89 protein-coding genes, 1 rRNA gene, 1 pseudogene and 1 riboswitch are annotated in these 102,777 nt (G+C 71.7%); of the genes and pseudogenes, 31 read left to right on the top strand and 60 right to left on the bottom strand.

The genetic code is table 11. The features are described 5' to 3' along the window. Positions 1–205, bottom strand: a pseudogene (locus KUA19_RS36875) (permease); the annotation flags it as partial. A gap of 125 nt (positions 206–330) precedes the next feature. Continuing rightward, positions 331–435: riboswitch (TPP riboswitch) on the top strand. 103 nt (positions 436–538) lie between these two features. Here KUA19_RS36875 and KUA19_RS36870 point away from each other — a divergent pair. The 4 genes from KUA19_RS36870 to KUA19_RS36855 all read left to right on the top strand — a co-directional run bounded on the left by KUA19_RS36870 (position 539) and on the right by KUA19_RS36855 (position 4,646). Continuing rightward, entirely contained in the window at positions 539–1,156 is a 618-nt protein-coding gene (locus KUA19_RS36870) for an ECF transporter S component (protein ID WP_217403701.1), read from the top strand. A 4-nt stretch (positions 1,157–1,160) separates the two neighbouring features. Next, positions 1,161–2,534: an ABC transporter ATP-binding protein gene (locus KUA19_RS36865; RefSeq protein ID WP_217403699.1), complete on the top strand. Its 1,374-nt coding sequence runs from the start codon at positions 1,161–1,163 to the stop codon at positions 2,532–2,534. Further along, entirely contained in the window at positions 2,531–3,310 is a 780-nt protein-coding gene (locus KUA19_RS36860; RefSeq protein WP_308167859.1) for an energy-coupling factor transporter transmembrane component T family protein, read from the top strand. The genes KUA19_RS36865 and KUA19_RS36860 overlap by 4 nt, the downstream gene beginning before the upstream one ends. 310 nt (positions 3,311–3,620) lie before the next feature. Then, positions 3,621–4,646, top strand: coding sequence for a magnesium transporter CorA family protein (locus KUA19_RS36855; protein ID WP_254550693.1), 1,026 nt, complete (start codon positions 3,621–3,623; stop codon positions 4,644–4,646). A gap of 23 nt (positions 4,647–4,669) precedes the next feature. On the opposite strand, the gene KUA19_RS36850 is transcribed toward KUA19_RS36855, so the two are convergent. The 4 genes from KUA19_RS36850 to KUA19_RS36835 all read right to left on the bottom strand — a co-directional run bounded on the left by KUA19_RS36850 (position 4,670) and on the right by KUA19_RS36835 (position 8,845). Further along, positions 4,670–5,479 (bottom strand): isoprenyl transferase, encoded by an 810-nt coding sequence (locus tag KUA19_RS36850; protein ID WP_217403695.1) that lies wholly within the window; start codon positions 5,477–5,479, stop codon positions 4,670–4,672. Positions 5,480–5,504: 25 nt separating this feature from the next. Next, positions 5,505–6,260 (bottom strand): DNA repair protein RecO, encoded by a 756-nt coding sequence (recO, locus tag KUA19_RS36845; RefSeq protein WP_217403693.1) that lies wholly within the window; start codon positions 6,258–6,260, stop codon positions 5,505–5,507. Between the two features lie 43 nt (positions 6,261–6,303). Then, positions 6,304–7,194 (bottom strand): GTPase Era, encoded by an 891-nt coding sequence (era, locus tag KUA19_RS36840; protein WP_217403691.1) that lies wholly within the window; start codon positions 7,192–7,194, stop codon positions 6,304–6,306. A gap of 481 nt (positions 7,195–7,675) precedes the next feature. Further along, positions 7,676–8,845 (bottom strand): helix-turn-helix domain-containing protein, encoded by a 1,170-nt coding sequence (locus KUA19_RS36835; protein WP_217403689.1) that lies wholly within the window; start codon positions 8,843–8,845, stop codon positions 7,676–7,678. A gap of 90 nt (positions 8,846–8,935) precedes the next feature. On the opposite strand from KUA19_RS36835, the gene KUA19_RS36830 reads away from it, so the two are divergent. The 5 genes from KUA19_RS36830 to KUA19_RS36810 all read left to right on the top strand — a co-directional run bounded on the left by KUA19_RS36830 (position 8,936) and on the right by KUA19_RS36810 (position 12,857). After that, a complete protein-coding gene (locus KUA19_RS36830) occupies positions 8,936–9,769 on the top strand; it encodes a phosphoribosylaminoimidazolesuccinocarboxamide synthase (RefSeq protein ID WP_217403687.1) in 834 nt (277 codons plus the stop codon). 23 nt (positions 9,770–9,792) lie between these two features. Further along, positions 9,793–9,981: a hypothetical protein gene (locus tag KUA19_RS36825; RefSeq protein WP_217403686.1), complete on the top strand. Its 189-nt coding sequence runs from the start codon at positions 9,793–9,795 to the stop codon at positions 9,979–9,981. Then, positions 9,978–10,364, top strand: a complete 387-nt coding sequence (locus KUA19_RS36820) for a hypothetical protein (RefSeq protein WP_217403684.1) — start codon at positions 9,978–9,980, stop codon at positions 10,362–10,364. The genes KUA19_RS36825 and KUA19_RS36820 overlap by 4 nt, the downstream gene beginning before the upstream one ends. Positions 10,365–10,531: 167 nt before the next feature. After that, positions 10,532–11,827 carry a delta-60 repeat domain-containing protein gene (locus KUA19_RS36815; protein ID WP_217403682.1) on the top strand — a complete coding sequence of 432 codons (1,296 nt, stop codon included), beginning with the start codon at positions 10,532–10,534 and terminating at the stop codon, positions 11,825–11,827. Between the two features lie 85 nt (positions 11,828–11,912). Next, positions 11,913–12,857, top strand: a complete 945-nt coding sequence (locus tag KUA19_RS36810; protein ID WP_217403680.1) for a threonine/serine dehydratase — start codon at positions 11,913–11,915, stop codon at positions 12,855–12,857. A 572-nt stretch (positions 12,858–13,429) separates the two neighbouring features. On the opposite strand, the gene KUA19_RS36805 is transcribed toward KUA19_RS36810, so the two are convergent. Continuing rightward, positions 13,430–14,146: a hypothetical protein gene (locus KUA19_RS36805; protein ID WP_217403677.1), complete on the bottom strand. Its 717-nt coding sequence runs from the start codon at positions 14,144–14,146 to the stop codon at positions 13,430–13,432. 95 nt (positions 14,147–14,241) lie between these two features. Continuing rightward, positions 14,242–15,261: a LacI family DNA-binding transcriptional regulator gene (locus KUA19_RS36800; protein ID WP_217403675.1), complete on the bottom strand. Its 1,020-nt coding sequence runs from the start codon at positions 15,259–15,261 to the stop codon at positions 14,242–14,244. 76 nt (positions 15,262–15,337) lie between these two features. Here KUA19_RS36800 and KUA19_RS36795 point away from each other — a divergent pair, with 76 nt between their 5' ends. From KUA19_RS36795 to KUA19_RS36775, 5 genes are all read left to right on the top strand, one after another. Then, entirely contained in the window at positions 15,338–16,483 is a 1,146-nt protein-coding gene (locus tag KUA19_RS36795) for a Gfo/Idh/MocA family protein (RefSeq protein WP_217403673.1), read from the top strand. Further along, positions 16,480–17,613: a dihydrodipicolinate synthase family protein gene (locus tag KUA19_RS36790; RefSeq protein WP_372451987.1), complete on the top strand. Its 1,134-nt coding sequence runs from the start codon at positions 16,480–16,482 to the stop codon at positions 17,611–17,613. The genes KUA19_RS36795 and KUA19_RS36790 overlap by 4 nt, the downstream gene beginning before the upstream one ends. Then, positions 17,610–18,416 carry a sugar phosphate isomerase/epimerase family protein gene (locus KUA19_RS36785; RefSeq protein ID WP_217403671.1) on the top strand — a complete coding sequence of 269 codons (807 nt, stop codon included), beginning with the start codon at positions 17,610–17,612 and terminating at the stop codon, positions 18,414–18,416. The genes KUA19_RS36790 and KUA19_RS36785 overlap by 4 nt, the downstream gene beginning before the upstream one ends. 74 nt (positions 18,417–18,490) lie before the next feature. Continuing rightward, positions 18,491–20,092: a glycosyltransferase family protein gene (locus KUA19_RS36780; RefSeq protein ID WP_217403669.1), complete on the top strand. Its 1,602-nt coding sequence runs from the start codon at positions 18,491–18,493 to the stop codon at positions 20,090–20,092. A 235-nt stretch (positions 20,093–20,327) separates the two neighbouring features. After that, positions 20,328–23,186, top strand: a complete 2,859-nt coding sequence (locus KUA19_RS36775) for an AfsR/SARP family transcriptional regulator (protein ID WP_217403667.1) — start codon at positions 20,328–20,330, stop codon at positions 23,184–23,186. A 26-nt stretch (positions 23,187–23,212) separates the two neighbouring features. On the opposite strand, the gene KUA19_RS36770 is transcribed toward KUA19_RS36775, so the two are convergent. The 8 genes from KUA19_RS36770 to KUA19_RS36735 all read right to left on the bottom strand — a co-directional run bounded on the left by KUA19_RS36770 (position 23,213) and on the right by KUA19_RS36735 (position 30,722). Beyond that, positions 23,213–24,877, bottom strand: coding sequence for a M48 family metalloprotease (locus KUA19_RS36770; protein WP_217403665.1), 1,665 nt, complete (start codon positions 24,875–24,877; stop codon positions 23,213–23,215). Beyond that, positions 24,874–25,455: a hypothetical protein gene (locus KUA19_RS36765; protein WP_217403663.1), complete on the bottom strand. Its 582-nt coding sequence runs from the start codon at positions 25,453–25,455 to the stop codon at positions 24,874–24,876. Before KUA19_RS36765 ends, KUA19_RS36770 begins: the two co-directional genes overlap by 4 nt. Before the next feature lie 96 nt (positions 25,456–25,551). After that, positions 25,552–25,908: a cytidine deaminase-like protein gene (locus tag KUA19_RS36760; protein WP_217403661.1), complete on the bottom strand. Its 357-nt coding sequence runs from the start codon at positions 25,906–25,908 to the stop codon at positions 25,552–25,554. Continuing rightward, the gene (locus KUA19_RS36755) at positions 25,901–27,220 is read right to left on the bottom strand and encodes a hemolysin family protein (RefSeq protein WP_217403659.1); all 1,320 of its coding nucleotides are present in this window, start codon (positions 27,218–27,220) and stop codon (positions 25,901–25,903) included. The genes KUA19_RS36760 and KUA19_RS36755 overlap by 8 nt, the downstream gene beginning before the upstream one ends. Then, positions 27,217–27,780, bottom strand: a complete 564-nt coding sequence (ybeY, locus tag KUA19_RS36750) for an rRNA maturation RNase YbeY (RefSeq protein ID WP_217403657.1) — start codon at positions 27,778–27,780, stop codon at positions 27,217–27,219. The genes KUA19_RS36755 and ybeY overlap by 4 nt, the downstream gene beginning before the upstream one ends. A gap of 15 nt (positions 27,781–27,795) precedes the next feature. Continuing rightward, positions 27,796–28,851 carry a PhoH family protein gene (locus tag KUA19_RS36745; protein WP_217403655.1) on the bottom strand — a complete coding sequence of 352 codons (1,056 nt, stop codon included), beginning with the start codon at positions 28,849–28,851 and terminating at the stop codon, positions 27,796–27,798. 131 nt (positions 28,852–28,982) lie between these two features. Then, entirely contained in the window at positions 28,983–30,359 is a 1,377-nt protein-coding gene (locus tag KUA19_RS36740; protein WP_217403653.1) for a serine hydrolase domain-containing protein, read from the bottom strand. A 9-nt stretch (positions 30,360–30,368) separates the two neighbouring features. Then, a complete protein-coding gene (locus KUA19_RS36735) occupies positions 30,369–30,722 on the bottom strand; it encodes a histidine triad nucleotide-binding protein (protein WP_217403651.1) in 354 nt (117 codons plus the stop codon). Positions 30,723–30,746: 24 nt separating this feature from the next. On the opposite strand from KUA19_RS36735, the gene KUA19_RS36730 reads away from it, so the two are divergent. Next, the gene (locus KUA19_RS36730; protein ID WP_217403649.1) at positions 30,747–31,508 is read left to right on the top strand and encodes an SDR family NAD(P)-dependent oxidoreductase; all 762 of its coding nucleotides are present in this window, start codon (positions 30,747–30,749) and stop codon (positions 31,506–31,508) included. 179 nt (positions 31,509–31,687) lie between these two features. Here KUA19_RS36730 and KUA19_RS36725 read toward each other — a convergent pair whose 3' ends face one another. The 3 genes from KUA19_RS36725 to hrcA all read right to left on the bottom strand — a co-directional run bounded on the left by KUA19_RS36725 (position 31,688) and on the right by hrcA (position 34,728). Further along, on the bottom strand, positions 31,688–32,422 hold the full coding sequence (locus KUA19_RS36725; RefSeq protein ID WP_217403647.1) for a 16S rRNA (uracil(1498)-N(3))-methyltransferase: 735 nt from the start codon (positions 32,420–32,422) through the stop codon (positions 31,688–31,690). Positions 32,423–32,512: 90 nt separating this feature from the next. After that, entirely contained in the window at positions 32,513–33,643 is a 1,131-nt protein-coding gene (gene dnaJ / locus KUA19_RS36720; protein WP_217403645.1) for a molecular chaperone DnaJ, read from the bottom strand. 59 nt (positions 33,644–33,702) lie between these two features. After that, positions 33,703–34,728 carry a heat-inducible transcriptional repressor HrcA gene (gene hrcA, locus KUA19_RS36715; protein WP_217403643.1) on the bottom strand — a complete coding sequence of 342 codons (1,026 nt, stop codon included), beginning with the start codon at positions 34,726–34,728 and terminating at the stop codon, positions 33,703–33,705. Positions 34,729–34,968: 240 nt separating this feature from the next. On the opposite strand from hrcA, the gene KUA19_RS36710 reads away from it, so the two are divergent. Further along, complete coding sequence (locus KUA19_RS36710) at positions 34,969–35,463, top strand: DUF4870 domain-containing protein (protein WP_217403641.1); 495 nt, start codon at positions 34,969–34,971, stop codon at positions 35,461–35,463. A 7-nt stretch (positions 35,464–35,470) separates the two neighbouring features. On the opposite strand, the gene hemW is transcribed toward KUA19_RS36710, so the two are convergent. Continuing rightward, a complete protein-coding gene (gene hemW / locus KUA19_RS36705) occupies positions 35,471–36,685 on the bottom strand; it encodes a radical SAM family heme chaperone HemW (RefSeq protein ID WP_217403639.1) in 1,215 nt (404 codons plus the stop codon). A gap of 17 nt (positions 36,686–36,702) precedes the next feature. Between hemW and KUA19_RS36700 the strand changes: the two genes are divergently transcribed. The 4 genes from KUA19_RS36700 (at position 36,703) to KUA19_RS36685 (ending at position 41,257) form a co-directional block, all read left to right on the top strand. Beyond that, on the top strand, positions 36,703–37,488 hold the full coding sequence (locus KUA19_RS36700; protein WP_217403637.1) for an enoyl-CoA hydratase-related protein: 786 nt from the start codon (positions 36,703–36,705) through the stop codon (positions 37,486–37,488). 159 nt (positions 37,489–37,647) lie between these two features. Next, positions 37,648–38,904 (top strand): RCC1 domain-containing protein, encoded by a 1,257-nt coding sequence (locus tag KUA19_RS36695; RefSeq protein WP_217403635.1) that lies wholly within the window; start codon positions 37,648–37,650, stop codon positions 38,902–38,904. A gap of 134 nt (positions 38,905–39,038) precedes the next feature. After that, positions 39,039–39,896 (top strand): hypothetical protein, encoded by an 858-nt coding sequence (locus tag KUA19_RS36690; protein ID WP_217403633.1) that lies wholly within the window; start codon positions 39,039–39,041, stop codon positions 39,894–39,896. A 164-nt stretch (positions 39,897–40,060) separates the two neighbouring features. Then, positions 40,061–41,257, top strand: a complete 1,197-nt coding sequence (locus KUA19_RS36685; RefSeq protein ID WP_217403631.1) for a phytanoyl-CoA dioxygenase family protein — start codon at positions 40,061–40,063, stop codon at positions 41,255–41,257. A gap of 820 nt (positions 41,258–42,077) precedes the next feature. On the opposite strand, the gene KUA19_RS36680 is transcribed toward KUA19_RS36685, so the two are convergent. From KUA19_RS36680 to KUA19_RS36665, 4 genes are all read right to left on the bottom strand, one after another. Continuing rightward, positions 42,078–43,253 carry a hypothetical protein gene (locus tag KUA19_RS36680; RefSeq protein WP_217403629.1) on the bottom strand — a complete coding sequence of 392 codons (1,176 nt, stop codon included), beginning with the start codon at positions 43,251–43,253 and terminating at the stop codon, positions 42,078–42,080. Between the two features lie 201 nt (positions 43,254–43,454). Further along, complete coding sequence (locus tag KUA19_RS36675) at positions 43,455–43,952, bottom strand: NUDIX domain-containing protein (RefSeq protein WP_217403627.1); 498 nt, start codon at positions 43,950–43,952, stop codon at positions 43,455–43,457. Then, the gene (gene lepA / locus KUA19_RS36670; RefSeq protein WP_217403711.1) at positions 43,949–45,820 is read right to left on the bottom strand and encodes a translation elongation factor 4; all 1,872 of its coding nucleotides are present in this window, start codon (positions 45,818–45,820) and stop codon (positions 43,949–43,951) included. The genes KUA19_RS36675 and lepA overlap by 4 nt, the downstream gene beginning before the upstream one ends. Before the next feature lie 225 nt (positions 45,821–46,045). Next, entirely contained in the window at positions 46,046–46,606 is a 561-nt protein-coding gene (locus KUA19_RS36665) for a DUF4240 domain-containing protein (protein WP_217403625.1), read from the bottom strand. 97 nt (positions 46,607–46,703) lie between these two features. Here KUA19_RS36665 and KUA19_RS36660 point away from each other — a divergent pair, with 97 nt between their 5' ends. Together KUA19_RS36660 and rpsT are read left to right on the top strand one after the other, a co-directional pair. Then, positions 46,704–47,681 carry a phosphotransferase family protein gene (locus KUA19_RS36660; protein ID WP_217403623.1) on the top strand — a complete coding sequence of 326 codons (978 nt, stop codon included), beginning with the start codon at positions 46,704–46,706 and terminating at the stop codon, positions 47,679–47,681. 151 nt (positions 47,682–47,832) lie between these two features. Further along, positions 47,833–48,099 carry a 30S ribosomal protein S20 gene (gene rpsT / locus KUA19_RS36655; RefSeq protein WP_217403621.1) on the top strand — a complete coding sequence of 89 codons (267 nt, stop codon included), beginning with the start codon at positions 47,833–47,835 and terminating at the stop codon, positions 48,097–48,099. Between the two features lie 299 nt (positions 48,100–48,398). Here the strand turns inward: rpsT and KUA19_RS43450 are convergent, their stop codons facing one another. The 5 genes from KUA19_RS43450 to KUA19_RS36630 form a co-directional block, all read right to left on the bottom strand. After that, positions 48,399–48,917, bottom strand: coding sequence for a hypothetical protein (locus KUA19_RS43450; RefSeq protein ID WP_254550690.1), 519 nt, complete (start codon positions 48,915–48,917; stop codon positions 48,399–48,401). Next, positions 48,914–49,894 carry a DNA polymerase III subunit delta gene (holA, locus tag KUA19_RS36645; protein WP_217403709.1) on the bottom strand — a complete coding sequence of 327 codons (981 nt, stop codon included), beginning with the start codon at positions 49,892–49,894 and terminating at the stop codon, positions 48,914–48,916. The genes KUA19_RS43450 and holA overlap by 4 nt, the downstream gene beginning before the upstream one ends. A 98-nt stretch (positions 49,895–49,992) precedes the next feature. Continuing rightward, complete coding sequence (locus tag KUA19_RS36640) at positions 49,993–52,524, bottom strand: ComEC/Rec2 family competence protein (RefSeq protein ID WP_217403619.1); 2,532 nt, start codon at positions 52,522–52,524, stop codon at positions 49,993–49,995. Beyond that, the gene (locus KUA19_RS36635) at positions 52,524–53,216 is read right to left on the bottom strand and encodes a helix-hairpin-helix domain-containing protein (protein WP_372451990.1); all 693 of its coding nucleotides are present in this window, start codon (positions 53,214–53,216) and stop codon (positions 52,524–52,526) included. The genes KUA19_RS36640 and KUA19_RS36635 overlap by 1 nt, the downstream gene beginning before the upstream one ends. 591 nt (positions 53,217–53,807) lie before the next feature. Next, positions 53,808–55,784 (bottom strand): putative bifunctional diguanylate cyclase/phosphodiesterase, encoded by a 1,977-nt coding sequence (locus tag KUA19_RS36630; RefSeq protein ID WP_217403615.1) that lies wholly within the window; start codon positions 55,782–55,784, stop codon positions 53,808–53,810. A 219-nt stretch (positions 55,785–56,003) separates the two neighbouring features. Here KUA19_RS36630 and KUA19_RS36625 point away from each other — a divergent pair, with 219 nt between their 5' ends. Then, on the top strand, positions 56,004–57,191 hold the full coding sequence (locus KUA19_RS36625; protein WP_308167857.1) for a branched-chain amino acid ABC transporter substrate-binding protein: 1,188 nt from the start codon (positions 56,004–56,006) through the stop codon (positions 57,189–57,191). A gap of 18 nt (positions 57,192–57,209) precedes the next feature. On the opposite strand, the gene KUA19_RS36620 is transcribed toward KUA19_RS36625, so the two are convergent. Together KUA19_RS36620 and KUA19_RS36615 are read right to left on the bottom strand one after the other, a co-directional pair. Beyond that, positions 57,210–57,434 carry a hypothetical protein gene (locus tag KUA19_RS36620; protein WP_217403611.1) on the bottom strand — a complete coding sequence of 75 codons (225 nt, stop codon included), beginning with the start codon at positions 57,432–57,434 and terminating at the stop codon, positions 57,210–57,212. After that, the gene (locus KUA19_RS36615; protein WP_217403609.1) at positions 57,434–57,751 is read right to left on the bottom strand and encodes an ArsR/SmtB family transcription factor; all 318 of its coding nucleotides are present in this window, start codon (positions 57,749–57,751) and stop codon (positions 57,434–57,436) included. The genes KUA19_RS36620 and KUA19_RS36615 overlap by 1 nt, the downstream gene beginning before the upstream one ends. Positions 57,752–58,015: 264 nt before the next feature. Between KUA19_RS36615 and KUA19_RS36610 the strand changes: the two genes are divergently transcribed. Continuing rightward, positions 58,016–59,971: a S8 family peptidase gene (locus tag KUA19_RS36610; RefSeq protein ID WP_217403607.1), complete on the top strand. Its 1,956-nt coding sequence runs from the start codon at positions 58,016–58,018 to the stop codon at positions 59,969–59,971. Positions 59,972–60,070: 99 nt separating this feature from the next. Continuing rightward, a protein-coding gene (locus tag KUA19_RS36605) for an IS5 family transposase (RefSeq protein ID WP_372451988.1) occupies positions 60,071–60,915 on the top strand; the annotation gives its coding sequence in 2 pieces (ribosomal slippage) (positions 60,071–60,410 and positions 60,410–60,915; 846 coding nt in all). An 18-nt stretch (positions 60,916–60,933) separates the two neighbouring features. On the opposite strand, the gene KUA19_RS36600 is transcribed toward KUA19_RS36605, so the two are convergent. From KUA19_RS36600 to pepN, 7 genes are all read right to left on the bottom strand, one after another. Continuing rightward, positions 60,934–61,872 (bottom strand): hypothetical protein, encoded by a 939-nt coding sequence (locus KUA19_RS36600; RefSeq protein WP_217403606.1) that lies wholly within the window; start codon positions 61,870–61,872, stop codon positions 60,934–60,936. A gap of 148 nt (positions 61,873–62,020) precedes the next feature. Next, positions 62,021–62,893, bottom strand: coding sequence for a DegV family protein (locus KUA19_RS36595; RefSeq protein WP_217403604.1), 873 nt, complete (start codon positions 62,891–62,893; stop codon positions 62,021–62,023). Positions 62,894–62,910: 17 nt separating this feature from the next. Beyond that, a complete protein-coding gene (locus KUA19_RS36590) occupies positions 62,911–63,330 on the bottom strand; it encodes a hypothetical protein (RefSeq protein WP_217403602.1) in 420 nt (139 codons plus the stop codon). Positions 63,331–63,376: 46 nt separating this feature from the next. After that, positions 63,377–64,006, bottom strand: coding sequence for a histidine phosphatase family protein (locus KUA19_RS36585; RefSeq protein WP_217403600.1), 630 nt, complete (start codon positions 64,004–64,006; stop codon positions 63,377–63,379). After that, positions 64,003–64,392, bottom strand: a complete 390-nt coding sequence (rsfS, locus tag KUA19_RS36580) for a ribosome silencing factor (protein ID WP_217403598.1) — start codon at positions 64,390–64,392, stop codon at positions 64,003–64,005. Before rsfS ends, KUA19_RS36585 begins: the two co-directional genes overlap by 4 nt. A gap of 120 nt (positions 64,393–64,512) precedes the next feature. Next, on the bottom strand, positions 64,513–65,097 hold the full coding sequence (nadD, locus tag KUA19_RS36575; protein ID WP_308167856.1) for a nicotinate-nucleotide adenylyltransferase: 585 nt from the start codon (positions 65,095–65,097) through the stop codon (positions 64,513–64,515). A gap of 15 nt (positions 65,098–65,112) precedes the next feature. After that, on the bottom strand, positions 65,113–67,596 hold the full coding sequence (gene pepN / locus KUA19_RS36570) for an aminopeptidase N (RefSeq protein WP_217403596.1): 2,484 nt from the start codon (positions 67,594–67,596) through the stop codon (positions 65,113–65,115). A 227-nt stretch (positions 67,597–67,823) separates the two neighbouring features. On the opposite strand from pepN, the gene trpS reads away from it, so the two are divergent. Continuing rightward, positions 67,824–68,837 (top strand): tryptophan--tRNA ligase, encoded by a 1,014-nt coding sequence (gene trpS / locus KUA19_RS36565; protein WP_217403594.1) that lies wholly within the window; start codon positions 67,824–67,826, stop codon positions 68,835–68,837. Here trpS and KUA19_RS36560 read toward each other — a convergent pair. The 15 genes from KUA19_RS36560 to KUA19_RS36490 all read right to left on the bottom strand — a co-directional run bounded on the left by KUA19_RS36560 (position 68,834) and on the right by KUA19_RS36490 (position 84,802). Further along, positions 68,834–69,274 carry a GNAT family N-acetyltransferase gene (locus KUA19_RS36560; protein ID WP_217403592.1) on the bottom strand — a complete coding sequence of 147 codons (441 nt, stop codon included), beginning with the start codon at positions 69,272–69,274 and terminating at the stop codon, positions 68,834–68,836. The two genes, trpS and KUA19_RS36560, sit on opposite strands and share 4 nt — an antisense overlap. Positions 69,275–69,420: 146 nt before the next feature. Continuing rightward, positions 69,421–70,995, bottom strand: a complete 1,575-nt coding sequence (gene obgE, locus KUA19_RS36555) for a GTPase ObgE (protein WP_217403590.1) — start codon at positions 70,993–70,995, stop codon at positions 69,421–69,423. Between the two features lie 341 nt (positions 70,996–71,336). Then, positions 71,337–71,594: a 50S ribosomal protein L27 gene (gene rpmA / locus KUA19_RS36550; RefSeq protein ID WP_217403588.1), complete on the bottom strand. Its 258-nt coding sequence runs from the start codon at positions 71,592–71,594 to the stop codon at positions 71,337–71,339. A gap of 8 nt (positions 71,595–71,602) precedes the next feature. Then, a complete protein-coding gene (gene rplU / locus KUA19_RS36545) occupies positions 71,603–71,917 on the bottom strand; it encodes a 50S ribosomal protein L21 (RefSeq protein WP_155374923.1) in 315 nt (104 codons plus the stop codon). Between the two features lie 203 nt (positions 71,918–72,120). Next, complete coding sequence (locus KUA19_RS36540; protein WP_217403586.1) at positions 72,121–72,591, bottom strand: hypothetical protein; 471 nt, start codon at positions 72,589–72,591, stop codon at positions 72,121–72,123. 146 nt (positions 72,592–72,737) lie between these two features. After that, complete coding sequence (locus KUA19_RS36535) at positions 72,738–73,280, bottom strand: hypothetical protein (protein ID WP_217403584.1); 543 nt, start codon at positions 73,278–73,280, stop codon at positions 72,738–72,740. Positions 73,281–73,402: 122 nt separating this feature from the next. Continuing rightward, positions 73,403–76,039, bottom strand: coding sequence for an Rne/Rng family ribonuclease (locus tag KUA19_RS36530; RefSeq protein ID WP_217403582.1), 2,637 nt, complete (start codon positions 76,037–76,039; stop codon positions 73,403–73,405). Between the two features lie 156 nt (positions 76,040–76,195). Further along, positions 76,196–76,951, bottom strand: a complete 756-nt coding sequence (locus KUA19_RS36525) for a TIGR03936 family radical SAM-associated protein (protein WP_217403705.1) — start codon at positions 76,949–76,951, stop codon at positions 76,196–76,198. A 46-nt stretch (positions 76,952–76,997) separates the two neighbouring features. Next, positions 76,998–78,950 carry a TIGR03960 family B12-binding radical SAM protein gene (locus KUA19_RS36520; protein ID WP_217403580.1) on the bottom strand — a complete coding sequence of 651 codons (1,953 nt, stop codon included), beginning with the start codon at positions 78,948–78,950 and terminating at the stop codon, positions 76,998–77,000. A 67-nt stretch (positions 78,951–79,017) separates the two neighbouring features. After that, positions 79,018–79,704, bottom strand: a complete 687-nt coding sequence (locus KUA19_RS36515; RefSeq protein ID WP_217403579.1) for a lysophospholipid acyltransferase family protein — start codon at positions 79,702–79,704, stop codon at positions 79,018–79,020. Positions 79,705–79,881: 177 nt separating this feature from the next. Continuing rightward, on the bottom strand, positions 79,882–80,592 hold the full coding sequence (locus KUA19_RS36510; RefSeq protein WP_217403577.1) for a hypothetical protein: 711 nt from the start codon (positions 80,590–80,592) through the stop codon (positions 79,882–79,884). Between the two features lie 131 nt (positions 80,593–80,723). Continuing rightward, on the bottom strand, positions 80,724–82,070 hold the full coding sequence (locus KUA19_RS36505; RefSeq protein WP_217403575.1) for an MFS transporter: 1,347 nt from the start codon (positions 82,068–82,070) through the stop codon (positions 80,724–80,726). Beyond that, complete coding sequence (locus tag KUA19_RS36500) at positions 82,067–83,206, bottom strand: hypothetical protein (RefSeq protein ID WP_217403573.1); 1,140 nt, start codon at positions 83,204–83,206, stop codon at positions 82,067–82,069. Before KUA19_RS36500 ends, KUA19_RS36505 begins: the two co-directional genes overlap by 4 nt. 71 nt (positions 83,207–83,277) lie before the next feature. Further along, positions 83,278–83,556: a hypothetical protein gene (locus KUA19_RS36495; protein ID WP_217403571.1), complete on the bottom strand. Its 279-nt coding sequence runs from the start codon at positions 83,554–83,556 to the stop codon at positions 83,278–83,280. Next, entirely contained in the window at positions 83,537–84,802 is a 1,266-nt protein-coding gene (locus KUA19_RS36490; RefSeq protein WP_217403569.1) for a hypothetical protein, read from the bottom strand. Before KUA19_RS36490 ends, KUA19_RS36495 begins: the two co-directional genes overlap by 20 nt. A gap of 494 nt (positions 84,803–85,296) precedes the next feature. On the opposite strand from KUA19_RS36490, the gene KUA19_RS36485 reads away from it, so the two are divergent. Next, positions 85,297–86,349, top strand: coding sequence for a helix-turn-helix domain-containing protein (locus tag KUA19_RS36485; protein ID WP_217403567.1), 1,053 nt, complete (start codon positions 85,297–85,299; stop codon positions 86,347–86,349). A gap of 97 nt (positions 86,350–86,446) precedes the next feature. On the opposite strand, the gene ileS is transcribed toward KUA19_RS36485, so the two are convergent. Next, positions 86,447–89,590, bottom strand: coding sequence for an isoleucine--tRNA ligase (gene ileS / locus KUA19_RS36480; protein WP_217403565.1), 3,144 nt, complete (start codon positions 89,588–89,590; stop codon positions 86,447–86,449). 674 nt (positions 89,591–90,264) lie between these two features. Between ileS and KUA19_RS44785 the strand changes: the two genes are divergently transcribed. Next, positions 90,265–90,888: a PASTA domain-containing protein gene (locus tag KUA19_RS44785; RefSeq protein WP_217403563.1), complete on the top strand. Its 624-nt coding sequence runs from the start codon at positions 90,265–90,267 to the stop codon at positions 90,886–90,888. A gap of 68 nt (positions 90,889–90,956) precedes the next feature. On the opposite strand, the gene KUA19_RS36470 is transcribed toward KUA19_RS44785, so the two are convergent. Genes KUA19_RS36470 through ndk form a run of 3 tightly spaced genes read right to left on the bottom strand, consistent with a single transcriptional unit; the run spans position 90,957 to position 95,170 of the window. Further along, positions 90,957–93,416 (bottom strand): DUF7824 domain-containing protein, encoded by a 2,460-nt coding sequence (locus KUA19_RS36470; RefSeq protein ID WP_217403561.1) that lies wholly within the window; start codon positions 93,414–93,416, stop codon positions 90,957–90,959. Continuing rightward, the gene (locus KUA19_RS36465; protein WP_217403559.1) at positions 93,413–94,738 is read right to left on the bottom strand and encodes an SWIM zinc finger family protein; all 1,326 of its coding nucleotides are present in this window, start codon (positions 94,736–94,738) and stop codon (positions 93,413–93,415) included. The genes KUA19_RS36470 and KUA19_RS36465 overlap by 4 nt, the downstream gene beginning before the upstream one ends. Positions 94,739–94,759: 21 nt before the next feature. Next, on the bottom strand, positions 94,760–95,170 hold the full coding sequence (gene ndk, locus KUA19_RS36460) for a nucleoside-diphosphate kinase (protein ID WP_217403557.1): 411 nt from the start codon (positions 95,168–95,170) through the stop codon (positions 94,760–94,762). A gap of 194 nt (positions 95,171–95,364) precedes the next feature. Here ndk and KUA19_RS36455 point away from each other — a divergent pair, with 194 nt between their 5' ends. Next, positions 95,365–96,834 carry a VOC family protein gene (locus tag KUA19_RS36455; protein WP_217403555.1) on the top strand — a complete coding sequence of 490 codons (1,470 nt, stop codon included), beginning with the start codon at positions 95,365–95,367 and terminating at the stop codon, positions 96,832–96,834. Positions 96,835–96,857: 23 nt separating this feature from the next. Here the strand turns inward: KUA19_RS36455 and KUA19_RS36450 are convergent, their stop codons facing one another. The 3 genes from KUA19_RS36450 to KUA19_RS36440 all read right to left on the bottom strand — a co-directional run bounded on the left by KUA19_RS36450 (position 96,858) and on the right by KUA19_RS36440 (position 101,318). After that, complete coding sequence (locus tag KUA19_RS36450) at positions 96,858–97,304, bottom strand: DUF4233 domain-containing protein (RefSeq protein WP_217403553.1); 447 nt, start codon at positions 97,302–97,304, stop codon at positions 96,858–96,860. Between the two features lie 22 nt (positions 97,305–97,326). Beyond that, complete coding sequence (locus KUA19_RS36445; RefSeq protein WP_217403703.1) at positions 97,327–98,598, bottom strand: bifunctional folylpolyglutamate synthase/dihydrofolate synthase; 1,272 nt, start codon at positions 98,596–98,598, stop codon at positions 97,327–97,329. An 89-nt stretch (positions 98,599–98,687) separates the two neighbouring features. Next, on the bottom strand, positions 98,688–101,318 hold the full coding sequence (locus KUA19_RS36440) for a valine--tRNA ligase (RefSeq protein WP_217403551.1): 2,631 nt from the start codon (positions 101,316–101,318) through the stop codon (positions 98,688–98,690). 86 nt (positions 101,319–101,404) lie between these two features. Between KUA19_RS36440 and KUA19_RS36435 the strand changes: the two genes are divergently transcribed. Next, positions 101,405–102,127, top strand: a complete 723-nt coding sequence (locus KUA19_RS36435) for a hypothetical protein (protein ID WP_217403549.1) — start codon at positions 101,405–101,407, stop codon at positions 102,125–102,127. A gap of 104 nt (positions 102,128–102,231) precedes the next feature. After that, positions 102,232–102,561: a hypothetical protein gene (locus tag KUA19_RS36430; protein WP_217403547.1), complete on the top strand. Its 330-nt coding sequence runs from the start codon at positions 102,232–102,234 to the stop codon at positions 102,559–102,561. Positions 102,562–102,654: 93 nt separating this feature from the next. Here the strand turns inward: KUA19_RS36430 and rrf are convergent. Next, positions 102,655–102,771 (bottom strand): 5S ribosomal RNA (gene rrf, locus KUA19_RS36425). Positions 102,772–102,777 lie beyond the last annotated feature (6 nt).

Genomic DNA, 102,777 nt, shown 5'->3' with positions numbered 1-102,777 from the left:
CGAACACCAGGAACGGCGTGGCCTGCACCATCACCGATACGAAGACGGTGGTCCAGGTCTGCAGCCGCGGCGTCGACAGCGCCGACGCCAGCGGCGCCCGGAAGACGAGCAGTGCCACGAGCACCGCGGCCAGCACTTCGACCGAACCGACCCGGCGCCGTTTGGGCGGGGCTGCTTCGGGGGTATGACTGTCAGTGCCGCGCACCTGATCGACAGCGGTCACGGGGTCCTCACCTCGACGGGGATGTGCCGACCGGCACAGGTTACCCGCAGCGTGTTCGGTGCTAGCCTGTCCGACACAAGCACCGCATGTACTGCGGGTACACAGTTTGCAAACGACAGGGGAGCGCACAGCGCTGAGAGTGCGGCACAGGCCGCAGACCCTCGAACCTGATCTGGGTAATGCCAGCGCAGGGAGTTCGGTCAACACCTCACCGCCACGCCGGTCCGCCCGCCATACTCATTAATTGGGGCATAGCGGACGTACGGCGTGCGCCTTCTCCTCGTTCGTCCCCTCACGAACCAGGAGCCGAATCCGATGTTCAACCTCCGTGAGCGACTTCGTCGCTTGATCCCCAACTCGCGCTGGCGGACCGTCGACATCGTCGTCGCGTCCGTGCTCGCCGCCGCCTTCGGCGTCATCTTCTGGGCCTGGGGCCTGCTCTGGAACGGCCCCGCCGCGGCCGTCTTCAGCGGCTTCTTCCCGCCCGCCTCGGCCGCCATCTACGGCGTATGGCTGATGCCCGCCGTGCTCGCCCCGCTGATCATCCGCAAGGCGGGCGCGGGCCTCTACGCCGAACTCGTCGCCGCGATCATCTCGGCGCTGCTCGGCACCACCTGGGGCATCAGCGTTCTGTGGTACGGCCTGGCCGAGGGCCTGGCGGGCGAGCTCGGTTTCACCGCGTTCGGCTACCGCCGCTGGGGTATGCCGCAGGCGCTGCTCGCCTCGGTGCTGTCCGGCCTCACCGCCGCCGGGCTCGACCTGTACTACTACTACGCCGACTGGAGCACCGACTGGAAGGTCAGCTACGTCGCGATCGTCGTGGCCAGCACGATGGTCATCGCCGGGCTCGGCAGCGTGCTGCTGACCAAGGCGCTGGCCGGCACCGGCGTGCTCGACCGGTTCCCGTCGGGCCGCGTCCGCGACCTGGTCTGACGTAGTGATCCGGCTCAGCGGGTACGGCTGGCGCCACGCCGGACGCCGCGCCTGGGCGGTGCGCGGGCTCGACCTGCGCATCGCCCCCGGCGAGCGGGTGCTGCTGCTCGGCCCGTCCGGGGCGGGCAAGTCCACGCTGCTGCACGCGCTGGCCGGGCTGCTGCCCGCCGACTCCGGCGACGCCGAGGGTGAACTGCGCGTCGACGTCGACCACGTCGGCATCGTGTTCCAGGATCCGCAGTCGCAACTGGTCATGTCCCGCGCCGGGGACGAGGTCGCGTTCGGGCTGGAGAACCTCGGCTGGCCCGCCGACCGCATCTGGCCCCGCGTCGACGAGGTGCTGGCCCAGGTCGGGTTCGCACCGGACCGGTCCCGGCCCACCGGCGCCCTGTCCGGCGGCGAGCAGCAGCGACTCGTGCTCGCCGGCGCCCTCGCGCCCCGGCCCGGCCTGCTGCTGCTCGACGAACCGACGGCCAACCTCGATCCGGCCGGCGCCGAGCGGGTGCGGCAGGCCCTGCGCGAGGCCGTACCCGCCGACACCGCCGTGGTGCTGGTCGAGCACCGCATCGCCGAGGTGCTGGACCTGGTCACCCGGGTGGTGGTGCTGGAACCGGGCGGGGGCGTGCGCGACGACGTACCCCCGGCGCTGCTGCGCGGGCCGCTCGGCGACGAGCTCGCCGCGGCCGGGGTGTGGGTGCCCGGCCATCCCCCGCCCCGCCTGCCCGCCGCCGCGCCGCCCGGTGACGTGCTGGTGTCCAGCCACGACCTGCGCGTACGCCACCTGGCCCTGCCCGATGTGGCCGCCCGCGTCGGTGAGGTGCTGGCGGTCACCGGCCCCAACGGCAGCGGCAAGTCCACCCTGGCCCTGGCCCTCGGCGGCCTGCTCCAACCCGCCGCAGGCTCGGTCCGCACTCGGTACGGCGCACCGCACCGCTGGCGGGCGCCCGCGCTCGCGGCCCGGATCGGCTCGGTGTTCCAGAATCCCGAGCACCAGTTCGTGACCGCGACCGTCCGCGACGAGCTGGCCCTGGGCGGCACTCCCCCGGCCCGCCGCGACGAGCTGCTGGAACGGCTCCGGCTGACCCATCTCGCCGGAGCGAACCCGTTCACGCTCTCCGGCGGCGAGGCCCGGCGGCTGTCGGTGGCCACCGCGCTCGCGGCCCGGCCCGAGCTGCTGATCCTGGACGAGCCGACCTTCGGCCAGGACCGTCGTACCTGGCTGGAGCTGGTCGACATGCTCGCCGGGCTGCGCGACGGCGGCCACGGCGTCATCACCGTCACCCACGACCCGGACGTGGTCACCACCCTGGCCGACCGGGTCGTGACCCTGCCCGACTCCGCCACGTCCGATGCGGCGGCGGCCGGGGGTGCTTCGTGATCGTTTCATCGGCTGTCGACGTGACCGGGCGCTGGGCGCCGCTGGCTCGGCGTACCCCGGTCGCGAAGATCCTCGCGTTGGCGCTGTTCACCACCGCGGCGCTGTTCACCCGCGACCTCGTGGCCCTGGTGTTCGCGCTGGCGGTGACGCTGCTGGCGGCGCCACTGTTCGGGATCACGCCCTGGGGGCTGCTGCGGCGCGGCTGGCCCGCGCTGTTCGCGGCCGCGACCGTGGTGCTGTCGCTGACCCTGTTCGCCGCCGACCGGTCCGGGACGGTGCTGCTGCACTTCGGACCGTTCCTGGTCACCACGACCGTGCTGCAGAACGCGACGACGCTGGCGCTGCGACTGCTGGCCATCGCGCTGCCCAGCATCCTGGTGTTCAGCACCACCGACCCGACCGACCTGGCCGACTCGCTGACCCAGCACGCGCGGGTGCCCGCCCGGTTCGCCATCGGGGCGCTGGCGGCGTTCCGGCTGGTGGGGCTGCTGGGCGAGGAGTGGCGGACCATCGCGATGGCGCGGCGGGCGCGCGGACTGGACGCGGGCGGCAATCCGGTGCGCTGGGTGAGGGTGTTCGCGGGCACCGGATTCGGGCTGCTGGTGGCGGCGATCCGGCGCGGGACGCGACTGGCGGTGGCGATGGACGCGCGGGGGTTCGACTCCGGCATGCCCCGCGGGCTGGCTCGTCCCATGCCGTGGCGGCCGGGCGACTGGCTGCTGGTGCTGGCGGGGGCGGTACTGGCAGTGATGATCCAGTACCTGGCCCACCGCTGACAGCCCGCTCCCACCCCCGACAGCCCCATTCACTCCGACGGGCCCATTCACTCCGACGGGCCCATTCACTCCGACGGCCCATCGCGAGACGCCGAAGCGCGTGGCTGCAGTTTCGGGGAAACTGCCGGTAAGCGGGCCAAGATTCCCGCACTTTCCCCGAAACTGCAGCCAGACCGGAACGCGAACGGGGCCCGATGTGCACGTCGGGTGCGCGATCGTCGGTCGAGGGGCCGCGAGATCGACGTTCGCGGACGTCGGGTGATCCGACGGTATGTCGCGATATCGTGGCGCTACGGGCGACTTGCCCGATTTGGCGGCATATCCGGGAGGAACGGCCATCGACGTCCGGCTGATCACCGAAGACGGAGTCGAGCAGCACTCGGTCGCGGACCTGCCCGCGCTGCTGCGGCGACCGGACGGGATCGTCTGGGTCGACGTGCCGGTCGGCGACACCGCCGCCGCGACCGTGCTCGCCGACGTGTTCGGCTTCCACCCCATGGCGGTCCGCGACTGCCTCGAACGCAACCGGGTCCCGAAGGTGCACGTCTACCCCGATCACGTATTCGTCGTCCTACACGCCCCGGAGCAGGGCCGGGCCGGGCATGTCCACTTCATCGAACTGGACCAGTTCGTCGGGCCGCGGTACGTGGTGACGGTGCACGGACCGGTCAACCCGGCGGTCGACCCACAGGTGTGCGGCCACGAGACCAGGCAGGTGCTGCGGCGGCTGGAGTCGGGGCGGCTGCGGCCCCGGTCACCGTTCGAGCTGTCGTACGCCATCGTCTCGGCGCTCGCCCGCCGCCAGGAGGCCTTCGTGGAGCTGTGCACGGGCGAGGTGTGGCGACTGGAGCAGCAGGTCACCAGCGGCGAGCTCGGCGATACCGAACAGTTTCTGGAGGAGCTGTTCCGCACCCGGCACGGCCTGGCCGCGGTGCGCGCCATGGCCATGCTGAGCAGGGAGATCTACGGCAGGCTGGCGTCGCTGGGGCGGATGGGCACCGGCTGGGTCGCCACCGACGACGACCGGCGGCTGCTGGACGACCTCATCGACCAGTTCGACCGGGTACGCGGACTCGCCCAGGGCCAGGCCGACTACCTGCAGGGTGTGATCGAGTTCTACCGGACCCGTACCGACACCAAGATGACGATCGCGGCCGAGCGGCTGGCCGTCATCGCGGTGATAACCCTCCCGATCACGGCCCTGTCCTCGATCTACGGCATGAACCTGATCGTCAACCGCCGGACCGACATCCCTCAGCTGGCCCTGGTCCTGGCCGTGATGATCGCCATGTCGGTCACCCTCCTCCGCTGGGCCAAACGCCAGGGCTGGTGGTGACCCCCACCCGCCACACCGGGGCGTCAAGCGGTGGGGGCGGGTGGGGCTACCGGGTTGGGGAGGGCGCCGCCGAAGCGGCGGTCGCGCTGGGCGTAGAGCTCGCAGGCGTACCAGAGGTGGCGGCGGTCGAAATCGGGCCACAGGGTGTCGAGGTAGACGTGCTCGGCGTACGCGGACTGCCAGATGAGGTAGTTGCTGGTGCGCTGCTCGCCGGACGGGCGCAGGAACAGGTCCACGTCGGGGACCTCGGGGTGGTAGAGGTACCGCGCGAACGTCTTCTCGTTGATCTTGTCGGGCTTGAGGCGGCCGGCGGCGACATCGCGGGCGATGGCCGCGGCCGCGTCGGCGATCTCGGCCTGGCCGCCGTAGTTGACACAGAACTGCAGCGTCAGCTTGGTGTTGTTCCGGCTGAGCTGCTCGGCGGTCTCCAGCTCGTCGATGACGCTCTTCCACAGGCGTCCCCGGCGGCCGGACCACACGATCCGTACGCCGAGCTCGTTGAGCTGGTCGCGGCGGCGGCGGATGACGTCGCGGTTGAAGCCCATCAGGAAGCGCACCTCCTCGGGCGAGCGCTTCCAGTTCTCGGTGGAGAACGCGTACGCCGACAGGTACGGCACCCCGATCTCCAGCGCGCCCTCGATGGTGTCGAACAGCGAGAACTCGCCGCGCTCGTGCCCCGCGGTGCGCGCCAGCCCCCGCTCCTTGGCCCAGCGCCCATTGCCGTCCATCACGATCGCGATGTGCTTGGGCAGCGCTCCGGCGGGCAGCCGGGGCGGGGTCGCACCGCTCGGGTGCGGCGTGGGCAGCTTGGGTTCGCGTCGCGTGCGCAGCAAGGTGCACTTCCCCCAGGTGCTAGAGCTAGGCCGGTTCCCGGCGATCAACCAACGGCAGAGAGCGTAGCTGCCGTTCCAGGTGCCACTGCAAGTGCGCCGCCACGAAACCCGCACATTCGCGCTGCACCGACGGCTCGGTGCCCTCGGCCGCGGTCCAGTCGCCGAGCAGCAGCGCGGACATCAGGTCGAGGGTGGCCGGGTCCGGATGGGCGGCGCCGGGTGGGCGGCAGTTCAGGCAGGTGACCCCACCGGAGGGTACGGAGAAGGCCCGGTGCGGCCCCGGCTCCCCGCACACCGCGCAGTCACGCAGCGCCGGGGCCCAGCCCGCCTGGGACATGGCCCGCAGCAGGTACGCGTCGAGCACCAGCGTGCCGGGCCGCTCCGCGTCGGCCAGGGCCCGCAGCGCGCCGAGGGTGAGCTGGTAGAGCCGCAGCGCCGGCTCGCGCTCGACCGGGGTGAGCCGCTCGGCCAGCTCCACGATCGCGTTGGCCGCCGTGTATCGCGGGTAGTCGGACAGGAAGCGGCGCCCGAGCAGGTCGCGCGCCTCGACCTGGGTGACGCTGTCCAGCGAGGCGCCCTCACTGCACTGCACGTCGATGTGGCTGAACGGCTCCAGCCGCGCGCCGAAGCGCGAGGTGGTGCGGCGTACGCCCTTGGCCACCGCGCGGACCCGGCCGTGCTGGCGGGTGAGCAGGGTGACGATGCGGTCGGCCTCGCCCAGCTTCTGCGCGCGCAACACGAGGGCGTCGTCGCGGTAGAGGGGTCGGCGCATGCCCGGCATGCCCGCCAATCTACGCGTCGGGACCGACGCCCCCGCGCTGCGCTCAGAAGCCGAGGCGGCGCAGCTGGCGCGGGTCGCGCTGCCAGTCCTTGGCCACACGTACGTGCAGGTCAAGGTAGACCCGGGTGCCGAGCAGCTCCTCGATGTCGGCGCGGGCCTTCATGCCGACCTCCTTGAGCCGGGAGCCCTTGGCGCCGATCATGATGGCCTTCTGGCTCTGCCGCTCGACGTAGACGTGGGCGTACACCTTGGTCAGGTTGTTCTCGCCCGGGATGATCTCCTCGACCAGGACGGCGATGGAGTGCGGCAGCTCGTCGCGTACGCCCTCCAGCGCCGCTTCGCGGATCATCTCGGCGATGAGCACGTGCTCGGGCTCGTCGGTGAGCATGCTGTCCGGGTACAGCTGCGGCGACTGGGGCAGGTACCCGATCATGACGTCGACCAGGCGGTCGAGGTTGTCGCCGTCGACGGCGCTGACCGGGACCACGGCGGCGAACGCGCCGAGCGCGTCGACCGCGAGCAGCTGCTCGGCCAGCGCGTCCTTGGTGACCAGGTCGGTCTTGGTGACCACCGCGACGACGGTGGCCTTGAGCCCGGCGATCTCGCTGGCGATGAAGGTGTCGCCCTTGCCGACCGGCTCGTTGGCCGGGATGCACAGGCCGATCACGTCGACCTCGCTCCAGGTCGCGCGGACCAGGTCGTTGAGGCGCTCGCCGAGCAGGGTGCGCGGGCGGTGCAGCCCGGGGGTGTCCACCAGGACCAGCTGCGCCTCCGGACGGTGCAGCACCGCGCGGATGACGTGCCGGGTGGTCTGGGGCTTGTTCGAGGTGATCGCGATCTTCTGGCCCACGATCGCATTGGTGAGTGTCGACTTGCCGGCGTTCGGTCGTCCGACGAAGCAGGCAAAACCGGCACGGTATGAATTTTCCGCCACGCACGTACGCTACCGTGCCCAGCGCACGCGGTAGCGGCCGCTCGGTGTCATCCGCAGCGCAGCGGAGGATGCCACCGATTAAGGCCGCGTGAGCGTGCGCGCATGTCACAGCGCACGCGGTAGCGGCCGCTCGGTGTCATCCGCAGCGCAGCGGAGGATGCCACCGATTAAGGCCGCGTGAGCGTGCGCGCATGTCACAGCGCACGCGGTAGCGGCCGCTCGGTGTCATCCGCAGCGCAGCGGAGGATGCCACCGATTAAGGCCGCGTGAGCGTGCGCGCATGTCACAGCGCACGCGGTAGCGGCCGCTCGGTGTCATCCGCAGCGCAGCGGAGGATGCCACCGATTAAGGCCGCGTGAGCGTGCGCGCATGTCACAGCGCACGCGGTAGCGGCCGCTCGGTGTCATCCGCAGCGCAGCGGAGGATGACACCGATTAAGGCCGCGTGAGCGTGCGCGCGTGTCACAGCACCCTCGTGCCCCCTACGGGAGGAAGACGGGCTCCTCGCCGCAGGCGTGGCGACCGGGCGGCGGGCCGCCGTCGGGCTCGGCGACCAGTGCCGCGAACAGTTCGTCGACCTCGATGCCGAGCAGGCCCGCCAGCGGCACCAGGGTGGCGGCGCCATCGGCGTACGCGGCGAACAGGTCGGCGACCAGGCGGGCGGGCAGGCGCCCGGTGCGGGCGGCGGCCAGGCGCGACACCAGCGCGGCCCGGCCGGCGGGGGTGGCGTGGCAGCGGACGGCGGTCCAGCGGCCGAAGTCGTCGGCGGCCGCCGCGTCGAGCAGTCCCAGCGCGCGCAGCCGCGCGGCCATCGCCCCGGGCGAGACGCGCAGACCCGAGACCAGGGCGGCGAACGACTCGTCGGTCACCAGGCCGCCGTCGAGGTGGGCCTGGATCTCGTCGTACGGCATCAGAAAGGCCGAGGCGAACGCGTCTGCCCGCGCCTCCACCGCCGCGTGCTGTCGCCCCGGCGCGACCCGGTGGTCGACCAGCGGCTCGTCGGCGTCCCCGGCGAGCAGGTGGCCGAGGGCATGCGCGAGGGCGAACCGCTGCCGCGACCACTGGCTGGTGCTGCCGCACAGCAGCAGCCGCCCCGGCCCGGCGTGCCAGGCCACCGCGTCGGCCCCACCGGGCAGCGGCCCGAAGGCCACGTCCACGGCGTACGCCCGCTCGACGGCGTCGGCGAGTTCGCCGGTGTCCAGACCTCCTATCCGGCTCGCGCCGGTGGCGCGGAGTGCGGCGACCGCGGGCGCGGCCAGCTCACGGCCCTGCAGGCCGGGCGGCAGCGGCGGGTGTGCGGTGAGCGCCGGGGGCGGGGCGAGCAGGGGCGGGCGCTCGCGGCGGCCGAGGCGGCGCAGCGTCTCGTAGGCGAAGGCGTAGCGGTCGAGCAGGGCACGCACCGCGTCGCCGGGCGGCGGCTCGGCCGAGGCGGCGGCCACGGGTTCGCGGGAACGTCCGGTGAGCAGCCAGTCCACGCTCACGTCCCCCGCGTCGGCGATGAGCGCCAGCTCCAGCGAGGTGAAGCGGCGCACCGCGGTCAGCGACTTGGACAGCTTGTCCGGGCTGATGCCGACCAGTTCGCTGAAAGCGGCCTGGCTGGGCGACACCCGGGTGATCACCGTACGGACCCGGTCGATCACGCCTTCATCCATGGACATGAAACTAGCGACGCCTCGCGATAATCGCAACGGGCCCCGGCTCCGCCGCCTGGCCGAAAAATCCGGTCCGGTACGGTGACCACCGTGGAGCTGCTGCACTCGGGCAAGGTCCGAGACGTGTACGCCGACGGAGACGACATCATCCTCGTCGCCTCGGACCGGATGTCGATCTTCGACGTGGTCCTGCCGACTCCGATCCCGGACAAGGGCGCGATCCTCACCCAGCTCTCGCTGTGGTGGTTCGAGCAGCTCGCCGACCTCGTCCCGCACCACGTGATCTCGGCGACCGACGTGCCCGCCGAGTTCGCCGGGCGCGCGATCCGCTGCAAGAGGCTGCGCATGGTGCCGGTGGAGTGCATCGCCCGCGGCTACCTGACCGGCTCGGGCCTCAAGAGCTACCAGGTCACCGGCGAGGTCTCCGGCGTGGCCCTGCCGCCGGGGCTGACCGAGGCGTCCCGGATCGACCCGGCCATCTTCACGCCGACGACCAAGGCCACGCCCGGCGAGCACGACGAGCACATGACGTACGCCGAGGTCGAGGCCAAGATCGGGGCCGAGGACGCGGCCCGGATCCGCGACATCACCCTGGCCGTATACCAGCGCGGCCGCGACCTCGCCGCCGAGCGCGGCATCATCCTCGCCGACACCAAGATCGAGCTGGGCTGGGACGCCGACGGCGTGCTGACCCTGGGCGACGAGGTGCTGACGCCGGACTCGGCGCGGTTCTGGCCCGCCGACGGCTACACCCCGGGCCGGGTGCAGCCGAGCTTCGACAAGCAGTACCTGCGCGACTGGGCGATCGACCTGGGCTGGGACAAGAAGGAGCCCGGTCCGGAGCTGCCCGAGGACGTCGTGGCCGCCACCCGCGCCCGCTACGTCGAGGCGTACGAGCGGATCACCGGCCTCGTCTGGAGCTGACACGCCGCGCTAGCCTCGGACACATGGGCGAGCAGAGCTATGTGGAGGTTCGGCGGCGGCTCGGGCTGCCCGAGATCCCGGCCGGTGTGCTGGCTGAGGTGCGGGCGGAGTTCGAGGAGGAGCGGGCGCTGCACGCCGACCCGGCCTGGGTCGCCGAACAGCGGGCGCACTACACGCCGCTGCTGGCCGCGTACGGCGCGGTCGCCGAGTGAGACCGGTCGCGCGCATCGTCGACGCCAGCGCGATCCGGCGCTACCTGGCCGGTGACGACGTCGCGTTCGCCGCGCAGCTCGTCGCGCTCGACGACGCGGGCTACCAGGTGCTGGTCCCCGCGCTGTGCCTGAGCGAGGCGTACTGGGCCGTCGACGCCGCCGACGAGCCGCTGCTGGACGTGTTCCGCACCCTGCGCCAGGTGACCGTGGCACCACTGCCCGCCGGGGACGCCCAGGCGGTGGGCGGGTTGGCCCGGTTCCTGGGCACGCTGGGCATGGCACACGCGTGCCTGCTGGCGGCGGTCACCCACACCCCGCTCCTGACCGCCGAACCCGCCCTCGCGGGCAAACTCCTGCGCCCCGACCTGATCCGCCAGGTCTGACGGGTCGCTGATCATCAACGTTGCCGGGCAATCGGGCGGATGACCGCCCAAGATACGCACGACTGCCGGGCAACTGGGTGGTCTTGGGGACGGTGAGCCGCGAAAGCCGTTCGCGGTTATTCGCCGGTTTTCATGCGGGAAGTTCATGTTCTGGGCAACATGAGCTCATGCGCACTTTTCTCACCTTTTCTACCGTGCTGTCCCTGCTGCTGCCCGCGGGAGCAGCGCAGGCCGTACCGGCAGCAGCAGAAGCACCGACCGCACCCCGGGCCCGCCTGGCCCCCGCGATGCCCGACACAGTCACCGACGACCCGGTCAACTGGACCCCGCACATCACCGACGGCACGGTGTGGGCCATGGCGGTCGTCGGCGACACCGTCTACGTCGGCGGCGACTTCGGCGGCACCACCCAGGCGCACAGCCGGGCCATGCTGCCGCGCCGCAACCTGATGGCGTTCCGGCTGTCCGACGGCGAGGTCACCGATCTGCGGGTGGAGCTGGACGGCCCGGTGTTCGCCCTGGCTGAGGGCCCCGACGGCAGTCTGCTCGTGGGCGGCAACTTCACCGAGGTCAACGGGCAGCGGCGCCGCTCGCTGGCCCGCCTCGACCCGGCCACCGGCGAGGTCTCCTCCCGCCTGCGCTCCGGCGTCGACGGGGACGTGCGAACCCTCGCGGTGTCCGGATCGGACCTCTACGTCGGTGGCTGGTACGACTGGATCGGCGGCGCGCACCGCGCCGGACTGGCCCGCCTCGACCTGGACACCGACACCGTCGACCCCGGCTTCGACGCCGAACTTGCCGACCCGGTCCGCACCGCACCCCGGACCGAGGCGATGGCCCTGTCCCCTGACGGCACCCGGCTGGTCGCCATCGGCAACTTCAACTCCGCCCGCGGCCTGCCCCGGTCACAGGTGGTCATGCTCGACGTGACCGGCCCCGAGGCGGTGGTGACCGACTGGACCGCCCCGTTCTACGGCATCCGCTGCGACTCCCGGTTCGACAGCTACGTCCGGGGCGTCGACTACTCCCCCGACGGCAGCTGGTTCGTGGTGGTGACCACCGGCCACGACTCCGGACCCGACCTGCCGTGCACCGCCGCGGCCCGGTTCGAGGCGACCGGCTCCGGTGAGCACGCCCCGACCTGGGTCAACCACACCGGCGGCCACTCGCTGTACGCGGTCGCCGTCACCGGCCCGGCCGTCTACGTCGGCGGCCACCAGCTCTGGCAGGACAACACGTACGGGCAGAAGACCAGGGGGCCCGGCGCGGTGGACCGGCCCGGGATCGCCGCGCTCGACCCGGTCACCGGGCTGGCGCTGCCGTGGAACCCGACCCGAAGCCGGGGCGCGGGCGTGCGCGCGTTCGCGGTGTCGGCGCGCGGGCTACTGGTCGGCTCGGACACCGACGAGCTCGGCGGCGAGTACCACGCCCGGATCGGACTCTTCCCGTACGCGGCGGGCTGAGGTTGCCGTACGCGGCGGGCTGAGGTCACGGCAGTAGGCTGGTCAACCTGTCTCGAACCGGATCGAGTGGCCAGGACGGTGCAGCATGCTCAACCTCGACGACGTGGTCACCGCCGCCAGACGCATCGCGCCGTACGTACGCACCACACCGGTGCTGGCGGTACCCGACGGCCGGTGGGGCGCCGACACGGTGTTCAAACTGGAGTTCACCCAGCACACCGGCTCGTTCAAGGCCCGTGGGGCGTTCAACCGGATCCTGCGGGCGGTCGAGCTGGGCACCATCGGGCCGGGTGCCGGGGTGATCGCCGCGTCCGGCGGCAACGCGGGCATCGCGGTCGCCTACGCCGCGCGGCGACTCGGCTTCACCGCCGAGATCTTCGTGCCGCGGACCGCGCCGGCCGCCAAGGTCGCGAAGCTGCACCAGCTCGGGGCCAAGGTCGCCCCGGTGGGCCAGGAGTACGCCGAGGCCTACGCCCAGGCCGTGGTCCGCGCCGAGCAGACCGGCGCGCTGTTCTGCCACGCGTACGACCAGGAGGATGTCGTCGCTGGTCAGGGCACGCTCGCGCTGGAGCTGCTCGACCAGCTCGACGGTTTCGACACGGTCGTCGTGTCGGTCGGCGGAGGCGGCCTGGCCGCCGGGATCACGGCCGGTCTCGACGGCCGGGCCGGCGTGGTCGCGGTCGAGCCGGAGACGATTCCGACGCTGCACGACGCCCTGGCCGCGGGCGGGCCGGTCGACGTCGCGGTCTCCGGGGTCGCCGCCGACTCGCTGGGCGCCCGCCGCATCGGCTCGATCGCATACGAGATCGCGGTCGCGCACCGGGTGCGCAGCGTGCTGGTCACCGACGAGTCGATCGTCGCCACCCGGGCCCGGCTCTGGCAGGACTGCCGACTGGCGGTCGAGCACGGCGCCGCGGCCGCACCGGCGGCGCTGGAGTCGGGCGGCTACGTCCCCGAGCCGGGCGAACGCGTCGTGGTGGTGTTGTGCGGCGCCAACACCGACCCCGCCACGATCACGGCGGGAGGATGATCTGAAATTGTGGACGCTGGGTGCTGCCCTGGCAGCACCCAGCGTCCACAATCCGCGATCATCCTCAGAACAGGACGCGGTGCACCCAGAGCCAGAACGCGGAGGCGTGCTCCGGCAGCACCCGCGCCGCGGCCGGTACCCGCCGCCGTACGCCGACGCCGAGACCGAGGGCGAGACCGAGGGCGAAGGCTCGCCGCCGATCGGCGAAGCCGAGGGTGAGGCGGCGATCGCGGCGCAGGCCACGACCAGCTGGAACGGCAGGCCGTCACCGGCGACGTCGGCGCTGCCTTCGGTGAGCTTTCACCCGGCGGACGTCCACGCCCATGCCGTGCCCGGGTCGATCCCGCCGCTCGACCCGGGCAGCTGCACGTGCTGGTTGCCGCCGCCAACCACCCACAGTGCTATCACCAGCTCCGCGCCACCACCACCCCGCCCCGCCACACCGCGCCAAAGCGCCCAAGCGAAGGAATGGCCCCTTCTTATCGCTTTCCGATATAGAAGGGGCCCTTCTTAACTGCCCGGCCGATGCTTCGGGGCGAAGGGCTGGGGCAGGGGCAGGGGCTGGGGCAGGGTCAGAACAGCACCCGGTACATCCACAGCCAGAACGCCGACGGGCGCACCGATTCGGCCAGCGGACGCGGCTTGTACTTTCCTCCGTACGGTGACGGCGAGGCTGACGCTGAAGCCGACGGCGTGGACGAAGGGCCACCGAAGGGCGACGCCGACACCGAGGGCCGCACCGACGGCGAGGCCGATGGCGAGGGTGTGGTCCCGGCCGCCGGACAGGTGTGGGTGAGGACGAAGAAGTCCGCGTCACCGGTGATGTCGGCCGACGCCGCGGTCAACGTCCACCCGGCCGGGATGGCGATCCACGCCTTGCTGGTGCCGCTCAGCACGATGGCGCCGCCGTCGTCGGGGATGGTGACCACGGCGGTGCCGTCGTTCGGGACGCTGTAGGTCAGCGTGAGCTTGGTGAAGTCGCCCGAGGTGGCATGGTTGCCGGGCAGGTTGAAGACCCAGATGTCCATCCCGGGCAGGGGGCCGCCCCCGAAGTTCGGGTCGCAGTCGTGACCTTCGGGTTTGAAGGCGATGGCCGTGGTCGGCACGTTGCCCGAGTTGATCTGAACCGTCTCGGCCGCCCGCAGGGCTGGGTTGGCCCAGCTCCCGGTGGGCCGCTCGCCGAGACCGACGGTGGCCAGGACCGACAGGACCAGGGTCAGCGTCGCCGCCCCTGCGGCGGCGACGAGCCGAGGCGTCGGCCTGGCGAGCGAGCTGTGGAGACGTCGCATGCAGTACCTCCGATGACGTCAGCGCATTCGACTGACTACCCAGAGTCACTATTCGCGCACGTCAGAACGGGTCCAAGGCGACGCGCCGCCGCGGGTCAGGACCGCACGGGACCTGTACTCGCCCGGATGACCAGCTCAGCCGGGGCGGGACAGGTCCGGCCGCCGGGCTCGTCGTCGAGCATCAACCGCATCGCCTGCGCGCCGATCCCGGCCAGGTCGAGCCGTACCGTGGTCAGGCCCGGGGTCAGGTCGGTCGCGACCGGCAGGTCGTCGAAGCCGACCACCGACACCTCGCCGGGCACCGACCGGCCGGCCTCGCGCAGCGCGGCCAGCACTCCGGCGGCCATCAGGTCGTTGAGGGCGAAGAGCGCGGTGATCCGGGGGTACGCCCGCAGCAGCTCGTGCGCGGCCGCCCGCCCACCCTCGCGGGTGAAGTCGGCCCCCACCACGTGCGGGCTCGCCACGACCTCGGTGAACCCGGACAGCCGCTGGGCCACCGTGGCCAGCCCCGCCGGACCGGTGACCACACCGATCTCGCGGTGACCGAGCGCGGTCAGGTGCTCGGCCACCAGGCGGCCGCCCCCGGCGTGGTCGGGCTCGACGGTGTCGATGCCCTCGCCCCGGGCGCCGATCGCGGCCACCCGGCCACCCGCGGCGGCGAATCCGGCCAGCTCCTCGGCGAACGGCTCGCCCGCGAACGCCGAACCGGCCAGCAGCACCGCCCGTGCCCGCTGCGCGCGCAGCCGGGCCAGGTAGTCGCGCTCCAGCGCGGGATCGCGGAACGTGTTGGCGACCAGCACCATCAGGTCGTGCTCGCGGGCGACCTGCATCGCCCCGGCCGCGATGGCGGCGAAGTACGGGTCGGCGATGTCGTGCACCAGCACGCCGACGACCGTGCTGCGCGAGCGCGCCAGCGACTGCGCGGGGGCGTGGGCGACGTAGCGCAGCTCGGCGGCGGCGGCGGTGACCCGCTCGGCCAGCTCCTCGGCGACCCGGCGACCGCCGCTGCCGTGCAGGACCCGGGAGGCGGTGGCCAGCGACACGCCCGCGGCGGTCGCGACCTGCTGCAGCGTGGCGGCGCTGCCGGGCGGTCTGGTTGACGAGGTTCTGGGCATGCGCGTAGGGTACCGCCTCGCGGGCGGAAAGCGCTTTCCACCCTCCTCCCCCGATCTCTCCGCCGAGGAGCGCAGCATGGACCGCAGATCAGTCGGCATCGTCATGAACGGTGTCACCGGACGGATGGGTTACCGCCAGCACCTGGTGCGGTCCATCCTGGCCATCCGCGAGCAGGGCGGCCTGACCCTGCCCGACGGCACCGTGGTGTGGCCCGAGCCGGTGCTCGTCGGCCGCAACGCCGCCAAGCTGGAGCAGCTGGCCGCCACGCACGGACTCACCCGCTACACCACCGACCTGGCCGAGGCGCTGGCCGACGACACCAACGAGATCTACTTCGACGCGCAGGTGACCACCGCCCGGGTCACCGCGCTGCGCCAGGCGATCGCCGCCGGTAAGCACATCTACACCGAGAAGCCGACGGCCGAGTCGCTGGCCGAGGCCGTCGCGCTGGCCGACGAGGCCAGGGCCGCCGGGATCAAGCACGGCGTGGTCGCCGACAAGCTGTACCTGCCGGGCCTGCTCAAACTGCGCCGCCTGGTCGAGTCCGGCTTCTTCGGCCGCATCCTGTCGGTGCGCGTCGAGTTCGGCTACTGGGTGTTCGAGGGCGACTGGCAGGCCGCGCAGCGCCCCAGCTGGAACTACCGGGCGCAGGACGGCGGCGGCATCATCCTGGACATGTTCCCGCACTGGCGCTACGTGCTCGACCACGTGATCGCCCCGGTGCGCTCGGTCTACGCCCAGGCCGCCACGCACATCCCGACCCGCTGGGACGAGCAGGGCAACGCCTACCCGGCCACGGCCGACGACGCCGCGTACGCCGTGCTGGAGCTGGAGGGCGGGATCGTCGCCTCGGTCAACAGCTCGTGGACCACCCGGGTGGACCGCACCGAGCTGGTCACCTTCCACGTCGACGGCACCGAGGGCAGCGCCGTGGCGGGGCTGCGCGACTGCCGCGTGCAGCACCGGGCCACCACCCCCAAGCCGGTGTGGAACCCCGACCTGCCGGTCAGCCACGACTTCCGGGACCAGTGGAGCACGCTGCCCGAGAACGACGTGTACGACAACGGCTTCAAGCGCCAGTGGGAGGAGTTCCTCGCCCACGTGGTCGCCGACGCGCCGTACCACCACGACCTGTACGCGGGCGCCCGCGGCGTGCAGCTGGCCGAACTGGGCCTGCAGTCTGCCCGCGAGGGTCGCAAGGTAATGGTCGGTGACCTGTGAGCGCAGCGAGTGGTGAGCACGGCGAGGCCCGCGACGGCGAACCCGGCGGCGCCGTGCGTTCGCGGATCTTCTACGCGGCCGCGCACGTGGTGGCCGACCCTGACGCCGACAACGGGCCGGGTCGACCCGCCGTGGTGGACTGGGACGCGACCATGGCGTTCCGGCACCACCTGTGGTCGCTGGGCCTGGGCATCGCCGACGCGATGGACACCGCCCAGCGCGGCATGGGCCTGGACTGGGCGGCGACGCGGGAGCTGATCCGGCGCAGCGGCGCGCAGGCGCGCGCGGTCGGCGGGCTGCTGGCCTGCGGCGCGGGCACCGACCAGCTCACGCCGGGCACGCACAGCCTGGCTGAGATCGAGGCGGCCTACGCCGAGCAGCTGGAGGTCGTGCAGGAAGCCGGCGCGAGGGTCATCCTGATGGCGTCGCGGGCCCTGGCCGCGGCCGCCCAGGGTCCGGCCGACTACCACGCCGTCTACGGCAAGCTGCTGGCCCAGGCCGACCGACCGGTGATCCTGCACTGGCTGGGCGACATGTTCGACCCGGCGCTGGCGGGCTACTGGGGCTCGCCCGACCTGGACGCCGCCACGGTGAGCGTGCTGGAGCTGATCCACGCCAACGCCTCGAAGATCGACGGCATCAAGGTGTCGCTGCTGGACGCCGACCGTGAGATCGCCATCCGCCGCGCGCTGCCCGCCGGGGTGCGCCTCTACACCGGCGACGACTTCAACTACCCGCAGCTCATCGCGGGCGACGAGCAGGGCCACTCCGACGCGCTGCTGGGCATCTTCGACGCGCTCGCGGTGCCCGCGGCCAAGGCGCTGGCAAGGTTGGACGCCGGGGACACTGTCGGGTTCCGGGCGATCCTGGACCCGACCGTGCCGCTGGCCCGGCACATCTTCGGCACGCCGACCTACCACTACAAGACCGGCATCGTCTTCCTGGCCTGGCTCAACGGGCACCAGGAGCGGTTCCGGATGGTCGGCGGGCAGGAGACGGCGCGCTCCCGCGAGCACCTGACCGAGCTGTACGCGCTGGCCGGGCAGGCGGGCGTGCTGGCCGACCCGGACCTGGCCGCGGCCCGGTTCGCCGCCTACCTCGACGGTTCGGCCCTGGACGGTCCGGCGTGAAGCTGTCGCTGAACACCGCCACGATCAAGCGGGCCACCCTGGCCGAGGCGGCGCGGCTGTGCGCCGACAACGGCATCGACGGCATCGGCCCGTGGCGGGACGTGGTCGAGGCGGCGGGCGGTGCGGTCGCCGCCCGCAAACTGCTCGACGGGTACGGCCTGACGGTGACCAGCCTGTGCCGGGGCGGCTTCGTCACCTCCGGCTCGCCGGAGTCGCTCGAGGACAACCGGCGCGCCATCGAGGAGGCTGCCGAGCTGGGCACCGGCGAGCTGGTGCTGGTCGTCGGGGGGCTGGCCGAGGGGTCCAAGGACCTGCCCGGGGCGCGGGCGAACGTGGCCCGCGCGTTGGCGCTGCTGGTGCCGTACGCCCGAGAGCGCGGGGTGCGGCTGGCGATCGAGCCACTGCACCCGATGTTCTGCGCCGACCGAGCCGTGGTCTCCACCCTCGGGCAGGCGCTCGACCTGGCCGAACCGTTCGCGCCCGACGAGGTCGGCGTGGTGGTGGACACCTACCACGTCTGGTGGGACCCGCAGCTGTTCGCGCAGATCGCACGGGCGGCGGGACGGATCTCGGCGTACCAGGTCTGCGACTGGGTGGTGCCGCTGCCCGCCGACATGCTGCTGGGCCGGGGGCACGTGGGCGACGGGCACATCGAGTTCGCGCCGATCACCGCCGCGGTGCTGGCGGCCGGGTACACCGGCCACGTCGAGGTCGAGATCTTCAACCAGTCCGTCTGGGACACCGACCCGGCCCAGACCGTACGCACCATGGTCGAACGCCACCACGAGCACATCGCGGTATGACGGTCCACAGGGCGCCCCCTCCGGGGGCGCCCTGTGCCGTACCCTCGGAGGCCCCCACCCTCGGAGTGATTCCGTTGCGCACGACACACCTCGCGGAGCCCACGGCACCTGTCGCCGGGCCGGTCAGCCGGGTCGGCCGGCGTTCGCTGCTTCCTGACGCGCTGGCCCTGGCCGGGCTCGTCGCGTTGTTCGTCGCCGTGCATGACGTCACCAACTACCTCACCTCGCCGTACTGGCTCGATGAGTCCTGGGTGGCGTTGTCCCGGCGGTTTCCGGTGGGGGATGTCCTCGTGACGACCTCGTCCAGCCCGCTGGGCTGGACACTGCTGCTGCGGCTGATCCCGGACGACGACCACCTGCGCCTGTTGCCGATGGCGTTCCAGCTGTGTTCGCCGCTGGTCGCGTACCTGCTGGCCCGGTCGATGCGGTGGCCGACGCGCGGGTTCGGCGTCCTCGCCGGGCTGACCGCCGGCGCGGCGGTGCTCCTGCTACCCGCGCAGCAGATCCGTCACGATCTGAAGCAGTACACGGCGGACGCGCTGGTCGCCCTGCTCGTCCTCGCCGGGGCGGCGTGGCTGGAGCGTGGCTGGAGCCGACGCCGGCTCGGCCTCCTGACAGGTGCGGTCCCGATCGCGATGCTGCTCAGCCACGTCACGGCGATGGTCGTGCCGTGCCTGTTCGCGGGCCTGGCGGCGGTGGCAGTCCACCGTCGGCAATGGCGCCGCCTCGCCGAGATCGTGGTGGCCGGGAGCCTCGCCGCCGCGGTGATCGGGGCGATCTACTTCGGCGTGGCCCGGCGAGCCGACAGCGACGTGATGCAGCGGTACTGGGCCGACAACATGCCCAGCCTGTCGGAGCTGCCGCGTTATCTGGTCCGGCAGTTGGGGGCCTTGCAGCCCGCGCTGGGCGCCCCGGTCTGGCTGCTGTTCGCGCTGGCCGCGACGGGTGTCGCCACCCTGTTCTGGCGCGGGCGGCCCGCGACCGCCGTGGCGGTGCTGCTCATGCCGGTGGTCGAGGTGGTGCTCGGGGTCGCCAAGGTCTATCCGCTGATGGAGTTGCGCACCTCCCACTTCCTCTACGTGGTGCTGCTCGCGATGGCCGGGATCGGCGCCGCGGGCCTGGGCGCGGCGACGGTCGCCGCCGCCCGCCCCGGCAACCGGTCCGCCCTCGTCGTCGCGGCCGCCCTTCCCGTCCTGCTGGTCGGTGCCTACACCGTGCACATCGCGCCCTGGCTGCGGTTCGACGGCGATGCTCCGGGCATCTCCCTCAAGACCGGGATGGCACGGGAGGACGTGCGGTCCGCGGTGCGGTATGTGCGGGCCAACCACGACCAACGCGACGTCATCGTGGTGAACCAGGTCGCGCGCTACGGGTTGGCCTTCTACTGGCAGGACCTGCCGGTCGTGCTCACCCCGCGACCCAACACCGTGGGCTGGAGCGTGGAGTTCCCCGACGCGCCGAACCTCCTGCTCGCCCCCACCGGGGCGAACGGCATCCGGGACACGCTCGCGGAGGCGGTGCGGCGCGCGGAGGCGACCGGTGGCCGGGTGCTGCTGATCCGGTCGCACCTCAACGCGGCGGACGTCGCCGCCTGGTCCGAGGCGCTCGCGGGCTACGAGGTGACCGCGCTCACCGGCGACGTCGAGCCGGTGCTGCGGGTGTCGCCGCGGCCCTGACCTGATCGCCGAGGGGCGCCCGCACCCGCGGACGCCCCATCACCGTCGCGATGGCCGCCGCACCCGCCGATGGCCCCCGACTATGTCTCTCTCCGTCGGCTGCGCAGTGTGCCGTGATCGCTGTGGAGAGTCTGTAGGCAGCTTCTTATTCGATCACTTGCCGTCGGCTTGCCGAAGATCACGACCGCTCCTAGCATGATCGATTGAATCCGGTCGGGCTGCCCAGGGAGGCTGCGTGCGATACCGAGTGCTCGGTCCGGTGGAGCTGTCCGCCGACGGCGTCGCCGTGCCGCTGCCCCAGCCCAGGCACCGCGCGATCCTGGGCTTCCTGGTGCTGCACGCCGAGCACGTGGTCACCCGCGACCAGCTGATCGAGGCGTTGTGGGGCGGGGCGGAGCCGCCGACGGCCGCCTCGCAGATCCACGTCGCGGTGTCGCACCTGCGCGGTGCGCTGCGCCGACACGGCCTGTCCGAGGTGATCGCCACCCGCCCCGGCGGCTACACGCTGGTCGCGCCCCCACACGAGACCGACGCCGGGATGTTCGGCGCCGAGCTGTCGGCCGCTCGCCAGGCACAGCGACGCGGCGACCTGCCCGAGACGGTACGGCGGGCCGACCGCGCGCTGGCGCTGTGGCGCGGCGAGGCGCTGGCCGGGGTCACCGCCGCGTACGCCACGGGCGCCCGCCAGCACCTGCACGAGCAGCAGCTCGCCGCGCAGGAGCTACGGGCCGACGCCGAACTCGCCCTCGGCCGCCACGACATGCTCATCCCCGTGCTCACCCGGCTGGTCGAGGCCCACCCGCTGCGCGAGCACCTGGTCTGCCAGCTGATGCTCGCCCTGTACCGGGCCGGGCGCCGAGCCGACGCGACCCAGGTGGCGCGGCGGATGCGGGCTCTGCTCGCCGAGGAGCAGGGACTCGACCCCGGGGCGCGCTTCCTGGAACTGGAGCGCTCCATCCTCACCGGTGACCCCGGACTGGACTCGCCGGCCCCGGCCGCGCCGCAGGTCCGACAGGCACCGGCGGGTCTGGTGGCCCCGGCGCAGCTGCCCTTCGACGTGCCCAGTTTCACCGGCCGGGAGCGGGAGTTGGCCGCGCTGGGCCGGACTGGCACCCCCGGGGTCACCGTGATCACCGGCCCGGCGGGGGCGGGCAAGACCGCGCTGGCCGCGCACTGGGCGCACCGGGTCCGCGACAGCTTCCCCGACGGTCAGCTCTACATCGACCTGCGCGGCTTCGACCCGTCGGCGGAGCCGCTGACGCCGCTGGAGGTGCTGGCCCGGTTCCTGCGCGGGCTCGGGGTCGGCGCCCAGCGGGTGCCCGACGGGGCCGACGAGGCGTCGGCGCTGCTGCGTTCGCTGCTGGCGGGACGCCGGGTGCTGCTGGTGCTGGACAACGCGCGCGACGCCGCCCAGGTCCGCCCGCTGCTGCCGGGCAGCGGCGACTGCGCCGTGATCGTGACCAGCCGCCGCCCGCTGGTGACTCTGGACGCCCGGCGGATCGAGATCGGCGGCATGCCGCCCGAGGAGGCCACCCGCCTGCTCGGCCAGTACGCCGAGGACCGGGTCGCGGTCGACGCCGCCGCCGCGCGCGAGGTGCTGCGCTACTGCGACCACCTGCCGCTGGCGATCCGGGTCACCGGCGCCCGGCTGCTGGCCGACCCGGATCTCAGCCTGGCCGCGCTCGCGGCGCGGTTGGCCGACGAGCGGTCCCGGCTCGACCTGCTGGAGGTCGACGACCTCGCGGTGCGGACCAGCTTCGGCGCGGGCTACCAGGCGCTGGACCCCGCCGCCGCGGCCGCGTTCGGGCTGCTGGGCCTGCTGCGGGTGTACAGCTTCGACGCCGCCACGGCGGCCGCGCTGTGGGACGTGCCGATACGGGCCGCCGAACAGACCCTGGACCGGCTGGTCTCGGCGCGGCTGATCGAGCGGGGCGGGGACCGCTACCGTCTGCACGACCTGATGCGCCTGTTCGCGATGGAGCACGCCGCCACGCACAGCGGCGCCGAAGGCGAGACCGCGCTGGTCCGCACCGCCACCTGCTACCTCGGCACGGTCCGCCGCGGCACCCAACTGCTGCGCCCCGGCCAGATCCTGGTCGGGGCCGAGGAACTGGCAGATCCGCGCTACGCCGGGCTGGTGCCGCTGCCCGACGTGGCCGCCGCCCGGACCTGGTTCGAGACGGAGCGGCCCAACCTGGTCGCTTTCGCCGAGCAGGTGGCGGACGGGCCTGACCCGCTGTGCCGGTTCGCCCTGCGGCTGCAGGCCGCGATGACCATGTTCCTGGCCGGCGCGGGGCACCTCGCCGACTGGAACCACCTGTGCGAGCTGTCCGCCCGGGTCGCCCAACGGTTGGGCGACCCGACCGCCGAGGCGATCGCGATGATGAACCTGGGCGCCATCGCGCAGCGCCAGGGCCGGTTGGCCGAGGCGGTCACCATCCTCGACCGGGCGCTGGAGCTGAGCCGCGCCGCCGACCGTCCCAGCACCCAGGCGGCAGTGCTGTCCTACCTGGCTTCGACGTATACGGAGCTGGGCGAGCCGGACCGGTCGGCCACCTGCCACCGGCAGGCGATCGCGCTGCGCCGCAGCGTCGGCGACCGCAAGAGCACCGCGCACACGCTGGCCAACGCGGCCTACCACTTCATGACCCAGCGCGAGTACGCCGAGGCCCAGGGCTATCTCACCGAAGCCCTGGAGATCAAGTACGCCGAGCAGGACCTGCTCAGCGCCGGGGTGACCGAGGTGCAGCTGTCGGGGGTGCTGCTGGCGCAGGGGCGCTACCTCGACGTGGTGCGTGCCGCCGACACCGGCCTGGACCTGTGCCGCCAGTACGGCGACCGCTACAACGAATGGATCGCGCTGCTGTTCCGCTCCGTGGCGTACCGCCGGTTGGGCGACTCCCGGCGCAGTCGCGACGACGCCGCCGCCTGCCTGGCGGTGTGCGAGGCACTGCGGCAGATCCCGGCCCGCAACCTGGCCGCCGGACTGCTCGGGCGCCCGCCGATCACCGACGACGACTCCGGCGACCCGGTCCCGGTCTGGCTGACGATCGTCCTGGACCAGGCCGGTCTGCCGATCACGCCGACGGAGTGAACGGTCTTCGCGACACCCGTCGCGGTTCAGTCCACGAGCCGCCTCCTGGCCGCGCGCACCAGGCCGAGCAGGACGAACGCGGCAAGGCAGCCGGCCGCCAGCCACCACACCCGCCTGAGTACCGGATCGAGGCCCAGCCCGTACGCCATCCCGGCGACCACCGACACCGCTCCGTACCCGGCGAACGCCCAGGCCGGCACCGCCGAGTCCGACCCGTTGAGCGCTGACCGCCAGGACAGCGCCGCCACGGCCAGCGCGACGACGATCCCGGCGCCCACGAGCGGAAGCTCGATCGTGTTCCCGGGCAGGCCCAGGCTCGCGGCCAGGTCGCGCGGCGCCAGCAGGGACGGCCGCGGCGCGAGCTGATCCCCGACCAGCAGCCCGGCGCCGAAGCTGACGGCGAGCCAGCCGAGCCCCCGCAGGGCGGGGCCCAGCGGGCCGTGCGCGACGGCGCGCCACGCCGCGACGGCCAGCCCGGCGCCGATCGGCGCCAGCACGAGCAAGGCGAGGGGGGCGTACGCCGGACGGAGCGTCAGCTCCCCCCAGGTGACCACGTGCTGCTGGAACCCCCAGTACTGCAGGATCCAGCTGCCCCGGTCGACCAGCATGGGGACGGCCAGGGCCGCGAGCAGGCCGAAGGCCGCGGCACCGGCCCGACCGAACTCGGGCGGCCCCAGCCGTCCGGCCACGACGGCGGCCCGGTCCCGGCCGGACGGGTGCACGGCGGCGAGCCAGGTCGGCCACTGCCGCGCGGTGCCGCCGCCGAGCAGCCGGACGATGGCCGCCGCACCCTCGGGGGTGCGGGCGGCGTAGTCGTCGGCGTGGTACTCGCGGGTGCGCAGCACTCCGTTGCGGGCCAGGTACGCCGCCAGCAGCATGAGGATCAGGTAGCGGACGGTCGGCGGAAGCGGCTCGTCGGCGTCGCCGAGGTTCTCCCGGTACCAGACCGCCGCGATCGCCAGCATCGCCCCGGCGGCGCGCCACAGCCCGACCGCCAGATAGGAGACATCCAGGTCGCGGTGGCGCACGTGCCCGAGCTCATGCTCCACGACCGCGACGAACGCGGGCCGATCCCGCCGGTGGAGCAGCAGCAGGCCGCTCTTCAGCTCGATGTAGCGCCGACCCGCATGACCGAAGGCGACCCCGCCGACCCGCTCGTCGAGCGGGTTGACCAGATACCGCACCGCGACACCGGCCGCCTCGGCGAGCTGCTCGACGGTCTGGACCAGCTCGGCAGGCTGTCCGGCCCGGTCCAGGCGGACCAGCCCACGGCGGCGGATCCGCCACGTCGGCAGCAGCCAGTAGACGACGGACGCGCCGCCGAACAGGACCGCCAACGCGATGGCGCTCTGCGCGCCGGGCGGCCACGCCTGCGACGCGGGGCACTGCGTCCGGACCCTGTGGTCATACTCGGCCCAGTCCGCGGCGGTGAACCGGTCGGTGCCGTGGAAGCTCATCGGGGCGGTGGGATACAGCTCGGGCAGCGGGTTGTATCTCTCGTCGAAGATGGCGGCCGCTATCGACTGGGGGCAGGTGGATTGCGTGAGCGCCTCGAGTCCCTGCTCGGGCGTCTGCCAGACGTCGCCCGCGGCCATGGCCGCCGTGGACAGCGCGGCCATGAGGACCAGGAACCACAGCGTGGTGCTGGACAGCCCGACCCGCGTCCCGCGCCCGCCGCCGGACCGCTTCACCGAGGCGTGCTCTGCTCGCCCACCTGGGCGGCGTCGACCTCGGCCGCCGGGGCGTCGGCGCCTTGGTCCGGGCGGGCCGGACCGGGGTCGGCCGCGCCGGTGGTCTGCAGCGCCAGCCGGCCGACGAGCGCGTCCGCGATCAGTTCCCGATCCGGCGAGGACGCCAGCGCGGCGAGCACCGCGCCGCGTACGTCACGGAGGTCCTCCGGCCGCCAGCGCGCGACGGCGACCGGCGACGGGGTCCGTGGCCGCCGCCGCAGACGGTCGACGAGCCGCTCGATCACGGTCTCGGTCTTGCGCTCGGCCGCGTCGGCGACGCGCGACAGCAGCAGCTCCACCGCGGTCTTCGCCGCCACCAGCGCCACCGAGGTCACCAGGACCAGCACCTCGGCGCCGCCGAACGCGAGCGGATCCCGCCCGGCGGCCGTCCTGCCGCGGAAGAACGCCCTGCTGCGCTGTTCGAACAGGGCCACCTCATCGGGTGCCACGTCCGCGACCACGCCGCGGGCAAGGTCGGCGATGAGCTGCCGGTCGGCTGCGGTGAGCCCGCCTCCGTCGTGTGCTGCGGTCTGGGTCACGCCTCGAGTATGAATCCGGCTGACAAACGCCCAGCTATCGGAAAGATGACAACAAGAACGACAGTCGGTGCGGCCCGGGGCGCCGGACTCTCGCGATCAGGCCGTGCCCACCGCGGCGACGGTGCCGTCGGGGGTGGCCAGGTAGACGGGGATGCCGGCGGTCACGTCGCGGACGGCGGCCAGGTCACCCGGGTCCACCTTGGACGCCTCGGTGACCACCAGGGCCGCTTCCAGCGCGGTCGCGCCCGCGGCCACGGCGGAAGCGACAGCCAGGTGCAGGGCCGAGATCGACAGCGACGGCAGCCGCACGCTCACGCCGGTGTAGGTGCGCCCGTCGCCGTCGCGTACGGCCGCGCCCTCGATCGCGTTGATGCGGGCCCGTGCCGAGCGCGCCATGGTCAGCAGCTTGCGGTCCTCGGCCGACAACTCGGCGGTGGCGGACTGCTCAGACATCGGCCAGGTGCCTTTCGTGGGGTACGGCTTCGTCCGCGGTTTCCTCCCGCGTCACCAGTACGGTATCGATGTGGTTGCGCCGCCCCGTGGTGCCCTCGGCCACGAGCGTCAACCCGCCCACCGAGGCGCGGGCACCCGGGATCGGCACCCGGCCCAGGGCCTGGGCCAGCAGCCCGGCCACGGTCTCCACCTCGTCGGCGGGCAGCTCCACGTCGAACAGCTCGCCCAGGTCCTCGATCGGCAGGCGGCCGGTGACCCGGACCGCGCCGTCGGGCAGGCGCTCCACCGGCGGGCGCTCCACGTCGTACTCGTCGGTGATCTCGCCGACGATCTCCTCGAGGATGTCCTCGATCGTGATCAGTCCGGCGGTGCCGCCGTACTCGTCGATGACGATGGCGAGGTGGGTGCGCGCGGCCTGCATCTCCGACAGCAGGTCGTCGACCGGCTTGAACTCGGGCACGAACGAGGCGACCCGCATCAGCTGCTCGACCGGCTCCTCGGCCTTGCCCTCCTGGGCATGCCGGGCCAGGTCCTTGAGGTACACCACACCGAGCACGTCGTCGACCGACTCGCCGATCACCGGCACCCGGGAGAAGCCCGAGCGCAGCGCCAGCGCCAGCGACTGCTCCACCGACTTGGTCGACTCGACCCACACCATCTCGGTGCGGGGCACCATCACCTCGCGGGTGATGGTGTCGCCGAGCGCGAACACCGAGTGGATCATCTCGCGCTCGCCGTGCTCCACCACACCCCGCTGCTCGGCCAGGTCGACCAGCTCACGCAGCTCGACCTGGGTGGTGGCGAACGGGCCCTCGCGGAAGCCCTTGCCCGGGGTGACCGCGTTGCCGATCACGATCAGCAGGCTGGCCAGCGGGCCGAGCACCCTGGTCAGCCAGCGCAGCACGGGCGCGGCGAACCGGCCCACCTCGTATGGGTGCTGCCGCCCGATGGTGCGCGGGGTGACCCCGACGACGACGAAGCTGATCAGCGTCATCGCCCCGGCGGTCACCAGCGCGGCGGTCCAGCCGGGCCCGAACGTGTCGACGGCGACCAGGGCCACCAGCGTGGTGGCGGTCAGCTCCGACAGCAGGCGCAGCAGCAGGAGCAGGTTGATGTGGCGTACCGCGTCGGCCGCCACCGCCTGCAGCGCGGCCGCGCCACGCATGCCCTCCCGGGCCAGTTCGGCGGCGCGGGCCGGGGACACCACGGCCAGCGCCGATTCCGTCATCGCGAACAGTCCGGCCAGCACGACCAAGCCCGCCGCCGACCACAGCAGGGGCACGTCGGGCAGGCCGCCCAACTGGCTGGTCACTTGCTGCTCGCCCCGCTACGGGCCCGCCAGCTGTCCAGCAGCTTGCCCTGAAGTGCGAACATCTCGCGCTCCTCCTCCGGCTCGGCGTGGTCGTAGCCGAGCAGGTGCAGCACGCCGTGGATGGTGAGCATGCTCAGCTCGTCGGCGGTGCTGTAGTCGCCGTGCAGCCCCGCCGGGCCTCCGGCCGGGGCGGCCTCGGCGGCTGCGGCGTCCTCGCCCAGGCGCATCCGCGGGTCGGCGCTGCCGTAGCGCGCGGCCTGCGCCGCGGCGACCTCGGGGCAGAGCACGAGGTCGCCGAGCAGCGCGGGCTGCCCGCCGGAGGCCTCCGACGGGCCGTGGTCGATCGTGTCCTCGTCCATCGGGAACGCGAGCACGTCGGTCGGGCCTTCCTTGCCCATCCAGCGGTGGTTCAGCTCGGCCATGTAGTCCGAGTCGACCAGCAGCACCGACAGCTCCGCCAGCGGGTTCACACCCATCTGGGCCAACGCGTGCCGGGCCACGGCAACGATGTTGTCGGCGTCGACGTCATACCCGGACTCGTTGGCGATCTCGATAGACACGTTCCATCCCTCGGTTCAGCGGCGGCGCCCCGCACCGCGGCGCGGCACGGGATGCACGTTCGCAGGCAGCGTCTCACGCTGCTGGCTCTCGTCCCACTTGGCGTAGGCGTCAACGATCTCGCCGACCAGGCGGTGGCGCACCACGTCCGAGCTCGACAGCCGGGAGAAGTGCACGTCCTCGAGGCCGTCGAGGATCTCCTGCACCACCCGCAGGCCGCTGCGCTGGTCACCCGGCAGGTCGACCTGGGTCACGTCGCCGGTGACCACCACCTTGGAGTTGAAGCCGAGGCGGGTGAGGAACATCTTCATCTGCTCGGGCGTGGTGTTCTGGGCCTCGTCCAGGATGATGAAGGCGTCGTTGAGGGTCCGACCGCGCATGTACGCCAGCGGAGCCACCTCGATCGTGCCCTGCGTCATCAGCCGCGGGATCGCCTCGGGGTCCATCATGTCGTGCAGCGCGTCGTAGAGCGGACGCAGGTACGGGTCGATCTTCTCGTTGAGCGTGCCGGGCAGGAAGCCCAGCCGCTCGCCCGCCTCGACCGCCGGCCGGGTCAGGATGATCCGGGTGACCTGCTTGGCCTGCAGGGCCTGCACGGCCTTGGCCATGGCCAGGTAGGTCTTACCGGTGCCGGCGGGCCCGATGCCGAAGACGATCGTGTGCGCGTCGATGGCGTCCACGTACTTCTTCTGGCCCAGGGTCTTGGGGCGGATGGTGCGCCCGCGCCGGGAGAGGATGTTGAGAGTAAGGACCTCAGCGGGCCGTTCGGTGTTGCCCTCATCGGTCAGCATGCCGACGGTGCGTCGGACGGCGTCCTCGGTCAGCGTCTCGCCCTTCTCGATAAGTTCCAGCAGCTCACCGAAGACGCGCTCGGCGAGCGCGTTCTCGGCGGCGGGGCCGGTGATGGTGATTTCGTTGCCCCGCACGTGGATGTCGCTGGCAAGGGCCTTCTCGATGAGCCGGAGCACGCGGTCGCCGGTGCCCAGCAACTGGACCATGTCACTCGGGTCAGGCACGGTGATCTTGGTTTGCACCGCGTGCGGAACCGCGTTGGGAGTGGAAGCGATGCTCATAAGACGGCCGAAAGGCCTCCAGCCACCCGCTCTCTGCGCTCATCAGCGGCTCTTTCCGCCGCCGCTGCTCCCATCGTAGTCGCCACTCCACAGCCCGCCAGTGCTTAAAGCCCCGGGCTCGTCCACGCCGGTCAGGGGTGGCTGGCCCAGACCCCGTCGAAGGACTCCTGGCGGCGGGTGAAGCGGTAGGTCGCCCAGTGCAGCCGGACCACCTCGCCGCGCTCGTCCCGGGTCAGCCGCAGCAGCTCGCCGACCTCCCGGCCCGACACCGTACGCAGCACGTCCGGCTGCCCCGGCACCTGCGCGAACACGCTCGGCGGCAGGTCGGCCGGGTCGTCGGCGCCCGAGGCGGTCAGCGCCCCGTTCCGCCAGCGGAACACCTGCTCGTAACCCTCGCCCCACCAGCGGCCCAGCACCGAGCGCAGCTGCTCGGGGGCGGGCTCACCCGGCGACCACGGCGCGATGTCGGCCGGGTCCTGCGCCAGCGACTCGGCCATCAGCTCGTGCGGCAGGTTCAGGATCTCCGACGCGGTGCCCGAGGAGGCCAGCACGGCGCAGGACATGCCGCCCGGGTTGCCCGCGCCGCCGTGGCGGCCGCAGGTCGCGGCCAGGAAGCCGGGCATGGCGCCGTTGTGGCCCACGTGCATCGCGCGGCCGGACTGCGGCCACAGCATCAGGCCCAGGCCGATGCCCGACCCCCACACGGTCTCGTGCCGCGGGGTCAGCGGCCAGCGGGCCTCCTCCAGCGTCGCGGCGGCCAGCACCCGACCCTGCGGATCCACCGACTTCGGGTCGGCCAGGAACGCCGACCAGGCGGCCATGTCGGCGGCGGTGCTCCACAGCTGCGCCGCGGGCGCCGCCGCCCGGACGTCGACGTTCGGCTCCGGGCGGGCGTGGTCGGAGTACTCGTCGACCAGGTAGCCCACGGCCGCGTGCGCGGGCGCGTCGTACGTGGTCGCCGCCAGCCCCAGCGGGCGGCAGATCCGGTCCGACACCAGCTCCCACCAGCTCCCGCCGAGCCGCTGCTCGGCCACGTGGCCGAGCAGCGCGAAGCCGAGGTTGGAGTAGTGGAACCGACGCGAGGGCGGGTGCACCGCCTCGGCCCCGGCCAGGTCGTCGAGCAGGCCCGGCAGGTCCGGCGGGGCCAGGGTGTCCCAGATGTCGCCGAACGGCTCGCGCTGCAGGCCACCGGTGTGCGACAGCAGCCGCCGGATCGTCATCGCCCCGTGCGCGGGCACCTTGACGTGAGTGCTGATCGGATCGTCAAGGTCGAGCAGGCCCGCGTCGCGGCACTGGAGCACCAGCACCGCGGTGAACGTCTTCGTGATCGACCCGATCCGGAAGGATGTCGCCTCGTCCAGCGGCGCGTCCGGCCTACCGGACGCGCCCACCTGGAACGTCCACACCGGACGGTCCGCGCGCCGCAGCGCCACACTCAGCGCGGGCACCCTGGCCTGCGTCTGCACCTGTCGGACCAGCCGCTCCAGAGCAGCACTCGCGTTCGCCATGCGGCGAGACTACCCGGTGAGGTCCCCGTCCATCTCCACACCGCCGAGCACGTGCGCGTGCGCGTGGAAGACCGTCTGCCCCACCGACGCGCCCGTGTTGAAGATGACCCGGAAGCCGGTGCCGTCCAGGCCCTCGGCCGCGGCCACGTCGGCGACCGTGTTCAGCACCTGCCCGGCCAGCGCCGGATCGGCCGCGCCGAGCGCCACCACGTCGGCGTAGTGCTCCTTGGGGATGACCAGCACATGCACGGGCGCCTTCGGCGCGATGTCACGGAACGCCAGCGTGGTCTCGGTCTCGCGGACCACGGTCGCCGGGATCTCTCCTGCGACGATCCGGCAGAACAGGCAGTCGGGTTGGGTCACGGCACAGATCGTAGGCTGAACCACGTGTCAGCACGAAGAGTCCTGGTGACCGGAGCGTCGCGTGGCGTGGGCCGCGCCGTCGCCGCCGCGTTCGCCGCAGCGGGCGACCGGGTCGCCGTCCACCACCGCGACTCCGCGGACCTCGCCGAGTCGCTGCGGGCCGAACTGCCCGGCTCCGGCCACGTCGTGGTACGCGCCGACCTGGCCGACCCCGACGCCGTCGCCGCGATGGTCGACGCGGCCGCGAACGGGCTGGGCGGCCTCGACGTGCTGGTCAACAACGCCGGACAGGCGTACCCGCATCCGATCACCGACGTGTCGTACGAGCAGTGGCAGCAGACCTGGGCGCGCACGCTGGCGGTGAACCTGACCGGCCCCGCCAACGTCACCTGGTGCGCGGTGCGGCACATGCTGGCCCGGCCCGAGGGCTCCCCGCCCGCCCGGATCGTCAACGTCGGCTCGCGCGGCGCCTACCGGGGCGAGCCGGGGCAGCCCGCGTACGGCGCGGCCAAGGCGGGGCTGCACGCGATGGGCCAGTCCCTCGCGGTCGCCCTGGCCCCGCACGGCATCTCCGTCGCCAGCGTCGCCCCCGGGTACGTCCTGGAGGACCCGTCCAACGCGTCGTACAAGGTGCCGCGCGGTTTCGAGCACGCGGCGCAGTCGCCGTTCCACCGGGTGGCCCGCCCGGACGAGGTAGCCGCCGCCGTCCTCTGGCTCGCCTCCGCCGAGGCCGAATGGGCCTCCGGCGCCGTCCTCGACCTCAACGGCGCCTCCCACCTCCGCTAACCCCGCGCTCCGCTAACCCCGCGCTCCCGAACCCCGCGAGCAAGCCCGCACCCCGCAAGATCGCCCAAGTTGCCGGGCAACAAGATCGCCCAAGTTGCCGGGCAACTGGGGGTAATCGGGTTCAAGATACGCACGATTGCCCGGCAACTTGAGCGATCTTGGCGGGTGCTGGGGCGGCGTTACCAGCGGTTGAGGCGGGCGGACAGGACGCTCAGTGCCGCGACGCCTGCGGTCGAGGTGCGCAGGACGGTCGAGCCCAGCCGGACCGGAACCGCTCCGGCGGCGGTGAAGACGGCGACCTCGGCCGCGTCGATGCCGCCCTCCGGGCCGACCACCAGGACGATCTCGCCGGAGTCGGGCAGCTCGGCGGTGGCCAGGCGTTCGGTGGCCTCCTCGTGCAGCACGTACGCGGCGGCGGCCGCCGACAGGCGCTGGGCCAGTTGCTTGGTGGACACGTCCGGGTCGCCGCCGACCTCGGGCAGCCACGTGCGGCGGGCCTGCTTGGCGGCCTCGCGGGCCACGGCGGCCCACTTCTCACGGGACTTGGCGCCCCGGTCGCCACGCCACTGGGCCACGCTGCGGGCGGCGGCCCAGGGCAGGATCTCGTCGACGCCGACCTCGGTCATCGCCTGTACCGCGAGTTCGCCCCGGTCGCCCTTGGCGATGCCCTGGGCGACGGTGAGGCGGGGGGCCGGCTCGGCGTCGTACGCCCGGCTGGTTATGGCGACGTCGAGCGCGCCCTTGCCGACCGCCGTGACCACCGCGTCGGCCAGGCCGCCGCGCCCGTCGGCGAGCAGCAGCCGCTCGCCGACCCGCAGCCGCTGCACGGTCGCGGCGTGATGCCCTTCAGCACCCCCGAGCGTGTACGACTCCCCGCTCGGCAACTCGTCAACCAGGAACAACGGCGCGCTCACCGGCCCACCCTCCAATGTCGATCAGGAAGCTGTGCCCTCGGCACGCCGCCGAACCGTGCCATAAGTTCATGATCAACGGGAAAGGAGGGGTCAGTGGCCGTTGAAGGCGTCGCGGACTCGGGAGAAGAAGCCGCCCTGTTTGGAGAGTTCGGCGACCTCCTCGCCGCGCAGGCGGGCGAACTCGCGGAGCATGCGTTCCTGCTCGTTGTCGAGCTTGGTGGGGGTTTTGACGTCGAGGTGGACGAAGAGGTCGCCGCGGCCCTGGCCGCGCAGGTGCGGGACGCCCTTGCCACGGATGCGCAGGGTCGAGTTGGGCTGGGTGCCGGGCTTGACCTCCAGCTGCTCCTCGGAGTCGAGCGTCTTGATGGTGAGGCGGGTGCCCAGGGCCGCCGCCGTCATCGGGACGGTGACCTTGCAGTGCAGGTCGTCGGCCTTGCGCGCGTACACGTCGTGGGCGCGCTCGTGGATCTCGACGTACAGGTCGCCGGAGGGGCCGCCGCCGGGGCCGACCTCACCCTGGCCCGCCAGGCGGATGCGCATGCCGTCCTCGACCCCGGCCGGGATCTTCACGGTCAGGCTGCGGCGGGTGCGGACCCGGCCGTCACCGGCGCAGGTCGGGCACGGGTGCGGGATGGTGGTGCCGTAGCCCTGGCAGTTGTTGCACGGGCGCGAGGACACGACCTGGCCCAGGAAGGTGCGCTGCACCGACTGGACCTCGCCGCGGCCGCCGCAGGTGTCACAGGTCTGCGGGTGGGTGCCCGCCGCGGTCCCGGCGCCGGAGCAGGTGGTGCACAGCACGGCGGTGTCGACGGTGATCGGCGCCTCGACCCCGAACGCGGTCTCGACCAGGTCCAGGTCCAGGCGCAGGATCGCGTCGGCGCCCGGCCGGGTGCGCGGACGCGGGCCGCGCGAGCCGCTGCCGCCGAAGAAGGCGTCCATGATGTCCTGGAACCCGACGAACGGACCGCCGGGACCAGCACCGGGACCGGCGCCGCCACCACCGGGGGCCAGCGGGTCGCCACCCAGGTCGACGATCCGGCGCTTCTGGTCGTCGGAGAGCACCTCGTAGGCGTTGTTGATGTCCTTGAACTTCTCCGCCGCGGACGGGTCGGGGTTGACGTCCGGGTGGTACTGCCGGGCCAGCTTGCGGTAGGCCCGCTTGATGTCGTCGGCGTCGGCGTCCTTGGGCACACCCAGAATGCCGTAATAGTCCTTGGCCACGCTGTCCTCAAGCCTCGTTCAACAACACGCTACGGAAAGATACGAGCTACGAAATCTGATCAATTCTGCGCCAGCAGTTCGCCGACGTAGCGTGCCACGGCACGTACGGTGGCGATGGTGCCGGGATAGTCCATCCGGGTCGGTCCGACGACGCCCATGCCGCCGACGACGTTGCTCCCCGGACCGTATCCGGTGCTGACCACCGAGGTCACCCGCAGATCGACGACCTCGTTCTCGTCGCCGATGCGCACCCGGGTGCTGCCCGCCTTCACCTCGTCGAACAGCTTGAGCAGGATGACCTCCTCCTCCAGCGCCTCCAGGATGGGGCGCAGCGAGCCGGTGGCCAGGTCCAGCGGGCCCACCCGGGCCAGGTTGTGCGTGCCCGCCAGCGCGATGCGCTCCTCGTGCCGCTCGACCAGAGTCTCCAACAGCACACTGGCCAGCGCGGTCACCGTCGCCTTGGCCTCCGGCTCGGCCCGTTCGACCAGCCCCTGCACCAGCGGGGGCGTGTCGGCGAGCTTGATCCCGGCCAGGGTCGCGTTGAGCACCTTGCGCAGCTCGGTGATCTCGTCCGGGTCGACCGGCGCGGGGAGCTCGACCGTGCGCTGCTCGACCCGGCCGGTATCGGTGATCATGACGAGGAGCAGCCGGGTGGTGGAGACCGGCACCAGTTCCAGGTGGCGCACCGCCGACCGGGCCAGGCTCGGATACTGCACCACGGCGACCTGGCGGGTGAGCTGGGCGAGCAGCCGGACGGTGCGGTGCACGACGTCGTCGAGGTCGACCGCGCCGATGAGGAACCGCTCGATGGCGCGGCGCTCGGCCGGGGTCAGCGGCTTGACCCGCGACAGCCGGTCCACGAACAGCCGGTAGCCGCGGTCGGTGGGCACCCGCCCGGCCGAGGTGTGCGGCTGGCGGATGTAGCCCTCCTCCTCCAGCACGGCCATGTCGTTGCGCACGGTCGCCGACGACACGCCCAGGGCGTGCCGCTCGACCAGCGCCTTGCTGCCGACAGGCTCCTGCGTGGAGACGTAGTCCTCCACGATCGCGCGCAGGACCTCGAGCTTGCGGTCGTCCAGACCCATCTCTCTCCTCCCGCTGGCACTCGTGGTTGGTGAGTGCCAGTCTACGTGGCCGGGGACCGGGTTGGGATAGGCGTGGTGACGGGTGCGACACCTGCGCCAACCAGACGAAAGGCTCGATCGGTCGAAGCGGGCAGAAGACGGGCCTTACAACGATTGAGCATCCTGGCGGTTGCTGGGTGTCGCCTATCGGTCACGGGTGTTGACTGGCGCCGATTGATCCACAGACCTAGCCTGACGGGCATGAGTGAACCCACCCCGCCTGGTTCCGCCCCCCAGGAGCCGCCGGTGCCGTCGGCTCCGTCCTACGAGCCCCCGGCCCCGGCCGCGCCGCCGTCGGCACCGTACTCGGCGCCTCCGGCTTCGGGCGGCTACACGGCTCCCCCGGCCGGCCCCGCGCCGGTCGGCTACGCCACCGCTGACGACAAGACCTGGGCCCTTATCTCGCACTTCGGCGGCATCGTGCTCGGCTTCATCGCTCCGCTGATCGCGATGGTGGTCAAGGGCAACGAGTCGCCGACCGTGAAGGCGCACGCCGTCGAGGCGCTGAACTTCCAGATCACCGCCACGATCGCGTACATCGTGGCGTGGATCCTGGCGACCTGCTCCTTCGGTCTCCTGTTCTTCATGCCGATCCTCGTGTGGATCGCGGTCGCCGTGTTCTGCGTGCTGGGCGGCATGAAGGCGAACGAGGGGCAGCTGTACCGCTACCCCGCCACGCTGCGCCTGGTGAAGTAAGAACCTCTCACCAGGCCAGCAGGGAGTGGACCACGGCGTCCGCGAGGAGACGGCCGCGTAGCGTCAGCGCTGCGCGGCCGTCCGCGTATCCGGCCTCGGTGAGCAGCCCGTCGGCCAGCGCCCGCGCCGCCGCGTCGCGCCCGGCCGCGTCGAGGCGGGCCAGCGGCAGCCCCTCGACCAGGCGCAACTGCAGCAGCACCTCCTCGGTATGGCGCTGCTCGGCGGTGAGCACCTCCCGACCCAGGCCGGGCGACAGGCCCTCGGCCAGACGGGCGGCGTACCGGCTCGGGTGCTTGACGTTCCACCAGCGCACCCCGCCCACGTGGCTGTGCGCGCCCGGCCCCAGCCCCCACCAGTCGCCGCCGCGCCAGTAGAGCAGGTTGTGCCGGCAGCGCGACGCCTCGTCGGCGGCCCAGTTGGAGACCTCGTACCAGCTCAGCCCGGCCCCGCCCAGCGCCGACTCGGCGGCCAGGTAACGGTCGGCGGCCACGTCGTCGTCCGGGGCGGCCAACTCGCCGCGGCGGATCCGGGTGGCCAGCCGGGTGCCGTCCTCCACGATCAGGGCGTACGCGCTGACGTGGTCCACCCCGGCCCCGACCACCGCCGCCAGCGAGTCGGCGAAGTCCTGCTCGCTCTCCCCCGGCGTGCCGTAGATCAGATCCAGGTTGACGTGCTCGAACCCTGCCGCACGCGCCTCGACGGCGGCGGCCGGGGCCCGGCCCGCCGTGTGTTTACGGTCCAGGATGCGCAGCACCCCGGGCGCGGCCGACTGCATGCCCAGCGAGATCCGGGTGAACCCGGCCGCGCGCAGCTCGCGCAGCGAAGCCGGGTGCACCGACTCCGGGTTGGCCTCGGTGGTCACCTCGGCGTCGGCGGCCAGGCCCCACGTGTCGTCGATCGCGGCCAGCATCCGGCCCAGCTGGTCCGGGCGCAGCAGGGTGGGCGTGCCGCCGCCGACGAACACCGTGTCCACGCGCGGCGGGGCGGGCATCACCTTCGCGGCCAGCGCCAGCTCGGCGAGGACCGCCTCGACGTATCCGTCGGTGTCAGCCCCGCCCAGCTCGGACGCGGTGTACGTGTTGAAGTCGCAGTAACCGCACCGGCTGGCGCAGAACGGCACGTGCAGGTACACGCCGAAGCCGCGCCCGCCGACGTCGGTCAGCGCGGACTCGGGCAACGCACCGTCGTCGGGTACGGGTTCACCATCGGGAAGCTGGGCCACGCCTCTAGTCTGCCAACATGTCGTCACCTGACTCCCCGCTCGTACGGGTCACCCACGCCCGCGGCGTAACCACCATCACGCTCGACAGCCCGCACAACCGCAACGCGCTGTCCCAGCGGCTCATGCGCGAGCTGCTCGATGCCCTGGCCGCGGCCGGTGCCGACGACGCGGTGCGGGTGGTGGTGCTCGACCACACCGGCCCCGTGTTCTGCTCCGGCGCCGACCTGGCCGAGACCGCCGCGGCCGCCGCCTCCGGGCAGATGCCCGCGGCGCTGCTCGGCGACGTCCTCGCGGCCGTGGCGAGCTGCCCGAAGCCGGTGGTGGCGGCGGTGCGCGGCCCGGCCCGCGCGGGCGGCCTGGGGCTGATCGCCGCGGCCGACCTGGCCGTATGCGACCAGGCGGCGACGTTCGCCTTCACCGAGGTACGGCTGGGCGTGGTGCCCGCCCTGATCTCGGCGACGGTGCTGCCCCGGCTGTCGCCCCGCGACGCGGCCCGCTACTACCTGACCGGCGACGTCTTCGCCGGGGCCCGCGCCGCCCAGATGGGCCTGGTCAGCACCGCCGTCCCCGGCGACGAGCTGGACGCCGTGGTCAAGGCCTGGTGCGAGAGCCTGGTCCGGGGCGCCCCCGCCGCGCTGGCCACGACCAAGCAACTGCTGCGCCGCCGCCCCGCCGACACCGTTGAGGCCGAGGTCGCCCACCTGTCGGAGATCTCACTGCGCTTCTTCGGCTCCCCCGAGGGCCGCGAAGGGGTAGCCGCCTTCCGCGAGAAGCGCGACCCCGCCTGGATTCCCCCGGCCTGACGACGATGCTCCGAAGGCGTCCGGTGCCGGCGCAGGCCGCACCGGACGCGCGTCGCTACCGCACTCCCTGCCCACCAAGCGGTACAACTACGCGCAACGGCACCTGAAACGCCATCAAACGGTGACGGCGCTGTGCCACGGACAAATCGGGGGAAGTACGTGCGACAACTAAAAACCTGGCGGTACGGTCTCGGCGCCGCTGCGAGTCTCAGCGCCGCTGCGGTCACCGCGCTGCTCATGGCGGCGCCGGTGGCCGCTGCGGCCGGGAACAACGAGCCGGAGCACAACAACGACAAACCGGCCGCCGCGCTCCACGGGGCCGAGTCGTGGGGCTTCAACAGCGCCGGCCAGCTGGGCAACGGCGCCACCGACGACCGGGACACGGCCACCACCGTGCACATCCCGGAACAGGTCCTCACTGTGGCCGCGGGCGACTCGCACGGCCTGGCCCTACTGGCCAACCACACCGTCAAGGCCTGGGGCTCCAACAGTTCCGGCCAGCTCGGGTATGGCGTGAGCGGCAAGGGAGGACAGGCCGAGCCCGGCACGGTGGCGGGGCTCGGCAACGTAAAGGCCATCGCCGGCGGCGGCGCGCACAGCCTCGCCCTACTGAACAACGGCACGGTGATGGCCTGGGGGCTCAACAACCGAGGCCAGCTCGGCGACGGCACCACGACGAACCGCGACCGGCCGGTCGCGGTGACCGGCCTCGGCGCGGCCAAGGTGACGGCGATCTCCGCCGGCGGCCTGTTCAGCCTCGTCCTGCTGGCCGACGGCACCGTGCGGGCGTTCGGCGACAACTCGGTCGGGCAGCTCGGCATCGGATCGGTCGACACGGACCCGCACCCCACCCCCGTCCCGGTCGTCCTGGGCGGCGCGAAGATCAAGGCCATCGACGCCGGACCGACCCACGGCCTGGCGGTTACCGCCGCCGGCGGGGTCAAGGGTTGGGGAGACAACTCGTCCGGGCAGGTGGGGACTGGTAACCAGGTGACCCCGCAGCCCACCCCCGTCGACGTCGTGGGTCTGGGCGGCGTCAAGGTGAAGGCCGTCTCCGGGGGCGAGGGCTTCAGCCTGGCGCTGCTCACCAACGGCAAGGTCAGGGGCTGGGGCTCGAACGCCGACGGCCAGCTCGGTGACGGCACCTTCGTCTCGCCGCGCCTCACCCCGGTCGAGGCGGTCGGGCTGACGGGCGTAACGGCGATCTCCGCCGGCATCGGCCCGGGCGGAATGGGCCTGGCGCACAGCCTGGCCATCGCCGCGGGCACGGTCAAGGCCTGGGGTCGCAACAGCTTCGGCCAGCTCGGCACCGGGGGACCTACCACCACCAGCATCAACGTGCCGACCACGGTGCGGACCGGCCTGAGCAAGCCGAAGTCGGTGGCGGCCGGGCAGAACTTCAGCCTGGCAAGCTGACCCAGGGCATCACATTCAGGCCCCACCCGTTGCGGGTGGGGCCTGTCTCATGCAGGCGCGAGCGGGCCGGAGCCGGGATTCGCACGTATGGTGGCGGTGAGCCTGCCCGAACCGACGAGCCCCCAGGAGGTCGCGTGCGAGCCCGCCCGGTGCTGACCGTACTGGTGATCCTGGTCGTCGTGTTCGGCGTCGGCGGCTACCTGGCCCGCACCAAGTGGCCTGACGGCCTGGAACTGCCCAAGCTGGGCGCCCCGGAGTGTGTGGTCGAGGCCGACGGGCAGGTCCGGCTGGAGCCGGAGCAGATGGCCAACGCCGCCACGATCGCCGCGGTCGGCATCCGGCGCAACGTGCCCGATCGGGCGGTGACGGTGGCGCTGGCCACCGCGCTGCAGGAGTCGAAGCTGCGCAACCTGGAGCACCTGGGCGGCGGCAACGACCATGACTCGGTCGGGCTCTTCCAGCAGCGGCCCAGCCAGGGCTGGGGCACCGCCGCGCAGATCATGGACCCCCGGTACGCGGCCGACCGGTTCTACCGCAGCCTGGCCCGGATCAGGGGCTGGGAGAAGATGCGGATCACCGAGGCGGCGCAGCGGGTGCAGCGCTCGGCGTACCCGGAGGCGTACGAGAAGTGGGCCGACGAGGCCACAGTGCTGACCAAGGTGCTGACCGGGCAGGTCCCCGGCGGTGTGACCTGCGACACCGACCGTGGTGGGGACGTGGAGATCACCCCGGCCGGGCTGGTCGAGCGGATGAAGCTCGACTTCGGCGCCAAGGCCAAGGGAGTCACCTCGGCCGCAGGGGAGCTGCGCGTGCCCGCCACCACCAGCCGCGCGGGGTGGCAGTTCGCGCACTGGCTGGTGGCCCAGGCGCCCGCGGCGGGTGTCCGAAAGGTCACCTTTGCTGACCGCCAGTGGTCTGCCGAGAACGGGGCGTGGTCGAGCGCCGAGAAAAAGGCCGAACAGGTGGTGGCAGCGGTCCGGCCAGCCGGGTGACGCTGGTGGAGAGCCGGTACGCGAAGCGCCGGGAGGCGCGGATGCGAGTTAGTATCGGCTCTCGTTCGCGAAGTTGGCTCACCCCGGCACGCCACCCCCCAAGTCGCGCGCCTCCGATCGCCACCTTCGTCCGTGCCCAGTATGGAAGGACGTAAGGGGAGGACATGACCATCACCTCTCAGCCTGACACCGCTCAGGACGCGGGCTTCACCCCGATCACCGATGCCGAGCGCAGGGAGTTCCACGAGCGCGGGTATCTGCACCTGCCGGGTGTCGTCAGCGAGGAGCGGGTGGCGGAGCTGCAGGCCGAGGCCGACCGCCTCTACGCCGAGCACCAGTCCGTCGGCCACCTGGACAAGACCGGTTCGCTGCACCTGCTCGGCGCGGTGAGCCACAGCCTGGCCTTCGCCCGCATGCTCGACTACGGTCCGACGTTCCGCTACATCTGGGGCCTGGCCGGCTGGAACATCTACTCCCAGCACAACCACCTCGACGTCAACCCGCCGTACGAGGAGGACGAGACGCCGCGCTGGGAGTGGCACCAGGACGGCTGGCGGCAGAACTCCGACGCGGAGTACTACGCGCCCTTCTACGGCGACATTCCGCGCCCGATGCTCTCGCTCAAGGTCGCGATCGTGCTCAGCGACATCTCCGAGCCCGGCCGGGGCCAGACCCTGTGCATCCCGGGTTCGCACCTGAACAACTCGATGTACCGCCCGACCGACCCGGAGGAGATCGCCAAGGGTCCCGAGGGTGCCGTGCCGTGGCTGGCCAAGCCGGGCGACGCGTTCATCTTCGACCGCCGCCTGTGGCACTCGCGCTCGCGCAACCGTTCGCAGTTCACGCGCCGGATGCTGTTCATGAGCTACACGTACCGCTGGATCCGGCCGGTCGACGACATGCCGATCGACCGCGAGTCGGCATGGTTCGCCGCGCTCACCCCGGTGCAGCGCCAGCTCGTCGGCGAGGCGTTCGGCAAGCTGAAAGTGCAGAACATGTGGGGCGTCGGCGACGGCGGCTGGGTCGACGACACGATCCCGCTGCGCGCCGAGCTCAAGGAGCGGGGCCTGCTGGCCGGTCGGTTCCCCTGCCTGCGCTGCCGTGACACACGGGGGCCGGGAAGCGCCGACCGCGCTTCCCGGCCCCCGTTGCGTTGCGGTCAGTCGAGGAGGTTCTGCTCGCCGGACACGCACTTCCCGGCGACGAAGGCCGGGCTGTTGATGGGCAGTGCCGGGCCGAGCTGGCCGACGATCCCGGAGGTGGCGCACAGCTGCAGCGGCACCAGGTCGATCACCTGGTTGCTCAGCAGCGGGATCAGCGCCGGGGCCTTGCGCCGCTGGATCGCACTGTTGCTGTTGTAGCAGTCGCCGAGCACCGTGGTCGGGGACTGCAGGGCCACCGGCACGCCGGCGATGGCGGCGGTCGAACCGCAGACCTGCGTCGCCAGCGCGTTGAACACCGACCCGCTGCCGATGGAGACCAGGGTCTGCGGAGCCTCTTCATCCTCGTAGCCCTCGTCCGGGGGCCCGGCGATGAGCGTGTTCGCGTTGTAGCAGTTACCCACGACCGTGGCAGGGGACGACGAGGCCACGACAGCGCCCGCGACAGCCAGGTTCGAGCCGCAGACCTGCAACGGCGCCGCGTTGATCGAGGTGTCGTCGAGGATCGAGATCAGCCCCTGCACGCGGTCCTGCCGCAGCAGCACGTTCGCGTTGGCGCAGTCGCCCAGCACGGTGTTCGGCGAGGTCACGGCGATCGCCGCGCCCCCCGCCGCAGACGCGGAACCACATACCTGCCAGGCCAGCGCCGACACCGCGCTGCTGTTGCCGATCGAGATGAGCGGTTGCTGCTTGGGCTGCCGACGCGGTCCGCGAGCGTCCGCGTCGGTGGCCGTGACAGCAGCCGCGCCGACAGCCGCCTTCGCCATCGCGGCGCGGTCAAGGGCATCCTGCTTCAAAGCGGTCGCGGCGGTCCTGATGGGGTCGGCATGTGCCGGTCCCGCCACCGGTGCGGCGGACGCGGCGGATCCGAACACGGCCACCGTTGCGAGCGCTCCGGCAGCGACGATTCCCGCCTTGCCTACCTGCATCGTCACTCCTTCAAGGTCTTTGGTCAGCTGAGGAATGGGGCGGGTCGCTGGCGCGACCCGCCCCATTCGCCTTACCTTGCTCGCCCGCAGCGTCAGCTGATCGCGATGTTGGCGTTGTAGCAGCTGCCGATCACCGTGTTGGGCGAGGTGATCGGGGCCGCGATACCGACACCGGTCCCCGTGGTCGAGCCGCACGCCTGGATGTTCGCGATGCTGATCGCGGTGTTGTTCGCCGCGTACAGCAGCGCCGTCGAGTCCTGCTGGTCGATCTTGATGTTGGCGTTCTTGCAGTCGCCGATCTCCGTGTTCGGCGAGGTGATCGGCAACGAGACGCCGGCGACGAAGGCCGCGGTAGCGCCACAGGCCTGCAGGCTGGCAGTCGCGACGGCGGTGCCGTTCAGCGCCGCGGCCAGACCGAACGGGTCCACGTCCCACGGCGCGTCCCAGCCGCCACCGCGCGCCACCGGCGCCGTCGTCACCGACGCCGACTTGGCCTTCCAGCCGTTGCCGTACCCGCCGGTCTTGCCGTAGGCACCGCCCTTGGCCTTCCAGCCGTAGCCGTCGCCGGTCTTGAGTGCCGAGACCTTCTTCGCCAGGGCCTGGCGGGCGGCCGCGGAGACCGAGGAGCCCTCCGTGCGGGCCGACTCCTTCCACTTGCTGCCGTACCCGTCAGAGTGGTCGTCCCACTTGTCGCCGCCCCACTCGTCCTCGTCCTCGTCGACGATGTCGATGTTGCCGTTGTCGCAGCCGCCGATGACCGTGTTGGGCGAGGTGATCGGGGCCGCGACACCGACAGCGAAGGATGCGGTGGAACCGCACGCCTGCAGCGCCGCCGCGGACACGGCGGTGTTGTTGGCGAGCGCGACCAGGGGCACCTCGTCGGACTGCACCACCCGGAGGTTGCCGTTGGCACAGGCGAGCTTGTCCTTGTCGCCGTAGCCGCCGCGGCCGTGGTCGTCATCCTTGTCCTTGGCGACGAGCGTGTTGGGCGAGGTGATCGGGACCGTCACAGCGGCCACGAACGCCGCGGTGGAACCGCAGCTCTGGATCGGCGCGGTGCTGACGGCCGTGCCGTTGAGGGCGGACAACAGCGCCTGCGGGTCGATGTCCCAGGGGGCGTCCCAGCCACCCTGCCATCCGCCGCGAGCGAGGTTCAGCTGGTTGGCACCGACCATGCGCATGGCGCCGGCCTTGCCCTCGGTCAGCGAGGTGGCCTTGGTCAGCGCAGAGGCGTCCGTGCTGGGCGCCGCAGCGGCAGGAGCCCCCATAATCGCCACGGTAGCGAGAGCGCCCGTGGCGACGACTCCGGCCTTCTTCATCTGCATCGTCACTCCTTGTGCGACTTTGGAACCGGCTCCGCCAGAAATATCGGGCGAAAGCGGCAAAACACTGCACTTGAGGTAACGATGGGTACATTGCCCAGTTACTACGGCTTTTGACCTTTTGTACGGCGATCTTGGCTGTTCGGTCTACCCTGCCAGGGCGACGGCGTCCCGCAGCGCCCGGTCCATCGTCGGGAAGGCCATCGGGGGCGGATCGGCCAGCGGAAACCAGGTGTACCCGGCGGACTCGGCGGGATCCAGCTCCAGCTCCGCGCCCTCGGGCAGCCGGGCCAGCCAGAAACAGTCCAGCACCGGCAGCAGCTCGCCCTGGAACTCGTAGCCGCCCAGGTACATGCCGACGAATCGACCCAGCTCCACCTGTACGCCCAACTCCTCGCGGCCTTCACGCACCGCGGCCGCGACCGGCTCCTCCCAGCCGTCGGCGAAGCCTCCCGGCGTCTCCCACAGCCCGGCCCGCGGCGGCCGGGCGCGGCGCAGCGCGAGGAAGTTGCCCACCCCGTCGACCACGATCAGGCTGCCGGTCGGGCGGGCGTTGACGTAGTGCTCGTAGCCGCAAGCCCCGCAACGCACGGGCGGCGCGGCCGAAAGGGCCGCGCCGCACCGGCAGCAGTGTCCGGAACTCACTTCTTCTTGCCGGTCTCCGGGGCCTCCGAGGTGGACAGGGCGGCGATGAACGCCTCCTGCGGCACCTCGACCCGGCCGACCATCTTCATCCGCTTCTTGCCTTCCTTCTGCTTCTCCAGCAGCTTGCGCTTACGGCTGATGTCACCGCCGTAGCACTTGGCCAGCACGTCCTTGCGGATGGCGCGGATGGTCTCGCGGGCGATCACCCGGGAGCCGATGGCGGCCTGGATCGGCACCTCGAACTGCTGGCGCGGGATCAGCTTCTGCAGCTTCGACGCGATGGTGGTGCCGTACGCGTAGGCCTTGTCCTTGTGCACGATCGCGCTGAACGCGTCGACCGGCTCGCCCTGCAGCAGGATGTCCACCTTGACCAGATCGGACGCCTGCTCGCCGCTGGGCTCGTAGTCCAGGCTGGCGTAGCCCTTGGTGCGGGACTTCAGCTGGTCGAAGAAGTCGAAGATGATCTCACCCAGCGGCAGCGTGTAGCGCAGCTCCACGCGGTCGGCCGACAGGTAGTCCATGCCCTGCAGGATGCCGCGCCGGCCCTGGCACAGCTCCATCACCGCGCCCACGTAGTCGTTGGGCGTCAGCACCGTCGCGCGGGCGACCGGCTCGTACACCTCGGCGACCTTGCCGTGCGGGTATTCGCTGGGGTTGGTGACCACGACCTCCTTGCCGTCGTCGGTCACCACCCGGTAGACCACGTTCGGCGCGGTGGCGATGAGGTCGAGGCCGAACTCGCGCTCCAGCCGCTCCTGGATGATCTCCAGGTGCAGCAGGCCGAGGAAGCCGCAGCGGAAGCCGAAGCCCAGCGCCGCGGACGACTCCGGCTCGTAGACCAGCGAGGCGTCGTTGAGCTTCAGCTTGTCCAGCGCCTCGCGCAGCTCCGGGTAGTCCGAACCGTCCAGCGGGTACAGCCCCGAGTAGACCATCGGCTTGGGGTCCTTGTAGCCGCCCAGCGACTCGGTGGCGGGACGGGAGTTCAGCGTCACCGTGTCGCCGACCCGCGACTGCCGCACGTCCTTCACACCGGTGATCAGGTAACCGACCTCGCCGACGCTGAGCGACTGCGACTTGATCGGCTCGGGCGAGATGACGCCGATCTCCAGCAGCTCGTGCACCGCGCCGGTCGACATCATCTTGATCCGGTCCCGGGCGTCCAGCCTGCCGTCGATGACCCGGATGTAGGTGACGACACCGCGGTAGACGTCGTACACCGAGTCGAAGATCATGGCGCGGGTGGGCGCCTTCGCGTCGCCGCCGCTGGGGGCGGGCAGCTGCCGGACGATCTCGTCGAGCAGGTGCGGCACGCCGTCACCGGTCTTGCCGGAGACCTTCAGGCAGTCCGAGGGGTCGCAGCCGATCAGGTGCGCCAGCTCCTCGGCGTACTTCTCCGGCTGGGCCGCGGGCAGGTCGATCTTGTTGAGCACCGGGATGATGGTGAGGTTGTTCTCCATCGCCAGGTACAGGTTGGCCAGGGTCTGCGCCTCGATCCCCTGCGCGGCGTCGACCAGCAGGATCGCGCCCTCACAGGCGGCCAGGCTGCGCGACACCTCGTAGGTGAAGTCGACGTGGCCCGGGGTGTCGATCATGTTGAGCACGACCTGCTCACCGGCCCGGTCACCCTCGCGCACCGTCCACGGCATGCGCACGGCCTGGCTCTTGATGGTGATGCCGCGCTCGCGCTCGATGTCCATCCGGTCGAGGTACTGCGCCCGCATCTGACGCGGGTCCACCACCTCGGTGAGCTGCAGCATCCGGTCGGCCAACGTCGACTTGCCGTGGTCGATGTGGGCGATGATGCAGAAGTTGCGGATGGCAGCCGGGTCAGTGTCGCCGGGCTTGTTCGATCCGAGCAGCGGAGGCACGGTGATCCGTTCTGTGAGCATGCGGAGGGCGACGGTCGCCCCCTCCATGTTCCCATGTCCCCGTTACCGGCCGCTCGGCCCTGCCGCCGAGCCCGCCCCAGCCCCCAAGATCGTTCGAGTTGTCGGGCAATCGGGCGTATCTTGCGAGGCCATTCACCCGATTGCCCGGCAACTTGAGCGATCTTGCCGCGAGCGGTCGTGCGAGCGGGTTGCGCGGTGGAGCCGTCAGCAGCGGCAGCCCTCATTCGGGGGCCAGCCGATGGTAAGCGAGGCCAGCCGGGGCAGGCGGTGGCGCATCTGGGCGTCGTCGTCGAAGTTCCAGGACTCGCCCGTGGGCTCGGTCGCGGCCGGTTCGGGCAGCTCGGCTCCGCTGACCTGCCGGTACGCGTTGGCGGGGGCGTAGCCGACCAGCTCGGCGAAGATGGCGCTGTCGTCGTTCCACTCGATCGCCTCGACCACCGCCGGGTGCCCGGCCAGCGCGTCGGGATCGCCCAGCGCCGCCTCGTACCAGCGCCGACCGGCCGCGATCAGGCCGGTGCGGAAGTCCAGGAAACCGTCCCGGGTGCAGCCGCTGCCGATCAGGTGCGCGGCACCCCACAGGTCGTATCGGTCGGCCGCGGCGCGCAGCCGTTCGAACTGCGCGGCGAACTGTTCGATCTGCGTCGCGGGCAGCTCCACCAGCCGCGCGGTCAGCGCCTTGGCCAGGCTCTCGCCGTCCTCGCCCAGCTCGCCCTCGACATCGGTGCGCGCCTGCTCGATCAGTGCCCAGAACCGGTCGGTGTCCACGACCGTGAAGTCTGCCACCCACCCCGGTCCGGGCCGAGCCGCCACGGCGGCGAAACCCGGTTGTGCACGTCACAACCCGCCACCGACCATGACAGGCATGACGGAGACGCTGCTGCCCGACGTGGGCTACACCCAGACCGCCCGCCGTCCCGGCTGGGCGCAGTTGCCCGTCGAGCTGCGCGCCGCGATCGAGGACCGGCTGGGCGCCGCTGTGGTCACGGCCGGCGGCACCGGCGCCGGCTTCACCCAGGGCTTCGCCTCCGTCGTGGGTACGGCCGACGGCCGCGCCCACTTCGTCAAGGCCGTACCGCACGACCACTACCTCGCCCGCTGGTACCAGGAGGAGGCCCGCAACACCGCCGCCCTGCCCGCCGGGGTCGCCACGGCCCGCCTGCGCTGGCACGCCGAACTGGCCGACCACGTGGTGCTGTGCCTGGACCCGATTCCCGGCGCTCGAGTGCCGCAGCTGCCCTGGGGCCCGCAGGAACTGGCCTCGACCCTGGACGCCCTGGCCGTCACCGCCACCGCGCTGGCCGAGCCGTCCGGGCACCTGCTCGATCTGCCGCTGGAGACGTTCGCCACGGTCGCGGACCCGACGCTGCGCAAGTGGCGCGACGCCGATCCCGACCAGCTCGCGACGCTCGCCCCGGCGCTGATCGCGCACCTGGACCGGCTGCGCGAGCTGGAGGCCCGGCTGGTCGAGCTCGGCACCGCCGCGCCCGGCCTGTTCCACGGCGACCTGCGGCTGGACAACGTGGTGCTCGACGCCGACGGTCGGGCGTGGATCTGCGACTGGGCCTTCCTGGCCCACGGTCCGGCCTGGTTCGACCTGGTCACGCTGCTGCTGTCGGCCGAGGCGAGTGGCCTCGACGTCGACGCGCTGTTCGCCTCGCACCCCACGGCCCGAGGGCTGCCCGCCGACGCGCTCGACGCCGCGCTGGCCGCCTGCGTGGGCTACTACGTGCACGCCGGCGCCCAGCCGGAGATCGAGCAGTCCCCCGCCATCCGATCCCACCAGCGGTACTACGGACGCCTCGCGCTACGCTGGCTGACACGACGCCAGGGCTGGCGCTGAACGCGACGGCACGGGTGCCGACCAGCCATGGGGCATGGGCCCGTTTTGGCCCATGCGCGGGCCACCTGGTAACCTGGCACGTCGCGGCTGGTGCTCACGCGCCGGCCCATCCCAAGCATCCAACCCGAAACGAGCAGGACGAGGCTGTCGCGTGGCGAACATCAAGTCCCAGATCAAGCGCAACCGGCAGAACGAGAAGGCCCGGCTGCGCAACAAGTCGGTCAAGTCTTCGCTGAAGACGGCCGTCCGCAAGTTCCACGAGGCGACCGTCACCGGTGATGTCGAGAACGCCACCGCGCTGCTGCGTGACGCCTCGCGCAAGCTGGACAAGGCCGTCAGCAAGGGCGTGATCCACAAGAACCAGGCGGCGAACCGCAAGTCGGCCATCGCCAAGAAGCTGGCTGCGCTGTCCGCCTGAGGCCCGGCGCCCGCACGGGCGCTGCCATCAGCATCGCCGACGCCCGGCTCCCCACCAGGGGAAGCCGGGCGTCGGCTGTTCCACATCCACGCCACACCCCCACGTGGCCGGCCACCCCGACCCCGCCGCGCGTCGACCCGCCACGCGATCCTCAAGATCGCTATCTGCGGTCGGAACACAGGCTCTGGGGTCAGGAAATCACCGCCGACAGCGATCAAGCCGTGGAGATCCGCGCGCGGGCGTGGTCGAACCCGGGCAGCCCGGCGGCGGTCGTCATTCGTGGGGGCGGGTCCGGCTGGTCACTCGTAACGGTAGGTGGCGGACTGGCGGGCTCGCTGTTCGGCGCTGCCGACCCAGGGCTCCTCGGCGGCGGGGCTGATCGGCTCGACCGGGATCTGCTCGTGGCGGGTCAGCCGCTCGTAGCGGCTGGGCAGATCGACCCCGGCGTCGTCCTCGAACCCGGCCAGGTCGACCGGTGGCGTCGCCACTCGCAGCGGCACGGTCGGGCCCGCCACCGCACGGCGTGCGGCACGGCGCGGCACCGCGTCACCGCCCGAGCGGGTGGTGGCTCCCGCGATCACGTCGTTGATCTTCACCATCACCGCCACCGAAACCGGCAGCACCAGCACCGCCCACCAAGTGGTCAGCTCGGCCAGAGCCAACAGCACCGCCAGCGCGATCGCACCCTCGAAGAACACGAAGCACATCAGGTTGCTGGGGCGCACGTACTGCAGGCCCAGCACCCGGGCGTAGAGCGGCCGGGTGCGCGCCTCCTGCTGGCTGATCCCGGCGCGGCGCGACCGGATGTTGGTCGTCATCTCGATCCTCCCGCTCTGGCCTGTGCGAACGCGGCGATGGTGCGCTCCAGCGCGTAGCCGCGATCCTCCTCGCCGCCCTTGACCGCGGCGTTGCAGTCGGCCGCCGCGCGCATCGCCTTGACCAGGCCCTCCGGGGTCCAGCCGCGCGCCTGCCGCTGCGCCTTCTCGATCTTCCACGCGGGCATGCCCAGCGACGACGCGAGCTGGAACGCGTTGCCCCGCCCCGCCGAGGCCACCCGCGCCACGGTGCGCACGCCGTCGGCGAGCGCGTCGGCGATCGGCACCGGGTCCACGCCGCTGTGCAGCGCCCAGCGCAGTGCCTCCAGCGCGGCCGGCACGTCCCCGGCCACCGCCGCGTCGGCCACGGCGAACCCGCTCACCTCGGCCTTGCCCCGGTAGTACCGGGCCACCGTGGCAGCGTCGACACGCCCGTCGGTGTCGGCGATCAACTGGGCGCACGCGGCGGCGAGTTCGCGCAGGTCGTGGCCGACCGCCTCGATCAGCGCCTCGGCCGCGTCCGGTTGGCAGCGACCGCCGAGGCGGCGTACCTCACTGGTGACGAAGTCGACCCGTTCCCGGTGCTTGGTGATCTTCGCGGCCGGGATGACGTCGGCTCCCGCCTTGGCCAGCGCGTCCGCGAGCGCCTTGCCCTTGGCCCCGCCCGCGTGCGCGACGACCAGCGTCACCTCCGGGTCGGGCGACTTGACGTAGTCGAGCAGCATCGCCGTGACGTCCTTCTTGGCGTCCTGCCCCTTGCGCAGCACCACCACCCGACGGCCGCCGAACAGCGACGGGCTGAGCGCCTCGGCCAGCTCGCCCACAAGCAACGTGTCGGCGTCCATCTCCCGTAGCTCGACGGCCGGGTCGATCACCCGGGCTCGGGCCGCGGTGTCGGTGACGGCGCGCGCGACGAGCAGCTCCTCGTCGCCGAGGACGAGGACCACGGGTGTCAGGGCGGGGGACGGAACCTGGCTCACCACCCAGCTATCGTCGCATGCCCCCCTTCTGAGCCGTTCATCGTCACTCGAATGGGCGCGTCGTCTTGCGCCCACCCGACTCCTGTGGGTGGCGAGGTTCACCCGGTCGCCACGGACAGTCCGCCGTCGTCCAGCACCACGGCGACATCGCCCGACAGGTCCGTACGCAGCACCCGCGCCCCGTGCCCCGCCAGCCGGGCCAACACCGGCAGGCTCGGGTGCCCGTAGTCGTTGCCCGCGCCCACGCTGACCAGCGCCACGCGCGGGGCGACCGCGTCGAGGAAGTCCGGCGACTGGTAGCTGCTCCCGTGATGGGCGACCTTGAGCACCTGCGCGCCCAGATCGACGCCCGCATCCAGCAACGCCTGCTGCCGTTCGGTCTCGGCGTCACCGGCCAGCAGCAGGTGCACACCGCGTACCTCGGCGAGCAGCAGCAGGGAGTTGTTGTTGGGGTCACTGCGGGTGCCGCGCAGCATCGGTCCGGGTAGGACAGTCAGCCGGACCGCCCCGACGGTCCAGCCGCCGTCAGCCGGAGCCGCCGACACCGGGACCCCGTACGCGGCGGCCGCCCGTACCACCGCGTCATGCCCGGCCGCGGGCTCCGGCCAGGCGGTGGTCACCACCGCGCCGACCGGTCGGCCCGCCAGCACACCGTCGAGGCCGCCGATGTGGTCCAGGTGGAAGTGGCTGATCAGCAGCAGCGGCACCGTGTCGACGCCGAGCCGGTCCAGGCACTCGTCGACCGGGTGCGGCAGCGGCCCGGTGTCGACGACCACGGCCGCACCGCCACCTGCATTGAGGACCGTGGCGTCGCCCTGTCCCACGTCGCAGGAGACGACGAGCCAGCCCGGCGGTGGCCAGCCGCCCGCGATCAGGCGCACCGGCAGCGCGCCCAGCGTCGCCGCCAGCGCCACCACCAGTGCCAGGCGGCGCAGCACCGGACGGCGCAGACCGAGCATGGCCAGCACGGTCAACCCCGCCAGCAGCAGCGCGCCGGGCGCCCCTTCCGGCCAGGGCAGCACCGCGGCGGGCAACTCGCTACCCACCCGGGCCACGGTGACCAGCCAGCGCGCGGGCCAACTGCCGAGCCACGCCGCGAACTCGGCACCCTGCGGCCACACCGGCGACAGCAGCGCGGCGACCACACCGGTCAGCGTCGCGGGCACGATTACGGGCACCACCAACAGATTCGCCGGTACGGCGACGAGGCTGACCGTGCCGCTGATGCCCGCGACCACCGGCGCGCAGGCGAGTTGGGCCGCGGTCGGCACCGACAGCGCCTCGGCGATCCCGCGCGGCACTCCGCGTCGGCGCAGCCCGTCGCGCATCGGCGGGGCCAGTAGCAGCAGTCCGGCCGTGGCCAGCACCGACAGCGCGAACCCGGCGTCGGTGGCCAGCTCCGGGTCGATGACCAGCAGCGCCGCCACCGTGGCCGCGAGCGCGGGCAACGCGGCCCGGGACCTGCCCGAGGCCAAGGCGAGCAGCGCGACGGAGCCCATCGCGGCGGCCCGCAGCACACTCGGCGACGGGCGGACCAGGATCACGAAACCGACCAGTGCGACGGCGCACAGCACCGCGCTCAGCCGGGGCCCGGCCCGACACCACCGGGCCAGCAGCAGCACCGCCCCGAGGACGACCGCCACATTGCTGCCGCTCACCGCGTTCAGGTGAGTGAGGCCGACCTGTCTGAACTGCTGTGAGAGCTCCTGATCCAGCTGGCTGACGTCGCCCACGACCAGGCCCGGCAGCAGGCCGCCGGTGGCGCGGTCCAGCGGTGCGCAGGCGCGCTGCAGGCCGGACCGCAGCACCCCGGCGGCCCGCTGGGCCCACGGTGCCGGACCGAGGGGCTGCGGGGCCGCGTCGGCGGACAGCACCGCCGCACGCAGGTCACCGCCGCGCGACGGTCCGAACCGGACCCGCGCCCGCACCTGCTGACCGGGCAGCAGCCCGCGCCAGCCGCCGTCGGCGGCCAACACCAGCACCCGCACATCGGTACGCAGCCCCGCGACCGCGTCCAGGTTCGCCGCCACCACCCAGGTCGCGTCCCGCCCGGTCACCCCGGCCACCGCTCGCGGATCGTCGCGTACGGTCAGCAGCACCTGCTCCGAAGCGTGCCGCCGCACCAGTTCCACCAGCTCGGGTGCGTCCCGCGCCGACAGCCGCGCCCCGGTCGCCACCGCCCCGCACGCCACCCCCAGACAGGCCCCGGCAACGATCCACCGCCACCGCGCGCCCGACCCCCTCCTCCGCCCCGACCCGCCCGCGCCTTCCGACGGGCCGCTCTCCCCGCCAAGCGACGCGCAGTTTCGGGGAAACTGCCGGAATCTTGACGCGAATTCCCGCAGTTTCCCCGAAACTGCACCGTTGACCATCCGGCGACGAGCGACGGCGCAGCAGCGGGTCTCGGCGCAGTGGCAGGTTTCGGTGCAGTGGCGGGTCTCGGCGTGGCGGCGGGCGGCGCGGTCGGCGGCGAGCAGGAGCACTGCGGCCGCCAAGGCGATCGCGGCCAGGACCAGCGCGGTGCGCAGGCTGGTGTAAAGGACGGTCAGGGCCCCTGCCCAGCAGGCCAGTGCGAAGGGTGCCAGCCGCAGGTCGGGCTCGCGCCCAGGCGCGCGATCGGGGCTGTCCATCAGACCGTGACCAGGTCTTTGAGCTGCTCATACTTGGCGTCACCGATGCCCTCGACCTGGCGCAGGTCGCCCACGCCACGGAAGTCGCCGTGCCGGGCGCGGTGGTCGAGGATCCGCTGCGCCAACACCGGGCCCACTCCGGGCAGCGCGTCGAGCTGGGCGAGGGTGGCGGTGTTCAGATTGACCAGCCCACCTGGGGCCGCCCCGGCTCCGCCGCCCTGGTCGGCGGGCACGACACCGGGCACCGCGACGGCGATCAGTTCTCCGTCGGCGACGCGGCGGGCCAGGTTGAGCGTGGACACGTCGGTGCCGGGCAGCACACCACCGGCCGCCTCGATGGCGTCGGCGACGCGGGAGCCGGGCGGGAGCCGTACCAGACCGGGACGGCGCACCTGGCCGGTCACCGCGACCACCAGTTCGGTGGGTGACGCGGCGGTCAAGGGCCGGGGCGCGGCGGTGTCGGCGACCAGCGCCGGGACCGGTTCGGCCTGCGGCCGCGCCTGCCAGGCCAGATACGCCGCGATCAGCACCACGAGCACGGCCACGGCCGCGAGCGCCCGCACCCCGCGCCGCCCCGGATCGAACGCCGACCGGCCGGGCAGCGCCGACGGCTGCTGTTCCGGCTCCGGTGCGACGAAGCGCGGCAGCGCCGCCTCCGATGTCGCGGCCATTTGCCACGAAGGCTCCGCCAGCCCACTCCGGTCGAACCCTGCCCGGCTCGAGACCTGCGACCCCGACCCGAAGCGCGGCGGCGCTGCGGCGGCGGACCAGCCACCGGCCCACGGTTCGCGATCGACCGTAAGTTCGTCGTCGGCTGTAAGCCCGCGGTCGGCTGTAAGCCCGCGGTCGGTTGTAAGCCTGTCGTCGACGGGCGGGGAGCCGACCGGCATCGGATCGGCCGGTGAATCGGCTGCTGCTTGCGGGACGGCGAAGACGCTTCTCAGGCGGCGCTGGGCCGCCTCATCCGGCGACTGCGGGCGTAGTGACAGCACGCGGCCACGCTAGGAGCGGGGACAGCACGCCCCCACCCTCGCGCGGCACCGCCTGTGGACAGCGGCCCGCTTGTGGATAACTCCCTGATCACACCGCCCGCGTGCTACGCCTCTTCGCCGATCCACCTCCGCCGCCGCACCCACTGCCCATTCGTAGGTGCAGTTTCGGGGAAACTGCGCGAAAGAAGTCCAAGATTCCAGCACTTTCCCCGAAACTGCACCCACCCCACGGCCCGAGCGCGCGACGCGACGCGACGCGACGGCGAGCGTGCGGGCAGACGCGGTGCGGCGTCACACGCCCGCTTCGACCTCGGCGGCGGTCATCGGGCCGCGGGCGGGTTTCAGGGCCGACCGGGCGATCTGGGCCGCCTTGGCGCACTCGGCGAACAGGACGTCGGCGGGCACCGGCCGGGCCAGCGCGAACCCCTGCACCTGGTCGCAGCCGAGGTCGGCCAGCATGGCCAGCGCGGTCAGGTCCTCTACGCCTTCGGCGGTGACGAACAGCCCCAGGTTGTGGGCCAGTTCGATGGCACTGCGCACCAGGATGGCGTCGCCGGGGTCGGTGGCCAGGTCCTGGATGAAGATCCGGTCGATCTTAAGTTCGTCCGCGGTGAGCAGTTTGAGCTGGTTCAGCGAGCTGAAGCCGGTGCCGAAGTCATCGATCGAGACCTGGACCCCGTCGTGGCGGATGCGGCGCAGCACCTCCTGGGCCCGATCGGGGTCGGTGGTCATACCGCTCTCGGTGATTTCGAGCCGGAGCAGGTGCGGCGGTAGCCCGTGGTCGGTGAGCGCGGCGCGCACCTGTCCGACGAACGCCTCGTCGAGCAGGCAGTTCGGGCTGACGTTGACCGAGACCGTCAGGGGCCGCCCCTGGGCGTTCCAACCGGCCGCCTCGGCGGCGGCGATGCGCAGCAGGTGGTACGTGAGCGGCAGTTCCAGGCCGCCGGTCTCGGCGACGCCGAGGAACGCGTCGGGCGACAGCAGGCCGAGGTGCGGGTGCCGCCAGCGCACCAGCGCCTCGACGGCGGGCACGGTGGCGTCGGCGATGCTCACCTGGGGCTGGTAGTACAGCACGAGCTGGCCGTCCGGATCGCCGTCGGTGAGCAGCGTGCGCAGGTCGGCGAAGAGCGCCATCCGCCCCGGCTGGTCGATGTCGATCTCGGGGTCGTAGAGGGCGACGCCCTTTCCGCTGCTCTTGGCCCGGTACATGGCGGCGTCGGCGTGGCGGAGCATGTCCTCGGCCGAGCAGCCCGGGGCGCCCAGCGCCATGCCCACGCTGCCGCTGACGGCGGCGGACCCGACCGGCAGCGCGAAGTTGCGCCGTAGCGCCCCGCCCGCGCGCTCGGCGATCTCCAGCGCCGCCTCGACCGAGGAGACGCTGCGCAGCAGTACGGCGAACTCGTCGCCGCCCAGGCGGGCCACCGTGTCGCCCTCGCCACACACCTTGCGCAGCCGGTTTCCGGTCTGGATCAGCACCTCGTCGCCCGCGTGATGGCCCAGGGTGTCGTTGACCGCCTTGAAGCCGTTCATGTCGATCAGCATCACCGCCGGTTTCCGGTCCGAGCCTGGTCCGGCGGCCTCGATGGCGTCGTCGAGCCGCTGCTGGAACAGCAGCCGGTTGGCCAGGCCGGTGAGCGGGTCGTGCAGCGCCTGCCGCTGGCTGGCGCGGGCATGCTCGACGACGCGCCGCTGGTAGGCGAGCATGACCCGCCAGATGGCCGCGACCAGGGCCAGGCCGACCGCGAAGCCGACCATGGTGGCGGCGAAGATGCGGGTCTGCACGTTGCGCAGATCGGCGACGCGCTTCTGGGCCAGGGTGTGGTACGACCGCGACACCTCGGTGATGTCGTGCTGGAGCGTGTAGTAAGCCGGGGTGACCTCGAGCCGGTCCTGCTTGATCGCGTCGGGGTCGCGGTCGGTGACCATGACGATGAGCTGGTCTGCGGCTTGGCGGTAGGCCGACTGTTCGGCCTGCAGCCGAAGCGCGTCCTGCTTGGCGTCGCCGGTGCTCAACTCGACCGCGCGGCGCAGCGATGCGTCGGCCTGCGCGGCGGAGTCGAGGTATCGCTCGCGGCTGGCCACCGACGGCTCCAGCTGGTAGTGCCGGGCCTGCATCTCCTGCACCGCGACGGCGGCGCTGGCCTCGCTGAAGATGGCGTCCAGTACGAGCGCCTTGCCCTGCGCCTCGGTGGCCTGGGTGGCCTGCAGGGTGCCCCAGAGCGTGAACGCGCCCAGCCCACACAGCACCGCCGCGAGCGCGGCGGTCATGCCCAGGCTCCGGCGCGGGCGGATGGGGTCGCCCCGGCGGGCGTCCCTGCCCCGCTTGCCGGCGGCGGCCCGCCCCCAAGACGGCCACTGCATTGTTTCGGGCGTTCCCCTCCGGGCCGACCGCTGCGGCCTGCCCCGTCGAGTGTTGTGCGCCGACGCGGCGGTGGCCTACGCGGCATATCCGGCTTATCCTACTTACACGTGATAATAATTCACCGTATGGACGACCTCCAGCAACGACGAGCTCCGCGCCGCCGCATTCGTGCCATGGCGGCCGCGCTGCTGGTGGGGCTGTGCGGTGCTCTGGTCGCGTGCAGTGCTCCCGACAAAGCGGATAGTACGCCACAGACCGTACGGATCGGTGCATTGATGCCGCTCACCGGCGACAACGCACCGACCGGGCAGCGGATGATGGAGGCCTACCAGCTCGCGATCAAGGAGATCAACGACGCGGGCGGTGTCCTCGGCCACCCCGTCGAACTGGTGGCCGGTGACGACGCCTGCGATCCCGGCACCGCCGTGGTGAAGGCGAACGAGCTGGTCGCCAAGGACATCACGGTCTCGGTCGGCGGCGGATGCAGCGTCGCGGTCGTACCCGTGCTCAAGGTCTTCCACACCGCGGCGATCCCGATGATCGTGCCGGCGGCCAACTCCATGGACCTGCTCGCCCCCGGCTACGACAGCGTCTTCCTGCTGGCGGGCACCGCCAAGGAGGAGGGCGAGCGGGCGGTCCAGTCGTTGACGAAGATGGGCCGCAAGCGGCTGGCCGTGGTGGACGACGGCACCAGCTTCCCGCAGTCGGTCGCCCACGCCGCGGTGGAGCACCTGAAAACGCCCGACGCGGGTATGACGCTGGCCACCCGGCTGCGCATCAGCCAGGGCGCCACCAGCTACCCGCGCATGGTCGACGAGGTGATCAAGGAGAACGCCGACGCGGTCCTGTTCACCGGCTACTACCCGGAGGCGGCCACCATCGTGCGGGACCTGCGCACCGGTGGCTTCAAGGGCACGATCATGCTGTCCGACGCGGGTCTGGACCCGACCCTGTTCGACAAGCTCACCCCGGCGGAGACCGAGGGCCTCTACGGCATCACCCTGCCGCTGGCGCAGTTCGAGCCGAAGGCCAAGGAGTGGGCGGCCCGTTACCGCGCCGCGTACGGTCACGATCCCGGGCCGTTCACGATGCAGACATACGACGCGTTCAAGCTCGCCGTCAACGCGATCGAGCGGGCGGGCAGCCTGGACCGCGAGGCCGTGCGCAAGGCGATCGCCGCCACGTCGCCCGCCGATATCCAGCTGCTGTCTGGCCCCTCGCAGTTCGGCCCGGACGGCACCCAGCCACACCCGGACTTCATGCTCCTGAAGATCCACGACGGCGCCTTCACCCTGGTCAGTCAGGCGAACTGACCAGGGTGCGGCACCCGGTCACGGGATGTCGTTGAGCGTGTTCTCGATCTTGCCGAGGCGCTGGTCGACCCCTTCGAGCCGCTGGGCCAGCTGGCGGTTGGTCGCGGCCAGCTCGTCGAGGCTGGCACGCAGCGCGTCGTCACCGCGCTTGGTCGGCTGCCGCAGCGTGCCCACGACCACCGGGATGACCCAGCTGATGGCGCCGACGATCGCGACCCAGCCATACCAGGGGATGTACTCCATTACGAACCTTCCTCAGGGGTGACGGGAGGGCTCGCGGCGACCGCGGCCCGGACGGTGGGCAGATCGACGGTGAGCACGAACGGCACCGCCTCGAAATACTTGAGCGCCTTGCCGTCGGGCGACAGTTCCAGATGCCCCGTTACGTAGCCGACCTCTTCAAGTCGGCGCAGGTGCAGGTAGAGCAGCGCCCGGGACATGCCGGTGCGCCTTGCCAACTCGCTGACGTGCGTCGACTCCTCTGCCAGGGTGGCCAGGATGCGCAGCCGCAGCGGGTTGGCGACCGCCGCCAGGCGGCCGACCAGGCTCTCGACGTCCACTAGTACCCCTCTGACTTGCACCTGTAAGAATCTTATTACAGGTGTCAACCGCGCGTAAGAGCAGCGGGTTCAACTGTCGGGAGTCGGTCGCTTCACGACAGAGGGTTCTTCCCAGTTTTTCAACAGTTTTGGCGTTACAAAACGTCGACTGCTGTTCACGGATCTGCCGCCGCCGATACACACGCTCCTAGGTTCTCCTCCAGCCCTTCGCGGCCGGTGTCAACCGGACCCGGTCGCGAAGCCGGCTACTGGGAGGAGATCACCTTGTTGCAACGCATCTACGGCTTCGGGGCCGCGTTCATCGTGGTGTTCGCGGCCGCGATCGGCGTACAGGGACCGGCTCAGGCCGCCCCCGAGGGCGCGATCCGGTACGCGGACAGCCCGAGCGCCGTCCCCGGCCGCTACATCGTGGTGCTGAAGGACTCCGCGGTGGCCGCCACCGCCACGGCCATCGGCACGAAGGCCCGCGACCTCGCGGGCCGGTTCGGCGGGCAGACCCGCCACGTCTACAGCAGCGCCCTGCACGGCTTCTCGGCGTCGCTGTCGGAGCAGCAGGCCAGGCGCCTGGCCGCCGACCCGGCCGTCGCCTCGGTCGAGGCGGTCCAGCGGGTCCAGGTCGCCGACACCCAGAGCAACCCGCCGAACTGGGGCGACGACCGCATCGACCAGGCGAACCTGCCGCTGAACCAGTCGTTCACCTACCCGGCCAACCCGGGCCAGGGCGCCACCGTGTACGTGCTGGACACCGGCCTCAACGCCAGCCACCAGGAGTTCACCGGCCGGGTCAAGCAGGGCACCGACATCGTCGACGGGGACAGCAACCCCGCCGACTGCCACGGCCACGGCACCCACGTGGCGGGCACCGCGGTCGGCACCACGTACGGCATCGCCAAGAAGGCCAGCCTGGTGTCGGTGCGCGTGCTGAACTGCCAGGGCAGCGGCACCAACGACGACCTGATCGCCGGGTTCAACTGGGTCCGCACCAACGGCGTCAAGCCTGCGGTGGTCAACTACAGCATCGGCTGCACCAGCCCGTGCACCAGCCAGGCCATGGACACGGCGGTCAGCAACCTGATCAGCTCGGGCATCCAGGTCGTCATGGCGGCGGGCAACTCCGGCGACAACGCCTGCAACTACAGCCCGCAGGCGGTTTCGGCGGCGGTGACCGTCGGCAACTCCAACAGCTCCGACGCGCGCAACAGCACCAGCAACTACGGCACCTGCCTGGACCTGTTCGCGCCGGGCACGAGCATCGTGTCGGCGTCGTACTCCAGCAACAACGGCAGCGCCACGATGACCGGCACCTCGATGGCGTCCCCGCACGTCGCCGGTGCCGCCGCGGTCTACCTCGGGCAGAACCCCAACGCGACTCCCGCCCAGGTCCGCGATGCGCTGGTCAACAACGCCACCACTGGAAAGATCACCAGCCCGGGTACCGGTTCGCCGAACCGCCTGCTGTACACGGGCTTCATGAACGGCGGGACCCAGCCGGGCAACCCGTCGGTGACCAACCCCGGTAACCAGAGCACCGGCGTCGGTCAGTCGGTCGACCTGCAGCTGCAGGCGTCCGGCGGCACCACCCCGTACACCTGGAGCGCCTCGGGTCTGCCCGCCGGCCTGTCGATCGGCTCGTCGACCGGCCGGATCACGGGCAGCCCGACCACTGCGGGCACGTCGAACGTCACCGTCACGGTGACGGACTCGGCGAGCAAGACCGGGACGGCCAACTTCACCTGGACGGTCACGTCCGGTGGCGGCGGCTGCACCCCGGTGCAGGTGGTCGGCAACTCCAGCCTGGAGAACGGCACCACCCCGTGGACCGCGAACAGCGGCGTGATCGGCGCCTGGTCGGGTTACGGCTACCCGGGCCACACCGGCACGCGCAGCGCGTGGCTGGGCGGCCAGGGCCAGACCCACACCGATTACCTCTCCCAGTCGGTGACCATTCCCGCCGGCTGCACGAGTGTGACGCTGCGCTACTGGGTCCGGATCAGCACCGCCGAGAACGACGGTCTGGTCTACGACCGGCTGACCGTGACCATGGGCAGCACGACGGTCGCCTCCGCCACGAACCTCGACGCCAACTCGGGTTACGTGGAGAAGGTGGTCAACGTGAGCCAGTTCGCCGGGCAGACGGTGACGCTGAAGTTCAACGGAGTCGAGGACCAGAGCCTGCAGACCAGCTTCGTCATCGACGATGTGACCATCAGCGCCTCCTGACAAACCGGGGGGAGGGTGGCGGTCGGGCGTCTCACGAGGACGCCCGACCGCTAGGCCGTGTCGTCAAAGGTTTGACATGCGTGGATGATGTTTGGCGTGGTGCGTCGTCATGAGTTGTCTGATGTCGAGTGGGCTGCGTTGGAGCCGTTCCTGCCGCCGGTGGTGACCGGTGGCAGGCCGCGGTCGGACGACCGTCGTGTGCTCAACGCGGTGGCGTGGAAGATCCGGTCGGGGGTGCCGTGGCGGGACCTGCCGGAACGGTACGGGTCGTGGGGGTCGGTCTACACCCGTTTCCGCAGGTGGGCACTGGATGGGACGTTCACCGCGATGCTGGCCGGGGTCCAGGCCCGTGCGGGTGCGGCCGGTGACGTCGACTGGTTGGTGTCGGTGGACTCCACAGTCGTACGCGCTCATCAGCATGCCGCGGGTGCCAAAAGGGGCGATCGGAAACCGGCGAATCGGATCACGCCCTCGGACGATCGCGAGGCGGTCTGACCACGAAGATCCATGCCGCGTGCGACGGTCGTGGCCGGGTCCTGGCGTTCGTGCTCACCGGCGGGCAGGTCAACGACTTCACCGCGTTCGAGCCGCTGATGGCCGCGATCCGGATACCCCGGCTCGGACCGGGCCGGCCCCGGGCCCGTCCGGATCACGTCATCGCGGACAAGGGCTATTCGTCGAAGGCGGTGCGGGCGTACCTGCGTCGGCGCGGCATCGGGCACACGATCCCCGAACGCAGCGACCAGCAGGCCAACCGCACCCGGCGCGGGCAGCGGGGTGGACGGCCACCGGTGTTCGACCGGCAGGTCTACCGGCGCCGCAACGTCGTCGAGCGCTGCTTCAACCAGCTGAAACAGGCCAGAGGCGTGGCCACCCGGTACGACAAGACCCGTACCTCCTACCAGGCGACCATCACCATCGCCGCGCTACTCCAGTGGATCTGACCCCTTTGACGACACGGCCTAGTCCCACTCCCAGCGCATGCCCACGATGCCCGGCGGCACGTCCGATCCGATCAGATGGGCCCCGTGCGTCGAGCCGATCCACACCTCGCGTACGCCCTGGTCCGGCGCGTTCACGCCGCGCCGCTCGAACCTGTAGCACCGGGCCGGCACCGCGTCGCGGTGGAACTGCAACTGCAGCAGGTACTCCCCGACCGGCACCGAGAAGCCCCGGTAGTAGATGTCGGTCGGCGCGGCGGAGCTGCTCAGGAACTCGTACTCCAGCACCACCGTGTCGCCCTGCGACAGCATCCGGTCGAAGATGATCTCGGCGGCGCACACGCCGCTGTCCGGATCGGTGCGCACCCGGCCCAGGCGGCAGTTGCGCAGCGCGTTGATCTGCACCGGGGCGCCCAGGTCGTCGGTGCGGAAGATGCCGACCGTGCGCGACACCCGGTCCACATTGGCCCGCAGCACCTGGCGGCAGCTGAGGCTGATCTCCTGCCGCTGCGCCCCGACCTGGTACACGTCGTGCAGGCTGAGCCGGCTCAGCTCGTGGTAGAGCCAGCGATCCAGCTCGCCGATCATCTTGGCGACGCTGGTCGAGTCGGTGAACAGCCGGTCGATGTCGATGGTCCCGGGTGGCTGGCCCAGCCAGCGCCCGCGCGGACGGCGCGGCCCGAGCTGGGCGATCAGCGATTCGGCGGGCAGCGACAGGATCTGCTCCAGCAGCCGGACCGCCTTCATCGATTCGGGGCGCTCGGGGCGGCTGCGGCCCCGGCGCCAGTAGCTCAACGTGGTGGTGCTGACTGTGATCCCGGCAGCGGCCAGCCGCTCCTGGATCTCCTCCAACCGCATTCCCCGGTCTTCGATGGCCAGGTGGAGCACGGCGGAGAACGGGCCGGTACGCAGCGCGTGCGCCAGGTCCCGGCCGACCGAGTCCGGTCGAGCCTTCTCCATGAACGCTGAGTATCGTCACCACCCCGCCATCCCGCCACCGCAGTCAGCGGCGAGAAACGGAAGGGCCCCTTCGTCGGCTCGCGTCAGCGAGACGAGCAGAAGTTCTGCTCGCTTCCGACGAAGAAGGGCCCCTTCTTGACGGCGGCGCTCAGCCGGGCAGCAGCGACTGGTCCGGTTCCGGGAGGCGGTGCACCACGATCCCGGCCAGACCCGGGCCGACGTGCGCGGCCACCACCGCGCCGACCTCGCTGGTGTAGAGCTCGCACAGCCGGTCGCCGAGGCGTTCCTGCAGCGCCGCCGCGACCGAACCGGCTCGCTCGGCGGCGGCCAGATGGTGCACCGCGACCTCGACCGGGCCGTCCCCGGCCGCCTGCACCGCGAGCGCGACCAGCCGGTCCAGCGCGCGGGCGGCGGTGCGCACCTTGTCGCGCATGGAGATGCCGCCGGCCGAGACCTCCAGCAGCGGCTTGACCGCCAGCGCCGTGCCGACCAGCGCGGACGCGGCGTTGATGCGGCCGCCCCGGCGCAGATGCTCCAGCGTGTCGACGTAGAAGAAGGTGGAGGTGCGGCTGATGGTGGCCAGGGCCGCCTCGCGTACCCCCTTGAGGTCTTTGCCCTCTGCCGCCGCCCGCGCCGCGGCCAGGGCCGGGAAGCCCACGCCCATCGCCGCCGAGCAGGAGTCGACCACCTCGACCGGACCGTCCGCCTGCTTGGCCGCGATCGCGGCCGAGCCGAGCGTGCCCGACAACGCCCCGGCCAGGTGCACCGAGACGACGCCGTCGGCACCGGCGGCGAACAGCTGGTCGTACACCTGCTTGAACTCGGCCGGGGTGGGCTGGGAGGTGGTGACCGAGACCCGGCGCGCGGTCAGCGCCACGGCGACCTCGGCCGGGCTGACGTCGAGGCCCTCCCGGCCGGAGACCCCGCCGAGCACGATGTGCAGGGGCACCACGGTGAGCGTCCCGTCGCCGATGGCGGCGGGCAGGTACGCGGTGGAGTCGGTGACGACGGCTACGGCCATGCGCGCACGTTAGCCTGTCACGACGGCCGTGCCGAGATGACCTCGAGCACGGGCCCCATCTGGCAGATGGTCGCGATGTCGGTGCGGATCCGTCCGGTGACCATGAGCTGCGCCCCGGGCTTGACCACGTCCTTGTCTCCGCCCATGAGCTGGTAGGTCCGGCCGGGCGTACGCAGCACCGTGCAGCCGCCCTCCAGCTCGACCCGCTCGACCGTGCCGGAGACGGTGATCTCGTCCTTGGCGGGCGGCGGGATGCTCGGACCGCCCTTGGGCGGCTTGGGTGCGCTCGCGCCGGGCGACGGTACGCCGGTCACGCCGACCTCCCCACTGGGCGTGCCGTTCGGCTCGCCGGTGTCGGTGCGCGCACAGCCGGCCAGCAGGCCGCCCAGGAGCGTCACGGCCAGCAGTGCGTGCGTCAGGTGCTTTCGCGTCGTCATGTCAGGTGGGACGTTACCGGCCCGGCACAAGTTGCGCGAGCGCTGCTCAGACGCCCACGTTGTAGGCCGACATCCGCCACCCGTGCTCGGTGGAGTGGGTCAGGTCGACCCAGTGGCAGTTCTGCAGCGGCATGATCGTGGGCAGCGTCTCGTACGGCCAGCCCAGCAGCGTGGCGGTGCCGTACTTGATGGCGGCGCCGTGCGAGGCGAGCACCGTGGTCGCGCCCGGTGCCGCCTCGGCGGCCTGCCGGATGACCTCGACGACCCGCTTGCCCAGGTCGGCCAGCGGCTCGACCCCGTCACCCGGCTCGTCGACAGCGTCGCGCCAGCCCTGCCACGAGTTCGGGAACCGTTCCCTGACCTCGGTCATGAGCAGGTTCTCCCACTGACCGAAGCCGCGTTCGCGCAGTCGCGAGTCGCGCTCGGGCACCAGGCCGGTCAGCTCCGCCAGCGCGGCCGCGGTGTGCGCGGCGCGACTGAGGTCGCTGGTGACCAGCCGGATCGGGTTGCGGCGGGCCAGCGCCGGGGCCGCCGCGGCGGCCTGCGCCCGCCCCTTGTCGTTGAGCGGCGCGTCGTGCTGCCCCTGCACCCGGCCCTCGGCGTTGTAGTTCGTGTTGCCGTGGCGCCAGAGGATGATCCGGGTGAGGCCGTGCTCCGGGCCGCGCTCGTTGCTCACGCGGCGTCCTGGGCCGCCAGGTGGCGGTCGACGAACTCGATGCGGGCGCAGTCCTTCCACAACCGGTCCAGCGCGTAGAACTCGCGCTCCTCGCTGTGCTGCACGTGCACCACGATGTCGTTGAAGTCCAGCAGCACCCAGCGGCCGGTGCGCTCACCCTCGCGGCGCACGGGCTTGGCCTTCTCGGGCAGCTGGAGCAGGGCATCCTCGATGGCGTCGACGATGGCGAGCACCTGGCGTTCGTTGGAGGCGGAAGCGACCACGAAGACGTCGGTGATGACGAGCTGGTCGCCCACGTCCAGCAGGACGATGTCCTCGGCCTTCTTGTCGGCGGCGGCCTGCGCCGCGGCCAGCGCCATCTCGACGGCACGCTCGGTTGCGGGCACCTTGGTCCTCTCGTTCGGCTGCCTGGCGCCGGTACGCGTCCAGGTTCAGCATCAAGAGTCTCACAGGCGCGGGTGAAGACGCCGCCGAGATTGCGACGAGGTGCGCCAGCCCACCGACGATCAGCGGTAAAGGCGGCGTTTTGTGATGTATTGCACTACCCCGTCCGGTACCAGATACCAGACGGGCTGGCCCGCGGCGACGCGGCGGCGGCAGTCGGTGGACGAGATCGCCATCGCGGGTACCTGGACCAGGCTCACCACGTCGGCGGGCAGGTGGCCCACCGTGAGGTCGAACCCGGGCCGGGTCACGCCGACGAAGTGGGCCAGCTCGAACAGCTGCTCCGCGTCCTTCCAAGAGAGGATCTTGGAGAGCGCGTCGGCACCGGTGATGAAGAACAGCTCGGTCTTCTCACCGTACTGCGCGCGCAGTTCCCGCAGCGTGTCCACGGTGTAGGTCGGGCCGTCCCGGTCCACGTCGACCCGGCTGACGGAGAACCGCGGGTTCGACGCGGTCGCGATGACCGTCATCAGGTAGCGGTCCTCCGCCGGCGTGACCGGGTTGCCGGACTTCTGCCACGGCTCCCCGGTCGGCACGAACACGACCTCATCGAGGGCGTAGCGGTCGGCCACCTCGCTGGCTGCCACGAGGTGTCCGTGATGGATGGGATCGAACGTCCCGCCCATGATCCCGATACGACTCGCCACGCCCTCCAAGGTACGTCAGCCCCTCGCCCGCAACGCCCGCGCCAGATCGTCGGTGGCGTCGGCCAGCGCCCGGCGCACCAGCGGGTGCATCGTCCCGGCCAGCGCCTGCTCGGCGGCGGCCAGCGTCACGGGCGACACGGCGTAGCCCGGGTAGGCGGCCGAGGCCAGGTGGCCCAGCATGTCGCCGGAGCGGCCGGTCGAGGCGGGCAGCTCGGCGAAGAAGCGCGCCACGTACGGCTCGGTCAGCTCCGCGTGCTCGGGCTGCCACAGTCCCTGCCCCGCCGCGATGCAGATCCGGTTGGACCGGCCCTGCTCGGTGACGACCAGGTCGAACGCCCACGCCTTGGCCTGCGGATCCGGACGCGACGCGCGGGCGCGCACCGCCTCCTGCTCGCCGCGGGCGCTGGTGTCACGGGCCAGCTCGGCGTCGATCTCCGCCTCGGACACGTCACCGAGCACCGACAGCCGGTTCAGCACCGACCAGCGCAGCTCGCTGTCGACGGCCAGACCCTCGGGCACCCCAATGCCGCCGAGCCAGCCGCGCAGCAGCTCGCGCTCGCCGGGGCCCGCCAGCGCGGTCAGCGACCGCGCGCCGACGAGCTGGCGGCTGCTGCCCGCATCGGCGGTCTCCAGCAGCGTGCGCGCCGCCGCGGCCAACGCGGCCCGGCCCTGCTCGCGCAACGCGCCCGGCAGGTACGTGTTGACCGCCAGGCGGGCCAGCGCGAACACCGACTCGGCCAGGGTCACGTCGGGCTCGCCGGGCAGCACCTCGGCGGCCAGCCGCACGAACTCCAGCGCGGGCCACTCGGCGTCGCGGGTGGCGTCCCAGGCGCTGTTCCACAGCAGGGCGCGGGTCAGCGAGTCCGGCTGCGCGGCGAGCAGGCTCGCCAGCTCCGGCCGGGTCCGGTCGTCCACCCGGATCTTGGCGAAGGTGAGGTCGCCGTCGTTGAGCAGCAGACCCTTTCCGCGTACGCCGGACAGCAGCGGCACCGGCGTCACCTCGCCCGACACCTCGATCTCGGTGCGCTGCCACTGCCCCTGCTCGTCGAACCAGCCCAGGCCGATGCGGTGCGGGCGCAGCACCGGGTACGCCGACGGCGCGGTCTGCACCACCGCGACCGACTCATACGACCCGTCCGCCGCCCAGGTGATCTCCGGGCGCAGTGTGTTCACCTGCGGGGTGCGCAGCCAGTCGCGCGCCCACGCCTGCAGGTCCCGGCCGCTGGCCTGCGACAGCGCGTCGAGCAGGTCGGCCAGGGTGGCGTTGCCCCAGGCGTGCTTGTCGAAGTACGCCCGCAGCCCGGACAGGAACGCCTCGTCCCCGATCCACGCCACCAGCTGCCGCAGTGCCGAGCAGCCCTTGGCGTAGGAGATGCCGTCGAAGTTGGCGAACGCCGCGTCGGTGTCGACGACCTCGGTCGGTGCGATCGGGTGCGTCGAGGGGCGCTGGTCGGCGGCGTACCCCCAGGATTTGCGACCGACGCCGAACCGGGTCCACGACTGCGGCCACGGCGTCACCTCGGCCACCAGCCGGTAGCCCATGTACGTGGCGAACGACTCGTTCAGCCACAGGTCGTCCCACCAACGCATGGTGACCAGGTCACCGAACCACATGTGCGCCATCTCGTGCGCGATGATGGCGGCCCGCTCCAGCCGCTCGGTGTCGGTGACGGCGGCGCGGAACAGCAGCTCGTCGCGGAACACGACCAGGCCGGGGAACTCCATCGCCCCCCAGCTGAACTCGGGCACGAACGCCTGGTCGTACTTGCCGAACGGGTAGCGCACGCCGAACAGCTCGTGGTAGCGGTCCAGGAACGCCTTGGTCAGCATGAAGATCTCGGGGGCGTCGCGATGCAGGATCTCCGCGTAGCTCGCGCGCGCCACGATCGCCATGTCGATGCCGTCGTGGTGGTCGTCCACCTGCACGTACGGCCCGGCCACCAGCGTGATCAGGTAGGTGGCGACCGGCTTGGTGACGGCGAACTCCCACCGGCCCGGGGCGGTCTGGGTGCCCTCGCCGTTGGCGCGCACCAGCCAGGACGGGTCAGCGGTGACGGACAGGGTCACCGGCGCCTTCAGGTCGGGCTGGTCGAAGCAGGCCATGAACCGGGGCGCGTCGGTGATCGAGGGCTGCGCGTACGTGTAGACCAGGCCGTCGGCCGGGTCCACGAAGCGGTGCATGCCCTCGCTGGTGCGGGTGTAGGCGTACTCGGCGGTCACCTCGACGGTGTTGCTCGCGGCCAGCCCGTCCAGGGCCAGCCGCCCGTCGGCGAAGGCCGACTCGGGCAGCGGCACGCCGTTGAGCGTCGCCGACAGCAGGCGCTCCGGCCGCGCCTCGAGGAAGGTGGTGGCGCCAGGGATGGCGTCGAAGCGGACGGTGGTCACGCTGCGGAAGGTCTCCTCACCGGTAGTGAGGTCGACTTCGAGCCCGTACGACAGCTGCCGCACGGTAGCGGCGCGTGAGACGGCTTCGGCATGGGTGAGGCTGCGCTGCGTCATGCGTGACATCCTGCCTGATCGAGCCCCCTTGCCCGCATGCCGGTTGCCGCCCGGCGGGATCCGGTGCCACAATCGGCACATGCGGATGACGACCAACCTGTGGTGGCTGCCCTAGACCGGCGGCCCGCATCCGTATGACCTCACCAGGCCGCCTGACCGGGCGGCCTTTCTCGTGCACAGGGTGCACCTCCCGGTTCGGCGACCACGATCCCGACGGGAGAACCGACATGACCCTCACCGCCACGAACCCGGCCACGCACCGCCCCACCGCGACCCGCATCCGCCGCCTGACCGGCTGCAAACCCACCGGCCACCTGCATCTGGGCACGCTGCTCGGGATGATCCGGCCGATGCTCGCCGCCCAGCACGACACCGACTCGATCATGATGATCGCCGACCTGCACGCGCTCACCGTCGAACACAACCCGGCCCGCCTGCGCGAATACGTCGCCGAGCAGGCCCGGGTGCTGCTCGCGGCCGGGATCGACCCCGACCGCACCATCCTGTACGTGCAGTCCGACCTGCCCGAACACACCGGGCTGCACTACCTGCTGGAATCCGCGACCGGCTATGGCGAGGCGCAGCGGATGACGCAGTTCAAGGAGAAGGGCGCCGGGGCCGCCGGGGTCCGGCTCAGCCTGCTCACCTACCCGGTGCTGATGGCCGCCGACATCCTGCTGCACGACACCGACGCGGTGCCGGTCGGCGACGACCAGACCCAGCACCTGGAACTGGCCCGCACCATCGCCACCCGCTTCAACGCCCGCTACGGCGAGGTGTTCACGGTGCCGGTCGGGCAGCGGCCGGGCGTGGCGGCGCGGGTGATGGATCTGACCGAGCCGAGGGCCAAGATGGGCAAGACCAACGAGGCCGCGCTGGGCACGATCGGGCTGCTCGACCCGCCGGACCTGGTACGGCGCAAGGTCATGCGCGCCGTCACCGACACGCTCGGGGTGGTCGGCCACGACCGCGATGCGCAGCCCGGCGTGACGAATCTGCTGGAGATCTACCAGGCGTGCACCGGCGAGCCGGGCGGGTTCACGTCGTACGGCGCGCTCAAGGCGGGGGTGGTCGACGCGGTGGTGGCGCAGCTGGAGCCGATCCAGCGGGCCTACGCGGCGCTGTCGCCGCGGGAGGTGGACCGGGTGCTCGCCGACGGGGCCGAACGTGCTCACCCGCGGGCTGCCGCGACACTGCGGCGAGCCGGCGAGGCGATCGGTCTGGGCGGCCGAGGCCGCTAGGACCGAACAATCTTCTTCGTGAAGCAGATGGAAGCGGGGTTGTGCACGTACCTGCCGTACGGCTCGGTGCGCTGGTAGCCCACCGATTCGTACAGCGCGATCGCCTCGGGCTGGTTCTCGCCGGTCTCGAGGAGCAGCGTGTCCCATCCCTGGGCGGTGGCCCGTCGTTCCAAAGCCGCGAGGATGCGGCGGGCCACCCCGGCGCGGCGATGCGCCGGTGTCACATACATTCGCCTGATCTCGCCGACCCCGGTCTCGTGCGGAGTGATCGCTCCACAACCGACCGGCTGCCCCAGTACGTACGCCACGACGAAGTGGGCGCGGGGGTTCAAGGGGGTTCGCGTCGTGCCCGGATACCGCGTGAGAAGTTCGTCCTCAGCGGCGAGTACGAGCGCGGTCACATCAGGGTGGGTGATCTCACGGTGCTGGATCAACACCGGCGTGACGCTATCCAGGGCTTGTTTCGAGAGTGTTTCACGCTCCGCACAGCGCTCACCTCACCCCGAAACAAAAGGAAGGGCCCCTTCTTATCGCCTTGCGTAGAAGAAGGGGCCCTTCTTAACTTCTGTGAACCAGGCGCGACTCAGCGCTTGTCGTCGGCGTCCGCGTCCGCGTCCGCGTCCGCGTCGGCGTCGGCGTCGGCGTCGGCGTCGGTCTCGTCGTAGTCGTCGAAGTCCGCGTCGTCGCCCTCGTCATCGGCGAGGTCGGCGTCCAGGTCGTCCTGGAGCCACTCGTCGCCGGCCGTGTCGCCCTCCTCGCGCTGGCGACGTGCCTTGCGGGCGGCCAGGCGCTCGGCGGCACCGGGCCGGGTCGGCTCCCCGTCGATGCGGATGTCGGTGCCCCGGTTGCCCGGCACGTAGTCGGCTCCGGCGTACACCGTGGGCTGCCAGTCGAACTCCATGGTGCCGATGCGCACCGGGTCGCCCGGCTGCGCGCCGAGCTTGGCCAGCTTCGCCTCGACCCCGAGGCGGGCCAGCCGGTCGGCCAGGTAGCCGACAGCCTCGTCGTTGTCGAAGGTGGTCTGCCGCACCCAGCGCTCCGGCTTGCTGCCGCGCACCACCCAGACCCCGGCCTTGTCCTGCTCGATCTCGAAGCCGGAGTCGTCGACCGCCTTCGGGCGCAGCACGATGCGGGTCGGCTCCAGCACCGGCTTGGCGGCGCGGTGCTCGTCGACCATGCGGGCCAGCGCGTAGATCAGATCCTGCAGGCCCTCACGGGTCGCGGCGCTCACGGCGTAGATCGGCCAGCCGTACTTCTCCAGGTCGGGGCGGACGATGTCGGCCAGATCCCGCCCGTCCGGTACGTCGATCTTGTTGAGCACGATGATCCGGGGCCGGTCCCCCAGCCCGCCGTACTGCGCCAGCTCGGCCTCGAGCGCGTCGATGTCGGCGACCGGGTCACGGTTGGGCTCCAGCGTGGCGGTGTCGACGACGTGCGCCAGCACCGCGGTGCGCTCGATGTGGCGCAGGAAGTCCAGGCCCAGGCCCTTGCCGTCGGCGGCACCCGGGATCAGCCCCGGCACGTCGGCCACGGTGAACGTCTGGTCGCCCGCCTGCACCACGCCCAGGTTCGGCACCAGCGTGGTGAACGGGTAGTCGGCGATCTTGGGCTTGGCCGCGGAGATCACCGAGATCAGCGACGACTTGCCCGCACTCGGGAAACCCACCAGGCCGACGTCGGCGACGCTCTTGAGCTCGACCACCACGTCCAGCCGGTCGCCGGGCTCGCCCAGCTCGGCGAAGCCGGGCGCCTTGCGCCGGGAGCTGGCCAGCGCGGCGTTGCCGCGGCCGCCCCGGCCGCCCCGGGCGATCTCCAGGGTGGTGCCGGTGCCCACCAGGTCGGCGATGATCTCGCCGTCGGTGGTCTGCACGACGGTGCCGTCGGGCACCTTGAGCACCAGGTCACCGCCATTGGCGCCTTCGCGGTTGTTGCCCGCGCCGCCCTTGCCGTTCGGTGCCTTGAGGTGCGGGTGGAAGTGGAAGTCCAGCAGCGTGTGCACGTTCGGGTCGACGACCATCAGAATGCCGCCGCCGTGCCCGCCGTTGCCCCCGTCGGGGCCGCCGAACGGCTTGAACTTCTCCCGGTGGATGGAGACGCAGCCGTGCCCGCCGTCACCCGCCTGCAGGTGCAGCACCACGCGATCCACGAAGGTCGCCACGTTCCATCCTCCAGCTATGTAGATCTAAGTCAGCATATGCCCGGTCTACGGGCATGCTCACGTACTGGCGCGAGCTTCCGAAGAAGCAGCGCCTGCCAGGGCCCGCGCATGCCCGGGAACCGCTGGGACGCGCGCCACAGTGCGGCGCCGCGATCGACGCGACCGCCCCGAGCCGCGAGCCCGTTCCCGCGCTTTCGGGGAACAGGAAATCTTGGGCCGGTTTCCTGCGCTTCCCCAAAAGCACAGCCAACACCGGCCGCCGAGGCCGAGGTGAGGTGACCTCGGCCGGAAACGGAAAGAGGCGGGAAGGCGCAGCGCGCCTTCCCGCCTCTTTCGAGCAATCAGCCCTCGACCGGGACGATGCTGACGGTCTTGCGGCCACGCTTGAGGCCGAACTGCACCGCACCGTGGGCCAGCGCGAACAGCGTGTCGTCGCCACCACGGCCGACCAGGTCACCCGGGTGGAACTTGGTGCCACGCTGGCGGATGAGGATCTCGCCGGCGGAGACGACCTGACCGCCGAAACGCTTCACGCCGAGCCGCTGGGCGGCGGAGTCGCGACCGTTGCGCGAGCTGGATGCACCCTTTTTATGTGCCATCTCGAGGCCTACTTCCCGCTCTTGATGCCGGTGACCTTGACCTGGGTCAGCGGCTGACGGTGACCCTGCCGCTTGTGGTAGCCGGTCTTGTTCTTGAACTTGTGGATCCGGATCTTCGGGCCCTTGGTGTGGGCCACGACCTCACCGGAAACAGAAACCTTGGCAAGCTTCGCCGCGTCGGTCACCAGGTCGCTGCCATCAACGAGCAGCACTGCGGACAGTGCGACCACGTCGCCGGGCGCGCCCGCGAGCTTCTCGACCTCGATCACGTCGCCCTCGGCGACCTTGTACTGCTTGCCGCCGGTCTTGACGATCGCGTACATGAGACGCGGACTCCTGTCGTAGCTCTGGCGGATGACTTGCGCACGGCGCGTCCTGGCCGAATGACCGGCCGGCACACACGCACACATGCGGCGCCTGTAAGAGCACCGCAGAGAAGACTACGTCATGGCCTGCCCGATGCCCAAACCGGGCGGCCTGTCGGCACGGCGCGGGTGACTGTGCTCACCCGCGCCGTGCCCGCGGCTCACTTGCCGCAGAGGGTCTTGACCTTCTCACCGGCGGCGGAGAACTCCGGCGTCGAGAGCGCGGCCTGGATCTTGGTGATGTCGCCGTTGGCCGCGCCGACGGCGGCCAGGCCGGTCGCCAGCGTCGCCAGGTCGGACTGCACAGCCGCCTTCAGGTCGGCGTCCGCGATCACGGCGGCGTCCTTGCCATAGGCGGTCTGGAAGGCCGTCAGGTCCGCCAGCAGCTCGGTCGCGGCGTCCTTCTGCGCGGCCGGGTCGGCCAGCTTCGGCATAAGCGCGGTGATCTTGGTGGTGAAGTCGTCGGTGGCCTTGGTCAGGTTCGCGCAGGCGGTCGCCTTGTCGACACCGGCCGGGGAGCTGGCAACCGACGGTGCCGAGCTGGCACCGGGGTTGTCGACCGGGGTGTCGGCGCAGGCCGCGGCGCCGAAGAGCGCCACGCCCAGGGTTGCGGCAGCGAGAATGCGTCGCATCAGGGGTTCCTTCGGGATAGCGGGGTGAAACGGACAGACAGCTGCCCGGCGAAACTGCCCAGGCAGCATAGACAGCCCATACCCACCGACGGCCGGACGATACCGGACAGCCGGTGGATATGTGCCGAAGCTCGGTGTGCCGAGGCTCAGGAAGACGGGCAGATCTTGTCCAGGGCCTCGCCGGCGGCGGTGAGGTCCGCGCTGAACAGGATCTCCTGGATCTTCGACGGGTCCTGGGCCAGCTTCTGCGGGTCGGCCAGCGCCGTCCGCGAGGCGTCCAGCGCCTTGGTCATGTCCGCCAGCGCCTTCTTCAGCGCCGGGTCGGCGGCCTTGTCGGACTCGGCCTTGAGCGCGGTCGACAGCGTCGTGTAGTCCTTGGCCAGGTCGTCCAGGAACGCCTTCGCCTTGGCCGGGTCGCTGAGCGCGGTGCCGGCCTGCTGCGCCTTGGTGATGATCGTGGTGGCGAACGTCTCGCCCGCCTTGTTCACGGCGGCGCAGACGGTCTTGGAGTCGGCGGTGCCGGTGGCGGTGCCGCCGGTGGCACCCGCGGTCGGGCTGGCCTCGGCCGTGGCGCCCGCGGAGGCGGCGGCCGAAGCCGAGGGCTGCGCGTCGGCCACCGGGCTGTCGGCACAGGCGGCGGCCGTGGCAAGGGTCAGGCCCAGGGTGACGGCGAGCAGGACGCGTCGCATCGTGGGGATTCCTCCGAAACGGGACGGACAGCGAACTGCCCGGGGTCGTGGCAACGTACCCCGGGCAGCTTACGCAGTTCGTGCGACAGCGCATCTTTTCCCGCGCATGCCGTACCGATTCGTTACGGGCGGGTGCGGCGACGGCCTCCCCGCCGCGTACGGCGACGCGTGGGCACGTCAGCCGCGTCTTCCGCCCCCTCGTCGTCCCCGCCGTCGCCCTCGTCGTCGACCGACTCGTAACGCGACAGGTCGTAGCCGGCGGTGTCGTAGTACTCGGGGTCGTCCTGGGACTTCTTCGGCGCCGGCAGGGCCGGAGCCGACTTGACCTGCACCGGGGCCGACTGCTGCACCGGGGCCGGAGGAGCCGCCTTACGGTCGGATACCGGCTCCGTGTGAATGATCACACCACGGCCCTTGCAGTGCTCGCACGGCTCGCTGAACGCCTCCAGCAGCCCGGCGCCGATGCGCTTGCGCGTCATCTGCACCAGGCCCAGCGAGGTGATCTCGGTGACCTGGTGCTTGGTCCGGTCCCGGCCCAGGCACTCGGTCAACCGCCGCAGCACCAGCTCGCGGTTGCTCTCCAACACCATGTCAATGAAGTCGATGACCACGATGCCGCCCAGGTCGCGCAGGCGCAGCTGCCGCACGATCTCCTCGGCCGCCTCGAGGTTGTTGCGGGTGACCGTCTCCTCCAGGTTGCCGCCCGCACCGGTGTACTTGCCGGTGTTGACGTCCACCACCGTCATCGCCTCGGTGCGGTCGATGACCAGGTGACCACCCGAGGGCAGGAAGACCTTGCGGTCCAGGCCCTTGAGGATCTGCTCGTCGATGCGGTACGTGGCGAACACGTCCGAGACGCCGGTGTGCCGGTGCACCCGGTCCACCAGGTCGGGCGACACGTGGTGCAGGTACGACTGGACGGTCTCGTAGGCGTTGTCGCCCTGGACCACCAGCTCCTTGAAGTCCTCGTTGAACAGGTCGCGGACCACCCGGACCACCAGGTCGGGCTCGCCGTACAGCAGCGCCGGGGCGCCGCCCTCGGCCGCGCGGGCCTGGATGTCCTCCCACTGCGACTGCAACCGCTTGACGTCGCGGGCCAGGTCCTCCTCGGAGGCGCCCTCGGCGGCGGTGCGCACGATCACCCCGGCGCCCTCGGGCACCAGCTTCTTGAGGATGTCGCGCAGGCGCTTGCGCTCCACATCGGACAGCTTGCGGCTGATGCCGGAGGCGTTGCCGTTGGGCACGAACACCAGGTGGCGGCCGGACAGCGCGACGTGGCTGCTCAGACGGGCGCCCTTGTGGCCGAGCGGGTCCTTGGTGACCTGCACCAGCACGGAGTCGCCCGAGCGCAGCGCCTGCTCGATGGAGCGCGAGCGCCCCTCCAGCCCGGCGGCGTCCCAGTTGACCTCACCGGCGTAGAGCACCGCGTTGCGGCCGCGGCCGAGGTCGACGAAGGCGGCCTCCATGCTCGGCAGCACGTTCTGCACCTTGCCGAGGTAGACGTTGCCGACCATGGTCGCGGCCGAGGCGCGGGTGACGTAGTGCTCCACGAGCACGCCGTCCTCCATGACCGCGATCTGGGTGCGGTCGGGGTTCTCCCGGATGACCATGACCCGGTCGACCGCCTCGCGGCGGGCCAGGAACTCCGACTCGGTGAGGATCGGCGGGCGGGTGCGGCGCTGCTCGCGGCCGTCCCGGCGGCGCTGGCGCTTGGCCTCCAGCCGGGTCGAGCCGGAGACGCCCTGCACCTCGTCGCTGACGGCCCGGGGCTCGCGGATGCGTACGACTGTGTGCACGCCGTCCTCGGCGCCGTCCTCGACGTCGCCCGCGCCCTTGCGCCGACGACGGCGGCGGCGCCGCGTCAGCGGCTCCTCCTCGTCGTCGGACTCGGCCTCGGCCTCGACCGGCTCGCCGGTCTCCTCGTCGGTCAGCTCGTCGCCGGCTCCCTTGCCGCGGCCACGGCCACGGCGGCCCCGACGACGACGGGCGCGGCCGTTCTCGCCGCCTTCGTCCTCGTCCTCGTCCTGCTCGGCGGCCGCTTCCTCCTCGGCCTCGACGACGGCGGCCGACTCGGCCTCCTCGCCCCGGCTTCGACGCGAGCGGCGACGACGACGCCCGGACTCGGACGGCTCCGTCTCCTCCTCGGTGCGGCTGTCGGCCTCGGCTCGGGCCTGCTCGGCCCGGGTCTGCTCCGCGCGCGCCAGCTCGGTGCGCGCCTGCTCGGCCCGAGCGGCCTCGGGTGCCATGAACAGCACGGAGATGGCCGGGCGGCGCGGCGCGGGCTCCTCGGCGGGCACGGCGGCCTCGGCGGCGAGCTCCTCCTCGGCCTCCTCGGCTTCGGCCTGCTCGGCCAGTTCCGCGGCGTCCTGCTCGGCGGCGGGGACCGCGCTGGGCACGGCAAGGACCGGCGCGGCAGCTACGGGAGCTTCCGTCTCATTCGCCGCAGACTCGCCAGAGATGTCGGCTTCCGCCGCTTTCTTGCGGCGACGGGTGGTCTTCTTGACCGGCGCGGCGCTTTCGTCCCCGCCGTCCGGTTCCTCGGCCGCGGCGGCGCGCTTGCGCGTACGGCGACGCACGGTCGCCTCCGCCGGGGCTTGCTCAGGCTCTGCGGCGTCCTGTGGCGCCGACGCCTCGTTCGAGGCGTCAGCGCTGGTCACGCCACTGTCAACGCGCTGCACATCCGCGTCGTGCGGTGGCTGCGCGCCATGGGTTGCGTCGTCGGCGTTGTCGGGCCGATCCGCGGGCTCGTGGTCGAGCATCCGGCTGTTCTCCAGTTCTGGCGGTCCCGGGCGCGTAGACGAACGCAGCCACTCAGGAGCACCGGTGTTTTCCGTCGTTCCACCAGCCCGAGCACCAGGTCAGGCGCTACGGGCCGGCTTTGCGCCGAAGTCTGCCGACAGCGCTAGCCAAGCGGGCTAACGCTCGCCGATGGCGACGGGGTCGCGGTCCGCCTCGAGCGGGTCCACGATCTCCCCCTGCGGGGTCAACGTGCCCTGTGCCAGTCGGGTCGCCCGCGCACTTCGCAGTGAGTGGGGCGGCGACGGCTCCAGGTCGGCCACCACGCGCAGGCCGGACAGGACGTCATCGGGTCGCACGGAGGGAGTGACCTGCCGCACGACAAGGTCGAGTATCGCACACGGCGCGGTCTCGACCACGCCAGGTGGCCGGGTCTGTGACCGGACAGCCGCGATGTGCACCACAGCGTCCCTGGTGTCGAAGGTGCGCCGACCCTGTTTGGTCATACGTTCGACCAAAATCTCACTCTGAGCGACGAACGCCGCCACCGCGGTAGCCAGTTGGTCGTCGCCGACACCCGGAAGCTCGATACGCCACTGCGAGGCGGTGATGCGGTCGGCCAGGCTGCCCGGTACGGCCGCCTCGACCGCCTCCAGCACGTCCAGGCCCGGCGACAGCGCCGCGTCCAGCGCCTTGGCCAGCCGCTCCGGCTCGACCCGCTCGCGCAGGCCCAGCTCCAGGTACTCGGCCTCCGAGGCCACCCCGGTGGGGGCGGCGCTGGCGTAGGAGATCTTCGGGTGCGGGGTGAACCCCTGCGAGTACCCGATCGGCACCCCGGCGCGGAGGATGGCCCGCTCCAGCGCGCGGGCGAAGTCGCGGTGTGAGGTGAACCGCAGCGGGCCACGCTTGGCGTAGCGCAGCCGCACCCGCTGCACGACCGGTGCCTGCCCGCCCTCGGGCTGGTTCTTCGGCTTTCCCACGTCAGGCTCCCGTGGGCACGCGCAGGCCGGTGTTGACCGGCGTGAGGGGCAGCAGCTTGCGGCCGGTGGGCCCGATCTGGATGTTGGTGTCCATCGACGGGCAGACGCCGCAGTCGAAACACGGGGTCCAGCGGCAGTCGTCCTGCTCGTACTCGGTCAGGGCGTCCTGCCAGTCCTGCCAGAGCCAGTCCTTGTCCAGGCCCGAGTCCAGGTGGTCCCAGGGCAGCACCTCGGCCTGTTCGCGCTCGCGGGTGGTGAACCAGTCCAGGTCCACCCCGAAGCCCGGCAGCACCTCGGCGCAGGCGTCGACCCAGCGCCGGTACGAGAAGTGCTCGGTCCAGCCGTCGAAGCGGCCGCCGTCCTCCCAGACCTTGCGGATGACCGCGCCGACGCGGCGGTCGCCCCGGGCCAGCAGGCCCTCGATCAGCGACGGCTCGCCGTCGTGATACCGGAAGCCGATGGCCCGGCCCAGCGAGCGGTCGGAGTTGATCTCCTGCTTGAGCGCGCGCAGCCGCCCGTCGATCACCTCGGGGCGCTCCATGGCGGCCCACTGGAACGGGGTGTGCGGCTTGGGCACGAACCCGCCGATCGACACGGTGCAGCGGATGTCCTTGGAGCCGGTCGCCTGGCGGCCGGACTTGATGACCTCGTGCGCCAGGCGCGCGATCTGCAGCACGTCCTCGTCGGTCTCGGTCGGCAGGCCGCACATGAAGTACAGCTTCACCTGCCGCCAGCCGTTGGAGTACGCGGTGACGACGGTGCGGATGAGGTCCTCCTCCGTCACCATCTTGTTGATCACCTTGCGGATGCGCTCCGAGCCGCCCTCGGGCGCGAACGTCAGACCGGTGCGGCGCCCGTTGCGCGACAGCTCCTGGGCCAGGTCGATGTTGAACGCGTCCACCCGGGTGCTGGGCAGCGACAACGACACGTTGGTGCCGTCGTACTGGTCGGCCAGGCCCTTGCAGATGTCGCCGATCTCGGAGTGGTCGGCGCTGGACAACGACAGCAGGCCCACCTCGTCGAAGCCGGAGAACTCCAGCCCCTCCTTCACCATCTGCCCCACGGTGGTGATCGAGCGCTCGCGCACCGGGCGGGTGATCATTCCCGCCTGGCAGAACCGGCAGCCACGGGTGCAGCCCCGGAAGATCTCCACCGCGAACCGCTCGTGCACCGTCTCGGCCAGCGGCACCAGCGGCTTCTTCGGGTACGGCCAGGCGTCGAGGTCCATGGTGGTGCGCTTGTGCACCCGGAACGGCACCCCGGCGCGGTTGGGCACCACGCGCTGGATGCGGCCGTCGGGCAGGTAGTCCACGTCGTAGAAGCGCGGCACGTACACCGACTCGGTCTTGGCCAGACGCAGCAGCAGCTCGTCCCGGCCGCCGGGGCTGCCCTCGGCCTTCCAGGCGGCCACGATGTCGGTGATCTCCAGGACCGCCTCCTCGCCGTCGCCGAGCACGGCGGCGTCGATGAAGTCGGCGATGGGCTCCGGGTTGAACGCGGCGTGCCCGCCCGCGACCACGATCGGGTGCGAGTCGTCGCGGTCGGCCGCCAGCAGCGGGATCCGCGCCAGGCTCAGCTCGGTGAGCATGTTGGTGTAGCCGAGCTCGGTGGCGAAGGACAAGCCGAACAGGTCGAAGTCGCCGACGGCGCGGTGCGAGTCGACGGTGAACTGCGGCACGTCGTGTTCGCGCATCAGTTTCTCGAGGTCGGGCCAGACCGCGTAGGTGCGCTCGGCGAGGGTGTCCTCGCGCTCGTTGAGCACCTCGTAGAGGATCTGCACGCCCTGGTTGGGCAGGCCCACCTCGTACGCGTCGGGGTAGGACAGCACCCAGCGCACCGTGGCGGACTCCCACGGTTTGACCACGGCACCCAGCTCACCGCCGACGTACTGGATCGGCTTGCTGACCAACGGCAGCAGGAGCTCAAGCTGGGGAAAGACGGAGTCGCCACGCATGGGTAACAAGGGTACGCGCTCGCCCGGGGCCGACCGACCCCGGGCGATGTGAAGCCTATTGTCCGGTTTATTCCTCAGTGGGCTGTCGCTTGGGCGCGTACTTCGCGACGTATTCCTGCCCGGTCAGCCCCTGGATGGCGGCCATCACGGTGTCGGTTATCTCACGTGCCGCGGTGCTCGCCGACTCGGCGTCGCGCCACGCGTCCACCTCGATCGGCTTGCCGAACTTGATGGTGACGTCACCGGCCCGCAGATTCGGCAGGGCCTGGCCGATGGGCTGCACCCGCTCGGTGCCGATGGTGCCCACCGGGATGATCGGCACCCCGGCGGCGAGCGCCAGCCGGGCCACGCCGGTGCGCCCCCGGTAGAGGCGGCCGTCCGGCGAGCGCGTGCCCTCCGGGTAGACGGCGACCAGGCCGCCCTCCTGGAGCACCGGAATGGCGGCGTCGAACGCGCTCAGCGCGGCCCGCCCGCCGGAGCGGTGCACCGGGATCGCGCCCAGCCCGCCCATCAGGTTGCGGAAGAACAGGCCGCTCAGGCCCGTACCGGTGAAGTAGTCCTCCTTGGCCCAGAAGGAGATGTGTCGCGGCACCGCCGAGCCGAGGAAGAACTCGTCGGCGACGGAGAGGTGGTTCCCGGCGAAGATGGCACCCCCCGTGGTGGGGATGTGCTCCTGGCCCTCGACCTTCGGCCGCCAGGCCAGCTTGACCGCGGGCGCGACAGTCCACAATCCGACCGTATAGAGCACCGGCACTTTCTGCCTCCATAGGGTATGAGCTCGCCGGCAGATGAACTTACCGTAGTCCCCTGAACAGGCCCACACCCCCGCAACGCGGCAGCCTCGCGCTCACGTTCTGGGACGCGCGAACGCGCGGGCCGGTACGGCGACACAGCGCCGCACCGGCCCGCGGGTCTGTCCAGGACTGCCGGGCTACTTCATCAGGGCGCTGAGGTCCAGCACGTCCGCGTCGGCCGGAGCCTTCAGCTCGTCGAACTTCGCGCCGAAGTCGGTGAAGTCGACCTGGCCCTCGCCGGTCGGGCCCGCCAGTCGCAGCGGGTACGGCTCACCCGTGGTGGCGACGTACAGGGTGCCCTTCGCGGCGCCCTCGGTCAGCGCGATCGCCGACACGCCGCCGATGGTCTCGACCTTGCCCTTGGTCAGGGTGCCCTCGGGCTTGAGCAGCTCGTCCACGTCGGCGATCTTGAAGAAGTCGCCGAACTCCTTGTTGTCGGCGGGCACCTTCAGCCACTTGGTGCCGACCAGCTTGGCCAGCGCCTCGCCCTGGTCGCCCATCTGCGTCTTCCAGAACGACGCGTCGGCCTTGAAGTAGGTCTGCCCGCCCACCGACAGCAGGTCGATCGCGGCGCCGTCCATCGTGATGGTGCCAACGATGTCCTTGCCCGCCACCCGGATGTCGAGCTTCAGCTTGGTCTCGGTCATCTCGCCCTTGATCCGGTACGAGCCGGCCTTGCCCAGGGCGTCCTTCGACTTGGTCAGGATCTCGGTGGCACCGAGCGCCTCGACCCCGTTGCCCGCGGGGGCGACCGAGGTGGCGGCCGACGCGGCGGGCTTCGCACCGTCCGTGTCGTTGCAGCCGGCGAGCAGCACGCCCGCCAGGGCGATCGGGACAGCGAAAAGCATCGCTCTGCGCATGTTAGGGGTTCCTCCAGACAGGGGTGACGCCCCGATTTCGGGGCGTTCGCCCGTGATGGTAGAACAGCCTCGCCAGCAGCACGAATCGAGTTACCGCAGGATGAACGGGGTGGGGCCGGTCAGCGGGCGGTCGGTGGAGCGGACGGATGCAGCAGCGTCGCGCCCAGATCCTGGCGGTGCTCCCGGTCGAAACCCGACCACAGCACCGCCGTGAGCACCAGCAGGCCGCCGAACACGACGTACAGGCCGGTGCCGCCGAAGCGGTCGAAGGCGAACCCGGTGGCCAGGATCGCCACCGCGCAGGCGACCCGTTCGACCGCGTCGATGAGTCCGTACCAGGTGCCCAGCAGCGCCATCGGCGCCCGCAGCTGCACCACCAGCGCCGCCGACCGCAGGTACACGGTGAACCCGCACCCGAACAGGACCAGCGCCGCCGCCAGCACCCACTCCGTACGGCCGAGCGTCGGCGCGATCAGGGTGCCCACCCCGGCCAGTGCCGGCGCCCAGCGCAGGCTCGTGTAGATGCCGTGCTCGCCCGCCTTCGTGACCACCAGCCCGCCGACGATCGCCCCGAGGGTCGTGAACGCCAGGAACGAACCGGCCCGCGCCGCGGACATGGCGAGCTGCTCGCGCATCAGCGGGAGCAGCGACAGGATCACCGACGACAGGGCGAGGGTCGTCAGCGTGTCGAGCACGATGAACCGTCGCCAGGCCCGGCTGCCGCTCAGCACCCTCGCCACGACGCGCCTGGAGACGGGCGGTTCCTCGGCCGCGTCGGCGGTGTCGGTGTCCGCCGCGGAGCCCGCGTCGGAGCCCGCCTCGGCCGGCGTCCGCCGGTTACGGATCAGCACGGCGAGGCAGGCGAGCAGGACCAGCGCGAGCACCTGGAACCCGGCCGCGACCAGCAGCGCCTGCGCGCCGGGAAGCAGCACGAGCACGGCGCCGGCCACCACCGGCGAGACCAGTTCGCCCGCCGACCGCACGGTGGAGCCCACGCCCTGCACCCTGACCAGGGTCGGCGCGTCGAGGATCCGTGGCAGCAGGACGAACAGCGCCATGTCACCGACCCGGTGCACCAGGTCGACGGTGGCGGCCGCCGCGACGATCACCCACAGGTGGGAGGAGAGGAAGCCCGAACCGAGCCCGATCAGCACGAACGCGCCGATCTTGGTCAGGTAGGCCAGGACCAGCGTTCGCGCCGGGCTGCCCCGGTCCAGCAGGGGCCCGGCGACGATCGAGGCGAGGACCTCGACGCCGTAACCCACGAAGTACACGAGGCCGACCGTGCCGACCATGCCGGAGAGGTCCAGGGCGAGGTTGGCGAAGGCGATGTCGTAGACGCCCTCACTCATCGCCCGGGTCAGCACCAGCGCGGCGAACAGGACGAGGAGACCGCCCAGCCAGCGCGAAGACGCGGCCACCAGGGCCGTGCGCCGGCGGGCGGACTCCTCGATCAGCGTGCTCACGTGAATGCCAACTCTCGCACCACGTTCTCCTCCACCAGGTCGCCCGGGGCGTCGAAGGTCGGCAGCGACGAGCCGGCGGGAACCGGCACGGACAGCTGGGGCAGGCGCGCGGTGCCGTGGTGCACCTCGTACTCGACGCGGTAGTGCAGTCGGCCGTCGCCGCGCAGGCGCATCAGCACCCCCGGCTCGACGGTCACCACGGCCCGGGAGTCCCGGGGGAACGACAGCACCTGGGCGGCGCCGAAGGTCGCCGAGTCGCGGCGCCGGTCGACGACTTCGAGCTCCATCTCTGGATTGTCGTACATCAGCGGCGAAAGCTTGAGGGTCAGGTTGGGGTGCGCGTTGTAGTACTCCGGCCACCGGGTACCGGCGTCGATGATCATCGTGTCGGCCAGGCCGCTGGTGACGTTGGAGGCGACCGCGTACGAATCGTCGCGGATCGACTGGTACGCCCCAACGCCGAGCCGGACCGAGGCCAGCTGGGACTCGGGCAGCTCCACCTGCTCGCGCGACAGGTCACGGTCGACGTAGACGCGTCGGCGTTCCCCGTCGACGTCGATGGTGGCCAGCATGCCCTGCTCGGTCGCGCCGCCCCGCCAGCTCATGGCGACGGCCTTGGAGACCATGAACTGTGCCGCGGTCGGCAGCTCCACGGTGTTCGCGATGACCTTCGGGCGGCTGGAGTGCATCGACTCCACCGGGTAGGTCGCGTTGTCCTGCAGCGCGTCCCACTGCGAGTCGGCCTGCGACGGAGCCAGGATCGAGTAGTCGTTGCGGGTGGTGACGCTGCCCAGGTCCTCGAACCAGTGCGCGTAGCCCGGGGGGATGCCGAGCACGCAGGAGCCGTCCACCGGCACCTTGATCTCGAACTTGCGGTCGAACTCCGGGGAGTCCTCGCGGCAGTCGTAGAGGTGCACGGTCACCGGCTCGGTGCCGGGCTCGCCGAAGAAGGAGAGCCGGTCGTACTGCCCGAGGTGCAGGGCGTAGACGTCGTACGCGAAGTGCGGGCTGTGGATCACGTAGTGGTACGGGAGGTCGTTACGAGACGTCCGCACCTGCCTCGCCCCCGGCAGTCCGCTGGCGTCGTCCGACGTCAGGGATTTCGTCATGATCAGGTGCGGTTTCGGGAATGACATGTCCGTCCATCCTTCCTCGGCTGGGGGGAGCGGGGGGCGCCCGGGACTGGTCCCGGGCGCTCCCTCGTGGTTCAGAGCGCGGTGACGCTCACGCCGTCCGGCAGCGCCGCCTTGAACTCGTCGAGGTCGGCGAACGAGCGGTTGCTGATCTCGGCCTCGACGTCAGCCGACAGCATCTTCATCTGGATCTTGCCGAGGATGCTGCGGAAGTACTCCGGGGTCTCGAAGTACGGCTCCAGCGCCGACCGCAGGTTGGTCAGCGCGGCGCGGGCGTCCGCGTCGGTGACGTCGTCGATCATGGTCTCGAGGTCCTGCTTCCAGCTGGTGACCTCAGTCGCGGTGATGGACATGGCGGACTTCCTTTCGGTGGGGGGTGGTGGACATGGCGGACGCCTCCATGCGTGCCACGGCATGCAGGGCCGCCCCAGGCAGGTAGCGATCGCTTTCCTGCGCGGGTCTACTGGGACCGGGGTGGGCGGCGTCGCTGGTCTCGACGTCACGACCGAGCGGGTGCTCCAGACTCGACGCGTCGACGTCGAGGAGCTCCATTTCGGACCTGAGCCAGACCCGGCCGCTGCCGGTCATGCGATACCAGGTGCCGGGGGGCACGGTCACCGCGATGGTGGGGTCCCCCAGCGCGATGACGCGGTGTTCACCGGTCGCGCTGATGATCTCGATCCGGGCGTCGGCGCTGCCGGTCAGCCAGGTGAGCAGGCGCCGCGAGTAGAGGTGTCGGGTGAACTGACCGTCATGGCAGTCCAGACAGAGCTCCAGCACGTCCGACGTGCAGCTGTCGGTCGAGGGCACCACGGTGAACGACTCGGGGCCGGTCAGCACGAAGTTGTTGCGCCGCACCGGCCCGCCGGGCTCCGGCTCGACCTCGGCCGCGCGCCAGTGCGGGCGGATCGTCACGTAGGTGGTCTCGCCGGCGATGTTGGCGCGGTAGCGGCCCCCGTACGCGCCCCGGACGGCGGAGTTGGTGGCCTGCGACATCCGCGACATCAGCAGGTGCGCCGACACCGGCAGGCGGTGGCGGTTCACCTGCACCACGGGCGCCGAGGTCTCCACCCGCGAGAAGGACACGAGGTCGTTGTCGGGGTTCCAGTCGGGGTTGCGGTCGGCGTACCAGACCGGCTCGTCGCGGGTGACCACGCCGCCCAGCCCGTCGAGGGTGTGCGCGACGCCCATCGGGATGATGAGCACCCGGTGCGGCGACACCGCCACCTCGATGGTGATCTCCTCGCCGAGGTGCGCGGAGTGCTCGCGGCAGTCGATCAGGTGAACGCTGACCAGCTGGCCCTCACCGAAGAAGGTCAGCCGGTCGTCCTGGCCGACGTGGATGCCGTAGGTCGAGTACTCGAACGTCTTCTCGTGCGTGACGTAGTCGGTGATGCCGGGGCCCAGCGAGATGCGCGTGACCGTCACGACCCCGCCGGTGCCGTCGCCGGTCGCCACGTTGTTCGACTCCAGCCGGACACCGGGGATCGGGAACTCCAGGTCGTTGACGTCGTCAGGCACGGGGAAGGTGCCCACGTGCCGACGCTGGACGCTGCGGGCCAGCGAGCCGCGGACCCCAGAGTCAGCGATCATGGTCATGATCGATCCTCTCGTCGAAGAGATGCTGACGTACATGACTGACTGGCGACGTGTCAGCAATGCGCCGCCCGAATACGACAGGAATCGGTGAGCCCACCGCCCACCCTGCAACCGGTCTCCCTGTTGCCGCTGCACCCATTCCTGGGTGTTTCATTCCCCTAGGGAAAGCTTCCGATCAGGACGGTCCCCAGCCGGTGTCATCAGTGCTGGAACCGCCGTCAGCGCTGCTCGCCAGGGTGACCTGAGCGGTCCCACTCGGCTGCGATCCACCTGTCGCCGGCTGGCTCAACGCGCCACCGACAACGCCTATCGCCACGAGTAGTGAAACCGTCCTGGCAACATTCCGAAACATTTCACACCTCTCCGTCTTCCGCTCGGCGACATCTTTTCCGTCCCGTTTTTCGCTCCGATTCAGATTGACGGGTACCACGCAGGGATGCCAGATCGTCGATACTTCAGCAAGGTGCATGGCACGGAGATGAGGGGTGAACAATATGGATGATTTGCTAACAGAAGGGACGTCCGACCGCTTCCCAGAGCTCGATCGGATCTGCATAGCCGTCTATGAACACGTCCTGACCCGAGGAGGGCTGCCCGCCGAACTCGCCGACGTCCCCTGCGCGGGCCTGGAGTTGACCGCCGGGCAGTGCCGCTCGGCGCTACGGACCCTGATCGAGTTACGCCTGCTCAAGGCCGACCCCGACACCGGGGACCTGAGCCCGGTCAACCCGGATGTGGCCTCGGCTTCGCTGCTCGCCGAGGCCGAGGCGAGAGTCACCGCCATCGAGACGGAGATGGCGCGTCGCCGTGAGGAGATCCGGCGCACCCGCGAGCAGCTGTCCACCCTGAACGAGCTCTACGTCCGTGACCGCCTGCAACGCCACAGCAACCAGGCCATCGACCTCATCGAACACTGGGAGACCGTGCGGATCGTGCTCACCGACGCCGTCGCCCAGGCGCAGCACGAGGTGATGACCTGCCAGGTCGGCGGCGGCCGTCCCGCGAGCGTGCTCGCCGAGGCGCTGCCCCGCGACCTCGCGATGCTCAGCCGTGGGGTCAGGCTGCGTACGCTCTACCAGCACACCGCCCGGTTCCACCTGCCCACGCAGGCCTACGTCGAGGCGACCACCGCCGCCGGATCGCTGGTGCGCACGCTGGACGAGCTTCCGGGCACGCTCATCATCGTGGACCGATCGGTGGCGTTCCTGCCGGACCGCTCACCCACCCAGGGCGCGATCGTCGTACGGGAACCGTCGCTGGTGGCCTTCCTGTGCGACATCTTCGATCAGGCCTGGACCAAGGCGAGCCAGTTCGGTTCCGGTCCGGCGGCGGTGCGCGCCGTCACGGACAGCGTCGTGCGGACCATCGTCCAGCTGCTCGCCGACGGAGTGAAGGACGACGTGATCGCCCGGAGGCTGGGCATGTCGATCCGCACCTGCCGCCGACACATCGCCGACCTGATGGAGCGGCTGGGGGCGAACAGCCGTTTCCAGGCCGGGGTGCTCGCCCAGCAGGGACGGATCATCGACCAGGGACCGCCGTCCTAGCGAGGTCGAACCCCGGGCGGGTCCGAAACGGGCCCGGCCCCCGGTCACGAGCGTGACCGGGGGCCGGGATGTCACAGAACCGCGCCGAAGGCGCCGATCACGCCGCCGACGGGCGCCGGACCGACACCGTCACCTGCTCGCCGTCGCCGACCTCGCCGGTGAAGCCCGACTCGACCGCACCGAAGTCGACCTCGTCGGCGAGCGTCTCCCCCGCCACGAAGTCCCGGTGCGCGGCCACCGCGGCGACCACCTCGGCCGAGGCGGCCACGGTGACCAGGATCCGGTCGGTGATGGCCAGGTCCGCCTCGCGGCGGGCCTGCTGCACCGCCCGGACCACGTCCCGGGCCAGACCCTCGGCCTGCAGGTCGGGCGTCACGGCGGTGTCGAGCACCACCACGCCCGCGTCGCCCGGCAGTGGCGCCGAGTGCTCGGCGTCGGCCGCGACCAGCTTCAGCTCGTACTCACCCTCCTGCAGGGTGACCCCGGCGGCGACCGGGGCGCCGTCGACCAGCGACCACTCCCCCGCCTTCACCGCCTTGATCACCTGCTGCACCGAACCGCCGACACGCGGCCCGAGCACCCGCGGCACCACCGTGAGCACCTGCTCGCAGTGGCCGGTCAGGTCGTCGGACAGCACCACCTGCTTGACGTTGACCTCGTCGGCCACCAGGTCGGCGAAGTCGCGCAGGCTGGAGGCGTCCGGCGTGGCCACGGTCAGCGTGGCCAGCGGCAGCCGCACCCGCAGACCCTTGGCCTTGCGCAGTGACAGCGCCGCCGAGCACACCTCGCGCACCCGGTCCATCGTCGCGACCAGGCCGTGATCGGCCGGGAACACGGCAGCGGAAGGCCAGTCGGCCAGGTGCACCGAGCGCCCGCCGGTCAGCCCGCGCCAGATCTCCTCCGCGGTCAGCGGCGCCAGCGGCGCCACCACCCGGGCCACCGTCTCCAGCACCGTGTACAGCGTGTCGAAGGCGTCGGCGTCGGCCGCCCAGAACCGGTCCCGGCTGCGGCGCACGTACCAGTTGGTAAGCGCGTCGAGGTAGCCGCGCACGCTCGCGCACGCCGACGACAGGTCGTAGGCGTCCATCTGCGCCCCGACCGTCTCGACCAGCTCGCCGGTCTTGGCCAGGATGTATCGATCCAGCACGTTGGTCGAGTCGGTGCGGGTCCGCGCGGTGTGGCCGCCCGCGTTGGCGTACAGCGTGAAGAAGTAGTACACGTTCCACAGCGGCAGCAGCACCTGGCGCACCGAGTCGCGGATGCCCGACTCGTTGACGGCCATGTCGCCGCCGCGCAGCACCGGGGAGCTCATCAGCATCCAGCGCATCGCGTCGGCACCGTAGCGGTCGAACATCTCGTACACGTCGGGGTAGTTGCGCAGGCTCTTGGACATCTTGCGGCCGTCGGAGCCCTGCAGGATGCCGTGACTGACGCAGCTGCGGAACGCCGGGCGGTCGAACAGCGCCGTGGCCAGCACGTGCATGGTGTAGAACCAGCCACGCGTCTGCCCGATGTACTCGACGATGAAGTCGCCCGGGTAGTGGTTCTCGAACCACTCGGTGTTCTCGAACGGGTAGTGCACCTGCGCGAACGGCATCGAACCCGACTCGAACCAGCAGTCGAGCACCTCCGGTACCCGGCGCATGGTGGAACGGCCCGACGGGTCGTCCGGGTTGGGCCGGGTCAGCTCGTCGACGTACGGGCGGTGCAGGTCGGCGACCTTGACGCCGAAGTCCTCCTCCAGCTGCGCCAGCGAGCCGTACACGTCCACGCGCGGGTAGGCCGGGTCGTCGGAGACCCACACCGGGATCGGCGAGCCCCAGAACCGGTTGCGGCTGATCGACCAGTCGCGGGCGTTGGCCAGCCACTTGCCGAACGAACCGTCCTTGACATGCTCGGGGGTCCAGCTGATCTGCTGGTTGAGCTCCACCATCCGGTCCCGGAACGCGGTCACCTTCACGAACCAGCTCGACACCGCCTTGTAGACCAGCGGGGTGTCGCAGCGCCAGCAGTGCGGGTACGAGTGGGTGTAGGTCTCGTGCCGCAGCACCATGCCGCGGTCCTTCAGCTCGCGGATGACCGCCTTGTTCGTCTCGAACACCTGCTGGCCCTCGTACGGCGGCACCAGCGCGGTGAACCGCGCCCGCTCATCGACGGTCACCACGGTCGGGATCCCGGCCGCCAGACACGTGTTCTGGTCGTCCTCACCGAACGCGGGCGCCAGGTGCACCACGCCGGTGCCGTCCTCGACCGTGACGAACTCCGCGCCCAGCACCTGGAACGCGTTGTCGCCCGCGTGGTTCACCAGGAACGGGAACAGCGGCGTGTACTTCCGCCCGACCAGGTCGGCGCCCTTCACGGTGCCGGTCCGCTCGTACCCCTCCAGCTCCTTGGCGTAGTAGTCCAGCCGCGCCGCGCCCAGGAGCAGCTTCTCCCCGTCCTTCTCCAGCACGGCGTAGTCGATGTCGGGGCCGACCGCGAGCGCCAGGTTGCTCGGCAGCGTCCACGGGGTCGTCGTCCAGACGGCGACCTTCTCGCCACCGCCCGCGGCAGGATCGCCGTCCAGCTGGAACTTCACCGCCAGGGTCGGGTCCTGTCGGTCCTTGTAGACGTCGTCCATGCGGGTCTCGGTGTTCGACAGCGGGGTCTCGCACCGCCAGCAGTACGCCAGCACCCGGAAGCCCTCGTAGACCAGGCCCTTGTCGTACAGGGTCTTGAAGGCCCACATGACCGATTCCATGTAGTCCAGGTCGAGGGTCTTGTAGTCGTTGGCGAAGTCGACCCAGCGCGCCTGACGGGTGACGTAGCGCTCCCACTCGTTGGTGTAGCGCAGCACCGAGCTGCGGCAGGCATCGTTGAACTGGGCCACGCCCATGTCGAGGATCTCGGCCTTGGTGGTGATTCCCAGCTGCTTCTCCGCCTCGACCTCGGCGGGCATGCCGTGGGTGTCCCAGCCGAACCGGCGCTCGACCCGCTTGCCGCGCATTGTCTGGTAGCGCGGCACCACGTCCTTCACGTAGCCGGTGAGCAGGTGGCCGTAGTGCGGCAGGCCGTTGGCGAAGGGCGGACCGTCGTAGAAGACGAACTCGTTCGACCCGTTGGCACCGGCGTCGCGCTGCTCCACGCTCGCGGCGAAGGTCTTGTCGGCGGACCAGTAGTCCAGGACGCGCCGTTCCAGGGCGGGCAGGTCGGGGCTTGCGGACACGCCGTCGGCGGCGGCCTCGTGCAGTGGGTAGGCCATCGCGGGCTCCTCGTCACACTCGTCACTGATGCGTACTCAGTGCGAGGACGAGCCTTATGGGCCCGCGGTACCACCTCGCTTGCCCGCTCCAGGGTGCGAACGGGCCGCTCGTTCGGCTGTGACGGGCCGTACCCGTCCGGTTCTACTGAGACCCGGTCACCCGGGTCCGTTCTTCCGGAGGCTCACCGGTGATAGCCGGGTCGATGCCTGTGCGTCCAGATTACCGCCGACCCCGCCGGACCGGTCTACCGGGTTTCGGCGCGCCGCCGCTCCCGCTGAGGTGCGGGCTGCAGTCTCAGGGAAAGTGCACGAATCTTGAGCCGCATTCCCGCACTTTCCCCGAAACTGTAGTCGATCATGGGGGTCGGCGGACGCTCTCGACCCGGACCCGACGTCCAGGGCTGTTAATTCTTTGCCCCGAGCGTGCCCGAAGCACAGTTGATCATGCTGCGCCGGAATCCGACACGCCACCCGTTCATCCACTGTGTACGGCACCCCGCCAGCGCGTACGTGAGTGAGCTGAATCGCATCACAGGTGGGCTGACCGTTCGGTGAACGTGGATGCTACCCAACGGTCTAGTGACCGGACCGGCCCGAACGGCCATCATGTCCGGTGTTCGCATCCGCTGCCAAAGCAGGCCTGTGAACACATAGGACACAACGAGAGGCACGAAGTGTCAGACTCCGACTACACCACCCCCGACGAGCCGGCTTCGACGCCGAAGCCCGCCGACGAAGGCGCGGCCGACCCCAAGCCCGCCACCCCGCCACCCGCCGCCCCGGCCAGTGACAAGGACGGCGGCAAGGACAAGGACGGCAAGGACGACGACAACAACGGCGGCCGCAAGCGCTGGCTGTTGCTGCTCCTGCTGCTCCTGCTCATCCTGCTCCTGCTGCTCTGCGGCGGCTTCGCGTACATGAAGTGGTGGAAGAAGAGCGACGACCCGACTCCGGGCACCTCGCCTTCGGCCGTCGTAGCCACCACCGCCGCGGCCAGCCCGTCGCCGGCCGCGCCCTCGCCGAGCCCGAGCCCGGCCGCGCCGTCGCCCAGCCCGAGCCCGGCCGCGCCGGTGCTCGTCGCCGTGCCGAACGTGGTCGGCAAGAAGGCCGCCGACGCCGAGAAGGTCCTGGCGGCCGCGGGCTTCACCAACGTGAAGTTCGTCGGTGACGACGGCAAGGAGCTGACCCTGCTGGTCAGCTGGAAGGTCACCAAGCAGACGCCGGCGGCCGGCGAGAAGGTCGCCGCCGACACCGAGATCGTCCTGACCTGCACCTCGGTCAGCAACGGCAAGGGCTGACGCCTTCGCTCCACGCACACGCTTTCGGCCGCCACCGCACTCCGGTGGCGGCCGAATCCGTTCGGCGCTCAGGCGGGGATCAGCGCTCGCAAGGTCCGGGCCTCGGCGACCAGGCGACCGGAACCCGGCCGGGCCGCCACCTGCGCCAGGGCGGCGGGCAGCCGCCGCACACCGGCCGCCACCGCGCACCGGTGCGCCAGCGCCATCAGGTCGGCCGTACCCGGCCGTGCCTTAGGCATCGCGATCAGCGCGGGCAGCGCCGCCGCGACGATCTCCCACACGGCGAGGCAGGCTCCAGCCTGGGCCGCCTCGTCGAGCGCCGCAGCGACCCGGTTGAGTTTCATCGCCCCGGCCGCGCCCAGGCGCCCGATCTCGGCACCGACCAGGCCGAAGTCCACCGCGCCGGTGGCGGCAAAGCCGAGCAGCCCGTCCACGGCCGCGATCCGGTCGGCGGCCGCACGGGCGCCCAGCGTGTACGCCAGCGCCAGGTGCACCGCCGGACCCGCCGGACCGTCGCACTCGGCCAGTAGCGGCAGCAGCAGCGCCCCGCCCACGCTGTCGGAGTCGGCGAGCGCCGCCAGCCCCGGCAGGGCCCACGCCGCCACGACCTCCGGATGCGACGGCAGCGCCGCCGCCCACAGCTGCGGTTCGAGGACCGCGTCCGGAGCCCAGGACGACCGGTCGTGGCGGACCAGTGTGAACAGCTGTCGCAACAGCGGCGAGACGCCCTCCGGCGGCTTGAGGGCCACCACCTGCCGCAGGTCGGGCGCCTGCGGCCAGGGGCCTTCCCGCGGGTCGGCGTGCTGCTCGCGCCGCAGCGGCACCGGGTCGGGGACAGGCGCGGCGAGCCAGGCCGCCAGGCGCCGCCCAGCGGGCGACGACAGGATGGCGGCCGCCGCGACGACCTCGGGATCGACCGTGCGGGGCAGCCGCAGCAGCGCCTGCTCCAGGTCGACCGACCACGGTTGCCAGCCTTCCCGTTCGGCCTGCTGGAGCCGGGCCAGCAGCGCCTGCGGCGCCACCGCGCCGTTACTGTGCGTGGGAGTGGCCATGAGCAGCGGCACCGGGCGCCGGATGAGCTGCGCCGACACCTCCGCCAGCCGCACCGCGTACAGGCCGGCCGGGGAGCTGTCGCGGCCGCGCAGCAGGCGCAGCGGCATGCCCTGCACCGCGTCCTCGGAGCGGAAGACGTCGAGCATCTGCCGCCAGCGGTCGCTGCGGCCCCGGGCCAGCACCGCGCTGAGCAGCGCCTCGTGCAGTTGCTCGCCGAAGGCCGACCACCAGGTCCGCTCGCTGTCGACCTGCGCGCTGATCGCCTTGATCAGCGCCTCGTGGTCACGGGTGCGCCAGGCGACCAGCCCGGCCAGGAAACGCTCCAGGACCGCGAGCGACCGGTCCCCGGCGCGGATCGCGGCCAGGTCCTCGGCCACCTCGTACACGGAGCCGGCGGCCAGGTCGATCGGGACCGGCTCCGGCCTGGGCAGCGGCAGCGCCTCCGGCAGCGCGGGTGCGGCGGCCGGGGCGTCGACGAGCGCCAGCAGCCGAGCCGCCAGCTCGGGACGCGCCTTCGCCGCCCGCCGCAGCCAGAGGGTCTGCGTCTTCACCAGGCCTTTCTCCGGCCGCGCCAGCGCCGTCTGACAGATCTCCACCAGGGTGTACGGGTCCAGCAGCCCCGCCTCGTCGGCCGCCCGCAGCATCCGCTGCGCCAGGCCCGCCAGCGGCGACGTGCCCGTCTCCAGCAGCCGACGGTAGTCGGCGACCGCGTTCGCCGCCTCGGCCCCGGTCGGCGCCAACTGCTCATGCATCCGCGTGTACGGCCGAAGCTCACCAGGCCTGCCACCGCGCAGCAGCCGCGTCCGGCACCCGTCGAGCAGCTGCGCCCGCACCACGGGCTCGTCGGCGGCCAGCCGCATCAGGGCGGGCAGGAACCCCGAATGCAGGTACGGGTAGTCCAGCCGCCCGGTCAGCCCGTCGTGCGCGAACAGCTGCGGCGCCAGCTCCCGCGTGTACGGACTCGCCCGCAGCGCCGCGTCCACGTCGCGCTGCCCGCGCAGGTGATCGATCCAGCCCCCGACGAATCCCTCGGTCAGCGGCGGCGCGCAGCCGCTCTCCCGCACCAGCTCCGCCACCAGCGCCCAGTCACCCCGGGGTCCGACCGACTCCTCCGCCGGCAGCCGCTCGGCCAGCACCTGGGCCAGCTCACCGAGCCACGGCACCTCGCGCAGCCGCAGCACCTCCAGCACCGGCTGCGGCGACAGCCAGTTCATCAACCAGCGCAGCTCGCCCTGGCGCAGCGCGGCGGCGGCCTTCTTCGCCGTCGAGGCCGTGGCCGCGACGGCGACCGCGCGGACCCCGGCCCGCTGCTGCGAGTACTGCCACGTCGCGGTGTGCTCGCGCAGGTACGCCGCGACCTGCTTGAACGCGGCCCGACGGTCCTGCTCCCCCGTCGCGCGGGCCCAGTCCAGGATGTCGGGCACCGACCCGTCGACCAGGGCCTGCCGCAGCCGCGGCCAGCCCGGCGCGCTCATCGCGGCACCGTCGCGTCCAGGTGCAGGCGGGTGGCCAACTGGTGGCGGCACGGCCCCCGGGTGCCCCGGTGCCGTCCCCACCACACGCAGGTGCACCCGACCGGGACGCCCCCCTCCAGCCGCACCTGGTAGACACCCTCGTTGCCGCGTACGTGGGCGACGTCGGGGCCGAGGGTGACCGCGCCCGCCGCCAGGAGCGCCTTCGCGCCGGACAGGCGCGGGTTGAGCTTCTCGGCGGCGTCGGTGCCGTAGGGCATGACGCGGTGGAAGTACGTCGTCTCGGCCACGTCGTAGCCGACCCGCCCGGCGGTGCCCAGCAGCGCCAGCGCGGCACGGACCCGCTCGGCGGGCAGGCCGGTGGCGACGGCCAGCGCGTCGACGTCGAGGGTCGGCACGGTGGCCAGCAGCTCGCCGACCTGGTCGGCGGCGTCGGCGACCGCATCGGCGGCCAGCGCCGACAGCACCGCGCCCTCACCGGAGAAGCCACGGTAGGGCTCCGGGGACAGGGTCAGCGACACCCGCAGCGTGGGCGTGGCCAGTTCCCAGACCGAGGCCAGCGCGGGGCTGCCGGGGCGGGCGGTCGGGCCGTACACGGTGAGGGTGAGCGCGTGCCGGGCCAGGCCGCGCAGCGCGGCCAGCCGCTGTGCTCCGGCCAGGCACACCGCGCCGGGCACCGGGCGCGCGGTCAGGCGCAGCGACCGCCCGGCGGGCACCGCCCACAGCACGGACCGCTCGCGCGGCAGGCGCTGCAGGAACCCGGCCGCCTCGGCGCCGGACACCACCGCGCGCGGCTCCATGCCCGAGGTCATCGCGTGCACCTGGGCGAACCCGCGCAGCCAGCGGCCGGGCAGCGGGACCTTGCGCTCCACCACGGCACCGTCCATGGTGGACACGGTCAGGTCGTGCGGGCCGACGGCCAGGTGCAGCGGGTCGCCGCCGCCGACGCGGGCCAGCGCCGCCTGCAGCGGCACGTTGACGTCGACGTTGGTGGTGCCGTGCTCGGGCCGCTCACCGTCCAGACCGGAGGGCAGCACGTCCATCCGCGCGTACACCCCGCAGCAGCCGCTGAACGACTCGAACCGCAGCATGTCCTCGCAGCCGGTGACCACCGGGTCGAGGCTCGCGGCCCGGTCCGCGGGCTGGAAGTAGCGGGCACGCGCCACCTCCGCCACGGCCAGCAGACCCTGGGCGACCGTGTGCGGGGTGGTCATGAACCCCCGGAAGAACCGCGGGTTGGCGCTCGGGCCGCCGGAGGTGCTCAGGCCGAGGCCGTCCGGGGTCAGCGCCGAGGCACCGCGGTACGCGTAGGTGGCTGTCGACATGACGGCCACCGTAGGGGCGGGTTACGACAGTTCGGGGAACCAGAGCTTGATCTCGCGCTCGGCCGACTCGGTCGAGTCGGAGGCGTGCACGAGGTTCTCGCGATTGGACAGCGACAGGTCCCCCCGGATGGTGCCCGCGGCCGCGGCCCGGCCGTCGGTCGCGCCGACCAGCGCCCGGATCACGGCGATCGCCTGGTCGCCGGAGACGATCGCGGCCACCAGCGGACCGGAGGTCATGAACGTCTTCAGCGGCGGGTAGAACGCCTTCTCCACGTGCTCGGCGTAGTGCGCGTCGGCCAGGTCGGCGTCCATGGTCCGCAGCACGAGGGCGTCGAGGTTCAGGCCCTTGCGCTCGAACCGCGTCACGATCTCGCCCACCAGGCCACGGCGTACGGCATCGGGCTTGATCAGTACGAGCGAACGTTCCGACACAGACTCCTCCTTGAACGCGACACATGTTCCGACCTGCGGCGATGCGAGGTCGGTTCACCAGCCTACCCGCCTGCACTTTCCTCGATCGACGGACCCGCCTATGGTTGCCATGAGGACACAGCGTCGCCGCGTGACGGCGGGCTGTGGGGGACGACTCGCACTGCCCAGCGCCACTTGGATAGGGGAGGCCGAGCTTGGCACGGTTGGGGCGCAAACCGGTCCGGCCGGGCAGGGTCACCATCGCGGTCTGCCTTGGCGCGCTGGGCCTGTTCGTCATCTCGATGTCGGCCGGCATGGCCAGTTGGCCGCTGGGGGCTGTCGGCGCGGCGATGCTGGTCGTGGCCGTCGCACTGCTGACCACCGCGTCGATGCGCGGCGCCGACAAGGCGTTCGTCGCGGGCACGATCCACGTGGTCAAGGTCTCCGACCCACCACACGCCGATTACGGCCGCTGCGAGATGCAGGTGCTGCTGGACGCCCCGGGCCACCCGGGCCAGACGGTCAACATGATCGACCCCAAGGTGCAGGTGCTCAAGTGGCCCGATGTGGGCGACACCCTGCCGGTCCTGGTCGCGGTCGGCGACGCCCGCCGCATCAAAATCCAGTGGGACCGGGTCGGCACGCACGGCGAGCGCTACTCCGCCGATCTGAGCGGCACCTACGTCGAGGACGACCCGCACGCCCCCACCTACGACGGCGGCTACGAGGAGCAGCACTACGTCGACCCGCACCACATCGACGACGACTACGACCCGTATGACGCCTACTACGACTTCGCCGGCCGCAGCGACGAGACATACGTCGGCTACCGCGACGACGACCCGGTCGACCTGGACGCCGTGCCGGTCTCGGCGGTGCCCGTCGAGGCGGTGCCGGTCTCGGCCATGCCGGTCGACGCCGACCGGGCCCACCGCGAGCCGCCCCGCCCGCCCACACCGGCCGCGCCGACCTCGCCCTCGGCCGGGGCGGCGCCGATCGACGGCACGCTGGAGCCGCTGTCGCGGCGCCCCAGCCCGCACCACCGGCGCGCCGACGCGGCCACGGCCGTGCTGGAGGGCGAACTCGTCGCCGACGTGCCCGCGCCGCGGCAGCCCCCGCTCGGCGACGTCAGCGCCATCGACTTCTCCGACGTGCCCGAGCCCGCCGCGCCGTCCGCGCCCGCAGCCGCCGCGCCCGCCGCGCCCGCCGCGCCCGAGCCTCCCGCCCAGCCGGAGCCGGTCCCGGCGGCCCAAACCGCCGGCGTCGACGAGCTACTGATCGCCAGCCCGCAAGCCCGTCCGGCGGTGGCCAGCTCCATCCACGGCGTCGGCATCACGCTCCTGGTCAGCGACCTGGACCGGTCCCGCGCCTTCTACCACGACCTGCTCGGCTTCTACGAGGTCGACGGCGGGCCCGGCAACCTCGTGCTCGCCTCGGGCGAGACCCGGATCGTGCTGCGCAAGGCCAACGAGCCCAGCCCCGTGAACCGCCGCCTGGTGCATCTCAACCTGGAGGTCAGCGACGTCGACGCGGTGTACGAGGAGCTCAAGGTGCGCGGCGTCAAGTTCGGCTTCGCCCCGCGCGTGGTCAACCAGGGCGAGCGGCTGGAGCTGTGGGCCGCTTCGTTCAAGGACCCCGACGGCCACGGCATCGGCATCATCGAATGGAAGGCCAAGGCGGCCTGAGTCGGGTCGGCGGAGTGTCTCGGTCAGCTCAGGATGGTGCGGCGGGTGTGCAGCACGTACACCCAGACCAGGCCGAACACCACGCCGACCGCGGCGAACGCCCAGTGCAGGAATCCGAGCGCGATCAGACCCACCTGGAACAGCGAGCCCAGCCACCAGCCCCAGCGGTGGCCCAGCGTCCCGGTGATGAGTACGGCGGCCAGCACCGCACCCAACACCACGGCCATGCTCAGGCTGCTGCCCGACGGTGACCCCAGCATCCGGATCGGCAGCAGCGCCAGCAGCAGCACCAGCGCCTCCATCACCAGCAGGCCCGCGCCCAGTCCGCGCACCGCCTTCGACGGGTTGCGCAGCCCGCTCGGCTTGCCGCCCAGGGTGAGGTGCAGCTCGCGCTCGGGCGCCTCGCCGGGCGTGTGCCCGGCCGGACCCTCCGGTGCGGCCCCCGCCGCCGCCTCGCCCGGTCTGGTCATCGGATACCCCCGTCTCGCCTGTTCACCGGCGCAGCAGCCGCCGCGCGTCGGCGACGGTCACCACCGAGCCGGTGATCAGCACCCCGACCCCGCTGATGCCGGCGTCGACGTCCTCCTCGGCCAGCGCCACCGCCGCCTCGATCGCGTCGGGCAGCTCGGTGTGCACGTGCACCCGGTCCTCGCCGAAGAACTCGCGGGCGAGCTCGCCCAACTGCTCGGCGGGCATGGCCCGGGGTGAGGAGTTGCGGGTGCAGACGATCTCGTCGGCGACCGGTTCCAGCAGCTCCAGCACGCCCGCCACGTCCTTGTCGGCGAGCATGCCGACGACGGCGACCAGGCGCCGGAACGAGAACTCGTCGCCCAGCGCGGTGACCGTGGCGGCCATGCCGTGCGGGTTGTGCGCGGCGTCGAGCAGCACCGTCGGGGCGTTGCGCACCCGCTCCAGCCGCCCCGGCGACGACGTCGTGGCGAAGCCCTCGCGGACCAGATCGATTTCGAGCTGGCGGCTCTTGCCCGCACCCAGGAACGCCTCAACCGCGGCGAGCGCCACGGCGGCGTTCTGTGCCTGGTGGGCGCCGTGCAGGGGCAGGAAGATCTCGTCGTACACCCCGCCCAGGCCCTGCAGTCGCAGCACCTGGCCGCCCAGGGCCAGGTTGCGGTCCAGCACCCCGAACTCGCTGCCCTCGCGGGCGATGGTCGCGCCGACCTCGGCACAGCGGTCCAGGATCGGCTCCAGCGCCTCCTCCGGCTGCGCGGCGCAGATCAGGGTCGAGCCCTCGTGCACGATGCCCGACTTGGCCAGCGCGATGTCCTCGACCGTGTCGCCGAGCCACTCGGTGTGGTCCAGCCCGATCGGCGTGATCACGGTGACCCCGGCGTGCAGCACGTTGGTGGCGTCCTCGGCGCCGCCGAGACCCACCTCCACCACGGCCACGTCCACGGGCGCGTCGGCGAACGTCGCGAACGCCAGCGCCGTGGTCAGGTCGAAGTACGTCAGCGGCTCGTCGCTGCGGGCGTCCAGCAGCTCGGCGACCGGCCCGACCTCCTGGTAGACCGCGGTGAAGCGCTCCTCGTCGACCGGCTCGCCGTCCAGGCTGATCCGCTCGCGGACCGTCTCCAGGTGCGGGCTGGTGTACCGGCCGGTGTGCAGCCCGTGCGCGCGCAGCAGGCTGTCGATCATCCGGGCGGTGGAGGTCTTGCCGTTGGTGCCGGTCAGGTGGATCGACGGGTACGCCCGCTGCGGGCTGCCGAGCACGTCCAGCAGCTCCTCGATGCGCCCGAGGTCGAACACCATCCGGGTGAAGCCACGCTTGTTCAGCGCGGCCTCCACCTCGGCGTACGTCGGTTCGTTCGCGCCCTCACGGGCGGATGAGCTCACAGATGTCACCCTAGCGTCGCCAGCGCCGCGTCGATGCGAGTCAGGTCGGCTTGTGCCGTCGCGAGCCGCTCGCGCAGCTTGGTGACCACCTGCTCGGGCGCCTTGGCCAGGAAGCCCTCGTTGCCCAGCTTGCCGGTAGCCTGCGCGATCTCCTTCTCGGCGGCGGCCCGGTCCTTGGTCAGGCGAGCCCGCTCGGCGGCCACGTCGATGGTGCCCCGGGTGTCCAGCGCGACGGTGACGCCGCCCGCGACCGCGACCGTGCCGGTGGCGGTGAACCCGTCACCGGGCTCCTCCAGCCGGGCCAGGAAGCGGATCAGCGGCTCGTGCGCGGCGATGCCCGCCCCGGCCAGCCCGTCCAGGCTCGCCGCGACCCGCTGGCCCGGCTTGAGACCCTGGTCGGCGCGGAACCGGCGCACCTCGGTGACGACCCGCTGCAGCGTCTCCAGCTCGGCCTCGGCCGCGTCGTCCACCAGCGCCGGGTCGGCCGACGGCCACGCCGACACCATGATCGACGCGTCGCCCTCGAGCCCGTGCAGCGCGCACCACAGCTCGTCGGTGACGAACGGGATGACCGGGTGCAGCAGCTTGAGCAGCTGGTCGAGCACGTGCCCGAGCACCCGCCGGGTCCGGTCGGCGGCGGCCGCGTCCGCGCCGGTCAGCACCGGCTTGGCCAGCTCCACGTACCAGTCGCAGACGTCGTCCCAGGCGAAGTGGAACAGGCTGTCGCAGACCTTCGCGAACTCGTACCCCTCGAAGTGCTCGTCGACCTCGGCGATGGTGTGCTGCAGCCGGGACAGGATCCACCGGTCGATCGTCGACAACTCGGTCGGCAGCGGCCCCTCGGTGTGTGCGCCGTTGAGCAGCGCGAACCGGGTCGCGTTCCAGAGCTTGTTGCAGAAGTTGCGCGAGCCCTGGCACCACTCCTCCGACACCGGCACGTCCGAGCCGGGGTTGGCGCCCCGGGCCAGCGTGAATCGGGTCGCGTCGGCGCCGAACCGGTCGATCCAGTCCAGCGGGTCGACCACGTTGCCGAAGGACTTGCTCATCTTCTTGCCGAACTGGTCGCGCACCATGCCGTGCAGGGCGACGACATCGAAAGGCTGCTTGCCGTCCATCGCGTACAGGCCGAACATCATCATCCGGGCGACCCAGAAGAACAGGATGTCGTAGCCGGTGACCAGGACGCTGGTGGGGTAGAACTTCGCCAGGTCGGCGGTCTGCTCCGGCCAGCCCAGCGTCGAGAACGGCCACAGCGCCGAGGAGAACCACGTGTCGAGCACGTCCTCGTCCTGACGCCAGCCCTCACTCGACGGCACCTGGTCATCGGGGCCCACGCAGACGACCTCGCCATCCGGGCCGTACCAGACCGGGATGCGGTGGCCCCACCACAGCTGGCGCGAGATGCACCAGTCGTGCATGTTGTCGACCCAGGCGAAGTAACGCTTGCTCAGCTCGGCGGGCTCGACCCGCACCCGGCCGTCGCGCACCGCGTCCCCGGCCGCCTTGGCCAGCGGGCCGGTGTTGACGAACCACTGCAGCGACAGCCGCGGCTCCACCGTCGTCTTGCAGCGCGAGCAGTGCCCCACCGCGTGCACGTACGGCCGCTTCTCGGCCACGATCAGGCCCAGCTCGCGCAGTGCCGCCACGACGGCGGGCCGCGCCTCGTACCGGTCCAGCCCCTGGAACGGGCCGTGCACCGTGATGATCGCCCGCTCGTCCATCATCGTGATCGAGGGCAGGTTGTGCCGCTGCCCGATCTCGAAGTCGTTCGGGTCGTGCGCCGGGGTCACCTTCACGCAGCCGGTGCCGAACGCCGGATCCACGTGCGCGTCGCCGACGATCGGGATGCGGCGGCCGGTCAGCGGCAGCTCCACCTCGGTGCCGATCAGGTGCCGGTACCGCTCGTCGTCGGGGTGCACCGCCACCGCGGTGTCGCCCAGCATCGTCTCGGCCCGGGTGGTGGCGACCACGATCTCGTCGCTGTACCGGATCGAGACGAGCTCGCCCTCGTCGTCGGTGTGCTCCACCTCGATGTCGCTCAGCGCGGTCAGGCAGCGCGGGCACCAGTTGATGATGCGCTCGGCGCGGTAGATCAGGCCGTCGTCGTACAGCCGCTTGAAGATGGTCTGCACGGCCCGCGACAGGCCCTCGTCCATGGTGAAACGCTCACGCGACCAGTCCACCGAGTCGCCCAGGCGCCGCATCTGGCCCAGGATCGCCCCGCCCGACTCCGCCTTCCACTGCCACACCTTCTCGACGAAAGCCTCGCGGCCCAGGTCGTGACGGGACAGACCGTCGGCGGCCAGACGCCGCTCCACCACGTTCTGGGTCGCGATGCCGGCGTGGTCCATGCCGGGCAGCCACAGCGCCTCGAAACCCTGCATCCGCTTGCGGCGGATCAGCGAGTCCTGAATGGTGTGATCGAGGGCGTGGCCGACGTGCAGCGAACCGGTCACGTTCGGCGGCGGGATGACGATGGCGAACGGCGGCTTGTCACTCTTGGCGTCAGCGTCGAAGTGCCCGGCCGATACCCACTGCTCGTACCGCCGCTGCTCTACGTCGCCGGGCGTGTAGGCGGCGGCGAGTTCGACAGGCTGGGATGCGCGCGCGTCGCGCGTCGGCTGGGTTTCGGTCACGCGCCAAGTCTACGAAGCTGTCGGGAGTCCACCGCTGGCAGGCCGTCGCTTGCTAGGCTCCGCGAGTCGGCGAGAGGTGGTCAGCAATGTCAGACGAGTCCACGGTACGTCCCGAAGACGGCCCTGGCACCGGCGGCTCCGCCGCCCCGGGCAGCGACGGCATCCCCGCCTACGCCCGTCCCGCCGTACGCCTGCTGCCCGGCGAGATGACCGACGAGCCCGACGACGACGCCCCGGTGCCCGGCCGTCGCCGCAAGGTCATGCTGATCACGCTCGGCGCCCTCGGCGTGGCCGCCCTGCTGTCGGTCGTATTCGTCGGCCCCACCGCACTGCGGGTGGTCCAGCAGAAGGACTCCACCCTCACCATGCCCGACCGCATCGGCGACCTGACCCGCGACGACAGCGACGCGGCCAAGGACACTGCGGGCTACCTGATGACCGCGCTCGCGGCCGACATCGACCTGGACCGCACCGCCAGCGCCATCTACAGCGACCCGGCCGGCGGCCCGTCCAAGAGCATCATGGTCTTCGGCGGCGCGGCCTCCCTGCTGCGCCCCGAGCGTGAGTTCGACACCGTCCTCGAGCTGATGGAGGACGAGACCGGCGGCGTCACCGGCCTGCAGTCGATCGACCCCGGCGACCTGGGCGGCGTGGTCAAGTGCGGCTCCGCCGACAGCCCCGAGGGCCAGCTCGCCGTATGCGGCTGGGCCGACAACGGCACCATCGCCCTGGCCCTGTTCCCCAACCGCACCCCCGCCGAAGCCACCCCCCTCATCCTCCAAATCCGCACCACCACCCTCCACCGCTAGCCTCTTTTCCCCGTCGATCATGAACTTATGGCACGGCTCGACGGTGTGTCGTGGACACAGGTTCCTGATCGAGTGGCCGGGAAACCGTTGGTAGCGTGCGGTTCGTGGAGATCGACGCCTGGATTGCGACGGCCGAACGACTCGTCGCGGAGCCGTTTCCGGCGCATCAGGAAGGCCGCGACGGCGGCGTATCGGAACCCGGGCTGCACATCGCGATGCTGGTGGAGAGTCAGGACTGCTGGGACGACGACGCGTACGACGCCATGGAGCCGACGCTTCGCGCCTTCGAAGAGATGCGCGACCGGCTGACGGAAGCGCTCACCGCGCGCTGGGGCAGCCCGGTGTTCGTGGATCTCGGCGCCGCCCTGGATCGCGCCCTGGCCGGTGAGCAATGGGGTGGGGACACGCCGTCGAACACGCCCACAAGTCCATGACCGCCCGGCGGGTCAGGTCGTGGTCGTGGTGTGTGCCCTGGAAACGCGTCAAGGCCCACCCCGGAAAGGGATGGGCCTTGAACAGCGATGTTTGTCCGGCGGCGTCCTACTCTCCCACAACGTCCCCGTTGCAGTACCATCGGCGCTGGAGGGCTTAGCTTCCGGGTTCGGAATGTTGCCGGGCGTTTCCCCTCCGCCATGGCCGCCGTAACACTA

It is taken from the genome of Catellatospora tritici, from assembly GCF_019083965.1.
Classification (GTDB): domain Bacteria; phylum Actinomycetota; class Actinomycetes; order Mycobacteriales; family Micromonosporaceae; genus Catellatospora; species Catellatospora tritici.
Note: the sequence above shows the minus strand (reverse complement) of the source record. Positions and strands in the feature narration are given on the sequence as shown.

Coding starts and splice junctions, on each gene's coding strand:
- KUA19_RS36810 (WP_217403680.1), top strand. CDS start 11,913: ATGCTCAACCTCGACGACGTGGTCACCGCCGCCAGACGCATCGCGCCG.
- KUA19_RS36740 (WP_217403653.1), bottom strand. CDS start 30,359: ATGGCGAACGCGAGTGCTGCTCTGGAGCGGCTGGTCCGACAGGTGCAG.
- KUA19_RS36870 (WP_217403701.1), top strand. CDS start 539: ATGTTCAACCTCCGTGAGCGACTTCGTCGCTTGATCCCCAACTCGCGC.
- trpS (WP_217403594.1), top strand. CDS start 67,824: ATGACCCTCACCGCCACGAACCCGGCCACGCACCGCCCCACCGCGACC.
- KUA19_RS36590 (WP_217403602.1), bottom strand. CDS start 63,330: ATGACGACGCGAAAGCACCTGACGCACGCACTGCTGGCCGTGACGCTC.
- KUA19_RS36795 (WP_217403673.1), top strand. CDS start 15,338: ATGGACCGCAGATCAGTCGGCATCGTCATGAACGGTGTCACCGGACGG.
- KUA19_RS36595 (WP_217403604.1), bottom strand. CDS start 62,893: ATGGCCGTAGCCGTCGTCACCGACTCCACCGCGTACCTGCCCGCCGCC.
- KUA19_RS36490 (WP_217403569.1), bottom strand. CDS start 84,802: ATGACCATGATCGCTGACTCTGGGGTCCGCGGCTCGCTGGCCCGCAGC.
- KUA19_RS36660 (WP_217403623.1), top strand. CDS start 46,704: ATGACGGAGACGCTGCTGCCCGACGTGGGCTACACCCAGACCGCCCGC.
- KUA19_RS36510 (WP_217403577.1), bottom strand. CDS start 80,592: ATGCTTTTCGCTGTCCCGATCGCCCTGGCGGGCGTGCTGCTCGCCGGC.
- KUA19_RS36805 (WP_217403677.1), bottom strand. CDS start 14,146: ATGCGACGTCTCCACAGCTCGCTCGCCAGGCCGACGCCTCGGCTCGTC.
- KUA19_RS36465 (WP_217403559.1), bottom strand. CDS start 94,738: ATGTCGACAGCCACCTACGCGTACCGCGGTGCCTCGGCGCTGACCCCG.
- rplU (WP_155374923.1), bottom strand. CDS start 71,917: ATGTACGCGATCGTCAAGACCGGCGGCAAGCAGTACAAGGTCGCCGAG.
- KUA19_RS36710 (WP_217403641.1), top strand. CDS start 34,969: ATGAGTGAACCCACCCCGCCTGGTTCCGCCCCCCAGGAGCCGCCGGTG.
- KUA19_RS36540 (WP_217403586.1), bottom strand. CDS start 72,591: ATGCGACGCATTCTCGCTGCCGCAACCCTGGGCGTGGCGCTCTTCGGC.
- rpmA (WP_217403588.1), bottom strand. CDS start 71,594: ATGGCACATAAAAAGGGTGCATCCAGCTCGCGCAACGGTCGCGACTCC.
- KUA19_RS36500 (WP_217403573.1), bottom strand. CDS start 83,206: ATGTCATTCCCGAAACCGCACCTGATCATGACGAAATCCCTGACGTCG.
- KUA19_RS36685 (WP_217403631.1), top strand. CDS start 40,061: ATGACCATCACCTCTCAGCCTGACACCGCTCAGGACGCGGGCTTCACC.
- KUA19_RS36700 (WP_217403637.1), top strand. CDS start 36,703: ATGTCGTCACCTGACTCCCCGCTCGTACGGGTCACCCACGCCCGCGGC.
- KUA19_RS36620 (WP_217403611.1), bottom strand. CDS start 57,434: ATGGAGTACATCCCCTGGTATGGCTGGGTCGCGATCGTCGGCGCCATC.
- KUA19_RS36495 (WP_217403571.1), bottom strand. CDS start 83,556: ATGTCCATCACCGCGACTGAGGTCACCAGCTGGAAGCAGGACCTCGAG.
- KUA19_RS36470 (WP_217403561.1), bottom strand. CDS start 93,416: ATGAGCGCGCCGGGCTGGCCGCGGCTGCGGCAGGCCCTGGTCGACGGG.
- pepN (WP_217403596.1), bottom strand. CDS start 67,596: ATGACGCAGCGCAGCCTCACCCATGCCGAAGCCGTCTCACGCGCCGCT.
- KUA19_RS36535 (WP_217403584.1), bottom strand. CDS start 73,280: ATGCGACGCGTCCTGCTCGCCGTCACCCTGGGCCTGACCCTTGCCACG.
- KUA19_RS36435 (WP_217403549.1), top strand. CDS start 101,405: ATGTCAGACGAGTCCACGGTACGTCCCGAAGACGGCCCTGGCACCGGC.
- ileS (WP_217403565.1), bottom strand. CDS start 89,590: ATGGCCTACCCACTGCACGAGGCCGCCGCCGACGGCGTGTCCGCAAGC.
- KUA19_RS36745 (WP_217403655.1), bottom strand. CDS start 28,851: ATGAGCATCGCTTCCACTCCCAACGCGGTTCCGCACGCGGTGCAAACC.
- KUA19_RS36825 (WP_217403686.1), top strand. CDS start 9,793: ATGGGCGAGCAGAGCTATGTGGAGGTTCGGCGGCGGCTCGGGCTGCCC.
- KUA19_RS36485 (WP_217403567.1), top strand. CDS start 85,297: ATGGATGATTTGCTAACAGAAGGGACGTCCGACCGCTTCCCAGAGCTC.
- KUA19_RS36520 (WP_217403580.1), bottom strand. CDS start 78,950: ATGCGTGGCGACTCCGTCTTTCCCCAGCTTGAGCTCCTGCTGCCGTTG.
- KUA19_RS36450 (WP_217403553.1), bottom strand. CDS start 97,304: ATGACCAGACCGGGCGAGGCGGCGGCGGGGGCCGCACCGGAGGGTCCG.
- KUA19_RS36680 (WP_217403629.1), bottom strand. CDS start 43,253: ATGGGGGCTCCTGCCGCTGCGGCGCCCAGCACGGACGCCTCTGCGCTG.
- KUA19_RS36530 (WP_217403582.1), bottom strand. CDS start 76,039: ATGCTCGACCACGAGCCCGCGGATCGGCCCGACAACGCCGACGACGCA.
- KUA19_RS36625 (WP_308167857.1), top strand. CDS start 56,004: ATGGACGACCTCCAGCAACGACGAGCTCCGCGCCGCCGCATTCGTGCC.
- KUA19_RS36630 (WP_217403615.1), bottom strand. CDS start 55,784: ATGACCGCCGCGCTCGCGGCGGTGCTGTGTGGGCTGGGCGCGTTCACG.
- KUA19_RS36445 (WP_217403703.1), bottom strand. CDS start 98,598: ATGGTGTTCGACCTCGGGCGCATCGAGGAGCTGCTGGACGTGCTCGGC.
- hrcA (WP_217403643.1), bottom strand. CDS start 34,728: ATGGGTCTGGACGACCGCAAGCTCGAGGTCCTGCGCGCGATCGTGGAG.
- KUA19_RS36800 (WP_217403675.1), bottom strand. CDS start 15,261: ATGCCCAGAACCTCGTCAACCAGACCGCCCGGCAGCGCCGCCACGCTG.
- KUA19_RS36815 (WP_217403682.1), top strand. CDS start 10,532: ATGCGCACTTTTCTCACCTTTTCTACCGTGCTGTCCCTGCTGCTGCCC.
- KUA19_RS36640 (WP_217403619.1), bottom strand. CDS start 52,524: ATGGACAGCCCCGATCGCGCGCCTGGGCGCGAGCCCGACCTGCGGCTG.
- KUA19_RS36835 (WP_217403689.1), bottom strand. CDS start 8,845: ATGGATGAAGGCGTGATCGACCGGGTCCGTACGGTGATCACCCGGGTG.
- recO (WP_217403693.1), bottom strand. CDS start 6,260: ATGCCGGGCATGCGCCGACCCCTCTACCGCGACGACGCCCTCGTGTTG.
- KUA19_RS43450 (WP_254550690.1), bottom strand. CDS start 48,917: ATGACGACCAACATCCGGTCGCGCCGCGCCGGGATCAGCCAGCAGGAG.
- KUA19_RS36600 (WP_217403606.1), bottom strand. CDS start 61,872: ATGGAGAAGGCTCGACCGGACTCGGTCGGCCGGGACCTGGCGCACGCG.
- KUA19_RS36760 (WP_217403661.1), bottom strand. CDS start 25,908: ATGTCTGAGCAGTCCGCCACCGCCGAGTTGTCGGCCGAGGACCGCAAG.